Source organism: Kitasatospora sp. NPDC048715, assembly GCF_043198905.1.
GTDB classification, from domain to species: Bacteria; Actinomycetota; Actinomycetes; order Streptomycetales; family Streptomycetaceae; genus Kitasatospora; species Kitasatospora lactacystinica.
In genome coordinates this window covers 78806-162288 of sequence record NZ_JBICVH010000025.1, presented here as the reverse complement: position 1 = coordinate 162288, position 83483 = coordinate 78806, and the positions used below count along the sequence as shown (strand labels likewise).

Annotated in this window: 71 protein-coding genes and 1 pseudogene; 26 read left to right on the top strand and 46 right to left on the bottom strand. The window is 73.1% G+C overall.

Going from position 1 to position 83483, the window contains the following annotated elements; genetic code table 11:
- The first annotated feature begins 503 nt into the window (after positions 1-503).
- The gene (locus ACGFSC_RS38055) at positions 504-1004 is read left to right on the top strand and encodes a hypothetical protein (RefSeq protein ID WP_359902319.1); all 501 of its coding nucleotides are present in this window, start codon (positions 504-506) and stop codon (positions 1002-1004) included.
- On the opposite strand, the gene ACGFSC_RS38050 is transcribed toward ACGFSC_RS38055, so the two are convergent.
- A complete protein-coding gene (locus ACGFSC_RS38050; protein WP_359902316.1) occupies positions 998-2473 on the bottom strand; it encodes a BTAD domain-containing putative transcriptional regulator in 1476 nt (491 codons plus the stop codon). The genes ACGFSC_RS38055 and ACGFSC_RS38050 overlap by 7 nt on opposite strands.
- A gap of 97 nt (positions 2474-2570) precedes the next feature.
- Here ACGFSC_RS38050 and ACGFSC_RS38045 point away from each other — a divergent pair, with 97 nt between their 5' ends.
- From ACGFSC_RS38045 to ACGFSC_RS38020, 6 genes are all read left to right on the top strand, one after another.
- Entirely contained in the window at positions 2571-5501 is a 2931-nt protein-coding gene (locus ACGFSC_RS38045) for a BTAD domain-containing putative transcriptional regulator (protein ID WP_359902313.1), read from the top strand.
- Between the two features lie 133 nt (positions 5502-5634).
- The gene (locus ACGFSC_RS38040) at positions 5635-6540 is read left to right on the top strand and encodes a CAP domain-containing protein (protein WP_359902310.1); all 906 of its coding nucleotides are present in this window, start codon (positions 5635-5637) and stop codon (positions 6538-6540) included.
- A gap of 42 nt (positions 6541-6582) precedes the next feature.
- Positions 6583-7440, top strand: coding sequence for a peptidoglycan-binding protein (locus ACGFSC_RS38035; protein WP_359902307.1), 858 nt, complete (start codon positions 6583-6585; stop codon positions 7438-7440).
- Between the two features lie 44 nt (positions 7441-7484).
- Positions 7485-8051 carry an RICIN domain-containing protein gene (locus tag ACGFSC_RS38030; protein ID WP_359902304.1) on the top strand — a complete coding sequence of 189 codons (567 nt, stop codon included), beginning with the start codon at positions 7485-7487 and terminating at the stop codon, positions 8049-8051.
- Between the two features lie 60 nt (positions 8052-8111).
- Positions 8112-8897, top strand: a complete 786-nt coding sequence (locus ACGFSC_RS38025; protein WP_359902301.1) for a GNAT family N-acetyltransferase — start codon at positions 8112-8114, stop codon at positions 8895-8897.
- Positions 8898-9119: 222 nt separating this feature from the next.
- Positions 9120-9821, top strand: a complete 702-nt coding sequence (locus ACGFSC_RS38020; protein ID WP_359902298.1) for a hypothetical protein — start codon at positions 9120-9122, stop codon at positions 9819-9821.
- A gap of 41 nt (positions 9822-9862) precedes the next feature.
- On the opposite strand, the gene ACGFSC_RS38015 is transcribed toward ACGFSC_RS38020, so the two are convergent.
- Positions 9863-10525 carry a TetR/AcrR family transcriptional regulator gene (locus tag ACGFSC_RS38015; RefSeq protein WP_359902295.1) on the bottom strand — a complete coding sequence of 221 codons (663 nt, stop codon included), beginning with the start codon at positions 10523-10525 and terminating at the stop codon, positions 9863-9865.
- 380 nt (positions 10526-10905) lie between these two features.
- Here ACGFSC_RS38015 and ACGFSC_RS38010 point away from each other — a divergent pair, with 380 nt between their 5' ends.
- The 3 genes from ACGFSC_RS38010 (at position 10906) to ACGFSC_RS38000 (ending at position 13533) form a co-directional block, all read left to right on the top strand.
- Positions 10906-11364, top strand: coding sequence for a DUF6542 domain-containing protein (locus tag ACGFSC_RS38010; protein ID WP_359902292.1), 459 nt, complete (start codon positions 10906-10908; stop codon positions 11362-11364).
- Positions 11357-12985 carry an LCP family protein gene (locus tag ACGFSC_RS38005; RefSeq protein ID WP_359902289.1) on the top strand — a complete coding sequence of 543 codons (1629 nt, stop codon included), beginning with the start codon at positions 11357-11359 and terminating at the stop codon, positions 12983-12985. Before ACGFSC_RS38010 ends, ACGFSC_RS38005 begins: the two co-directional genes overlap by 8 nt.
- Positions 12986-13152: 167 nt before the next feature.
- Complete coding sequence (locus ACGFSC_RS38000) at positions 13153-13533, top strand: VOC family protein (protein ID WP_359902286.1); 381 nt, start codon at positions 13153-13155, stop codon at positions 13531-13533.
- 123 nt (positions 13534-13656) lie between these two features.
- Here the strand turns inward: ACGFSC_RS38000 and ACGFSC_RS37995 are convergent, their stop codons facing one another.
- The 20 genes and pseudogenes from ACGFSC_RS37995 to ACGFSC_RS37900 all read right to left on the bottom strand — a co-directional run bounded on the left by ACGFSC_RS37995 (position 13657) and on the right by ACGFSC_RS37900 (position 38111).
- A complete protein-coding gene (locus ACGFSC_RS37995; protein WP_359902284.1) occupies positions 13657-14712 on the bottom strand; it encodes a 2-oxoacid:ferredoxin oxidoreductase subunit beta in 1056 nt (351 codons plus the stop codon).
- Entirely contained in the window at positions 14709-16706 is a 1998-nt protein-coding gene (locus ACGFSC_RS37990) for a 2-oxoacid:acceptor oxidoreductase subunit alpha (protein WP_380351861.1), read from the bottom strand. The genes ACGFSC_RS37995 and ACGFSC_RS37990 overlap by 4 nt, the downstream gene beginning before the upstream one ends.
- 278 nt (positions 16707-16984) lie before the next feature.
- Positions 16985-17647 carry a response regulator transcription factor gene (locus ACGFSC_RS37985; RefSeq protein WP_359902278.1) on the bottom strand — a complete coding sequence of 221 codons (663 nt, stop codon included), beginning with the start codon at positions 17645-17647 and terminating at the stop codon, positions 16985-16987.
- 114 nt (positions 17648-17761) lie between these two features.
- Positions 17762-18772, bottom strand: a complete 1011-nt coding sequence (locus tag ACGFSC_RS37980; protein ID WP_359902275.1) for a polyprenyl synthetase family protein — start codon at positions 18770-18772, stop codon at positions 17762-17764.
- Between the two features lie 311 nt (positions 18773-19083).
- On the bottom strand, positions 19084-20706 hold the full coding sequence (nuoN, locus tag ACGFSC_RS37975) for an NADH-quinone oxidoreductase subunit NuoN (RefSeq protein WP_359902334.1): 1623 nt from the start codon (positions 20704-20706) through the stop codon (positions 19084-19086).
- A gap of 11 nt (positions 20707-20717) precedes the next feature.
- Complete coding sequence (locus tag ACGFSC_RS37970; protein ID WP_359902272.1) at positions 20718-22337, bottom strand: NADH-quinone oxidoreductase subunit M; 1620 nt, start codon at positions 22335-22337, stop codon at positions 20718-20720.
- 111 nt (positions 22338-22448) lie between these two features.
- Positions 22449-24359 carry an NADH-quinone oxidoreductase subunit L gene (gene nuoL, locus ACGFSC_RS37965; protein ID WP_359902270.1) on the bottom strand — a complete coding sequence of 637 codons (1911 nt, stop codon included), beginning with the start codon at positions 24357-24359 and terminating at the stop codon, positions 22449-22451.
- Between the two features lie 14 nt (positions 24360-24373).
- The gene (gene nuoK / locus ACGFSC_RS37960; protein ID WP_195911268.1) at positions 24374-24673 is read right to left on the bottom strand and encodes an NADH-quinone oxidoreductase subunit NuoK; all 300 of its coding nucleotides are present in this window, start codon (positions 24671-24673) and stop codon (positions 24374-24376) included.
- The gene (locus ACGFSC_RS37955) at positions 24670-25587 is read right to left on the bottom strand and encodes an NADH-quinone oxidoreductase subunit J (RefSeq protein WP_359902331.1); all 918 of its coding nucleotides are present in this window, start codon (positions 25585-25587) and stop codon (positions 24670-24672) included. Before ACGFSC_RS37955 ends, nuoK begins: the two co-directional genes overlap by 4 nt.
- Positions 25587-26195, bottom strand: a complete 609-nt coding sequence (nuoI, locus tag ACGFSC_RS37950; RefSeq protein ID WP_359902267.1) for an NADH-quinone oxidoreductase subunit NuoI — start codon at positions 26193-26195, stop codon at positions 25587-25589. The genes ACGFSC_RS37955 and nuoI overlap by 1 nt, the downstream gene beginning before the upstream one ends.
- Before the next feature lie 6 nt (positions 26196-26201).
- On the bottom strand, positions 26202-27530 hold the full coding sequence (nuoH, locus tag ACGFSC_RS37945; protein WP_359902264.1) for an NADH-quinone oxidoreductase subunit NuoH: 1329 nt from the start codon (positions 27528-27530) through the stop codon (positions 26202-26204).
- A gap of 185 nt (positions 27531-27715) precedes the next feature.
- Positions 27716-30193, bottom strand: a pseudogene (locus ACGFSC_RS37940) (NADH-quinone oxidoreductase subunit G); the annotation flags it as partial.
- The gene (gene nuoF, locus ACGFSC_RS37935; RefSeq protein ID WP_359902261.1) at positions 30190-31551 is read right to left on the bottom strand and encodes an NADH-quinone oxidoreductase subunit NuoF; all 1362 of its coding nucleotides are present in this window, start codon (positions 31549-31551) and stop codon (positions 30190-30192) included. The gene nuoF and the pseudogene ACGFSC_RS37940, both read right to left, overlap by 4 nt.
- Entirely contained in the window at positions 31551-32420 is an 870-nt protein-coding gene (gene nuoE, locus ACGFSC_RS37930; protein WP_359902328.1) for an NADH-quinone oxidoreductase subunit NuoE, read from the bottom strand. The genes nuoF and nuoE overlap by 1 nt, the downstream gene beginning before the upstream one ends.
- Before the next feature lie 17 nt (positions 32421-32437).
- Positions 32438-33778: an NADH-quinone oxidoreductase subunit D gene (locus ACGFSC_RS37925; protein WP_359902258.1), complete on the bottom strand. Its 1341-nt coding sequence runs from the start codon at positions 33776-33778 to the stop codon at positions 32438-32440.
- Positions 33778-34491, bottom strand: a complete 714-nt coding sequence (locus tag ACGFSC_RS37920) for an NADH-quinone oxidoreductase subunit C (protein WP_359902256.1) — start codon at positions 34489-34491, stop codon at positions 33778-33780. The genes ACGFSC_RS37925 and ACGFSC_RS37920 overlap by 1 nt, the downstream gene beginning before the upstream one ends.
- Complete coding sequence (locus ACGFSC_RS37915) at positions 34488-35042, bottom strand: NADH-quinone oxidoreductase subunit B family protein (protein ID WP_074005520.1); 555 nt, start codon at positions 35040-35042, stop codon at positions 34488-34490. The genes ACGFSC_RS37920 and ACGFSC_RS37915 overlap by 4 nt, the downstream gene beginning before the upstream one ends.
- A gap of 128 nt (positions 35043-35170) precedes the next feature.
- Entirely contained in the window at positions 35171-35530 is a 360-nt protein-coding gene (locus ACGFSC_RS37910) for an NADH-quinone oxidoreductase subunit A (RefSeq protein WP_030060100.1), read from the bottom strand.
- Between the two features lie 763 nt (positions 35531-36293).
- Positions 36294-36995 carry a response regulator transcription factor gene (locus ACGFSC_RS37905; RefSeq protein ID WP_359902253.1) on the bottom strand — a complete coding sequence of 234 codons (702 nt, stop codon included), beginning with the start codon at positions 36993-36995 and terminating at the stop codon, positions 36294-36296.
- 36 nt (positions 36996-37031) lie between these two features.
- Entirely contained in the window at positions 37032-38111 is a 1080-nt protein-coding gene (locus tag ACGFSC_RS37900) for a histidine kinase (protein ID WP_359902250.1), read from the bottom strand.
- Positions 38112-38313: 202 nt separating this feature from the next.
- Here ACGFSC_RS37900 and ACGFSC_RS37895 point away from each other — a divergent pair, with 202 nt between their 5' ends.
- Positions 38314-38889 carry a hypothetical protein gene (locus tag ACGFSC_RS37895; RefSeq protein WP_359902247.1) on the top strand — a complete coding sequence of 192 codons (576 nt, stop codon included), beginning with the start codon at positions 38314-38316 and terminating at the stop codon, positions 38887-38889.
- Between the two features lie 13 nt (positions 38890-38902).
- Here ACGFSC_RS37895 and ACGFSC_RS37890 read toward each other — a convergent pair whose 3' ends face one another.
- Positions 38903-39895: a DMT family transporter gene (locus ACGFSC_RS37890; RefSeq protein WP_359902245.1), complete on the bottom strand. Its 993-nt coding sequence runs from the start codon at positions 39893-39895 to the stop codon at positions 38903-38905.
- 302 nt (positions 39896-40197) lie between these two features.
- On the opposite strand from ACGFSC_RS37890, the gene ACGFSC_RS37885 reads away from it, so the two are divergent.
- The 3 genes from ACGFSC_RS37885 (at position 40198) to ACGFSC_RS37875 (ending at position 42112) form a co-directional block, all read left to right on the top strand.
- Positions 40198-40857 carry a TetR/AcrR family transcriptional regulator gene (locus ACGFSC_RS37885; protein WP_359902243.1) on the top strand — a complete coding sequence of 220 codons (660 nt, stop codon included), beginning with the start codon at positions 40198-40200 and terminating at the stop codon, positions 40855-40857.
- Between the two features lie 126 nt (positions 40858-40983).
- A complete protein-coding gene (locus ACGFSC_RS37880) occupies positions 40984-41649 on the top strand; it encodes a peptidylprolyl isomerase (RefSeq protein ID WP_359902240.1) in 666 nt (221 codons plus the stop codon).
- A gap of 106 nt (positions 41650-41755) precedes the next feature.
- Positions 41756-42112, top strand: a complete 357-nt coding sequence (locus tag ACGFSC_RS37875) for a MazG-like family protein (RefSeq protein WP_359902237.1) — start codon at positions 41756-41758, stop codon at positions 42110-42112.
- 165 nt (positions 42113-42277) lie between these two features.
- Here the strand turns inward: ACGFSC_RS37875 and ACGFSC_RS37870 are convergent, their stop codons facing one another.
- The 7 genes from ACGFSC_RS37870 to ACGFSC_RS37840 form a co-directional block, all read right to left on the bottom strand.
- On the bottom strand, positions 42278-43588 hold the full coding sequence (locus tag ACGFSC_RS37870) for a geranylgeranyl reductase family protein (protein ID WP_359902234.1): 1311 nt from the start codon (positions 43586-43588) through the stop codon (positions 42278-42280).
- A gap of 226 nt (positions 43589-43814) precedes the next feature.
- Complete coding sequence (locus tag ACGFSC_RS37865) at positions 43815-44510, bottom strand: demethylmenaquinone methyltransferase (protein ID WP_359902232.1); 696 nt, start codon at positions 44508-44510, stop codon at positions 43815-43817.
- Positions 44511-44707: 197 nt separating this feature from the next.
- On the bottom strand, positions 44708-45295 hold the full coding sequence (locus ACGFSC_RS37860) for a hypothetical protein (protein ID WP_359902229.1): 588 nt from the start codon (positions 45293-45295) through the stop codon (positions 44708-44710).
- Positions 45296-45545: 250 nt separating this feature from the next.
- Positions 45546-46334, bottom strand: coding sequence for a hypothetical protein (locus ACGFSC_RS37855; RefSeq protein ID WP_359902226.1), 789 nt, complete (start codon positions 46332-46334; stop codon positions 45546-45548).
- Between the two features lie 157 nt (positions 46335-46491).
- Positions 46492-47712, bottom strand: coding sequence for a cyclic dehypoxanthinyl futalosine synthase (mqnC, locus tag ACGFSC_RS37850; protein ID WP_359902223.1), 1221 nt, complete (start codon positions 47710-47712; stop codon positions 46492-46494).
- A gap of 206 nt (positions 47713-47918) precedes the next feature.
- Positions 47919-49685: a protein kinase gene (locus ACGFSC_RS37845; protein ID WP_359902220.1), complete on the bottom strand. Its 1767-nt coding sequence runs from the start codon at positions 49683-49685 to the stop codon at positions 47919-47921.
- 232 nt (positions 49686-49917) lie between these two features.
- Complete coding sequence (locus ACGFSC_RS37840) at positions 49918-50850, bottom strand: menaquinone biosynthesis protein (protein WP_359902217.1); 933 nt, start codon at positions 50848-50850, stop codon at positions 49918-49920.
- A gap of 405 nt (positions 50851-51255) precedes the next feature.
- Between ACGFSC_RS37840 and ACGFSC_RS37835 the strand changes: the two genes are divergently transcribed.
- Positions 51256-51459, top strand: coding sequence for a cold-shock protein (locus ACGFSC_RS37835; RefSeq protein WP_188301247.1), 204 nt, complete (start codon positions 51256-51258; stop codon positions 51457-51459).
- 267 nt (positions 51460-51726) lie between these two features.
- Here the strand turns inward: ACGFSC_RS37835 and ACGFSC_RS37830 are convergent, their stop codons facing one another.
- The gene (locus tag ACGFSC_RS37830; RefSeq protein WP_359902214.1) at positions 51727-53073 is read right to left on the bottom strand and encodes a dicarboxylate/amino acid:cation symporter; all 1347 of its coding nucleotides are present in this window, start codon (positions 53071-53073) and stop codon (positions 51727-51729) included.
- Positions 53074-53541: 468 nt separating this feature from the next.
- Here ACGFSC_RS37830 and ACGFSC_RS37825 point away from each other — a divergent pair, with 468 nt between their 5' ends.
- On the top strand, positions 53542-54750 hold the full coding sequence (locus ACGFSC_RS37825; protein WP_359902211.1) for an MFS transporter: 1209 nt from the start codon (positions 53542-53544) through the stop codon (positions 54748-54750).
- A 73-nt stretch (positions 54751-54823) separates the two neighbouring features.
- On the opposite strand, the gene ACGFSC_RS37820 is transcribed toward ACGFSC_RS37825, so the two are convergent.
- From ACGFSC_RS37820 to ACGFSC_RS37805, 4 genes are all read right to left on the bottom strand, one after another.
- The gene (locus ACGFSC_RS37820) at positions 54824-55966 is read right to left on the bottom strand and encodes a LacI family DNA-binding transcriptional regulator (protein WP_359902208.1); all 1143 of its coding nucleotides are present in this window, start codon (positions 55964-55966) and stop codon (positions 54824-54826) included.
- 29 nt (positions 55967-55995) lie between these two features.
- A complete protein-coding gene (locus ACGFSC_RS37815) occupies positions 55996-56340 on the bottom strand; it encodes a DUF4229 domain-containing protein (protein WP_359902206.1) in 345 nt (114 codons plus the stop codon).
- A 110-nt stretch (positions 56341-56450) separates the two neighbouring features.
- On the bottom strand, positions 56451-56978 hold the full coding sequence (locus tag ACGFSC_RS37810) for a GNAT family N-acetyltransferase (protein ID WP_359902203.1): 528 nt from the start codon (positions 56976-56978) through the stop codon (positions 56451-56453).
- A gap of 76 nt (positions 56979-57054) precedes the next feature.
- Positions 57055-58371 (bottom strand): MFS transporter, encoded by a 1317-nt coding sequence (locus ACGFSC_RS37805; protein ID WP_359902200.1) that lies wholly within the window; start codon positions 58369-58371, stop codon positions 57055-57057.
- Positions 58372-58491: 120 nt separating this feature from the next.
- On the opposite strand from ACGFSC_RS37805, the gene ACGFSC_RS37800 reads away from it, so the two are divergent.
- Positions 58492-59475, top strand: coding sequence for a helix-turn-helix domain-containing protein (locus ACGFSC_RS37800; RefSeq protein WP_359902197.1), 984 nt, complete (start codon positions 58492-58494; stop codon positions 59473-59475).
- A 403-nt stretch (positions 59476-59878) separates the two neighbouring features.
- On the opposite strand, the gene ACGFSC_RS37795 is transcribed toward ACGFSC_RS37800, so the two are convergent.
- Entirely contained in the window at positions 59879-60352 is a 474-nt protein-coding gene (locus ACGFSC_RS37795; protein ID WP_359902194.1) for an ATP-binding protein, read from the bottom strand.
- Positions 60353-61028: 676 nt separating this feature from the next.
- On the opposite strand from ACGFSC_RS37795, the gene ACGFSC_RS37790 reads away from it, so the two are divergent.
- Together ACGFSC_RS37790 and ACGFSC_RS37785 are read left to right on the top strand one after the other, a co-directional pair.
- Positions 61029-61595, top strand: coding sequence for a sigma-70 family RNA polymerase sigma factor (locus ACGFSC_RS37790; RefSeq protein ID WP_359902191.1), 567 nt, complete (start codon positions 61029-61031; stop codon positions 61593-61595).
- Entirely contained in the window at positions 61592-62797 is a 1206-nt protein-coding gene (locus tag ACGFSC_RS37785) for a zf-HC2 domain-containing protein (RefSeq protein WP_359902188.1), read from the top strand. The genes ACGFSC_RS37790 and ACGFSC_RS37785 overlap by 4 nt, the downstream gene beginning before the upstream one ends.
- A 79-nt stretch (positions 62798-62876) precedes the next feature.
- On the opposite strand, the gene purU is transcribed toward ACGFSC_RS37785, so the two are convergent.
- Complete coding sequence (gene purU, locus ACGFSC_RS37780) at positions 62877-63743, bottom strand: formyltetrahydrofolate deformylase (protein ID WP_359902185.1); 867 nt, start codon at positions 63741-63743, stop codon at positions 62877-62879.
- 110 nt (positions 63744-63853) lie between these two features.
- Positions 63854-64369 carry a hypothetical protein gene (locus tag ACGFSC_RS37775; protein WP_380351887.1) on the bottom strand — a complete coding sequence of 172 codons (516 nt, stop codon included), beginning with the start codon at positions 64367-64369 and terminating at the stop codon, positions 63854-63856.
- Positions 64370-64543: 174 nt separating this feature from the next.
- Here ACGFSC_RS37775 and ACGFSC_RS37770 point away from each other — a divergent pair, with 174 nt between their 5' ends.
- Positions 64544-65845: an ABC transporter substrate-binding protein gene (locus ACGFSC_RS37770; protein WP_359902179.1), complete on the top strand. Its 1302-nt coding sequence runs from the start codon at positions 64544-64546 to the stop codon at positions 65843-65845.
- A 93-nt stretch (positions 65846-65938) separates the two neighbouring features.
- On the opposite strand, the gene ACGFSC_RS37765 is transcribed toward ACGFSC_RS37770, so the two are convergent.
- Together ACGFSC_RS37765 and ACGFSC_RS37760 are read right to left on the bottom strand one after the other, a co-directional pair.
- Entirely contained in the window at positions 65939-67174 is a 1236-nt protein-coding gene (locus ACGFSC_RS37765; RefSeq protein WP_359902176.1) for a hypothetical protein, read from the bottom strand.
- Positions 67175-67423: 249 nt separating this feature from the next.
- Entirely contained in the window at positions 67424-68800 is a 1377-nt protein-coding gene (locus ACGFSC_RS37760; RefSeq protein ID WP_359902173.1) for a transcriptional regulator, read from the bottom strand.
- 306 nt (positions 68801-69106) lie between these two features.
- Between ACGFSC_RS37760 and ACGFSC_RS37755 the strand changes: the two genes are divergently transcribed.
- On the top strand, positions 69107-69820 hold the full coding sequence (locus ACGFSC_RS37755; protein ID WP_359902170.1) for a bifunctional DNA primase/polymerase: 714 nt from the start codon (positions 69107-69109) through the stop codon (positions 69818-69820).
- A 394-nt stretch (positions 69821-70214) separates the two neighbouring features.
- On the opposite strand, the gene ACGFSC_RS37750 is transcribed toward ACGFSC_RS37755, so the two are convergent.
- Positions 70215-70907, bottom strand: a complete 693-nt coding sequence (locus ACGFSC_RS37750) for a metal-dependent transcriptional regulator (RefSeq protein ID WP_049649967.1) — start codon at positions 70905-70907, stop codon at positions 70215-70217.
- A gap of 221 nt (positions 70908-71128) precedes the next feature.
- On the opposite strand from ACGFSC_RS37750, the gene ACGFSC_RS37745 reads away from it, so the two are divergent.
- From ACGFSC_RS37745 to ACGFSC_RS37735, 3 genes are all read left to right on the top strand, one after another.
- Entirely contained in the window at positions 71129-71893 is a 765-nt protein-coding gene (locus tag ACGFSC_RS37745) for an SIS domain-containing protein (protein WP_359902325.1), read from the top strand.
- A gap of 310 nt (positions 71894-72203) precedes the next feature.
- A complete protein-coding gene (locus ACGFSC_RS37740) occupies positions 72204-73121 on the top strand; it encodes a DUF4231 domain-containing protein (protein WP_359902167.1) in 918 nt (305 codons plus the stop codon).
- Positions 73122-73144: 23 nt separating this feature from the next.
- On the top strand, positions 73145-74041 hold the full coding sequence (locus tag ACGFSC_RS37735; RefSeq protein WP_359902164.1) for an alpha/beta fold hydrolase: 897 nt from the start codon (positions 73145-73147) through the stop codon (positions 74039-74041).
- Here the strand turns inward: ACGFSC_RS37735 and ACGFSC_RS37730 are convergent.
- The 3 genes from ACGFSC_RS37730 to ACGFSC_RS37720 all read right to left on the bottom strand — a co-directional run bounded on the left by ACGFSC_RS37730 (position 74012) and on the right by ACGFSC_RS37720 (position 80605).
- A complete protein-coding gene (locus ACGFSC_RS37730; protein WP_359902161.1) occupies positions 74012-74974 on the bottom strand; it encodes a D-glycerate dehydrogenase in 963 nt (320 codons plus the stop codon). The two genes, ACGFSC_RS37735 and ACGFSC_RS37730, sit on opposite strands and share 30 nt — an antisense overlap.
- A gap of 106 nt (positions 74975-75080) precedes the next feature.
- Positions 75081-79088, bottom strand: a complete 4008-nt coding sequence (gene fxsT / locus ACGFSC_RS37725) for an FxSxx-COOH system tetratricopeptide repeat protein (RefSeq protein WP_380351892.1) — start codon at positions 79086-79088, stop codon at positions 75081-75083.
- Positions 79085-80605: a TIR-like protein FxsC gene (locus ACGFSC_RS37720; protein ID WP_359902158.1), complete on the bottom strand. Its 1521-nt coding sequence runs from the start codon at positions 80603-80605 to the stop codon at positions 79085-79087. Before ACGFSC_RS37720 ends, fxsT begins: the two co-directional genes overlap by 4 nt.
- Positions 80606-80803: 198 nt before the next feature.
- Between ACGFSC_RS37720 and ACGFSC_RS37715 the strand changes: the two genes are divergently transcribed.
- Complete coding sequence (locus ACGFSC_RS37715) at positions 80804-80998, top strand: DUF397 domain-containing protein (RefSeq protein ID WP_359902156.1); 195 nt, start codon at positions 80804-80806, stop codon at positions 80996-80998.
- 63 nt (positions 80999-81061) lie between these two features.
- Here the strand turns inward: ACGFSC_RS37715 and ACGFSC_RS37710 are convergent, their stop codons facing one another.
- On the bottom strand, positions 81062-81991 hold the full coding sequence (locus tag ACGFSC_RS37710) for a YafY family protein (RefSeq protein ID WP_359902153.1): 930 nt from the start codon (positions 81989-81991) through the stop codon (positions 81062-81064).
- Between the two features lie 91 nt (positions 81992-82082).
- On the opposite strand from ACGFSC_RS37710, the gene ACGFSC_RS37705 reads away from it, so the two are divergent.
- Positions 82083-82649 (top strand): NIPSNAP family protein, encoded by a 567-nt coding sequence (locus ACGFSC_RS37705; RefSeq protein ID WP_359902150.1) that lies wholly within the window; start codon positions 82083-82085, stop codon positions 82647-82649.
- Positions 82650-82754: 105 nt separating this feature from the next.
- Here the strand turns inward: ACGFSC_RS37705 and ACGFSC_RS37700 are convergent, their stop codons facing one another.
- Positions 82755-83258, bottom strand: coding sequence for an N-acetyltransferase (locus tag ACGFSC_RS37700; protein WP_359902147.1), 504 nt, complete (start codon positions 83256-83258; stop codon positions 82755-82757).
- Positions 83259-83483 lie beyond the last annotated feature (225 nt).

Genomic DNA, 83483 nt, shown 5'->3' with positions numbered 1-83483 from the left:
CTCCGGGCTTCGTTCTTTCGTGTTTCCAGCTTATCAGATGTTTTCCGCTCCGTTTCCGGGGCTTCGTTCATCCAACTCGCCGGTGTCTTCCGGGGTTTGACGCCCCGTCCGACGTTTCAAACTCTAGCCGATCCCCGCTCCGAAAAGCGAATCCGACCGCAACCCAATAAAACGAGCACGCCTAATACGCACCAGGCCACGACGCACACAGGCGAAGCGACCCGGCCCGAACCGGGAAGTGGTGTTTCAGAGGATTGGCCACCCCGGGACCGTCCGCGCGGCTGCGTGTCCGGTGCTCCCTGTCAGGCGACTAGGAGACAGTACTCCTACTCCGGGCCCAAGCCAAACGCCCCTGCCCGGCTCCTCCCCGCCCCACACCCCCGGACGCCGATCAACGTCGGCGTTCATCGTTTGTCTACCGCTCTCCCCCAAGCTCGTGCCACACCGCGCCCCGAGGACCTGGCGGCGCGATCGCACGAGAGAACCACGAGGTACACGGGGACATGAAGACGATGAAGGCCCTCCGGCAGATCGCCCTGGCCACCGCCACCACCGCGCTCGCACTGGCCGGGGCCGTGGCCTCCACCGGCACCGCGGAGGCGGCGATCGACCGGGCCGTCGACCACGTCTCGATCTGGGACGACGAGCCGCTGTACCAGGGCTGGTACATCGAGTCCGGCTCCACCAGGATGATCATGCAGCCCGACGGCAACTTCGTCGTCTACCAGTACGGCAGCGACGTCAAGATGGCCAGCAACACCGTCGGCTGCGGCTACAAGGCCGTCATGCAGGTCGACGGCAACTTCGTCGTCTACGCCGCCAACGGCTACGCCTGCTGGTCGTCCGGCACCGCCGGCCACCCGCACGCCAAGCTGACCGTCACCGCCGGCGGCACCTCCGGCGTCTACTGGGGCGGCGGCATCATCCCCCGGCTCGCCCACTCCTCCGAGCGCGGCCCCTTCTCCGGCCCGGGCTCGGTCTTCTTCTCCTCCGACCTCTACTGAGTCCTCCCCGGCCCGTCCCCCCGGAGCGCGAGCCAGCTGACCAGGTCGGCCACCGTCCACCGGGGCCGGGCGGCCAGCCGCTCCGCCGCGGTCCGCAGCAGGACCGGCAGGTGGCCGCAGAGCGCGGCCACCTCGGCCACCGCCTCCGGCTCCCGCCGGACCCGCTCCGCGCCGACGATCCGGGCCAGCAGCTCGTAGGCGTCGTGCGGCTCCAGCGGTCCCACCGCCAGCCGCACGGCGTCCTCGGGCAGCGCGCCCGGCTCCGCGCCCGCCACCACCGCGGCGCAGCCGGGCGCCGCCGGCAGCAGCGGCCCCGGCTCTGCCACCCCGTCGAGCAGCACCAGCACCCGGCGCCCGGCGAGCGCCGCGCGGTAGCGCGCGGCCAGCTCGTCGAGGCCGGCCGAGGAGTCCGCCCGATCCCCCAACGCCCTCAGGAAGCCGGCCAGCACCGCGCCCGGGCCGCCGCCGCCCGCGTACAGCTGCCCGTCCGGGAAGGCGTCCTGGACGGCGTGGGCGACATGCACCGCCAGCGCCGACGCGCCGCAGCCCGCAGGGCCCGACAGCCCCAGCACCGGCGTGCCGCCCGCCCGCAGCGCCCGCTCCGCCTCCCGCACCTGCGCCGCCCGCCCGACCAGGTCCGGAATGTCCGGCGGCAGCTGACACGGCCTCGGCAGCCGCCGCAGCAGCACCGGGGTCTCGCCGCGCCGGATCTGCTCCGCCAGCTCGACCAGCGCCGGGGCGGGTTCGAGCCCGAGCTCCCCGTCCAACCGCTCCCGCAGCGCCTCGTACCCCGCCAGCGCCTCCGCCGTACGGCCGCAGCGGGCCAGCGCCAGCAGGTGCAGCCGGTGCACCTCCTCGTCCTGCGGGTACGACGCCACCAGCCCGGCCAGCGGATCCAGCGCCTCGGCGTGCCGGCCGAGCGCCAGGTCCAGGCCGAGCAGTGCCTTCACCGCCGCGAACCGCCCCGCCGCGAGCCGCTCCCGGACCCGCTCGGCGAACGCCCCGGGCACCCCGTCCAGGGCGCGCTGCCCCTCCCAGGAACCCAGTGCCCGCGCCAGCGACTCGCGTGCCCGCAGCGGATCCTGGTGACGCAGCGCAATGGCCTCGGCCACCGCGCCCTCGTAGCGGAAGAGGTCCACCGCCGTGCGCGGCGCCTCCAGCCGGTAGCCGCCCGCGGTCCCGACCAGCAGTCCGGGCGTGCCCAGGGCACGCCGCAGGCGGTGGATGTGCGTGCCGATCTGCCCGACCGGATCCTTCGGCCAGCGGGTGTCGTCCGCCCCCCACAGGTCCTCGACCAGCCGATCCGTGGACACCAGCTGTCCCGGCGGGATCAGCAGCGTTGCGAGCACGGCCCGCTGCTGCGGTCGGCCGAGGTCGAGCTCACGGCCGTCGCACCGGGCCCGCAGCGGACCCAGCAGGCTGAAATCGAGCCCCACCGCCCACCCCTCGAAGACGTCGATCCGGTACACAATCTGTGACAGAGAATAGGCCGCCGGGGTATGGGGGCCCCGCCGTCCGGCCGGAACTGGCGGGATCCCGGCACAGAACGACTTTCGGGGACGGGACATGGGTGACATCGGGGGGTCCGGACTGCGGTTCGGACTGCTGGGACCGCTGCGGGCCTGGTACGGGGAGCAGGAGCTGGAACTGGGCAGGCCGCAGCAGCGGGCCGTGCTCGCCGTGCTGCTGGGCGCGGCCGGGCGGACGGTGGCCGTCCCGGTGCTGGTCGAGGGGGTGTGGGGCGGCGCCGCACCGGCCGACCCGCGCAAGGCCGTCCAGCTCGCCGTGTCCCGGCTGCGCGCCGCGTTCCGGCCGTACGCCGGGGACGACCCGGAGCGGATGCCGCTGGTCCGGGTCGGCGACGGCTACGCGTTCAAGGCGGCCGGGGCCGAGCTGGACTCGGCCGTGTGGGACGCCCTGCTGGCCGAGGCCCGACGGCTGCGCGACGCGGACGCGCCGCCGCAGGAGGTCCGGGAGGTGCTGCGCCGCGCCCACCGGATGTGGGTCGGCGAGGCACTGGCCGGACTGCCCGGGCCGCACGCCGAGGCCGTCCGCGCCCGCCTGACCGAACAGCGGGTCTCGGCCAAGGAGACGGAACTGGGGCTGGACGCCGACCTCGGCGACCGCACCGACCTCACCGCCGCGGCGGCCGCCCTCGCCCTGGAGCACCCCGGCCGCCCCCGGCTCACCGCCGTCCTGATGCGCGCCCTCTACCAGGCCGGGCGCAAGGCCGAGGCGCTCGCCGTGTACGAGGACGCCCGCGCCTGGCTCCCGCCGGACGAGGACGGACCGGCCGGGCTCCAGCTGCGCATCCTGCGCGAGGACGCCTCCCTGCTGCCCGCGAACGCCACCGCCGGCCCGACCGAACCGGCCGCCACCGAGACCGACAGCTGGCAGGCACCCGACCAGCTCCCGTCCGGCCTGCCCGACTTCACCGGCCGCACCGAGGAGGCCGAGACCCTCGCCGACCGCCTCGCCGGCGCCGGCGGCCGGGCCGTCGTGGTCTCCGCCCTGGACGGCATGGGCGGCGTCGGCAAGACCACCCTCGCCGTGCACGTGGCCCGCCGGGTCCGCGACCGCTTCCCCGACGGACAGCTCTTCGCCGACCTGCGCGGCGCCGACCGCACCCCGCCCGACCCCGGCACGGTGCTCGCCGGCTTCCTGCGGGACCTCGGCGTCGACCCGGGCGAGATCCCTCCGGACACCGGCGAACGCAGCGCGCTCTACCGCTCGGCCCTGTCCGGGCGGCGCGTCCTGGTCGTCCTCGACAACGCCGCCACCACCGGCCACGTCGAACCGCTGCTGCCCGGCTCACCCGGGTGCGCGGTCCTCGTCACCAGCCGCCACCGGCTGACCGGCCTCGCCGGGGCCCACCAGCTGCGCCTGGACACCCTGCCGCCCGAGCAGGCGCTGGAGCTGTTCACCCTGATCGTCGGCGCCGAACGCGTCGCCGCCGAGCCCGGGGCCGCCGAGCAGGTCGTCCGGGCGTGCGGGCTGCTGCCGCTCGCCGTCCGCATCGTCGCGTCCCGGCTCGCCGCCGACCCCTCGCTGACCCTGGCCGCGCTCACCGAAGGGCTCCGCCGCGAGCACCGGCTGGTCGAACTCAGCGACGGCGAACGGACCGTCGAAGCCAGCTTCGCGCTCTCCTACCGCCGCCTCGACGCCGAACTCGCCCGCGCCTTCCGGCTGCTCTCCCTGCCCGACGCCCCCGACGTCCCGCTGCCCTGCGCCGCCGCCCTGCTCGACCGCACCGAGGCCGAGACCGGGGAGCTGCTCGAAACCCTCGTCGACCTCAACCTCCTGCACTCCCCGCGCTTCGGCCGCTACGGGTTCCACGACCTCGTCCGTGCGTACGCCCGCGGTCGGCTCGCCGAGGAGGACGGTGCCGCCGAGAGCACCGCCGCCACCGACCGGCTGCTCGACTTCTGCCTCGCCAGCGCCCGCAGCGCCGACCTCGCCGCCCGCAGGCCCGACCCGGTCGAGCTCAGCCTGCTCGACGCGGCCGTGTCCCACCCCGGCCGACCGGTCGCCGACGGCGCGCAAGCCGTGCGCTGGATGCGCGAGCAGGCCGAGGTGCACGCCGCCGTCATCGCCCTGAGCTGCGCCGACCCGGCCGTGCCGCTCGACCGCGCCGCCGAACTCGCCGACCGGATGAGCTCGGTGCTCGCCGAACGCACCCAGACCACCGTCATCGCCGACCTCGCCGAACGCCTCGCCGGTGAAGCCGAGGCCCGCGGCGACCACGGCCCGCACGCCCTCGCCCGGTACGTGCGCGGCTCCATGCTCTGGCACGTCAACCGCTACGCCGAGTCCGCGGAGGAGATCCGCCGGGTCGTCGACATCTGCACCGCCACCGGCACCGAGCGGGTCCTCGCCAAGGCCCTGCTCACCCTCGGCGGCAACGCCCGCGTCCACGGCCGCTACGCCGAGGCCGCCGAGCACGCCGGCCGCGCCGCGGGGCTGTTCCGCCGCCTGGACGCCGGACGCTCCGAGGGCAGCGCGCTCGGCGAGTTCGCCTTCAGCGCGGCCCAGACCGGACGCCTCGACGAGGCCCGGGACGCCGCCGAGCGCTGCGCCCGCCTGATGAGCGACTCCGGCCCGGTCTCCGCCGCGACCGGCCGCTACTACCTCGCCCGGGTACTGCGGCTGTGCGGCGACCCGGAGGCGGCGCTCGCCCACGCCGTCGGCGCCCGCGAGGAGTTCGCCGCCCTCCAGGTCACCGTCTTCGCCGCCGCGTCCGGGGACCTCGCGGCCCGCATCCACGCCGAGGCCGGCCGCTGGCTGCTCGCCGTCGACGCCGCCGAGGCCGTCCTCCCGCTCGCCCGCCGCACCAGCGCCGCCCTGGAGGCCGCCCTGCTGCGCACCCTCGGCACCGCGCTCACCGGCCTCGGCCGCCCGCGCCAGGCCCGGGCCTGTCTGACGGACGCCCTGGAGGTGTACGAGCGGCTGGGGCTCAAGGAGGAATCCGAGCAGGTCAGGGGGCTGCTGGAGCGGTAGACACGGCATCAACGCGAAGGTGCACTACGCGCGTTGACCGACCGTCTACCGCGGTGCCGGAACGTCTCTCTCGTCAGGCCCCGGGCCGCAGCGGTCGCGGCCCGGGGCGACACCACAGACGAGAGGCGCAACCATGCCCACGCTCCCCCAGCACGGTCAGAACTGGACGCTCAAGTCCGCCAACGGAACCGTCGCCGACCTCCGCTCCAGCCAGACCACCGCCGGCACCGCCATCCAGTCCTGGGGCCCCAACGGCACCACCGCCCAGGGCTGGACCTTCTGGGCCAAGGAGAACGGCAGCTTCCTCCTGGAGACCCTGCTGACCACCGGGCGGCACGCAGGCGGCCAGGCCATGGTCATGGACTTCAACTACTCCATCGGCCAGACCTGGCTCTACAACGAGCACAACCAGCCCAACCAGCACTGGTGCTTCGAGCCCCTCGACAACGACTGGGTGCGCATCCGCACCACCCGCACCAACGACGGCATGCTCTTCCTCACCGCCGCCGCCCCCGGCTCGCCGCTCACCCTGGCCAAGCAGGACGACGGCAACCCGGCGCAGCGCTGGCAGCTCGTTCCGGCCGGGGGCGCCGGCAGCGGCGGCCAGCAGCAGCCCCAGCCGCAGCCCCAGCCCCAGCCGCAGCCCGGCGGCGGCGGTGACTTCCGCACCGAGATGCTGAACTCCGTCAACGCCGAGCGCGGCCGGGTCGGCGCCCCGCCGGTGCGCCTGGACGACCGCCTCAGCGCGGCCGCCCAGCGCCACGCCAACGACATGGCCTCGCACGACCTCACCCAGCACAACGGCACCGACGGCAGCACCCCCTGGGACCGCATCGCGGCCGCCGGCTTCTCCTCGCGGGCCTCCGCCGAGAACGTCACCCCGAGCAACAGCGTGCCGGAGGCGATGCAGATGTGGATGAACAGCCCGGGCCACCGGGTGAACATCCTCAACCCCGACTACAACTTCATCGGCATCGGCTACGCGCCCCGCCAGCGCGGCAACTGGGGCCGCTACGTGCAGACCTTCGGCAAGGCCTGAGACCCCGACCGGCACCCTTCCAGCAACAAGGAGTCCATACCCATGTCCTCGAACGCGGCGGACCTGATCCGCATCGCCCGAGACGAGGTCGGCTACCACGAGGGCCGCAGCGGCGGGCACTGGAACAACATCCAGAAGTTCTCCCCCGCCGTCGCCGGCCTGGAGTGGTCCCAGGGCGAGGCCTGGTGCGCCACCTTCGTCGCCTGGTGCGCCGAGCAGTCCGGCAACGGCGGGCTCTTCCCGGTGAGCGCCTCCTGCGCGGAGGGCGTCGCCTGGTTCAAGGAGCGCGACCGCTTCACCGAGTACCCGGTCATCGGCGGCCAGGTCTTCTTCGGGCCCGGCGGCGGCAGCCACACCGGCATCTGCGTCGCCTACACCAGCTCCACCATCACCACCGTCGAGGGCAACACCAACGACGGGGGAAGCTCCGAGGGCGACGGCGTCTACCTCAAGACCCGTGAGCGCCACTCGGACTGGGTCCACGGCTACGGCATCCCGGACTTCGCCGAGGGCGTCGTCCTCGCCGATCCGCAGTGGAAGGACCGCTCCGGGGCGCTCTACTTCGGGCAGGAGGCGTCCGCCGACGACAGCCCCGCCGGCGGCGCCCCGTCCGGCACCGCCCCGGCGGCCGGCGGCGACAGCGGCGGCGACGGCTACGAGCCCTTCCCCGGCGCCGACTTCTTCCACGACGGCCAGAGCAGCGACGTCATCACCCGGATGGGAGAGCGCCTCGTCGCCGAGGGCTGCTCCGCCTACGCCGAGGGCCCCGGGCCCGAGTGGTCCGGCGCCGACCGCGAGTCCTTCCGCAACTGGCAGCACAAGCTCGGCGACTCGGGCGCGGACGCCGACGGCGTCCCCGGCCCCAAGCAGTGGGCCGCGCTCGCGGTCCCGCGCGGCTGACGCCGGGCATACGGCACACCCACCTCACCAGAAGGAGAAACCCGATGAGCACCATCACCCGTACCCGCAGGCTCCTCGCCTCGGTCGGGACCGTCGCGGCCGTCGCGGGGGCGGTCGTGGCGGGCGCGCCCGCCGCACAGGCGGCGCAGGCCGGCGCCTGCGACCTGTCGCCGTCCGTGGGAGGCATGACGGCCGTGAACAACGGCTCCGGGGCCGGCGCGCTCGACCTGTACCACAACGTCGAGGCCAACGGTCAGCCGATCATCATCTATCCGGCCAACCAGTCGCCCGCGCAGACCTGGTCGTTCTGGAAGTACTGCGACGGCACCACGGCGATCTCGCACGGGCAGGGCAAGGTCATCGACCTCGACACCGGCTCGGGCGCGGTCCGCCTCTGGGACACCCCCGGCGGGCTGGACGGCCTCAACCGGCCGACCGGCGACTGGATGCCGGCCAACCAGAAGTGGCTGCTGACGGACAACGACCGCGGCTGGTACATGATCATCAGCGCGGCCACCGGGCAGTGCCTCACCGCCAACGGCGGCGGCCAGGCCACCGGGGTGACCTCCTGCAACACCGGCGACCCGGCCCAGCGCTGGCTGCTGGGCTGACGAACCACCGGGCCCGGTCCGCTCCTCGACGTCGAGCGGACCGGGCCTATCCTCGTCCGCGTGCCCCTCATCAGCCTGCACGACCGCGCCGCGCTCGCCGCCCGCTTCCACACCGATCCGGCGCTGCACCTCTTCGAGCTCGGCGACCTGGACGACACCCTCTGGCCCAACACCACCTGGTACACCGCCGCCCCCGACGCCGGGCACGGACCGGTCGCACTGCTCTACAGCGGCGGCGACACCCCCGTCCTGCTCGCCTTCGCCCGGCCCGCCGGCCTCCCCCCGCTGGAGGCGCTGCTGCGCGACCTCCGCCCCTTCCTCCCCCGCCGGTTCACGGCCGGGCTGCCGGACGGCGCCGAGCGGGCGCTCGCACCCGACTACGCGGTCGAGCGCCGGACGCCGCTGCTGCGGATGCTCCTCACGGCGGAGCTCCCGGCCGAGGACACGCACGAGACCCGGCCGTTGGGCCCCGCCGACGTCGACGGCGTCCGAGCCCTGCTCGCCGAGTCCTACCCCGACTCCTGGTTCGACCCCCGGATGCTGGCCGGCGGCGGCTACGTCGGCGTCCGCGAGAACGGCCGGCTGCTGGCCGTCGCCGGAGTGCACGTCCACTCGCCCGCCCAGCGGGTCGCCGTGCTCGGCAACGTCACCACCCACCCCGACGCCCGCGGCCGCGGGCTCGCCCGGGCCTGCGTCACCGCGCTCTGCCGCCGGCTGGCCGCGAGCACCGACCACCTGGGCCTGAACGTCCGCACCGACAACGCCCCGGCGATCCGGCTGTACGAGCGGCTCGGCTTCACCACCGTCGCCACGTACAACGAGCTGGTGCTCGGCGCCACCTCCTAGGCGCCACCTCTTAGGCGCCACCTCCTAGGCGCCGCGTCCCGGGCACCGCGGCCCGGGCGGCGGATCACGAGTCGATATCCCTTGTCACGGCCGCGCGAGGGACTCGTCACGAACGTGTCAAAGCGGCGCCGAACCCATGGTCCCGATCGTTCGCGCTGCGCTATGAACGTCCCTCAGGAGGACCGCCGGCACCGGGGGTCCGCAACCACGGGGGATCCACACGTGAAGCCCATCCGCAGCAGTCGCCACGCCCTGGCCCTGGCCTCGCTGGCCGCTGTCGGCGCGCTCACCCTGACCGCCTGCAACGACGACGCCTCGTCGTCCGACACCGCGACGACCCCGCCGGCGACCGGCGCGCCCGCCGGCCAGGCCGCCTCGCCGAGCGCCGCGGCCACCACCCCGGCCGCCTCGCCGAGCGCCGCGGCGACCACCCGGGCCGCCTCCGGTTCGGCCTCCATCCCGGCGGGCGGCACCGCCCCGGCGGCCGGGACCACCCTGAAGCTCGGCGACGCCGCCACCATCCCGTTCAGCTCGGGCAGCACCAAGGGCACCATCGCGCTCGCGGTCACCTCGATCGAGAAGGGCGACCCGGCCGACCTCACCTCGCTCAACCTGGGCGACAAGGCCAAGGGGCTGGTGCCGTACTACATCCACTACAAGGTCACCAACGCCGGCGACACCGACCTGTCCTACACCAGCGTCAACCACATGAAGGGCCTGCTGGCGGACGGCACCGAGGCGCAGGAGCTGATGGTCATCGGCTCCTTCCCCAAGTGCAAGAGCGAGTCGCTGCCCAAGGGCTTCACCAACGGCCAGTCCGCCACGTCCTGTGCGGTGGCGATGTCCCCGGAGGCCTCCAAGGTCGCGGGCGCCGAGTACTGGGGCGAGCCGTACACCCTCGGCAAGGGCCTCAACTGGAAGTGATGCCCGGACCTGCCCAGCCCCGTGCCGTCAGCCCCGTGCCGTCAGCCCCGTGCCGTCGGCGACGACGCCGCCGGCGACGCGCCGTGGATCCGCAGGAAGGCGTCCACACCGGCCGCCGCGATCCGCTCGACCTCCTCGTCCGCCACCGGGAGGGCGCCCCAGAAGGAGCGCTCGGCGATGCCGTGGAAGGTCAGCAGCGTGAACTGCTCGGCGGCCAGTGCGGCGTCCCCGACCGTGAGGAGCCCGCGCTCGGCGAGCGCGGCGAAGTGCTGCGCGAGGTCGCGCTGGGAGGCGATCGGTCCGGCCTCCAGCCAGGCCTCCAGGACGTCCGCCGGGATGTTGGCCACTTCGGCCCGGATCGCCCGGCCGAGCGCCCCGTGTTCCCCGGCGGACAGGACCGCGCGGGCCCGCTGGACGGCGAAGTCGATCAGGTCCTGGCGCAGCTCCACCACCCGGTCGAGGTACTTCGCCATCAACTCCCGGATGCGTTCGGTCAGTTCCGCCGAGTTCTGCAGGGCCACCGACAGGAAGAGGGTCTCCTTGTCGGCGAAGTGGTTGTAGACCGTCCGCTTGGACACCCCGGCCTCGGCCGCGATCGCGTCCATGCTGGCCCGGACGTACCCCTCGCGCCCGAACACCGCCGTCGCGGCCTGCGTGATCGCCTTGCGCTTCTCCGGCCGCCCCGCTCCGCCCGTCGTCGCCACGGCCCTCTCCTCTTCCGCCGGCGCATCGGCCGGCCACTCAGAAACTACCCGGTGTAGTTTATCCGGGTCACGGCGAACCCGGACTTGCCGCCGAACACGTGTGCTCTATGCTGCGTACGACTTCTACACCCGTGTAGAGGTGATACGGAAGCGCCTCCCCCGATCACGGGCGGCCGGGCGGGAACCGGCCGGCCGGAAACCGGCGTCCGGAACTGGCAGCGCCACGAACAGAGTTCCGGAACGACGGACGACGGGCCCACGGCCCGGACGAGGACCGGCCCGGGACCGGACGGACCGGACGGACCGGACGGACCGGACGGTCGGCACGCGGCGCAGGCGCCACCGTGGCGCGCGGAGCACGGGAACACCGGGGTGAGGGCGTGGCGGGGCAACGAGGACGGTCGGCCGACAAGCGGGCGCGCCGACGGGCGGCGGACGGACCCGCCGGACACATACGCCCCCTGCCCGGCGGTCCCGCGCTGCCGGTGGCGCTCGCCGTCGGACTGCCGCTGGCCGGCGCCGCGGTCGACGAACTCTCCGGCCCCGGGATGGGCCTGGCCTTCGCGGTGGCCGCGGTGCTCGGCACCGGCCTGGCGGCGGCGCTGAGCGGCCGCAACGGCTGGTGGTGGGTGCTCGCCGCCTCGCCGCTGGTCGTCCTGGGGGTGACGGCCGCCGCCGAGCTGGCCGCCCACCGCGACCGGTACCAGGGCAAGGCCCTGGCCACCGGCGCCGCCAAGTGGGTGGTGCACGGCTTTCCCGTGATGGCCGAGGCCGCGGTCGCGGCCGTCGTCGTGATCGCGTTCCGGCTGGTCCGGGCGAGGAGGAGGCAGCATGGCTGACAACGCCGGAACCGACGGACGTGCCGCGGCCCGCCGCTCCTCCCCCGTGCTGATCGCGGGCCGGGCAGTGGCCTGCACCGTGGGGTTCGCGGTGTTCGCCGCCAGCGGGGTGGTCTGGTACGAGTACAAGCAGCTCACCGACGGGATGACCACCTCCGGCGTCATCGCCGAGACCAAGAAGGACGCGCCCAAGCACCTCGACAACTCGGTCAACCTGCTGCTGATCGGCCTGGACAGCCGCAAGAACATGGACGGCACGGACCTGCCGCCCGAGTTCGTCCAGGACGAACTGCACGCCGGCCACAGCTCCGACATCGGCGGCTACAACACCAACTCCCTGATCCTGCTGCACATCCCGGCGAACGGCGGCAAGGTGCAGGCCGTCTCGATACCCCGCGACGACTATGTGATGACCTACGGCGCCGACGGCTCCCAGCTGGGCATGGCCAAGATCAAGGAGGCCTACGGCGCGGCCAAGGACAAGGCCGACGCGGGCCTGCGCGCCAAGGGCCTCAAGGGCGCCGACCTGGAGAAGGCCGGCCGGGACATCGGCCGGGCGGCCACCATCCGCACCGTGCAGAAGTTCCTCGACCAGCCCATCGACCACATCGCCGAGGTCAACCTGATGGGCTTCTACGACATCGCCAAGGCCCTCCAGCCGATCGAGGTCTGCCTCACCCACGACACCAGGGACCCGGCCATGGAGGGCCAGGGCTCGGGTGCCGACTTCCACAAGGGCGTCAACAAGCTCAACGCCTCGCAGGCGCTCTCCTTCGTCCGCCAGCGCCACAACCTCGACGGCCCGGACGGCAACTCGGGCGACTTCGCCCGCACCCACCGCCAGCAGGCCTTCATCTCCTCGGTCGTGCACAACCTCAAGCAGAAGGGCGTCATCGGCGACCTCGGCAAGATGCAGGAGCTGATGGGCGTCATGCAGAAGGACCTGGTGATCGACAACGAGTGGAACGTGCTCGACTTCGCCCAGCAGGCCCCCAACCTCACCGGCGGCAACGTCGAGTTCAACACCCTGACCTTCGACGGGTTCGGCACCAGGAACGGCCAGGACGTCAACCTGGTGACCCCGGCGAAGGTCCAGAAGGTGGTCAAGCAGCTCTTCGGCTACGCCGACGCCGCCGCGGCACCGGCCCCGGCCGACCCGGCCCCGGGGGCGGCCCCCGCACCGGTCCAGCCGACCGCGGCACCGACGCCGACCCCGACCGCGACCTCCGCCAGGCCCGTCACGGTCGACGTCTTCAACGCCTCCTCCGCCGCCGGCGTGACCTCCGCCGCCGAGGCCAAGGCCCTGGCGGTCCTGGGCTTCAAGGAGGGCCGCACCGGGTCGGCCGGCACCCGGCCGAAGACCACCACGGTCGTCTACGGCAAGGGCGCCAAGGAGGCCGCCGAGCAGATCGCGGCCCGCTACGGCGTGACGGCCACCGAGTCCGCGAGCGCCGCCGCCGACCACGTCGTCGTCACCCTCGGCACCACCTTCACCGGCGTCGCCGCCGACGAACCCGCCTCCCCCGCGGGCGGCGCCCCGGCCGACCCGGCCGCCAATCTGCCCATGCAGGGCCCCGCCGTCGACGCCCAGGCCGACGGCGGCATCCCCTGCGTCTACTGACCCGCTCCGCATCGGCCGTCCGAGGGAGGCTCCCCGCCCGGGGAGCCTCCCTCGGCCGTTCCGGCCCGGAGGGGTCCTCGCGGAAACCCCTGGCGCAATTCTCCGTACTATGTATAGTGTACTGCGTACGGGATAACGCCCGAACGCCGACGAAAGGGTTCTCCGCCTTGCAGATCACCAGGACCGCCGTCTCCCTGACCGTCGAGGACGTCACCACTTCCGCCGCCTTCCTCCAGCGGCACTTCGGCTACACCGAGGAGATGTCGGCCGACGGCTTCGTCTCGCTCGGACACCCGGGCGGCGGGGTCAACGTCGTCTACCTGCGGCGCGGCCTCGAAGTCCTGCCGGAGGAGCAGCGCCACCGGATCGCGGACGGCGTGATCCTGGCGTTCGTCGTCCAGGACATCGCCGCCGAGGAACGGCGGCTGCGCGCCGAGGGCGTCACGATCACCCTCCCGCTGCGCGAGGAGCCCTGGGGCGAGAAGCTCTTCCAGGTCGCCGACCCGAACGGCGTGGTGGTCGAACTGGTCGAGTGGGCCGAGGAGTAGACAACGACGAGCGACAGGCCACGACGAACGACAGGAAATGACGAGCGACAGGAAATGACGACGGCGCCCCCTGTCCCGGCCGGGACAGGGGGCGCCGTTCGCTCGGACCGGACGGCGGGGCGGTCAGTCCACCGTCCAGGTGTCGTTGCCGGCGAGCAGCGCGGCCAGGTCGCCCTCGCCGCGCCGGGTGGCGGCGGTGGCCAGCTGGTCCGCCATCAGCTCGTCGTAGACCGGCCGTTCGACGCTGCGCAGCACGCCGATCGGGGTGTGGTGCAGGGTGTCCGCGTCGGCGATCCGGGAGAGCGCGAAGGCGGCGGCGGGGCCGGCCGCGTGCGCGTCGTGGACCAGGACGTCCGCCTCGTTCCCCGCCGTGACCGGGGCGGTGAACAGCTCGCCGTCCGGCCCCCGGAAGACGCCGTTCGCCAGGTCCGCGCCGAAGCGGACGGGCCGCCCGTGCTCCAGCCGGATCAGCGCCTCGTCCCGGCTGCCGGGGTCCTTCAGCACCTCGAAGGCGCCGTCGTTGAAGATGTTGCAGTTCTGGTAGATCTCCACCAGCGCCGTGCCCCGGTGCTCGGCGGCCGCCCGCAGCACCGACTGGAGGTGCTGGCGGTCCGAGTCGATGGTGCGCGCGACGAAGGTGGCCTCGGCGCCGATCGCCAGCGACAACGGGTTGAACGGCGCGTCCAGCGAGCCCATCGGGGTGGACTTGGTGATCTTGCCGACCTCGCTGGTCGGCGAGTACTGGCCCTTGGTGAGGCCGTAGATACGGTTGTTGAACAGCAGGATCTTCAGATTGACGTTCCGCCGCAGGGCGTGGATCAGGTGGTTGCCGCCGATCGACAGCGCGTCGCCGTCACCCGTCACCACCCAGACGCTCAGGTCCTGGCGCGCGGTGGCCAGCCCGGTCGCGATCGCCGGCGCCCGGCCGTGGATCGAGTGCACCCCGTAGGTGTTCATGTAGTACGGGAAGCGCGAGGAGCAGCCGATGCCCGAGACGAACACCGTGTTCTCGCGCTTGATGCCCAGCTCCGGCATGAAGGACTGCACCGCCGCCAGGATCGCGTAGTCCCCGCAGCCGGGGCACCAGCGCACCTCCTGGTCGGTCTTGAAGTCCCGGGCGCTCTGCGGCCCTTCGGCCTTGGGCACCAGCTTCAGGGACGGGAAGGCGTGCTCGCTCATCGGTGGTCCTCCTCGTCCAGGGTGCCGATCGCGGCCCACAGCACGTCCGCCAACTGGGCGGCCTTGAACGGCAGCCCGCGCACCTGGTTGTAGGACTCGGCGTCCACCAGGTACTTCGCCCGCAGCAGCAGGGCCAGCTGCCCCAGGTTCATCTCGGGCACGATGATCTTCTCGTAACTCCGCAGCACCGAGCCCAGGTTGGCCGGGAACGGGTTGAGGTTGCGCAGGTGCGTCTGGGCGACCTCGCCGCCGTCCGCGCGCACCCGGCGCACCGCGGCGGTGATCGGCCCGTAGGTCGAACCCCAGCCGATCACCAGCACCCGGGCGTCGCCGGTCGGGTCGTCCACCTCGACCGGCTTCACCGTGATGCCGTCGATCTTGGCCTGCCGGGTGCGGACCATGAAGTCGTGGTTGGCCGGGTCGTAGGAGATGTTGCCGGTGCCGTCCTGCTTCTCGATGCCGCCGATCCGGTGCTCCAGGCCGGGCGTGCCGGGCACCGCCCAGGGCCTGGCCAGCGTCCGCGGATCGCGCAGGTACGGCCAGAAGGCGCCGTCCTCGCGGTTCGGGCCGGTGGCGAACTGCGGGTCGATCTCCGGCAGTTCGTCGACGGCGGGGATCCGCCAGGGCTCCGAGCCGTTGGCCAGGTAGCCGTCCGAGAGCAGGAACACCGGGGTGCGGTAGGTGACCGCGATCCGGGCCGCCTCCAGCGCCGCGTCGAAGCACTCCGCGGGCGTGGCCGGGGCGACGATCGGCACCGGCGCCTCGCCGTTGCGGCCGAACATCGCCTGCAGCAGGTCCGCCTGCTCGGTCTTGGTCGGCAGGCCGGTGGACGGGCCGCCGCGCTGGATGTCCACGATCAGCAGCGGCAGTTCGAGCGAGACGGCCAGGCCGATCGCCTCCGACTTCAGCGCGACCCCCGGCCCGGAGGTGGTGGTCACCCCGAGCGCCCCGCCGAAGGCGGCCCCGAGCGCGGCGCCGACGCCGGCGATCTCGTCCTCCGCCTGGAAGGTGCGCACCCCGAAGTTCTTGTGCCGGCTCAGCTCGTGCAGCACGTCCGAGGCCGGGGTGATCGGGTACGAGCCCAGGTACAGCGGCAGGCCGGAGCGCTTCGCGGCGGCGATCAGCCCGTAGGACAGCGCGAGGTTGCCGGAGATGTTGCGGTAGCGCCCGGCCGGGAGCCTGGCCGGCGGCACCTCGTAGGAGACCGCGAAGGACTCCGTGGTCTCGCCGAAGTTCCAGCCCGCCCGGAAGGCGCTGATGTTCGCCTCGGCGATCTGCGGCTTCTTGGCGAACTTGGTGCGCAGGAACGACTCCGTCCCGTGCGTGGGCCGGTGGTACATCCAGGACAGCAGGCCCAGGGCGAACATGTTCTTCGCCCGCTCCGCGTCCTTGCGAGCCAGGCCGCTGTCCTTGAGCGCCTCCAGGGTCAGCGCGGTCAGCGGCACCTTGTGCAGGTGGAAGCCGTCCAGCGAACCGTCGGTCAGCGGGTCGGCCGGGTAACCGACCTTGGCCAGCGCGCGCTTGGTGAACTCGTCGGTGTTGACGATGATCTCGGCGCCGCGCGGCAGGTCCGGCAGGTTCGCCTTCAGCGCGGCCGGGTTCATCGCGACCAGCACGTTCGGGGCGTCGCCCGGGGTCAGGATGTCGTGGTCCGCGAAGTGCAGTTGGAAGGAGGAGACGCCCGGCAGGGTGCCGGCGGGCGCCCGGATCTCGGCCGGGAAGTTCGGCAGCGTGGACAGGTCGTTGCCGAAGGACGCCGTCTCCGAGGTGAACCGGTCACCGGTCAGCTGCATGCCGTCACCGGAGTCGCCGGCGAAGCGAATGATCACCCGATCGAGTCTGCGGATGGGCTTGCCCGGCTTCACCGGAGGGCCGCCCGGCGCGGGCGGTCCGGCGGGAGCGGCCGCACCCGAGCGCGCGTCGCCGTTCCCGGCGCGGGCCTCGTCGCCGTCCGGGCCGTCCACTGCCTCTGACTGATCGACCTGACTGGTCACTGCCGCGGACCTCCTCGTGGGCACACCACCGCGGGCGCGGCCCCGTGCCCCGTCCGCCTGGTGCACCTCTCGCATCCTATGCGGGCCGACACGACGGCGGCCGGAACCACGGCAGCAATTTCACCGGCCCGCGGCCATACCGCACGTGAGCAACAACGCCCGCCCGCCGGAGATCATTCCGGCTCGGGCGGGCGGACGCGAGCACCTCGGAGGCGCATGGCCGAGATGCGCTCCCCGGGGGCGCGCCCCCGGGGAGCCCGGGCTACGGAGCCGGGGCGTCAGGAGTTGAGGTAGGTGAGCACCGCCAGCACCCGGCGGTGGTCCTCCGAGCTCTGAGCCAGCCCCAGCTTGAGGAAGATGTTGCTGACGTGCTTCTCCACCGCGCCGTCGGAGACCACCAGCTGCCTGGCCACCGCCGCGTTGGTGCGGCCCTCCGCCATCAGCCCGAGCACCTCGCGCTCGCGCGGCGTGAGATTGGCCAGAACGTCGCCCTTGCGGCTGCGGCTGAGGAGCTGCTGCACCACCTCCGGGTCCAGCGCCGTGCCGCCGTCGGCGACCCGGACCACCGCGTCGGCGAACTCGCGCACCTCGGCGACCCGGTCCTTGAGCAGGTAGCCGACGCCCCGGGTGGAACCGGCCAGCAGCTCGGAGGCGTAGCGCTCCTCCACGAACTGCGACAGCACCAGCACACCCAGCTGCGGGTAACGGCCGCGCAGCTCCACGCAGGCCCGCAGCCCCTCGTCGGTGTGGCTCGGCGGCATCCGCACGTCGGAGACCACGACGTCCGGCAGGGCGTCGGCCGCGGCCAGCTCGTGGATGGTCTTCACCAGGGCCTCGCCGTCCCCGACCCCGGCGACGACCTCCATGCCGCGATCGGTGAGCAGCCGGGTCAGTCCCTCCCTCAGAAGTACGGAGTCCTCGGCTATGACGACGCGACGCATAACGACCTTCCCGGCAGGCGTGTGCTGACGGAAGTCAGTCTCCCCCATCCCGGAGTCGGTGCGGTGCGACCGGGCCCGGCCGCACCGCGGCCCGGCCCGGACGGGCCCGGGGGCTCACATGGTGCGGATCGCCACCGCGTCGCAGAGCCCCTCCAGGGCGGCCTTGGCCGCGCAGTCCGGCAGCGGGGCCAGCAGCGCCCTGGCCTCCTCGGCCCGGCGCAGGGTCTCGGCGCGGGCGCGCTCCAGCGCCGGGTGGGCGCGCAGCAGACGCAGCGCCTCGGCGTGCAGGTCGTCGTCGGAGAGGTCCTGGTCGAGCAGTTCGCGCAGCCGGGCGTCGGCCGGGTCGGCCGGGTCGACGGGCATCTGCTGCAGCAGCAGGGTCGGCAGGGTCGGCACGCCCTCGCGCAGATCGGTACCGGGGGTCTTGCCGGACTCGTGGCCGTCACTGGCGATGTCGAGCACGTCGTCGGCCAGCTGGAAGGCGATGCCGATCCGCTCGCCGAACTCGCCGAGGGTGTCCACCAGCTCGCGCTCGGCACCGGCCATCAGCGCTCCTATCCGGCAGGAGACGGCGATCAGCGAGCCGGTCTTGCCCTCCAGGACGTCCAGGTAGTGCAGCAGCGGGTCCATGTCCTGACCGGGACCGCGGGTCTCCAGGATCTGACCGGTCACCAGCCGCTCGAAGGCCTCGGCCTGCATCCGCACGGCCTCCGGGCCGAGGTCGGCGAGCACCTGGGAGGCGCGGGAGAACAGGAAGTCGCCGGTGAGGATCGCGACCGAGTTGTCCCAGCGGGAGTTGGCGCTCGGGGCGCCCCGGCGCACCGGCGCCTCGTCCATCACGTCGTCGTGGTACAGCGTGGCCAGGTGGGTCAGCTCGACCACCACGGCGGCGGGCACCACACCGGGCGCCCCCGGGTCGCCGAACTGGGCGGCCAGCAGCAGGAGCAGCGGACGGAAGCGCTTGCCGCCGGCTTCGAGGAGGTGACTGGCGGTGACGGTGATGAACGGGACGTCGCACTTGACGGCCTCGCCGAGCGCCGCCTCCACCGCGTCCAGTCCGGCCTGGACATCCCGGGTCAGGTCGCGGTCCTGCACGCTGAGCCCGAAGGGTTCCACGACGGTCACGAAGACCACTCCTCTGTCCCTGGTCGATCTAGCGGCCTGGTCCCTGAGTGCCGCCGCTGGCCATACAGGCAGGGTATCCGGTCGTGAGTGGATCACTGCACGGGCGTGCGGATCCTGTCATGATCGGGCCTGATGCCCTGGTCAGGGCGGCTGTGCGGGCCGGACGGCGGTGGGGGCGAATTCGGCTGGAAATAAAGGTGGGAGAGTCCTCGGTACTCCCCCGGCCCCGGCCCCCGACAAAGACCCGTCCGGGCCGCGCGGACTGGGCGCGGCCCGGACGGGGCCCTGGTCGGAGGCGGTGGACGCCAGGATCAGCGCACGAACAGCGAGGCCTTGGACGCCAGGTCGAGGAAGTACTGCGGGAGCAGCCCGAGACCCAGTGTGACCAGCACCCCCACCCCGATCGCGGTCGCCGTGAAGGCGCTCGGGATCGCCACCGTGGGGCCGCCCGGCTGCGGGTCCGAGAAGAACATCAGCACGATCACCCTGATGTAGAAGAACGCGGCCACCGCCGAGCTCAGCACACCGACGACCACCAGCGGGGTCGCCCCGCCGCTGGCCGCCGCCTGGAAGACCGCGAACTTCCCGGTGAAGCCGGAGGTCAGCGGAATCCCCGCGAAGGCCAGCAGGAACAGCGCGAACACCGCCGCCACCAGCGGCGAGCGCCGCCCGAGCCCGGCCCAGCTGGACAGGTGGGTCGCCTCGCCCTTGGAGTCGCGCACCAGGGTGACCACGGCGAACGCGCCGAGCGTCACGAAGGAGTACGACAACAGGTAGAACAGCACCGAGGAGATGCCCTGCTTGTTGACGGCGATCACGCCGGTCAGGATGAACCCGGCGTGCGCGATCGAGGAGTACGCCAGCAGGCGCTTGACGTCCTGCTGGGTCACCGCGAGCACCGCGCCCACCACCATGGTCAGGATCGCCACGCCCCACATCACCGGCCGCCAGTCCAGCCGCAGGCCCGGGAAGGCCACGTAGAACAGCCGCAGGAAGGCCCCGAACGCCGCGACCTTGGTGGCCGCCGCCATGAAGCCGGTCACCGGGGTCGGCGCGCCCTGGTAGACGTCCGGGGTCCAGGAGTGGAAGGGGACCGCGGCGACCTTGAACAGCAGGCCGACCGCGAGCATCGCCAGGCCGGTCAGCACCAGCGCGTCGCTCTGGGTGGTGCTCAGCTGCGCGGGGGTGGTCATCGCCTTGCCGGAGATGACGTCCCCGATGTCCCCGAGCTTCACGCTGCCCGCGTAGCCGTACAGCAGCGCGGTGCCGAAGAGGAAGAACGCCGAGGCGAAGGCGCCGAGCAGGAAGTACTTGACCGCCGCCTCCTGGGAGAGCAGCCGGCGGCGCCGGGCCAGCGCGCACAGCAGGTACAGCGGCAGCGAGAAGACCTCCAGCGCCACGAACATGGTCAGCAGGTCGTTGGCGGCGGGGAACAGCAGCATGCCGCCGACCGCGAACAGGGTGAGCGGGAAGACCTCGGTGGTGGCGAAGCCGGCCCGGACCGCGGCCCGCTCCTGCTTGCCGCCGGGGGTGGCGGCGGCCTGGGCGGCGAAGGCGTCGGCGGGCAGGCCGCCGGCCTTCGGCTCCAGCCTGCGCTCGGCGTAGGTGAGCACCGCGACCACGGAGGCCAGCAGGATCACGCCCTGGAGGAACAGCGCCGGGCCGTCCATCGCGACCGACTCCATGGCCAGCAGGTCGATCCGGGTGAAGCCGTGGCTCTGCACGGCCAGCACCACCACGGCGACGAAGGCGCCGACCAGCCCGGCCAGCGCGAGCGTCACCTGGGTCCAGTGCCGGTACCGGCGGGGCACGAAGGCCTCCACCAGGACGCCGGCCACGGCGGCGGCGAACACCACGAGCATCGGCGAGAGCTGGCCGTACTCGATGTGCGGCGCCGGAATGCTGGGGGTGTTGCCGCCCGCGGCGGCGAGCATCGCGGTGGCGCTCACTTCTGCTCACCTCCTGAGGTGGCGGCGACCGGGTGGGCCGGCGCCGGGTCGGTCTGGTGGATCTGCGAGAGCGTCGCGTTCACCGAGGGGTTGACCAGGTCGGTGAGCGGCTTGGGGTAGACGCCGAGCAGGATGGTCAGCGCCACCAGCGGGCCGACCACGGCGAGTTCCCGGGCCTTGAGGTCGGGCATCGTGCGCACCCCGTCCTTCACCGGGCCGGTCATGGTGCGCTGGTACAGCAGCAGGGCGTACAGCGCGGCCAGCACGATCCCGAAGGTGGCCACGACGCCGATCGCCGGGTAGCGGGTGAAGGTGCCCACGAGCACCAGGAACTCGCTGACGAAGGGGGCGAGCCCGGGCAGCGACAGGGTGGCCAGGCTGCCGATCAGGAACGTCCCGGCGAGCACCGGGGCGACCTTCTGCACACCGCCGTAGTCGGCGATCAGCCGCGAACCGCGACGGGAGATCAGGAAGCCGGCCACCAGCATCCACGCCGCCGTGGACAGCCCGTGGTTGACCATGTAGAGGGTGGCGCCGCTCTGGCCCTGGCTGGTCAGGGCGAAGATGCCCATGATGATGAAGCCGAAGTGCGAGATCGAGGCGTACGCCACCAGGCGCTTGATGTCCTTCTGCCCGACCGCCAGCAGCGCGCCGTAGACGATCCCGATCAGCGCGAGGACCAGGATCGCCGGGGCGAAGGTCTTCGAGGCGTCCGGGAACAGCCCGAGGCAGAAGCGCAGCATCGCGAAGGTGCCGACCTTGTCCACCACGGCGGTGATCAGCACCGCGGTGCCGGCGGTGGACTCGCCCATCGCGTTCGGCAGCCAGGTGTGCAGCGGCCACAGCGGGGCCTTCACCGCGAAGGCGAAGAAGAAGCCCAGGAACAGCGCCTTCTCGGCGGTGCCGGTCAGCTGGAGCCGGCCGTCGGCGATCGCCGAGGTCAGCGTCGGCAGGTCGAAGGTGCCGAAGCCCTGGTCCTGCGCGATCACGTACAGGCCGATCACGGCCGCCAGCATCACCAGGCCGCCGAGCAGGTTGTAGAGCAGGAACTTCACGGCCGCGTAGGAGCGCTGACGCGCCGACTCGGGGCCGCCCGCCCGGTCGCCGAAGCCGCCGATCAGGAAGTACATCGGGATCAGCATGGCTTCGAAGAACACGTAGAAGACGAAGACGTCGGTGGCGTAGAAGGAGACGACCACCATCGCCTCCACCGCCAGGATCAGGGCGAAGAACCCCTGGGTCCTCCTGCTGTTCTCGAAGGTGCCGTCGGGACCGGCCGGCCCCGGATCGGCGTCGTGCCAGGAGGCGAGGATCACCAACGGCACGAGGACGGCGGTGAGCAGGGCGAGCACCGCGCCGATGCCGTCCACGCCGAGCGAGAAGGTGATGCCGAAGGAGCGGATCCAGCTGTACGACTCGTTCAGCTGGAAGCGGGCGCCCTGGGGGTCGAACCGGGTCGCCACCACGGCGGCCAGCACCAGGGTGACGACCGAGACGCCCAGCGCGACGGCCTTGGTGTTCCGGCGCCGGCTCTCGGAGGACCCGGCGGGCAGCGCCGCGGTCAGCACCGCGCCGGCCGCCGGCACGGCGCAGGTGGCGGTCAGGAGGACGCTCATGCGCCCACCTCGCCGCGCCCGGCAGGGGCGTCCGTCCGCGCGCACCGCTTGACGGTTCGTTCGCTGCGCTCACTCATGGCCTGCCCTCCCAACGGATATCAGGACGAGTCATCACGTGGACCTCATCAGGAGAGTCGTGGCGACCAGCACCAGCGTGCCGCCGAACATGGAGAGCGCGTAGGAGCGGACGTAGCCGTTCTGGATCCGCCGCAGCCGGCCGGAGAGCCCGCCGATCGCGGCAGCCAGGCCGTTGACCACGCCGTCCAGGCCGCGGCTGTCGAAGAAGACCAGCGCCGCGGCGAGCGCCGAGCCCGGCCGCACCAGCACCGCGTGGTTGAAGTCGTCCTGCAGCAGGTCCCGGCGGGCGGCCCGGGTGAGCGGGGAGCCGACCGGCGGCACCACCGGGACCGGCGAGCGCCCGTACATCAGGTAGGCGAGGCCGACGCCGGCCAGCATGCAGGCCGTGGTCAGCAGGGTGACGGTCAGCGGGGCGAGCGGGGAGTTGCCCTCCTCGTGCCCGGTGACCGGCTCCAGCCACTTCAGGAAGGAGTCGTTGAAGGCGAACAGCCCGCCCGCGAACACCGAGCCGAAGGCCAGCAGGACCATCGGGATCGTCATGGTCCTGGGCGACTCGTGCGGGTGCGGCAGGCCGCCCTCCCCCGCGGCGGAGCCGCCGGCCGGCTGCCAGCGCTTCTCGCCGAAGAAGGTCAGCACCATCACCCGGGTCATGTAGAACGCGGTGATCGCCGCGCCGACCAGCGTGCACAGCCCGAGGATCCAGCCCTCGGTGCCGCCCTTGGCGAAGGCCGCCTCGATGATCTTGTCCTTGGAGAAGAAACCGGACAGGCCCGGGAAGCCGATGATCGCCAGGTAGCCGAGGCCGAAGGTGACGAAGGTGACCGGCATGTACTTGCGCAGGCCGCCGTAGTGACGCATGTTCACCTCGTCGTTCATGCCGTGCATGACCGACCCGGCGCCGAGGAACAGCCCGGCCTTGAAGAAGCCGTGGGTCACCAGGTGCATGATCGCGAAGACGTAGCCGATCGGACCGAGCCCGGCCGCCAGCACCATGTAGCCGATCTGCGACATGGTCGAGCCGGCCAGAGCCTTCTTGATGTCGTCCTTGGCGCAACCGACGATCGCACCGAACAGCAGCGTGACCGCGCCGACCACCACCACGGCGGTCTGCGCGTCCGGCGCCAGGTCGAAGATCGCCGAGGAACGGGTGATCAGGTAGACGCCGGCGGTCACCATGGTGGCCGCGTGGATCAGCGCCGACACCGGGGTCGGGCCCTCCATCGCGTCCCCCAGCCAGGACTGCAGCGGCACCTGGGCCGACTTGCCGCAGGCCGCCAGCAGCAGCATCAGGCCGATCGCCGTCAGCTTGCCCTCGCTCGCCTCGTGCGCACCGCCGAAGACGGGGCCGAAGGCGAAGGAGCCGAACTCCGCGAACATCAGCATGATCGCGACGGACAGGCCGATGTCGCCGACCCGGTTGACGATGAAGGCCTTCTTCGCCGCCGTCGCCGCGCTCGGCTTGTGCTGCCAGAAGCCGATCAGGAGGTACGAGGCCAGGCCCACGCCCTCCCAGCCGAAGTACAGCAGCAGGTAGTTGTCCGCGACCACCAGCAGCAGCATGGCGGCCAGGAACAGGTTCAGGTACGCGAAGAAGCGGCGCCGGCGCTCGTCGTGCGCCATGTAGCCCACCGAGTAGAGGTGGATCAGCGTGCCGACGCCGGTGATCAGCAGGACGAAGGTCATCGACAGCTGGTCGAGCAGGAAGGAGAAGTCGGCCTGGAAGCCGTTCACCGGGATCCAGCTGAACAGGTGCACGGTGAGCGCCCGGTGCTCGGCGTCACGGCCGAGCATGGACGAGAACAGGGCCAGGCCGAAGCCGAACGAGAGCGCCGCGAGCGCGGTGGCCAGCCAGTGGCCGTAGCGGTCCAGCACCCGGCCGCCGAGCAGCAGCAGGGCGGCACCGGCCAGTGGAGCCGCCACCAGCAGCGGAATGAGAGAGTTCACCGAAGGTCCTCCGCCTACAGCTTCATCAGGTTGCTGTCGTCGACCGAAGCGGAGTGCCTGGTCCGGAAGATGGAGACGATGATGGCGAGGCCGACCACGACCTCGGCCGCCGCCACCACCATCGTGAAGAACGCGATGATCTGGCCGTCCAGGGTCCCGTGCAGCCGGGAGAAGGTCACCAGGGCGAGGTTCGAGGCGTTCAGCATCAGCTCCACGCACATGAACAGCACGATCGCGTTGCGCCGGATCAGCACCCCGGCCGCGCCGATGGTGAACAACAGGGCCGACAGGTAGAGGTAGTTGACCGGGTTCACTCCGCGCCCTCCTCGCCGGCCGGGTGCTTCACGTTGTTCGCCGGCACCGGCTCGCCGTTCGCCGGCACCGGCTCCAGCGACTTGCGCGGAGCCGTCACCGCCGGCCGCTCCGAGGACGGACGGCCCAACCAGTCCGCCGTGCTGTTCTCCAGCTCCGCCATCCGCTGCAGCATCGCCTGGCTGACGTCCCGGACCTGGCCGCGCTCGCGCAGCGTCGCCATCACCGAGTCCTCGGCGATCGTGCCGTCCGGCAGCAGCGCCGGGACGTCCACCGCGTTGTGCCGCGCGTACACGCCCGGCGCCGGCAGCGGCGGCAGCTGGATGTTGTCCATGATCCGCTGCGCCGCCAGCTCGCGCTGCGTCTTCGGCGCCTTCACGTGCTCCCGGTGGGTCAGCACCATCGCGCCGATCGCCGCGGTGATCAGCAGCGCGCCGGTGACCTCGAAGGCCCACACGTACCGGGTGAAGATCAGCCGGGCCAGGCCCGGCACGTTGCCCTCGGCGTTCGCCTCGGACAACCCGGTGAAGTGGTCCAGCTTCGCGTTGGCGATCCCGGCGATCAGCAGCACGCCGAAGCCCAGCCCGCACAGCGCCGCGGCGAACCGCTGGCCCTTCAGCTGCTCCTTCAGCGAATCCTCGCTGGTGACACCGACCAGCATCACCACGAACAGGAACAGCATCATGATCGCGCCGGTGTAGACCACGATCTGCACCACGCCCAGGAACACGGCGCCCTGGGCCATGTAACAGACCGCCAGCGCCAGCATGGTGGCCGCCAGGCAGAGCGCGCTGTGCACGGCCTTGCGCATCAGCACCATGCCGAGCGCGCCGCCGACCGCGATCACCGCGAGCACCCAGAACTGGACGGCCTCACCCGTCGAGGTCGTCCCGGTCGCTTCCGCCAGCCGCGCGATCACTGCTGCACCTCCCGGTCCCGGTCGGTGCGCTCCTGCTGGACCGTACCCGGCGCCGCCGCGGTGATCTCGCCCCGGTAGTACGCGCCCTCGTCGGTGCCCGGGAAGATCGCGTGCGGGGTGTCGACCATGCCCTCGGACAGGCCCACCAGCAGCTGCTCCTTGGTGAAGATCAGGTCCCGCCGGGAGGAGTCGGCCAGCTCGTACTCGTTGGTCATGGTCAGCGCCCGGGTCGGGCAGGCCTCGATGCACAGCCCGCACAGGATGCAGCGGGCGTAGTTGATCTGGTACACCACGCCGTAGCGCTCACCCGGGGAGTAGCGCTCCTCGTCCCGGTTGTCCGCGCCCTCCACGTAGATCGCGTCGGCCGGGCAGGCCCACGCGCACAGCTCGCAGCCGACGCACTTCTCCAGGCCGTCCGGGTGCCGGTTCAGCTGGTGGCGGCCGTGGAAGCGCGGAGCGGTGGGCTTCTTCTGCTCCGGGTACTGCTCGGTGAGCCGCTTCTTGAACATGGCCTTGAAGGTCACGCCGAAGCCGGCGGCCGGGCCGAGGATCGACGGACGGTCGGCCCGTTCGGGGCGGCCCGTACGATCGGACTGGTCGGACATCTCGGTTCAGCTCCCTTCGGAATGGTCGGCCCCGTTGAGGGCGTCCTGGAGTTGCTTCGGGGCGCGGCTGCGCCGGCGCGGCACCGGCGGGAGCACCTGGCCGGGCAGCGGCGGGACCGGATAGCCGCCGGCCATCGGGTCGAAATCGGCCTTGGGCGGGGTGACCTCGGGTTCGGGCTGCTTCCTCAGGAAGTCCCGCAGCAGCGCCAGCAGCAGGATCACGCCGACCGGCGCGCCCACGTACAGCACCACCTCGCCGAAGTCGTAGCCCTCGTTGCGCAGCGCCCGCACGCTCGCGATCAGCACCAGCCACACCAGCGAGACCGGGATCAGCACCTTCCAGCCCAGCTTCATGAACTGGTCGTAGCGGAACCGGGGCAGCGTGCCGCGCAGCCAGATGAAGAAGAACAGCAGCAACTGGATCTTCAGCGTGATCCACAGCATCGGCCACCAGCCGTGGTTGGCGCCCTCCCAGAACGTCGACACCGGCCACGGGGCCCGCCAGCCGCCCAGGAAGAGGGTCGAGGCCACCGCCGAGACCGTCACCATGTTCACGTACTCGGCCAGCATGAACATCGCGAACTTCAGCGAGGAGTACTCGGTGTTGAAGCCGCCGACCAGCTCGCCCTCGGCCTCCGGGAGGTCGAACGGCGCCCGGTTGGTCTCGCCGACCATCGCGATGATGTAGACGATGAACGACACCGGCAGCAGCGCCGCGAACCACGTCGGCTGCTGGTGCGCCACGATCTCCGAGGTCGACATCGAACCCGAGTAGATGAACACCGCCGCGAAGGACAGGCCCATCGCGATCTCGTAGCTGATCATCTGCGCGGACGAGCGCAGCCCGCCCAGCAGCGGGTACGTCGAACCCGAGGACCAGCCCGCCAGCACGATGCCGTAGATGCCCACCGCGGCCGTCGCCAGGACGTACAGCAACGCCACCGGGAAGTCCGTCAGCTGGAGCGGCGTGCGGGTGCCGAAGATCGACACCTCGTTGCCGGCCGGGCCGAACGGGATCACCGCGAAGGCCATGAACGCGGGGATGGCGCAGACGATCGGGGCCAGGATGTAGACCACCTTGTCCGAGCCCTTGACCACCAGGTCTTCCTTCAGCGCCAGCTTCACGCCGTCCGCCAGCGACTGCAGCATGCCCCACGGGCCGTGCCGGTTGGGCCCGATGCGCAGCTGCATCCAGGCCACCACCTTGCGCTCCCAGACGATCGCGATCAGCACCGTCAGGACCAGGAAGGCGAAGCAGAACACCGCCTTCAGCAGCACCAGCCACCACGGGTCCTGCCCGAAGAAGTGGAGCGTCTCGTACGGCTGCGGTGTCATCGGTCCTCCCCTTCTCCCGCGGTCCCGTCCACGGTCGAACCGGCCTGGGCCCGCGCCTTGGCCTGCGCCTGGGCCTGGGCCGACTCGTCCCGTTCCTGCTCGTCCTGCGCCGACCGGTCGGGTGTCGCCCGGTCCTGTGGCGCCCCGTCCTGTGCCGCCCCGTCCTGTGGCGTCGGGCCGGGATCGGCCTCGGCCTCGACCGCGGGCTCGGGCTCCGCCTCGGCCGCGGCGATCGTGACCAGGTGGCCGACGGTGGTGCCGAGCGCGCGCGGGGCACCGCCCGGAGTGGAGCCGAGCGGGACCCAGACCGTGCGGTCCGGGATCGAGTCGGTGACCTCCAGCGGCAGGGTCAGCGATCCGGCCGGGCCGGTCAGCCGCAGGGCCCCGGCCGCCACCGCGCCGATCTCCTTGGCCGTCTCCGCCGAGATCCGGGCCACCGCCCGGTGCCGGGTCCCCGCCAGGTGCGGATCCCCCTGCTGCAGCGCGCCGTTGTCCAGCAGCAGGCGCCAACCCGCCAGCACCGCCTGGCCGGCGGCCGGCCGGGGCAGCGGGCCGGGGTGGGCCGCCGGGTCGGCCGTGCGGTCGCCCTCCCAGGGGGCGAAGCGGTCCAGCTCCAGCCGGGCCGCCCGGACGTCCGGCAGCCCCAGCCGCCCGCCCAACGCGTCCGCCAGCATGCTCAGCACCCGCAGGTCCGGCTGGAGGTGACGGCCCATCTGCTGGTCCGGCTTGAGCGCGGCCTCGAACATCCGCACCCGGCCCTCCCAGTCCAGGAAGGTGCCGGCCTTCTCCGCCGCCGCGGCCACCGGCAGCACCACGTCGGCGCGCGCCGTCACCGCCGAGGGCCGCAGCTCCAGCGACACCAGGAACGGCACCGCCGCCAGCGCCTCGTCGGCCAGCGCGGGGTCCGGCAGGTCGTCCGGGTCCACGCCGCCGACCAGCAGCGCGTCCAGCTCTCCGGCCACGACCGCCGCCAGGATCCCGTCGGTGTCCCGGCCCGGCCGGGACGGCAGCTCGGCCCCGCCCCACAGCTCGGCCGCCTCCGCCCGGGCCGCCGCGACGGCCACCGGACGGCCGCCGGGCAGCAGGCCCGGCAGCGCACCCGCCTCCACGGCCCCGCGCTCACCGGCCCGGCGCGGCACCCAGGCGAGCCTGGCGCCGGTCGCGTGCGCCAGGCGCAGCACCGCCGTCGGCCCGCCCGGGACGGCGGCCAGCCGCTCGCCCACCAGGATCACCGCACCCGGGGCGCGCAGCAGTTCCGCCGCCCGGCCCGCGTCGTCGTTCAGCGGCTCGTCCGCCGCCAGCGCCGCGAACCACTCCGGCTCGGTGCCGGGGGCGGCCGGCAGCAGCGCGCCGCGCAGCTTCGCCAGGCCCCGGGAACCGAACGCGGCCACCGAGAACACCTTCAGGCCCGTCGCCCTGGTCGCCTTGCGCAACCGCAGGAAGACGATCGGCGACTCCTCCTCCGGCTCGAAGCCCGCCAGCAGCACCGCCGGCGCCCGGTCGAGGTCCTCGTACGCCACGCCGGCGCCGTTCACGTCGACGCCCCGCCCGGCCACCGCCGCGGCCAGGAAGTCCGCCTCCTCACCGCTGAGCGGGCGGGCCCGGAAGTCCACGTCGTTGGTGCCGAGCACCACCCGCGCGAACTTCCCGTACGCGTAGGCGTCCTCGACCGTCACCCGGCCGCCGGCCAGCACCCCGGTCCGGGCCCCGCGCAGCCCCTCGGCCGCCCGGGCCAGCGCCTCCGGCCAGGAGGCCGGCACCAGCTCGCCGTCCACCCGCACCAGCGGGGTGGTCAGCCGGTCCCGCTGCTGGGCGTAGCGGAAGGCGAAGCGGCCCTTGTCGCAGTTCCACTCCTCGTTCACCGCCGGGTCCTCGCCCGCCAGCCGGCGCAGCACCTTGCCGCGCCGGTGGTCGGTGCGCTGCGCGCAGCCCGAGGCGCAGTGCTCGCACACGCTCGGCGAGGAGACCAGGTCGAAGGGGCGCGAGCGGAACCGGTACGCCGCCGAGGTCAGCGCGCCGACCGGGCAGATCTGGATGGTGTTCCCGGAGAAGTACGACTCGAAGTCGTCGCCCTCGCCGGTGCCGACCTGCTGAAGTGCCCCGCGCTCCACCAGGTCGATGAACGGGTCCCCGGCGATCTGCTGCGAGAAGCGGGTGCAGCGCGCGCACAGCACGCAGCGCTCGCGGTCCAGCAGCACCTGGCTGCTGATCGGCACCGGCTTCTCGTAGGTGCGCTTCATCCCCTCGAAGCGGGAGTCGGCGGCGCCGCTGGTCATCGCCTGGTTCTGCAGCGGGCACTCGCCGCCCTTGTCGCAGACCGGGCAGTCCAGCGGGTGGTTGATCAGCAGCAGCTCCATCACGCCGCGCTGGGCCTTCTCGGCCACCGGCGAGCTGAGCTGGGTGCGCACCACCATGCCCTCGGCCACCGGAACGGTGCAGGAGGCGACCGGCTTGCGCTGGCCCTCGATCTCGACGATGCACTGGCGGCAGGCGCCGGCCGGATCGAGCAGCGGGTGGTCGCAGAAGCGCGGGATCTGGGTGCCGATGGTCTCGGCGGCCCTGATCACCAACGTTCCCTTGGGGACCCGCACTTCGACGCCGTCGATGGTGAGCGTGACCAGTTCGACCGCGGTCTCGGAGGCGGTTGGCTCTGTGATCGTCACGCGTGCACCTCCCTTTCGGTGGCGGACTGGTGGCCGGGGCGGGGGCCGTCGGCCCAGACGGTGGAGGCGGCCGGGTCGAACGGGCAGCGGCGCTCGGCCAGGTGCTGCTCGTACTCGGCCCGGAAGTGCTGGAGCGAGGAGACGATCGGGCTGGCCGCGCCGTCGCCCAGGGCGCAGAAGGACTTGCCGTTGATGTTGTCGGCGATGTCGAGGAGCTTCTCCAGGTCCCCGTCGACGCCCTCGCCCGCCTCGATCCGCTGGAGCAGCTGGACCAGCCAGTAGGTGCCCTCGCGGCAGGGGGTGCACTTGCCGCAGGACTCGTGGGCGTAGAACTCCGTCCAGCGGGTGACGGCCCGCACCACGCAGGTGGTCTCGTCGAAGACCTGGAGCGCCTTGGTTCCGAGCATCGAGCCGGCCGCGCCGACGCCCTCGTAGTCCAGCGGGACGTCGAGGTGCTCGTCGGTGAACATCGGGGTGGAGGAGCCGCCCGGGGTCCAGAACTTCAGACGGTGCCCGGGGCGGATGCCGCCGCTGAGGTCGAGCAGCTGGCGCAGCGTGATGCCGAGCGGGGCCTCGTACTGGCCGGGGTTGGTGACGTGGCCGGAGAGCGAGTAGAGCGTGAAGCCGGGGGACTTCTCGGTGCCCAGGGCCTTGAACCACTCCTTGCCGCGGGACAGGATCGGCGGCACCGAGGCGATCGACTCGACGTTGTTGACCACCGTCGGGCAGGCGTACAGGCCGGCGATCGCCGGGAACGGGGGCCGCAGCCTCGGCTGGCCGCGGCGGCCCTCCAGCGAGTCCAGCAGCGCCGTCTCCTCGCCGCAGATGTAGGCGCCGGCCCCGGCGTGCACGGTGATGTCGAGGTCGATCCCCGAGCCGAGGATGTTCCGGCCCAGCAGCCCGGCCCCGTACGCCTCGGCGACGGCCGCGTGCAGCCGGCGCAGCACCGGGACGACCTCGCCGCGCAGGTAGATGAAGGCGTGGTCGCAGCGGATCGCGTAGGAGGCGATGATCATGCCCTCGATCAGCGAGTGCGGGTTGGCGAACAGCAGCGGGATGTCCTTGCAGGTGCCCGGCTCGGACTCGTCCGCGTTGACCACCAGGTAGTGCGGCTTGCCGTCGTTCTGCGGGATGAACTGCCACTTCATGCCGGTCGGGAAGCCAGCGCCGCCGCGGCCGCGCAGGCCGGCCTCCTTGACCAGGGCGATCACGTCGTCCGGCGGCATGGCGAGGGCCGCCTTGAGGCCCTCGTAGCCGTGGTGGCGGCGGTAGGTGTCGAGCGTCCACGGGCGGCTGTCGTCCCAGGAGTCGGACAGGACCGGGGTGAGCAGCTTCTCGGCCGGCTCGGCGGAGGTCATCACGCTTCGCTCCCTTCCTGGCCCTTGCCCGCCTGGCCGTTGTTCGTCTGGGGGTTGCTCGCCTGGGGGTTGCTCGGCTGGCTGTTGCTCGCCTGGGGATTGCTCGCCGGGCCGTTGCCTGCCTGGCCGTTGTTCGCCGGACCGCTGCCCTCGTGGCGGGGGGACGCGGGGCGGGGGGAGACCACCTTGGTGCCGGCGGTGCCGGGCAGCGCCTCGCCGCGGGCCAGCCGCAGACCGGCCAGGGACGGCGCGCCGCCGGCACCGGACTCGTCGTTGGCGCCCGGGCGCTCGTCCGGGAAGCCGGCCAGGATCCGGGCGGTCTCCTTGAAGCCGCACAGCCGGGCACCGCGGGTGGGCCGGACCTCACGGCCGGCGCGCAGGTCGTCGACCAGCTGCCGGGCGCTCTCCGGGGTCTGGTTGTCGAAGAACTCCCAGTTGACCATCACCACGGGCGCGTAGTCGCAGGCCGCGTTGCACTCGATGTGCTCGATCGAGACCTCGCCGTCCTCGGTGGTCTCGTTGTTGCGGACACCCAGGTGCTCCTGGAGCTCGGCGAAGATCTGGTCGCCGCCGAGCACCGCGCACAGCGTGTTGGTGCAGACCCCGACGTGGTACTTCCCGGCCGGGCGGCGCCGGTACATGGTGTAGAAGGTCGCGACCGCGGTGACCTCGGCGCTGGTGAGGTCCAACTGTTCGGCGCAGAAGCGGATCCCGGTCGGGCTGACGAAACCCTCCTCGGCCTGCACCAGGTGCAGCAGCGGCAGCAGCGCCGAGCGGGGCTGCGGGTAGCGGGCGATCAGCTCGGCGGCATCGGCGGCCAGCCTGGCGTGCACCTCCTCGGGGTACGGTGCGGCCGGCAGTGCCGGCAGTCCGAGTTCGACGTTGGTCACCGGTCCACGCCTCCCATCACCGGGTCGATCCCGGCCACCGCGACGATCACGTCGGCCACCTGGCCGCCCTCGCACATCGCCGCCATCGTCTGCAGATTGGTGAACGACGGATCCCGGAAATGGACCCGGTACGGGCGCGTCCCGCCGTCGCTGACCACGTGCACGCCCAGCTCGCCCTTGGGCGACTCGACCGCCACGTACGCCTGGCCGACCGGGACCCGGAAGCCCTCGGTGACCAGCTTGAAGTGGTGGATCAGGGCCTCCATCGAGGTGCCCATGATCTTGCGGATGTGGTCGAGGGAGTTGCCCAGCCCGTCCGGGCCGACGGCCAGTTGGGCGGGCCAGGCGATCTTCTTGTCGGCCACCATGACCGGGCCCGGACGCAGCCGGTCCAGGCACTGCTCGACGATCCGCAGCGACTGCTTCATCTCCTCCAGGCGGATCAGGAAGCGGCCGTAGGAGTCGGCGCTGTCGGCGATCGCGACCTCGAAGTCGTAGTCCTGGTAGCCGCAGTACGGGTCGGTCTTGCGCAGGTCGTGCGGCAGGCCGGTGGCACGCAGGATCGGGCCGGTGGCGCCGAGGGCCAGACAGCCGGGCAGGTCCAGGAAGCCGACGTCGACCAGGCGGGCCTTGAACACCGGGTTGCCGGTGGCGAGTTTGTCGTACTCGTGCATCCGGGAGCGGAAGACCTTGACCGCCTCGCGGATCTGGTCGACGGCGCCGGGCGGCAGGTCCTGGGCGAGGCCGCCGGGGCGCACGTACGCGTGGTTCATGCGCAGACCGGTGACCAGCTCGAAGACGTCCAGGATCAGCTCGCGGTCCCGGAAGCCGTAGATCATCAGGGTGGTGGAGCCGATCTCCATGCCGCCGGTGGCCAGGCAGACCAGGTGCGAGGCGATCCGGTTGAGCTCCATCATCATCACGCGGATGACGTTGGCGCGGTCCGGAACGTCGTCGGTGATGCCGAGCAGCTTCTCGACCGCCAGGCAGTAGGCGGTCTCGTTGAACAGCGGGGTCAGGTAGTCCATGCGGGTCACGAAGGTGGTGCCCTGGACCCAGCTGCGGAACTCCATGTTCTTCTCGATGCCGGTGTGGAGGTAGCCGATGCCGCAGCGGGCCTCCTTCACCGTCTCGCCGTCGATCTCCAGGATCAGCCGCAGCACGCCGTGGGTGGACGGGTGCTGGGGGCCCATGTTGACGATGATGCGCTCGTCGTCGGCCCGGCCGACCGCCTCGACCACCTCGCCCCAGTCACCGCCGGTGACGGTGAAGACCCGGCCCTCGGTGGTATCGCGGGCGTCCGCTTCCTCGGTCTCTCCAAAGTGCTGGGTGTTCATCAGCTGTACGACCTCCGCTGGTCGGGAGCCGGGATCTGGGCGCCCTTGTACTCGACGGGGATGCCGCCGAGCGGGTAGTCCTTGCGCTGCGGGTGGCCCAGCCAGTCGTCCGGCATCATGATCCGGGTGAGCGCGGGGTGGCCCTCGAAGACCAGGCCGAAGAAGTCGTAGGCCTCGCGCTCGTGCCAGTCGTTGGTCGGGTAGACGCTCACCACGGAGGGGATGCGCGGGTCGGCGTCGGGTGCGGTGACCTCCAGCCGGATCAGCCGGCCGTGGGTGATCGAGCGCAGGTGGTAGACCGCGTGCAGCTCGCGGCCCTTGTCGCCGGGGTAGTGCACGCCGCTCACGCCCAGGCACAGTTCGAAGCGCAGCGCCGGGTCGTCGCGGAGGATGCGGGCGGTCCCCAGCAGGTGGTCGCGGTCGATGTGGAAGGTGAGCTCGCCGCGGTCGACCACGGTCCTCTCGATCACCTCGACCGGGTCCAGGCCCTGCTCCTCCAGGGCGCCCTCCAGCTCGTCGGCGACCTCGTCGAACCAGCCGCCGTACGGGCGTTCGCTCGGACCGGGCAGCACGATCGGGGCGGCCAGACCGCCGAAGCCGGAGGTGTCGCCGCTGCCCGTGGCACCGAACATGCCCTGGCGGCGGCCGACCACCTCGACCGGGATCTCGCGGACCGGCTGCTCGCGGCGGGTCTCGGGTACCTGGTCGTTCATCGCAGCTGCCCCCGCATCTCGCTGATCGGGGTGGCCTTCAGGGCGAGCGCCTCACCGAGCTCCTCGGCCCGGCGCCTGTTCACGCCCAGCGGCTCGTGCTGGATCTTGTCGTGCAGCTTCAGGATGGCGTCCATCAGCATCTCCGGACGGGGCGGACAGCCGGGCAGGTAGATGTCCACCGGCACGATGTGGTCGACGCCCTGGACGATCGCGTAGTTGTTGAACATCCCGCCGGACGAGGCGCAGACACCCATCGAGATGACCCACTTGGGGTTGGGCATCTGGTCGTACACCTGGCGCAGCACCGGGGCCATCTTCTGACTCACCCGCCCCGCCACGATCATCAGATCGGCCTGCCGGGGGGAGCCCCGGAAGACCTCCATGCCGAACCGGGCCAGGTCGTAGCGGCCCGCCCCGGTGGTCATCATCTCGATCGCGCAGCAGGCCAGACCGAAGGTGGCCGGGAAGAGTGACGCCTTGCGCACCCAGCCGGCGGCCGTCTCCACCGTCGTGAGCAGAAAGCCGCTCGGCAGCTTCTCCTCGATTCCCATCAGATCCCTCTCAATGCCCTCGAGTCCGCTGATACGTGGGCCGGTTCTGGCTTGTCCGCTCGTTCACAAGCGGGCGCGCAGCCGGCGGACGGGTGGGGTCACCACCCCGCGCTCGGACCACCCCGCGCTCAGTCCCACTCCAGGCCGCCGCGCCGCCACACGTAGGCGTACGCGACGAAGACGGTGGCGATGAACAGGAGCATCTCGACCAGCCCGAAGATCCCCAGGGCGTCGAAGGTCACCGCCCAGGGGTAGAGGAAGACGATCTCGATGTCGAAGACGATGAAGAGCATCGCCGTCAGGTAGTACTTGATCGGGAACCGACCGCCGCCCACGGGCTGCGGTGTCGGCTCGATGCCGCACTCGTACGCCTCCAACTTGGCCCGGTTGTAGCGCTTGGGGCCGGTGAGTGAGGCCATCACGACGGAGCCGACCGCGAACGCCGCCGCGATGGCACCGAGTACGAGGATCGGCGCGTAGGCATTCATAGCCCCCGCTCCCTCCGTCCAGTCGTCCTTGACTGCAGATCGGAACCGGCGGGTCACACAGAGGTGAACCCGCGTTCCAGTTCCCGAGATCCACCTCATGTGAGGCAGTTCACAAAGCCTGGAACGAGCGCATCCTATGCCCGTCGGCTTGTGATCTGCGACACGCAGTTCACGGTCACCTTTGTGATCTACGACACCCTTCGAATGGGGTCGAATAGGAACATGCCCAGATTTGTCGACGCAAAGCAGTCAAATGATCACAAGCAGTCGCATTTACTTGTGAAGCGGCAGGTCAGGGGCGTGTTCCTATATCAACTATGCGTCGGTCTGAGCAAATTTCCAGGCGTCATGTTGACGTGTTATAGAGGCTCACTCGCAGGGGTGGCGGGGGTCCGAACGCTCGCTTGACCCTTCGTTCACAAGCACGCGAGCTTGTCGTTGAACGGGGTTCCCCTGCCGCTCCCCCAGCCGCCCGATTCCTCCACCGGGCACCTCCACGTGCCGCCTCCGTGCCGCCTCGGTGCTGCCTCGGTGCTGCCTCGGTGCCGCCTCGGACAGGCCCGCCTCGGCCCGGCATTTCGAACGGGCCGGGGCGCGCAGGCGGGGGTGCCCGGTGGAGGCGCGCAAGGGAAGGCGCCCAGGGGGAGGCCCGCAGGGCGGGGTGGGGCGCGCAGGGCAGGGTGGGGCGGGCAGGGTGGGGGCAGGCGGGGTGCGGACGGCCCCGGACCCTCGCCTCCGGGCCCTCGCCCCGGGCTGGGGCCGGCTACTGGCGGCCGGCCGCCTGCTCCCAGATCCAGGCCGCGATGCCCACCCGGTTACGGGCTCCGATCTTGCGCTGGATGTTGGCGAGGTGGTTCTTCACCGTCCCCGGCGAGATGAACAGCCCCGCGCCGATCTCGGCGTTGGTCGCGCCGTCTGCCACCAGCTCGGCGATCTCCCTTTCCCTCGTGGTCAGTTCCTCCGTCGGGCCGGCTGTCGACTGTGGAGCCGCCGAAGCCGCCTTGGCGCCGCCCCGCCCGGGCACCGGCTCCGCACCCGGGAGTGCCATGTGCCGCAGGAGCCGGACGGTGATCTGCGGGCTGATCAACGCGTCCCCCGCCATCGCCGCCCGGACCGCCTCGATCAGCAGCACCGGCCCCGACCGCTTCAGCAGGAATCCGGCCGCCCCGTGCCGCAGTGCCGTGTGCACGTACTCGTCCAGGTCGAAGGTGGTCACCACGATCACCTTGCACTGGTCGGCCAACTGCCGTGTGACCTCCAGACCGTCGAGCTTCGGCATCCGGATGTCCGCGAGCACCACGTCCGGCCGCAGCCTCCTGGCCTCCTGCACCGCAGCGGCACCGTCTGCCGCCTCCGCCACCACCACCATGTCCGGCTGAACGTCCAGGATCATCCGGAACGCACTGCGCACATCCGCCTGGTCGTCCGCGATCAGGATCCGAATCGGCCCTGTGCCGCTGCCCATCTCCGTACCTCCCCGCTCCCCGTCCCGCCTCGGCTCCTACGCACCCGTCGGCCCCGCACCGGCCGCCTCCAGTGGCAGCACCGCCGTCACCCGCCAGGCCTCCCGCTCGTGCGGGCCGGCTTCCAGCGAACCTCCGAGGGCCTCGACCCGGGCCGCCAAGCCCGGCAGGCCGCTGCCGCCGCCCCGGCGCGGCCGCCCTGCCGGACCCGGCGCCCGACCGTCGTTGGTCACCGTCAGTTCCAGCCCTCCGCCGCTGCGGCGGGCCCGGATCTCGATCTCCCGCGCGGCCGGAGCATGCCGCCTGACATTGGTCAGGGACTCGACCACGATCCGGTGGACGGTGCCCTCCACCTCGCGCGGCACCGGCTCCTCCGGCAGCTCCAGACGGACCTCGGCTCCACCCGTCGCGGTGAACCGCTCGGCCACCTCGGCGAGTTCGGCGAGTCCGGGCTGCGGACCACGACCTCCGCCCTCCTCGCTGCGCAGCAGCTGTACCGTCCGGTCCAGCGAGGCCAGCGCCCGCTGCCCGGCCTGCTCTATTCGCTGGAACATCTCCGCCGCCCGGGCCGGATCGATCCCGGCCAGGTAGGCCCCCGCCTGGGCCTGGGCGACCATGCCGCTGACATCGTGCGCCACGAAGTCGTGCAGGTCGTGGGCCAGCTCCAGCCGCTGCGCCCGCCTGGCCTCGGCCACCGCCTTGTTGCGCACCTCGTCCAGGCCCCGCAGGTAGAGCCCGATCAGCACGGCCGGCAGGGAGAGCATCGATCCGAACCCGAAGAGCGTGAGCGTGTCCGCGGGCCCCTCGATGAACACGAACCGGGACGGCCAGAGGGCGACCGCTCCGCAGGCCGTCCAGGCGGCCGCCGCACACCACGGGCCGTCCTCGGCGCGCAGGCCGACGACCACCGACAGCAGCAGAACGGACAGCTCCACCAGGCCCAGCAGCCCGGCCCAGCGCTGCCCCTCCACCCAGCGGCCGAGGAACCAGACGGCGACCGTGACCGCGACCGATGCCGCCCCGAGCGCCATGGTCACGGCCGCCGCCCCGTACCGCCGCCGCACCGGCCAGGCGATCGGCGCCAGGACCAGGACGACCCCGGAAAGGATCTGAGTCATCGTCACCACCTCCCTCGACTCCTCGACTGCCGTCACATTACGACGCCGCCCATACGTCGCGCCTGTGCCGATCGGCATATTTCAAAGGCGGGTTGAGCAGGAGGAACAGCCCGATCGGCATCTGCCGCCAACCCCTGGCGAGGCTCCAGTCTTGAGTCGTCGCACCGGCCACGGAGGCCGGAGCCGAAGGGAGTCCACCACCATGTCGAAGCTCGTGATCAACGCCCGCGGCACCACCCACCGGGCCGCGGCGGCCGCCCCGGACGTCCCGCCCGCACCGCGCTGGGCCCGGCTCGCCGCCAAGGCCGCCGTCCTGACCACCGTCCCCTCGGGGCTGTGGCGGATCGCCTTCGGCTTCGGCGTCCCGGTCGGCTTCAGCGGCGCGACGCTCGCCGCGTACGCCGAGCACCAACCGGGCTGGGGCACGCTCTACTGCGTGGCGCTGAGCGCCCTGGCCGAGTCGCTGGCCTTCCTGACCCTGGGCCTGGTCCGGCCCTGGGGGCTGGTGGCGCCCCGGTGGATACCGCTGCTGGGCGGCCGTCGGGTCCGGCCACTCGCCGCGATCGTCCCGGCGTTGCTGGGCTCGGTGATCCTCACCTCCCTCGGTACGACCGCGCTCCTCGGCGGTTGGGCCCGCAACCTGGCCGAACCGGATTCTCCGCGCGGTCTCGCCGGCGTGGTGATGACGCTCGCCTACCTGCCCCTGGTCGCCTGGGGCCCGCTGCTCGGTGCGGTCACCCTCGACTACGCCCGCCGGACTCTGTGGCGGCACCGGTGACGAGGGCGGCCGGTCACACCTGGGCCGGCTCCGCGCTCGGCCCTGCCGCATCCCTCCCGCTCGCGCCCTCGCCCTCGTCCTCGTTCCGGATCGGGGCCGGCGCGGGGGCCGTGCGCCGACCCCACTCCGTCGCGACCAGCACCAGGGCTCCGCCGAGCAGGGCGAGCGGGCCCATCCGGTTCCCGGCCAAGGTGATCCCGAAGACGGCGGCCCACAACGGCTCGGTGCCGAGCAACAGGCTCACCCGCGAGGGCGACGTGGCCCGCACGGCCCACATCTGGACGAAGAAGGCGAACAGAGTGCAGAACAAGGACAGATGCAGCAGCCAGGCCCACTGGCCGGCTCCGTACGAACGGGCGACCGTCCACGGCGCAGGACCGACCGACAGCGCGACGACGGAGAACACGCCGGTGGCCACGGCGAGTTGGACCCAGGTGACGGCGAGCATGTCGGTGTCGCGGACGGCTCGGGTGCGGGCCATCGCGAGGACGTACGCCGAGCGGACGAGGGCGGCGCCCAGCACCAGCAGATCTCCGAGCGTCGGAGGGCGCAGCCCGCCGTCGCCGGTGAGCAGGGCGACACCGAGGACGGCCAGCCCGGCGGCCGCGAGGAAGGCCTTCGGTGGTGCGGTCCGGCCGAGGGCGCTCTCGCCGAGCGGGGTGAGCACCATGGCGAGGCTGATGATCAGTCCGGCGTTGGTCGCGGAGGTGTGCACGGCTCCGTAGGTCTCCAGCAGGAAGATCCCGCTGAGCACCAGCCCCAGTGCGGCACCGCCGAGCCACTCGGCACGGCTCAGCCTCCGCAGGGCGCGCCAGGCGACCATCCCGAGCAGCGGCAGCACCAGCCCGAACCGCAGCACGAGCATCGCCACGACCGTCCCGGGCTCGGCCACGCGCTGGACAGCGAGGAAGCTCGATCCCCACACCACGGCCACGAGCAGGACCGGAAGATCACGAAGGACCGACGAGGACGAACCCTCGGGCAGGTCGGACAAGGAGGCTGACATGCGAAAGATCCCTCCGAACGGACGGAACCGGCGGGCGCGAGTACCGTACGGCGTCGGACGGACCCAAAAGCCGGGCGGAGAGCCCGGCGGTGGACGAGGTGGAGCGTGGAGCAAAGGTGCGCCATCCTCGCGCACCGGGCCGCCGATGATCAATGCCCCGCGCGGGCACCGATGGGTCGGGCGACGAGCAGGTGGCCGCGGCGGGCGGGCAGGCTCTGCTCGTAATGCAACTTGAGTCGCATTACGATGAGCACGGCGCGACCGTCACGCCACAGCAATCCCTGACGCGACCGGAGTCGACTTTGACTGAGGCCACCCACCCCGCGCCGGAACCCCGCGCCCCCACCCCGCGCCCGGGCGGCCGCAGCGCCCGGGTCCGGGCGGAGGTGGTCGCCGCGACGCTCGCCGAAGTCACCGAGAAGGGGTACGACGGCCTCACCGTCGAGGCGGTCGCCACCCGCTCCGGCGCCCACAAGGCGACCCTCTACCGACGCTGGGGCGGAGTGGACGGCCTGGTCGCCGACACCCTGACCGCCTCCGCCGACCAGCCCTGGCCCCTGCCCGACACCGGAGACCTCCAGCAGGACCTCCGCCGGATCACCCAGGAGGTGTTCAGTGTCTTCACCGACCCGGAGCTCGGCCCCACACCGATAGCGCTGATCTCCGCCGCCCAGCGCTCGGACGCCGGCGCGGCCGCCCTCCGCGCCTTCTTCGCGGCCCGGCACCGCCAGACCGCCGAGGTGGCCGAACGGGCCGTCGCCCGGGGCGAGCTCCCCACGGGGACGGACGGCGCCGAGGTGGTCCGGGCCGCCACCGCACCGCTCTACTACCGCCTGTTCGTCTCCGGCGAGCCCCTGGACGCCCGCACCGCCGAGCGGGCCGCCGACGCCGCGGCCCTGGCCGCGCGCGCAGGGCTCTTCACCACCACCGCGACCACCACGACCACCACGGAACGGAACTGACAAACCATCACACCACTGCCGCCCGAGGAGCCACGGCCGCCCCAACCCCTACCGCATCCCCATCCGGCCGTGGATGATGCACCCATGACAACCCCGCCGTCCACCACTCCCCGGAAGGTCCGTCACGTGAAGCGCACGCACTGGGCGCTGGTCGCCGCCGCCACCGTCCTCCCGCTCGTGGCGAGCACCGGCACCGCCGTCGCGGACGCCCCCGCGGCCGGCACCCCCACCGCCGGCTGCACCTACACACCGGCCGTCCCGGCCGACAACTTCAAGGGCATCCCGGTGTTCGACGCCAAGAAGGCGGCGAAGCCCTACCGCGCGACACTGCGGACCAGCCAGGGCCAGATCACCTTCGAGGCGCTGACCGACAAGGCGCCCTGCACCACCTTCTCGTTCCGGTTCCTCGCCGAGCACGACTACTTCGACCGCAGCCACTGCCACCGCCTCACCACCCAGCGGATCTACGTCCTCCAGTGCGGCGACCCGACCGGCACGGGCAGCGGCGGTCCGGGCTACTCCTTCCCGGACGAGAACCTGACCGGCGCCACCTACCCGGCCGGAACCGTGGCCATGGCCAACGCCGGCCCGAACACCAACGGCAGCCAGTTCTTCTTCGTCTGGAAGGACACCAAGCTCTCCCCCGCCTACACGCCCTTCGGCCGGATCACCGCCGGACTGGACGTGCTCCAGAAGATCGCCGCCGGCGGCGAGGACGACCAGAACAACCCGGGCGACGGCTTCCCCACGCTCCCGGTGAACATCCGCAACGTGAAGATCAGCGCCCGCTGACCGGGCGGGCCGGACAGCCCCGGCCCGCCACCCGCCGTCCCCCGCTCCCCGCTCCCGTACGGTGGCAGCACCAACGACACCGCAACGGGAGCAGGAGCAGCACCGCATGGACAGCCGGATCTGGGAGAGCGTCGACCACCTGGTCGCATGGCTTGACGAGCAGAGCACGCAGTCGCCCCAGGAGGAACGACTGCTGCGGATCCTCAAGCTCTCCGAGGAGATCGGCGAGGTCGGTGCGGCAGTGGTCGGTGCCACCGGCCAGAACCCGCGCAAGGGAGTCACCCACACCTGGGAGGACGTCCAGCACGAGCTCTGCGACGTCGTCTTCTCCGCCCTCGTCGCCCTGAGGACCCTCACCCCCGACGCGGCCCGGGTCTTCGCCGAGCGCCTCTCCTACGTCGAACAGCGCTCCACCGCCTCCCGGCGGGCGCCGGAGGAACCCCCGGCGGTCGACGAGGCATAGGCGACGCCCCCGTCAGAGGCGCGCCGTCCCCTCGGGCCAGGCCTCCTCCTGGCCCGGACGGGCCAGACACCCGACCGGACCGGGCGCCGAACGGGACCAGGCGCCCGGCCGAACCCGGCACCGGACACGACCAGGCGTCCGGCCGGGTCGGGCACCCGATCCGGGTCAGGCGTTCGGCGCGACCCTGGCGAGGCCGTTGATCACGCGGTCCATCGCGTCGCCGCCCTGCGGGTCGGTGAGGTTGGCGAGCAGCTTGAGGGTGAAGCGCATCAGCATCGGGTGGGTGAGGCCGCGCTGGGTGGCGATCTGCATCACCTTGGGGTTGCCGATGAGCTTCACGAAGGCGCGGCCCAGCGTGTAGTAGCCGCCGTACACGTCCTTGAGGATGCGCGGGTAGGCCTGGAGGGCGCGCTCGCGGCCGCCGTCGGTGACCCGGGCGAGGGCCTGCACGATGACCCCGGCGGCGATCTGGCCGGATTCCATCGCGTAGGCGATGCCCTCGCCGTTGAAGGGGTTGACCATGCCGCCCGCGTCGCCGACCAGCAGCAGACCGCGGGTGTAGTGCGGCTGCCGGTTGAAGGCCATCGGCAGTGCGGCGCCGCGGATCGGCTCGGTCATGTTCTCGGGGGTGTAGCCCCACTCCTCCGGCATGCCGGCGCACCAGGCCTTGAGCACCTCGCGCCAGTCCAGCTCGCCGAAGGCCGGCGAGGAGTTGAGGATGCCGAGGCCGACGTTGGAGGTGCCGTCGCCCATGCCGAAGACCCAGCCGTACCCGGGCAGCAGCTTGCGCTCGCTGCCGCGGGTGTCCCACAGCTCCAGCCAGGACTCCAGGTAGTCGTCGTCGTGGCGCGGCGAGGTGAAGTAGGTGCGGTAGGCGACGCCCATCGGGCGGTCCTCGCGCCGGTGCAGACCCATGGCGAGGGAGAGGCGGGTGGAGTTGCCGTCGGCGGCGACCACCAGCGGGGCCCGGAAGGTGACCGGCCGCTTCTCGTCGCCGAGCTTGGCGGTGACGCCGACGATCCGGCCGGTGCGCTCGTCCAGGACCGGCCCGCTGACGTTGCAGCGCTCGTAGAGCCGCGCGCCGGCCTTCTCGGCCTGACGGGCGAGCAGCTCGTCGAAGTCGGCGCGCTTGCGCACCAGGCCGTAGTCGGGGAAGGAGGACAGCTCGGGCCAGTCCAGCTCCAGCCGGACACCGCCGCCGATGATGCGCAGGCCCTTGTTGTGCAGCCAGCCGTTCTCGGTGGAGACGTCGATGCCCATGTCCACCAGCTGCTTGGTGGCACGCGGGGTCAGGCCGTCGCCGCACACCTTCTCGCGCGGGAAGGCGGTCTTCTCCAGCAGCAGCACGTCCAGCCCGGCCTGGGCCAGGTAGTACGCGGTGGTGGAGCCGGCCGGGCCCGCGCCGACCACGATGACGTCGGCCGTGCTCTCCACGGGGCTGTCCGGCTTCGTCAGATCGGCTGCGGTCTCGGACACGTGGACACACTCCTGGAACTGCGGCTGGGGGACGGCGGCTCTGTCTCCGGCAGTCTAGTTCCGCTCACGTCACCGGATGCGCCCCCGCCCCCGACCGCCGGACCCGAGCCGCGGTCCCGAGCCGCACCGATCGAGCCGCACCGATCGAGCCGCGGCACCCGGAGCCGTGACACCCGGGCCCGGGGCCCGCGCCCGGATCGGTCGGGGCCGGATCAGCCGAGCCCGGCTACGCGATCTTGTAGGCCCGGTGCAGCGCGACGATCCCGCCGGTCAGGTTCCGCCAGGCGACCTTCGACCAGCCGTTGTCCTGGAGCCTGGTGGCCAGCCCGGGCTGGTCCGGCCAGGCCCGGATGGACTCGGCGAGGTAGACGTACGCGTCCGGGTTGCTGCTGACGGCGGTGGCCACCGGCGGCAGCGCGCGCATCAGGTACTCGGTGTAGACCGTCCGGAACGGCGTCCAGGTCGGGGTGGAGAACTCGCAGATCACCAGCTTGCCGCCGGGCTTGGTGACCCGCAGCATCTCGCGCAGCCCCGCGTCGGTGTCCTGGACGTTGCGCAGCGCGAAGGAGATCGTCACCGAGTCGAAGGTGTCGTCCGCGAACGGCAGCCGGGTGGCGTCGCCGGCGGTGAGCGCCAGCTCGGGGTGGCGGCGCTTGCCCTCGGCGAGCATGCCGACCGAGAAGTCGCACGGGACGACCTCGGCCCCGGCCTCGGCGAAGGGCAGCGAGGAGGTGCCGGTGCCGGCCCCGAGGTCGAGCACGAGGTCCCCCGGCCCGGCGGCCACCGTCTCGGCCACCGCCCGGCGCCAGGCACGGGCCTGGCCGAGGGAGAGCACGTCGTTGGTGCGGTCGTACTTGGCCGCGACGTCGTCGAACATGGCGGCGACTTCGTGCGGCTGCTTGTCCAGAGAGGCTCGGGTCACGCCCCCATTGTTCACCCTCGCACGGACGCCCCGACCAACGGGGCACACCGACCCGGAGCCGAACCCGGCCGAACCCCGGCCCGCGCCCGCGGGCCCGGGGCCGAACGCCGGGCCCAAGGTCGGACCCGGCCCGCGCCCGACGTCGAGCAGCCGCCCACCCGTACCGGGCGCGTCCCACCCGTACCGGGCACGGCCGGTCAGTGCTGAGCGCGCCGCCCGCCCGCGCGGCGCCGCCGACGCGACCGCTTGCCGTGCGTTATCGCGGGCATCCCGTCCGCCAGCGCCCCCGTCGCCAGTGCGAGGTTGGCGGCCAGCTTCCCCTGCCCGCCGCGGAGCGCGAGGGCCTTGTGATGCCGTCGGATGCGCAGCACGCAGATGACGAAGAGCACGACGGCCACCGGCACGCTGAACCGGGCCAGGCCCACGCCGACGGGCTGCGGGTAGGTGTCGCCGCAGATCCGCACCGCGCCCGGGTCGTCGGCGGCGTGCTCCAGGCAGATCCTGTCGCCGAGCTTGGCGCTGTCCGAGAGCGGCAGCGCGGCCGCGGTGTGCGGCTCCCCGCCGGCCCGGTAGCTGACGGCGCTGTAGGTGCCGCCGCCGGTCGGGAGCTGGGTGACGACCCCCTCGACTCTCACCGGGTGCGCCTCGATCCGGTCGGCCTGGTCGGCCTGGCGCCAACCGAGCAGGCACATGCCGACGGCCAGCACGGCGCTGAGCACGGCGGCGAGGTACCAACCACGGCCCATCCGCGGGGTGCGCGGCGGGGGAACGGTCGCGGTTTGCATGGTTCCTGTCCTGGCTTGCCTTCGGGGCCGGGGACACGGCCCCGCCGCCCGCGGGCGCGGGCAGTGGTGTGGTGAGGGTACGGAGTGAGCTGTCCGGGATCGTATCCGCTGGCGGGCCCTCAGGTCACGATGAAGGGACAATCACTCTCCGGCACCGGCACCGGAGTTCGGGTGCACACGAAGGAAGTCCCGTTCGCCACAAGGAAATCCGGCTACTGACGAGTACGTCACACCCGCCGTGACGACCGTCTCACCGTCGGCGGTACACCAACCGCCCGCCCAGCACCGTGGCCAGGCACCCACCCGCCGCCGGCTCCGCGCCCGCCGCCGCGCCCGCACCCGTACCAGCGCCCACGTCCGCGCCCGACACGGCTTTCGCGCCCCCGCCCCCGATCCCGCCCCCTGCGACCGCGAACACCGCGAAGTCCGCCCGCCGCCCGGCCGCCACCCGCCCGTACACGGCCTCCGCGAGCGGCAGGACGGCCAGCGGGTCCAGCGGCCCCGCGCCCTCGCCGCCCGGCCCTCCTGACGAACCGGCAGGACCGGCCGGACAGGCAGGACCAGTAGGACCGGCAGAAACAGCAGAACCGGCGGAAGCGGACGACCCGGGCAGTCCCACGACCCCCGACCGCGCCACCGCCGTCCGCACCGAGGCCCGCTCGAAGGGCCCGGCCACCGCCGTCACCCCGTACCCGAGCATCCGCTGGAGCCCCCGCCGTGCGCTGGCCCCGCACCGCGCCTCGTCCGTGGACCCGGCCAGCCCGTCCGCCACCGGCTCGACGCCGACCTCCTCCCGGGGATCGGGGTGGTACGCCCGTTCCAGCAGCCGGTGTCCGTACGGATTGCGCAGCCCGGGGGTGAGCACGGCCGCGCCCCAGTCCCGCACCCGCGCGCCCGGGTGGGCGGCCGCCAGCTCCCCGTACGGCCCGACCGCCTCCACCAGCTCGCCACGCACCACCACCGCCCCGTCGGCGATGGACGGGGCGGTGGGGTCGGCCGGGTCGGGCAGCACGAACGCCGCCCGGTGCAGAGTCAGCACAACAGCGCCTTCGACTTCGACAGCAACGCCGGCGGCAACGCCAACGCCAGCGGAAACGGCAACGGCAACGGCAACGGCACCAGGGACACCGACATCAACGACACCGGCACGGGAAGGGCCAGGAGGAGGGGCCAGGAGGAGGGGAGAAGAAGGGGACTCAGTTGTCCAGGATCTTCAGCTCGGGGTGCGCGGTGCCACCCTCGATCGCCGTGGAGGCGATGTGCGAGGCGACGCGCGGGTCGACCGGGTCGTTGGCCGGGTCGTCCAGCACCCGCAGGTGCTCGTAGGTGGTCGAGCGCTGCGCCGGGACGCGGTCGGCGGCCCGGATGAGGTGGATCAGCTCGGTGAGGTTGGAGCGGTGCTTGGCACCCGCCGCCGAGACGACGTTCTCCTCCAGCATGACGGACCCGAGGTCGTCCGCACCGTAGTGCAGCGACAGCTGGCCGGCCTCCTTGCCGGTGGTGAGCCAGGAGCCCTGGATGTGGGCGACGTTGTCGAGGAACAGGCGGGCGATCGCGATCATCCGCAGGTACTCGAAGACGGTGGCCTGGGTCGAGCCCTTCAGGTGGTTGTTCTGCGGCTGGTAGGTGTACGGGATGAAGGCCCGGAAGCCGCCGGTGCGGTCCTGCACGTCGCGGATCATCCGCAGGTGCTCGATCCGCTCGGCGTTGGTCTCGCCGGTGCCCATCAGCATGGTGGAGGTGGACTCCACGCCGAGGCCGTGGGCGATCTCCATGATCTCCAGCCAGCGCTCGCCGGACTCCTTCAGCGGGGCGATCGCCTTGCGCGGCCGCTCCGGCAGCAGCTCGGCGCCGGCGCCGGCGAAGGAGTCCAGGCCGGCCTTGTGGATCCGGGTGATGGCCTCCTCGACGGAGACGCCCGAGATCCGCGCCATGTGCTCGACCTCGGAGGCGCCGAGCGAGTGGATCACCAGCTGCGGGAAGTCGGCCTTGATCGCCGAGAACGCCCGCTCGTAGTACTCCACGCCGTAGTCCGGGTGGTGGCCGCCCTGGAACATGATCTGGGTGCCGCCGAGCTCGACCGTCTCGGCGCAGCGGCGCAGGATCTCGTCGAGCTCGCGGGACCAGCCCTTGTCGCTCTTCGGCGGCACGTAGAAGGCGCAGAACTTGCACGCCGTCACGCAGACGTTGGTGTAGTTGATGTTGCGCTCGATGATGTACGTCGCGATGTGCTCGGTACCCGCGTAGCGACGGCGGCGCACCGCGTCGGCGGCGGAGCCGAGCGCGTGCAGCGGCGCCGAGCGGTAGAGCTCCAGCGCCTCCTCCGGGGTGATCCGGTCACCGGCGGTGGCGCGGTCGAGCACGGCCTTCAGGTCGGTGCTGGACGCATCGAGGGTGGTCGCTGCGAGCTCGGTCACCTGGCGGCCTTCTCTCTCTCAAGTGCTACTCGGGTACGGCCGAACCAGCCTACGCCAGCACATTCCGCCGCCCGCGTCAGCCCGCTGAACTGCGCTCGGGCCGCCCCGGGCCGCGCACGGGCGACCCCTGTACCGCGACCGGACCACGCCCGGAACACGCCGGGACCATGCCCGGACCACGCCCCGGCCGGTCCCCGCCGCATCCCTCAGCCGTCGGCCCCGCCGGCCACGCCAGCCCCGTCGGCCCTGCGCATCGTGCCGGCCGGGTTCCCGGCCGGCGGGTCGGCGGAGGCGAAACGGATCGTCCCGTCGGACTGCAGGGTGAGCGTCTCCGCGTTGGAGCCGCCGGTGCAGGCGCCGGGGATCGAGGAGCGGACCAGTCGGGACTGGAACACCAGCTTGGTGGCGGAGGCCGACTTGAGGGTCCAGGCGCCCTCGCAGCTGATCGAGAGCAGCCCGGAGACGGCGTTGCGGCTGGTGGTGCTCTCCTGGCCGATCGCCGCCGGACGGACGGTGAGCGTGGTGGTCCCGCCGGGCAGCCCCTTGTCGGTGACCATGTCCCCGCTCCAGGTGCCCAGGAAGGCGGCTGGCACCACGCTCGGCCCGCCCGTCCCGGGCGGCACCGCACCCGGGGCGGACGCCGTCCCGCTCCCCGGAGCGCCGGAGGCCGAGGTGGACCCGGAGGTGCCGGCGCCGCCCGGCGGGACGGCCCGGCCCGGGTCGGCGGACGCCTCCGGCAGCGGCGCCGCCGTGGGGCCCGACACCGCCGGTTCGGCCCGGTGCAGCCACCCGTACAGCCCGTACCCGCCGCCCCCGAGCAGCACGAGCACCGCCGCGACCGCCGCCGCGTTCCGGGCCCGCCGCGGCCGCGCCCCCTGCGCGGTCCCGTCCCGGACGGGACCGCTCAACGGCGGGTGCTCCCCCGTACCCTGCGGCCCGCCCGCGGACACGAAGGTCGGTGTCCGCACCGCCTCGGCCGAGGCCCCGGAGGCACCGGAGGCACCCGCGTCCGCGCCCACCCCGCCCGGAACCGCTTCCCCCGCTTTCCCCGCTTCCCCCGGCTCCCCGTCCAGGTCCAGGTCCAGCAGTTCCACCGCGCTGCGTCCCACCCCCGCCGCCAGTTCCCCCGGCAGCCAGCCGCCCTGGGCCAGCCGGGCGGCGGCCGTGCCGTCCGGGTCCAGCCGGGCGCGCAGCTGCCGCGGGGTGGGCCGGGCGGCCGGGTCCTTGGCCAGGCAGCCGAGGACGATCCCGCGCAGCGGCTCGGGCAGCCCGGCCACGTCCGGCTCCTCGTGCAGCACCCGGTAGAGCAGCACGGCCGCGCTGACCCCTTCGCCGAAGGGGTGGACGCCGGTGGCGGCGAAGGCGAGGACGGCGCCGAGCGAGAAGACGTCCCCGGCCGGCCCGACCGCCTGCCCGTTCGCCTGCTCGGGTGACATGAAGCCGGGCGACCCGACCACGTAACCGGAACGGGTGAGGCCGCCCGCGGCGTCGAGGGCCCGGGCGATCCCGAAGTCGATCAGCCGCGGTCCGTCCAGGGTGAGCAGCACGTTGGACGGTTTGACGTCCCGGTGCACCAGGCCGAGTCCGTGGACGTGGACCAGGGCCTCGGCGAGCCCGACGCCGAGCGAGCGCACGGCCGGCTCGGGCAGCGGCCCGTACGTCCGGACGGCGTCGCCGAGCGCGGGGCCCGCCACGTAGCCGGTGGCGACCCAGGGGCGTGCGCCCTCGGTGTCGGCGTCCAGCACGGGCGCGGTCCAGGCGCCGCCGACCCGCCGGGCGGCGGCGACCTCCTGCCGGAAGCGGGCGCGGAACTCGGCGTCGTCCGTGAGCTCCGACCGCACCACCTTGACGGCGACGGTGCGCCCGCCGGCCGTCCGGCCGAGGTAGACCCGGCCCATTCCGCCCGAGCCGAGCCGCCGCAGCAGCCGGTAGCCGCCCACCTGGCGCGGATCGTCCGACCCCAGTGCCCGCATCCCGCACGCTCCCCTCGCCCTCGCACGCGCGCTCCGCCGACCGCCCATCGGACGCGCCTCGGGTGCAGACCGTACCGGGCCGGGCGGTGCTCCGCCCGGCCCTCGGGCCTGTCTTCACCCTTCCGCCCGCGCGGCGGCGCCGGTCGTACGAAGACGGACGCGGGCCCGCGAACAGGTGCGGGAACCCGCAGCCGGACGGCGCCCCTACGTCCCCTACCTCCCCTACCTCTCCCTACATCCCCTGCTGCATCCCCAGCGGCAACGCCGCCGGCTCCAGCAGCCGCACCGCGACGTCGGAGGCGAACCCGCTGTCGTGCGCGACCCGCCGGGCGAACTCCGTGACGCCGGCCAGCTGCCGCTCGCCGAGCGAGAAGTCGAGCGCCTCGCTGAAGTACCGCTCCAGCACGTCCGCCCCGAAGGCCTCCCAGCGGGCGGCCTGTTCGGCGACCTTGCCGGCCTCCACCAGCGACAGGTCGCGGGACTCCAGGAAGGCCCGGTGCACCGCGGCGGTCAGTTCCGGGGCGCGCTCGGCGAACTCGCGCCGCACCGCCCAGACCGCGAAGACGAAGGGCAGGCCGGTCCACTCCTTCCACATCTCGCCGAGGTCGTGGACGGTCAGCCCGAGGTCGGCGGCCTGCCCCAGGTAGGCGCGCAGGGCCGGGTCGCCGATCAGGACGGCGGCGTCGGCCTCGGCGAGCATCGCGCTGAGGTCCGGCGGGCAGCTGAAGTAGTCCGGGCGCACGCCCTCGCGCTCCTCCAGGAGCAGCCGGGCGAGCCGTACGGAGGTGCGGCTGGTGGAGCCGAGGGCGACCCGGCGGCCGTCGAGGTCGGCGAGCGGCACCTTGCTCACGATCAGGCAGGACATCACCGGGCCGTCGCTGCCGACCGCGATGTCCGGCAGGACCAGCAGGTCGTCCGCGTTGCGCAGGTACTCCACGCAGGTGATCGGGCCGATGTCCAGGGTGCCGTCGACGAGCTGGTCGCTCAGCTTCTCCGGGGTGTCCTTGGTGAGGTCCAGATCGAGCAGGTTCCCGGTCCTGGCGAGTCCCCAGTAGAGGGGTACGCAGTTCAGGAACTGAATGTGGCCGACCCGGGGCCTGACCGGTGTGTTCTCCTGGGGCTCCCGCGTCCGCGCGTCCGGTGTCCGTGCCTCCGGTGCTGCCACTGCGCCGCTCCCTTGCTGTTCGTGCCTCCCCGCAGCGTATGCCTGCTGTTCGCGGCGGCTCGCACCGGCCGTCCGACACGCCCTCCCGCCCCGTCGACGCCCCGTCGACGCGGCGTCGACACGGCATCGACGCGCCTTTCCACGCCCGCTCCGGCCCTTACGACACGCGCCTTCCACGCCTCAAGTGACCTCTGGTCGTCACAGCGGCCGCATGCTAGCGTTGCCCTCAGTTGCAGTTTGATTCCCCTTGCAGTACTTGAAGCCTGCGGAGCATGTAACCGCAGGCTTTTTGTAGTTTTTCAGCAATATCGAAAAATTTCGGACACGTCCGGAGGCAGGGCGATCAGCGCAGCGGACCGGGTGTCACACGGTGTGGCCCCCGACACGCATCGCAAGGAGAACGGCATGGCTCAGGGAACCGTCAAGTGGTTCAACGCTGAGAAGGGCTTCGGCTTCATCGCCCAGGATGGCGGCGGCCCCGACGTCTTCGTTCACTACTCCGCCATCAACGCGAACGGCTTCCGTTCGCTGGAGGAGAACCAGACGGTCACCTTCGACGTCACCCAGGGCCCGAAGGGCCCGCAGGCGGAGAACGTCACCGCTGTCTGACCATCCTCTGATGTTCTGATCGCTCGGGACCCGTACGGGTCCGCCGGCGGCTCCCGACAGCCGCCACCATGAGCACAAGAGCAGTACCCAAGGGGGCCCGCCGGTCGGCGGGCCCCCTGCCTTTTCGAAAGCCCGTCCCGGGGCGGAAGTTCGGGCACGGAGCGAAGGAATGCGGAAAGGGCCCTCTCCCGTCACCGGGAGAGGGCCCTTTCCGTCATGGCGGTCGAACGTCCCCTCTGGCGTTCGACCGCACGTTCTGCCTCCGTGTCAGGCCGCGACCGGGGTCGCGCCGCCCTGGCCGGCGGCGACGGCCGGCTCCGGGGCCTCGTCGTACAGGTCCCCGGACGGGTTGTTGTACGCGGCGACGTCCAGGATCTTCTCCCGGGCGGCGACCACGATCGGCACGACGACCTGGCCGGCGACGTTGGTCGCGGTGCGCATCATGTCCAGGATCGGGTCGATGGCGAGCAGCAGGCCGACGCCCTCCAGCGGCAGGCCCAGCGTGGACAGGGTCAGCGTCAGCATGATGATCGCGCCGGTGAGGCCCGCGGTGGCGGCCGAGCCGACCACCGAGACGAAGGCGATCAGGATGTAGTCCTTGATGCCCAGCTCGATGTTGAAGACCTGGGCGACGAAGATCGCGGCGACGGCCGGGTAGATCGAGGCGCAGCCGTCCATCTTGGTGGTGGCGCCGAACGGCACGGAGAAGGACGCGTACTCGCTCGGGACGCCGAGGCGCTCGGTGACGCGGCGGGTGACCGGCAGGGTGCCGACCGAGGAGCGGGAGACGAAGGCCAGCTGGATCGCGGGCCAGGCGCCCTTGAAGAAGTGCAGCGGGTTGAGCCCGGCGGCGAAGCGCAGCACCAGCGAGTAGACGACGAACAGCACCAGCGCGCAGCCGAGGTAGATGTCCAGGGTCAGCGTGGCGAAGGGCTTCAGCAGGTCCCAGCCGTACTTGGCGACGGACTTGCCGATCAGGCCGAGGGTGCCGAGCGGGGAGAGCCGGATGACCCACCACAGCGCGGTCTGGGTCAGCTCCAGCACGGACTCGCTGAGCTTGAGGACCGGCTCGGCCTTGGCGCCGAGCTTGAGGATCGCCGCGCCGACCACGACCGCCAGGAAGACGATCTGGAGCACGTTCACCTTGGTGAAGGAGTCGACGATGTTGGTCGGGAAGATCCCGGTCAGGAAGTCGATCCAGGTGCCCTTGGAGTCGAGCGCCTTGAGGCCCTCGGTCTTCAGGTTGGTGCCCTCGCCCGGGTTGGTCAGCAGACCCAGGCCGATGCCGATGCCGACCGAGATCAGCGAGGTGATCATGAACCAGAGCAGCGTGCGGGTGGCCAGGCGGGCCGCGTTGGTGACGTTGCGCAGGTTGGCGACGCTCACCACGATCGCGGTGAACACCAGCGGCGGGACGGCCAGCTTGAGCAGCTGGACGAAGATCTTGCCGATGGTCTCCAGGGTGGTGGCCAGCCAGGAGATGTCGGCGGCGCGGGCCAGGTAGCCGAGGCCGACGCCGAGCACGAGGCCGGCGACGATCTGCACCCAGAAGGGCGTCTTGCGGATGCGGGCGAGCACGGACGGCGACGAGGTCGCCTCGGGCGCTGTGGACATGGGGGAGCGTCTCCGGGGAGGGCGTTGCTGACGGTGAGGTGGGGGCGGAGCGGGCGGCACGGCGCGGGGCCGGACGGGAGGGTCGGGCCCCCGGTCAGGGGCGTGCCGCCGCGGTACAGCTCAGGGCAGCACAGCGCATGGCGCGACACGGGCGCGGGCTGTCCACAGCACCGGTCAGAGCACACGGGCGGGCGGCGGCGGGCAGGGGGCCCGGGCCGTGCATCCGCAGTGCGTCTGAGGCTGTCATGGCCGATACGTTAGCAGTAAAGGTTTGAGATGTTCAAAGTACTTGTTTGAGGTTACGCAGCGCACACGCCCCCCGAGGCCCGCCACCAGCCCGAACTCCGGACACGAACGAAGCTGACGCCCCATCAGGCCTGCTCGGCGGCCCGATTGACCGCTGAGCAGTTATACGTATAACTTTGACGGCGTCCCTGCCCCTGCCTGCCCAACCGGAGAGGACGGCCGATGGGCTACCTCGCCCTGCTCCGTGCCCCGCACGTCACCCGCCTGCTGCTCGGCACCCTGCTCGGCCGCCTGCCCGCCGGCATGACCGCCCTCGTCATCGCCCTCGCCCTGCGCGACGCCGGGGTGACGTACGGCCGGGTCGGACTGGCCACCTCCGCCTACGCGATCGCCGCCGCCGTCGGCGGCCCGGTGCTCGGCCGGATCGTGGACCGCACCGGACAGCCGCGCGTCCTGCTCGCCTCCGCCGTGGTGGCCGGCGGCGGGTACGCGCTGCTCGCCCTCGCCCCCGGCTCCGCGCTCGGTGCGCCGATCGGGGCCGCGATCGCCGGCCTCGCCATGCCCCCGCTGGAACCCTGCCTGCGCTCGCTCTGGCCGGACGTGGTCGAGGAGAAGCAGCTCGACACCGCGTACGCCTTCGACTCGGCCGCCCAGCAGATCCTCTACGTGGCCGGTCCGCTGGCCGTCGCCACCATCTCCGGGCTGTTCAGCCCGGTCGCCGCACTCTGGGTGGCCGCCGGGCTCGGACTGGCCGGCGCGCTGATCGTCGCCACCGCCGGTCCCGCCCGGGCCTGGCGCGCTCCGGCGCAGGAACGGTCCGCCGGACTGCTCGGGCCGCTGCGCTCCCCCGGACTGGTGCTGCTACTGGTCGGACTGGCCGGGGCCGGCTGGGCGGTCGGCGCGCAGAACGTGCTGTTCATCGCCTACGCCGAACAGCACGTCGGCACGCTGCCCGGCGGCGGAGGCACCCTGCTGGCACTGGCCGCGCTCGGCGGCCTGCTCGGCGCGCTCGCCTACGGCGCGGTCACCTGGCGGCAGACCACGGCCACCCGCACCTGGGTGATGGCCCTCGCGATGGCCGCCTCCTACCTGCCGCTGGTCACCCTGCCCGGGCCGTACCCGATGGCCGCGCTGGCCTTCCTCTCCGGGGTCATGCTGGCCCCGCTGCTGGCGGCTGCCTTCGTCCTGGTCGCCGAACTGGCGCCGGCCGGCACCGTCACCGAGGCGTTCGCCTGGCTGGTGACGCTGTTCGCCACCGGCAACTCGCTCGGCTACGCCGTCTCCGGCAAGCTCGCCGAGGACTCGCTGCGCCCGGTGGCGCTGTGCGCGGTGGGCGGGATCGCACTCGGCGGACTGGTGCTCTTCGGCGCCCGGCGCTGGTTCCACCCGGTGCCGCTCGCCCCGGCCGCCCGGCCCGTCCCGGTGGGCTGACCCACCCCCACGAACGACTGCGCCCGCCGGTGGTCTGGCCGACGGGCGCAGTCCTGTCACCGGTGACGGACCGTCACCGCCCGGTCGGGGCCGTACCGGCCGGCGCCGTGGAGGAGCGCAGCACCAGCGAGGTGGCCAGCGGCGCGACCGGCGCCACCCGCTCCCCGCGCAGCAGGGCCGCCAGCGCGGCCGCGCCCGCCCGGCCCAGCTCCTCGCCCGGCAGGTCGACGGTGGTCAGCGGCGGGGCGAGCAGCGCGGCCACCGCGACGTTGTCCATGCCGACCACCGACAGGTCCTCCGGCACCCGCAGCCCCAGCTCGGCGGCGGCCTGGTAGACCCCGGAGGCGACCACGTCGTCGTCGCAGATCACCGCCCGCGGCCGGTCCGCCCGCTCCAGCAGCCGGCCCGCGACGGTCCGCGCGGCCCGGTGGCCGTCGTTCAGACTCACACCCAACTCCACGACGTCCAGGTCGAGTTCACGGACGGCCTGCTCGAAGGCGGCCTGCCGGACCCGGAAGGTGTAGGCGGAGTGGCTGGAGCGCAGCCGGCCGATCCGGCGGTGGCCGAGCGCGGCCAGGTGCTCGACCGCGGCACGCATCCCGCCGGCCACGTCGAGCTCGACGGTCGGCCGCGCCCGGTCGGTGCCGGGGTCGGCGTCCAGGAAGACGGCGGGGGTGTCGGCGGGCAGCTCACCGAGCTGGCTGTCGTCCGGGGAGCAGATCAGCAGGCCGTCGAAGCGGCCGGCGGTGGCGGCCTCGGCCAGGGTGGCGCTGCCCCAGCCGGAGCTGACCACGACGGCCAGGCCGTTGCGGCCGGCCTCCTCGTGGACGCCCTCCAGCACCCGGCCGAAGAACGGGCCCTGGAGGTTCGGCACGGCCAGCAGGATCATCCCGCTGCGGCCGAGCCGCAGCTGCCGCCCGGCCGCCTGCGGGCGGTAGCCGAGGCTGCGGGCGGCCTCCCGGACCCGTTCCCGGGTGGCCTCGGAGACCCGCCGGCCGGCCTCGGCGCCGGAGAAGACCAGGGAGACGGTGGCCTGGGAGACCCCGGCGAGCCGCGCCACGTCCCGCCCGGTGGGGCGGCGGACGGGGGCCGGCCAGGTGCCGAGCGCCCCCTCGGAGGACGGTTGCCCGGCGGACGCCGCCTCGACGGACGCCCCCTCGGAGGGCGGCTGCCCGGCGGGCGGCTCGGACGGCGCGGAGTCTCGGGTGGCGGGCACGGCGGTTGCGCTCCGGGGCCGGGCCCCGGTCAGTTCTGGCCGGCGGTGGCCGAGCGGGCGGCGTCGTCGGCGGCGTCCTCCTCGGCGTTCTGCGCGGCGATCCGGTCGGCGGTACGGCTGCGCATCCCGGAGACCTTGCCGCTGATCTGCGTGGACATCTCGTCGCGCTGCCTGCTCAGCAGCGCGTAGCTGAGCGGCGCGGAGGCAATCGCGGCCAGCAGGAACAGGAAGATCATGCCGGCCTCACCGCTGACCGGGATGACGCCGAAGTGCCCGAGCAGCAGGGCCACCAGCAGGCAGCCGAGGAAGATGCTGACCCGCAGCGAGGTGTAGCGGAGCGTGGCGTGCGACTTCTCCGGGCCGTTGCTGGTCACTCGACACGTCCTTCTTCGTTGCGCTGGGGCGGGTTCTCCAGTCAAGCATGCCTGACGGCCGGAGCGGGGCACGGGGCACCCGATCCGGCCCGCGGCCCGGCGGGCGGTCGTCAGCGCAGGTCGAGCCAGAGGGTGATGTCGTCCCGGTCGTCCCCGGGGGCGACCCGGATCGCGGCCGGCACCCGGCCGACCTCCCGGTAGCCGCTGCGGGCGTAGAACCGCTCCAGCCCGAGGCCGCCGCGCGCGGTGAGCCGCAGCGATTCCAGGCCCCACTCCCGGGCCGTCCGCTCGGCCTCGGCGAGCAGTCGGGCGCCGTGGCCGAGGCCCTGGAAGTCGGGGTGCACCATGACCCGCTTGAGCATCCGCCAGTGCTCCATGAGGTCGAAGCGCATCGACTCGAAGAACAGCACGCCGACCAGCCGGCCCGTCGCGCTCTCGTGCGCGACGAGCAACCGGTCCGGGCCGTCCGGTCCGACCCCGGCGAACTGGCGTTCGGCGGTGTCCCGGACCTCCTCCTCGGTGACCGGCGCCACGAAGCCGACCGCCCCGCCGGCGTTGGTGACGTCGGCCCACAGCCGGACGATCTCCGTCCGCAGATCGGGGTCGAGCTCGGGGTCCAGGGTGAAGGTGAGCGCCATGGAGCGGAGCCTAGACGTCCGGTACGACGGTCCCACCGGGAGGTCCGGCGCCGCCCCCGGGCGCGCGGACCGCCCGTCACGGGAGGGCCGGCACCGCCCGGTCGGCCCGCCCGCCGCGCAGCGCCAGGCAGAGCCCGACCGCGACCGCGCACAGCGCGCCGGCGCCGTACCAGGTGAGGTCGTAGTTGCCGAGGGCGTCACGGGCCAGCCCCGCCAGCCCGGCGACGACGGCCGCGCCGATCTGGTGGGCGGCGAGCACCCAGCCGAAGACGATCGGGGCGTCCTCGCCGAAGTGCCGGCGGCACAGCGCGACGGTCGGCGGCACGGTGGCCACCCAGTCCAGGCCGTAGAAGATCACGAAGGCGAGGATCGGCGGCTGGAGCGATCCGGCCAGCAGCTGCGGCAGCAGGAGCAGGGACAGGCCGCGCAGCCCGTAGTAGACCGTCAGCAGCACCCGGGAGTCGACCCGGTCGGTGAGCCAGCCGCTGAAGACGGTGCCGAGCACGTCGAACACGCCGATCAGCGCGAGCAGGCTCGCGGCGGTGGTGACCGGCATGCCGTGGTCGTGCGCGGCCGGGATGAAGTGGGTGCCGACCAGGCCGGCGGTGGTGGCGCCGCAGATCGCGAAGGAGCCGGCCAGCAGCCAGAACGCCCGGACGCGCGCGGCGTTCCGCAGCACCCGCAGCGAGCGGGCCAGGGCTCGGCCGTCGGTGACCGTCGCGGCCGGGGCCTCGGTCGCACCGTACGGGAGCAGGCCGACGTCGGCGGGGCGCTCGCGCATCAGCAGCAGCACCGGGACGGCGACGGCGCTGGCGGCGAGCGAGACCACGACCACGGCCGAACGCCAGCCGTGCTGCTCGACCAGCCAGGCGCCGATCGGCAGGAAGACCAGGTTCCCCGCCGCTCCGGCGGCCGTCAGCACTCCGGTGACCAGGCCCTGGCGGGCCCGGAACCAGCGCCCGGTGATGGTGGTGGCGAAGGCTCCGGCCATCGAGCCGCTGCCGAGGCCGACCAGCACGCCCCAGCAGAGCACCAGTTGCCAGGGCTCGCGCATCAGCATGGTCAGCCCGGAGCCGACCGAGATGGTCAGCAGCGCGCAGACCACCACCAGGCGCACCCCGAACCGGTCCATCAGGGCGGCGGCGAAGGGGGCGGTGAGGCCGTAGAGCGTCAGGTTGACGGAGGTGGCGCTGGAGATCGTCCCGAGCGACCAGCCGAACTCGTTGTGCAGGGCGTCCATCATCAGGCTCGGCGTGGAGCGGAAGCCGGCCGAGCCGAGCAGGACGAGCAGGGAGACGCCGGCCACCACCCAGGCGTAGTGCACCCGGGGGCGCTTGGCCGGGTCGGGCGGCTCGGAGCGGGATGCGGGGGCGAGGACGCTGCGTTCGGTCACGCGAACGAGTGTTCCGGGCCGCCCGGGACCGGACGAGTGGCCTGAATGACAGCTTTCGCAAGATTCGGGCCATGGCCCGCAGTACCCTGGCCCGGACCCACCGACGCCCGAGGGGACGGCATGGCACACCTGGTCGCGGTACTCGCCCTGGAGGGCGTGATCGCCTTCGAACTCGGCATCCCCGCCCGCATCTTCGGCGGCGCCAAGGATCCGGCCGGACGGCCGCTGTACGAGGTGGCCACCTGCACCCTGGACGGAGGGCCGGTCACCACCAGCGCCGACTTCCGGGTCATGGTCGACCACGGGCCCGAACTGCTGGAACGGGCGGACACCGTACTGATCCCGGCCTCCGCCGACTCCGCTCCGGCCGTCGCCGACGCCTGCTTCACCCCGCCCCTGGCCGCCGCGCTGGCCCGGATCCGGCCCGGCACCCGGCTGATGTCGATCTGCACCGGCTCCTTCATCCTGGCCGCCGCCGGCCTGCTGGACGGCCGCCCGGCCACCACCCACTGGCGCTACACCGAGCGCTTCGCCCGGCTGTTCCCCAAGGTGCGGCTGGACCCCGACGTGCTCTACACCGACGACGGCGACATCCTCACCTCCGGCGGGGTGGCCGCCGGGGTGGACCTGTGCCTGCACGTGGTGCGCCGCGACCACGGCAGCGCGGTGGCCAACGCGGTGGCCCGCAACTGCCTGGTGCCGCCGTGGCGCGAGGGCGGGCAGAAGCAGTACGTGGAGGCCCCGAGCCCGGTGGACTCCGGCGGCAGCGGCACCGCCGCGGTGCGCGCCTGGGCGCTGGAGCACCTGGACCGGCCACTGGCGCTGCGGCAGCTCGCCGACCGGGCGGGGATGAGCGTACGGACCTTCACCCGGCGCTTCCGCGAGGAGACCGGCGCCAGCCCCGGCCAGTGGATCACCACCCAGCGCACCGAGCGGGCCCGCCAGTTGCTGGAACGGACCGATCTGACGATCGACCAGGTCGCCCGGGAGTCCGGCTTCGGCACCGCCGCCTCGCTGCGACTTCAGCTGCGCGGCCGGCTCGACGTCGCACCGAGCGCCTACCGGCGCACCTTCCGCTCCCTCCCGGAAGGCCGCGCTTCCTGAGCGCGGCCCGGCGACCGCCCGACCGGTGGCCGGATCCCGTCGCGCGCCGGCGGCGGATCGGATGGCGGCAGGCCGCGCCCACCCCGAGCACGGTACGGCAGGCCGCCATCCAACCCCGGCGCGCGAGCCCTGATCCCGCGCCACACCCTCCGCACTCGCCGAGGAGCGGCCCGTGACCGGCCGTCCGCGGTCCGCCCTGCCGGCACGAATCCCCTGGACAGCGGCACCGCGGCGGTGGACGGACGTCCCCTCGGCGTCCCCTCGCGACGGAGCGCCGCACCCAAGCGTGATCAGTCGGATACGTCACGTCAATGGGTAGTCCGAAATTCGGAATGGTTGCGTCACCTTTCGGCCGGTGATCAGCACCGTGATCGGCACGGTCCGACGGCCGCCGCGAAAGCCGCTATTGCGCCAAAGCCGCCCAGTCCACGTCGGCCAGCGGATCCGCGGGACGGGCGTCACTGCCGATCTCGCACCAGACCCGCTTGCCCGAGTCCTCCGGGTACCAGCCCCAGCGCTCGCAGAGCAGTTCGACCAGCTCCAGGCCGCGCCCGTTGGTCGCGTCCTCGTCCGCGCCCGCGTGCCGCGGCGTCGGCGCGGCCCGGCTCGCGTCGGCGACCTCCACCCGCAGCGGGGCGGCCGGTCCGCCCTCCTGCGGGCCGTCGGCCACCGGCAGACAGAGCCTCAGCACGGCCGGACAGCCGGTGTGCACCACGGCGTTGGTCACCAGCTCCGAGACCACCAGCACCACCGTCTCGGCCATCGGCGCGTCCGGGTCCACCCCGTGGTTCAGCAGCCGCGAGCGCACCCACCGGCGGGCCCGGCCGACCTCGGCGGGGTCAGCCTGCACCGCCAGCTGTACCTGAAGAACCTGCACCGCTCCACCACCCGCACTCGCAGTTCGGCCATAGTCCCGATCGGGCCGGATCGGCCGGCGGGCCCTCGCACGTCGCCCGGCGCCACCCGAGCCGTGCCCGGGCGCCCGCCCGGTCTGTCCGTCCGCGCCCACTCGCCCGCGCCGTCTCGCCGGTCGGGCACCCCGCCGCGACACGAATACGCCTCAGGATGGGCGGGGGGACGGACCGCAGCAAGCGCTTCGGGCATATTCCGGCGATCGGGCGACAGCGCGGTGCATACTGTCCCGCTCACTCTCGCGAGGCTCGTACCGGTGATCGTCCGTCCCGGGCCGACCCGCCGGTCCCGCAGTCGGGAACCTACCGCCGTGCGCCCCGCGCACCCCGCCCGCCACTCGCGAACCACCCGTGCGACATGTGTCCGACGGCCCTCGAACAGTGGCATCGGCGGACGGGTCCCACCGGCCGACCGTCGTACCGCCCGACGATCCGGCCGCGGGAGGACGACCCGGCCGGGCGAGGGACCCCGGCGAGGATCCCGGAGGGATCCGGGCGAGGGATCCGGGCCGGGAGGCACATCCATGAGGAGGGGTGATCCGCCGGGAACGGTTCCGTTCTTGCCGCAATCGCCCCCGGCGCCGCCCGGCCGCAAGATACCGTTGGGTAAGCCAGCGAACCCGGTCAGGAGGGTGGTTCCCGATGGCCACCCCGGAGCGGACCCCGCGCTGGGACGAGCAGTTGCAGCGCCGCCTCGCCCGCGGCGAGGAGACGGCGCTCGGCGAACTCTACGACCAGCTCGCACCGATGGTGCACGGCCTGGCCGGACGGATACTCGCCGACCAGGCCGCCGCCACCCAGCTCACCCGGGAGGTCTTCGCCCACGTCTGGGAGCACCCCGAGGACTTCGACCCCGACCGGGGCACCCTGCGCTCCTGGCTCGGCGCGCTGACCCACCACCGCGCGGTCGAACGGCTGCGGGCCCGGCGGGCCGCCGAACTCGCACCGGGCGCGGAGGCCGAGATCCGCGCCGTGGCCACCGCCGCGAGGATGCAGTACGTGGTCGACTCCCTGCCCCAACCCCTGCGTGAGACCATCGCGGTGACCTACTACGACGGCCGCACCTACCGCGAGACGGCCCGACTGCTCGGCATCAGCGAGCAGGCCGCCAAGCAGCGGATGCGGCTCGGTCTGGAGCTGCTGGCCACCGAACTGGCCGACGAACGCGCCCGCCAGGACGGCACCGGGGACGGGAACGGGGAGACGTGAGCGGCACTGAGGAGCGGCACGACGCCCTGCGCTCGATGCTCGGCGCGTGGGCCCTCGGCGCCTGCCCGGCCCGCGAGGCCGCCGAGTTGGAGCAGCACCTGCGCGACTGCCGGGAGTGCGCCGAGGAGGCGGCCCGGCTGCGCGAGGCGGCCGGCTGGCTCTCCCTGGACGAGCCGCTGGACCAGCCCGGCTCGCTGCGCCAGCAGGTGCTCGACTGGTGCCTGGCCCGCCGGCCGGCCCAACTGCCCGTCCCCGCCTGGGGCATGCCGTACACGGCGGAGACCGCCAAGCTCGACGCGCTGCTGCGCGACCTCGGCCCGGAGGAGTGGCAGGAGGTGGCGGAACTGCCGTGGCACGGCGGCACCGAGCGGCTGCGCCCGGCCGAGGTGCTGGGCCACCTGACCGCGGTGGACGGCTTCCTGGCGCTGGCACTCGGCCTGCCCGACCCGGTGCCGGCCGCTCCGGGCCCGCCCGCCGCACCGACCGGGCGGCGGGTGCCCCCGCAGGAGCCGGCCGCCGGACCGTCCGTGCCGCGCGTCCCGCCGCAGGGCGGCCGGTACGCCGGGGTCACCGCGCGCACCGCCCGGCTGATCACCGACCAGGCCGGCCTGGCGCCGCAGTCGGTGCGCTCCCGCTGGCGGCGGCAGGCCCACGACCTGGTGCGCAGCGCCGCGCTCGTGCCGCAGGGCAACACCCCGGTCGACTACGGCTTCGCGGTGCTGCCGCTGCGCGACGCCTTCGTGGACCGCGCCTTCGAGTGCTTCGTGCACGGCGAGGACGTGGCCCGGGCGGTCGCCTACCCGTACGACCCGCCGACGCCGCAGCACCTGCGGCAGATGGTGGAGCTGGTGGTCCGGCTGCTCCCCCGGGCGCTGGCCGGGCTGCGCGCGGCCCGGCCCGAGCACGCCTGGGCGCCGGGTGCGCCGGAGGGCGGGGCCCGGACGGCCCGGCGGGTGCGGCTGATGGTCGACGGCCCGGCGGGCGGCGAGTGGCTGATCGCCCTGGACGGCGACGGCGCCGCCGTCGGCAGCGGCGGGCCGCCCGGCGGGGAGCCGGTGGCGTCGATGGTGCTGGACGGCCTGGAGCTGTGCCAGCTGGCCGCCGCGCACCGCGACCCGGACCGGCTGCCGGTCGGCGAGCACGGCGACCGGGCCGCGGTCCGCGAGGTGCTGCACGCGCTCCCGCTGCTCTCCCGGCCGTAGCGGCCCGCCGTCCGCGCGAACGCCTACGCGAAGCGACCCGCGCGGAGCGGTTACGCGGAACGACCCGCGCGGAGAGCGGTCACGCGAAGACGACCGTACGGGTCCCGTCCAGCAGCACCCGGTGCTCGCTGTGCCACTTCACCGCGCGGGCCAGCGCCTGGCACTCGACGTCCCGGCCGAGCGCGACCAGCTGGTCGGGGCTGACGTCGTGGGTGACCCGGGCCACCTCCTGCTCGATGATCGGGCCCTCGTCCAGGTCGGCGGTGACGTAGTGCGCGGTGGCGCCGATCAGCTTCACGCCGCGCGCGTGCGCCTGGTGGTACGGCTTGGCGCCCTTGAAGCTCGGCAGGAAGGAGTGGTGGATGTTGATCACCCGGCCGGACAGCTCGGTGCACAGCCGGTCGGAGAGCACCTGCATGTAGCGGGCCAGCACGACCAGTTCGACGTTCTCCTCGGCGACCAGGTCGAGCAGCCGCTGCTCGGCCTCGGCCTTGGTGTCCTTGGTGACCGGGATGTGGTGGAACGGGATGCCGTAGCTCTCGGTCAGGTCCCGCAGGTCGGTGTGGTTGGAGACGACCGCGGCGATCTCCACCGGCAGGGCGCCGATCCGGGTGCGGTAGAGCAGGTCGTTCAGGCAGTGCCCGAACTTGCTGACCATGAGCACGATCCGCATCCGCTGCTCGGTCGGGTGGATCTGCCAGTCCATCCCGAAGGAGGCGCCGATCGCGGCGAAGCTGGCCCGCAGCTTGTCGGCGGTGACCGGCTCGGGGGCGGAGAAGTGCACCCGCATGAAGAAGAGCCCGCTGTCACCGTCCCCGAACTGCTGGCTGTCGATGATGTTGCAGCCGGTCATGAAGAGGTAGCTGGAGACAGCGTGGACGATGCCCTGCTTGTCGGGGCAGGACAGCGTGAGGACGTACTGGGCGCTGACCGGCTGCTGTTCCACTGGGAGTTTCCCGTTCTGAGGTCGTGACGTGCGTGGATGGTCCAGCGTGTCACATCCCGGACACCCGCCGCCCCGCTGCCCGTACTGCGGGACGGCGGCGGTCCGGCGGGTCAGAGCCGGGTGAGGATGCGCAGCACGTCCAGCGACTTGGGCGACGCGTCCGGGTCGTCCCCGTCGCCCGAGGCCAGCACGACGTGCGCCTCGCGGGCGGCCCGGACGGTCTCCGGCCAGCCGGGGTGGCCGAGGTAGGCGGAGGCCGGCGCGTCCGCACCGACCTCGTGCAGCATCTGCACGGCCCGCAGCACCGCGACGTCCACCAGCGCGGCCTCGGCGGAGTCTCGTAGGACCGTCCCGATGTACTTCTCGGCCGACCAGCGGTCCAGCCAGGTGTCCTCGACGAGGCGGTAGACGGCGTCGGTCACGTCGCCGTACCCCTCCCGGCCGGTCAGCCAGGTCTCCTGCTGGAAAGCGGGGTCGGACAGCATGTGCAGCGCCGAGCGCAGTCGGGCTCGCCAGCGCCACCAGGGCAGGTCGTTGAGCGGCATGCCGCCCATCGTGCTGGAGCGGTGACCCGGACGAGAAGGGTTTCGGGCGGACCGATACGAAGAATCTGTGCTGGCGGACATGGTGAACGATCGTACGTTCCCCCTCTGTTCGTGCTCCACTCGCGATCTACACGCGTACCACTCCGGATTTCGGCGGCCGTTCGCCATCCGTTCGCATTTCTGCCCTCTCGGCTTGTGACGCCGGGGCTTGGCTTGCTCCGGTGCGCCGGAGTGCGCCCCAGAGAGGGAAAAGCGATGACCAGCCGAAGGGACTCCTTCCAGGCCCGTCCCCCGATCGTGCGGCGCCGCCGCCGACGCCCGATCGCAGCCGCCGCCACCGCCGCGGCCCTGCTCCCCACCCTCTTCTCGGCCTCCGCGTGCGGCGGACCGGCCGATGCCTCGACCACCGGCGACGACCTGACCGTGATGACCTGGGCCCCGGCCGGCACGGGCTCCGCCGACCGCCCGGGCATGACGGCGCTCGCCTCCGCCATCGGCCAGGACGTCAACGCCAAGGGCGGCGTGAACGGCCACCGGCTGCGCGTGATCACCTGCAACGAGCACAACACCGCGGACGGTGCCCGCGCCTGTGCCCAGCAGGCGGTGGACGCCAAGGTGGTCGCCGTGATCGGCTCCTACAGCCAGTGGGGCGAGGCGTTCATGCCGGTGCTGGAGCGCGCCGGCATCCCGCTGATCGGCGGCTACGGGCTCTCCCAGCCGGAGTTCTCCAGCCCGCTGTCCTACCCGGTGGACGGCGGCATGCCGGCGCTGATCGCGGGCAACGGCCGCCAGCTGGTGGACGCAGGCTGCCGGACCGTCTCCCTGGTCCGCCCGGACACCCCGGCCGGCGACAACCTGCTCGGCTACCTGGGCACCGCCCTGCGGCCGGCCGGGATCAAGCTGACGGACGTCAAGGCGCCCGAGCAGTCCTCCGACTACACCCCGGTGATCCGCAAGGCGATCGGCAAGGACGAGCCGGGCAACTGCATCACCAGCGCCCTGGCCGCCGAGCCGACCGGCAACCTGCTGGACTCCTACCGGCGGCTGAACGCGAAGAACACCCGGATCGCCTCGGTGATCGGCAGCGTCCAGCAGTCGGTGGTGGACTCCACCGGCGGCGACGCCGGCCCGCTCGGCGGCGCCTACGTCACCAGCTGGTACCCGCCGGAGTCGGCGAAGATCTGGGACGGGCTGCGCGCGGTGGTGCGCACCGACACCACCGGCGGGCACCCCATCGACGTCTCCGACCCGGGCGTGCAGACCACCTGGGTCGCGTACGAGGTGTTCCGGACGGCGGTGCAGAAGCTGGCGGAGGGCGGCCGGACGGTCACCCCGAAGACGGTCTCCTCGCTGCTGGACAGCGGGGAGGGCATCGACGTCGGGATCACCCCGCCGCTCAACTGGGGCACCACCAACATGCTGCCCAGCGGCGGGTCGCCGCGGCTGGTGAACACCTGGGTCACCTACCAGGTGGTCAAGAACGGCCGGATGACCCTGCAGCAGCCGGGCTTCGTGGACATCCGCTGGGCGCTCACCGGGGGCCGTCCGCCGGCCTGACGCGGACCGCCCGGGGCGAGAGAGAGGGACGGGCCTTTGCGGCCCGTCCCCCTCGTCGTTCAGGAGCCGCTGTCCCTCGTCGACCGTCGTCGCTCAGAGGTCGCCGTCGCTCCGGTTGGGCAGTCCGGTCTGGGCGGCGATCGCGTTCCAGAGCGTGGCGGCCTGCTTCTTCGCGGTGGTCGCGGTGCCGCTCGCCTGGACGGCGTTCTTGTAGTGCTGGTTGTCCTGCTTCTTCGCGTCGCAGGAGCCCTGCGCGTCCTGCGCCCAGAGCGCGTACTCGTCGTCGGCCTGGGCCGAGGCCGTCCAGGCCGCGTTGAGCTGGTCGACCAGCTGCTGACCGCCGGGCAGCTTGTCGGCCTTCAGCTGGCCGAGCTTGCTCTGGAGCTCGCGCCGCTTGCCGGCCGCGGCCGTCAGCGCCTGCTGGGACTCGGGCAGCTTGTCGCACTTCTGCACCGAGGCGACCGCGGAGACCACCGAGCTGCGGCTGTCGCTCGCGGTGCCCAGCAGGTCCGACAGCGGCTGCGCCTGGGCCTTGACCTCCGGGTCGACGGCCGCGCCGGAGCCGCTCGCGCTCGGCGCCCCGGGGGTGGTGGTGGCGCCGGCGGTGGCGGCCGCCGGGGTGCTCTTCTTGTCGTCCGTGGTCTCGTCGCCGCCGCTCATCAGGACGGCGACCAGGATGCCGGCCGCCGCGCAGCCCGCCACCACGCCGCCGATGATCAGCTTGTTGGACGAACGTCCGCCGCGTCCCGAGCCGCCCGCCCGGGTCGCGTCGGGCCCCTGGTCGTACCCCTGGCCGTAGTCCTGCCCCTGCTCCGGGGCGTAGCCCTGGTGGTGGTCCTGGGCCGGGTAGGCCGGCTGCGGCTGGGCGGCCGGCGGATAGGCCTGGTACCCCGGCGCGGGCTGCGGCTGCGGCTGCGGGTAGCCGGGCTGGGCCTGCGCCGCCGGGTAGCCGGCCGCCTGCGGGTCGCCGGCGGGGTACGGCGGCAGGTACTGGGTCTCCGGAGCCGGATCGGGCTGCGGGGCACCGTACCCGGGCTGCGGCGCGCCCCACGGGGCCCCCTGCCCCGGCATCGGCCGGCCCGGCAGCGAGTGCCCGGGCATCGACTGGCCCGGCGCCGGCTGCGCGGGCATCGCCTGGGTCGGCAGCGCGTGCGCGCCCTCGCCGAGGTACTCCGGCTGCCCGGACGGCTGTCCCACCGGCGGCACGGCCGAGTGGGCCTGCGGCTGGCCCGGCTGGCCCGGCTGCCCCTGCGGCTGGCCAGGCTCGGGGCGGAACAGGTCGTCCAGGTTGAAGTCACCGGAGTTCGGGTACGAGCGGCGCTGACTCAACGCGATTCCTCACCTGTGCAGGACCGCGCACTGACGGCGGACCACATCTCGTCGGTTCTTGGGAGCATCACAGTTCCTTGGACGTCGCGCCCACGCTACCGGTTCGCCTCACCGGGTGACCACGTGGGCGGGACATCCGTCACGCTCCCTGCACAGACGATCCGCGACCGCCCAGGGCCCGGGCCGCCCCCGGGCCCGGGGCGCGGAGGCGGGCCCGCGCCCGGGGCACGGAAACCGGCCCGGCACGGCCTAGGCCGCCTCGGCGTCCGCGCGGGCGTGGAACTCCCGGACCACCCGCTGCTCCCGGTAGGGCTCCAGCCGGCGCCGGAACTCGTCCAGGTACTCCACGCCCCGGTTGGACCGCAGCCCGCTCAGCAGCCGGACCGCCTGGGCGCCCGTCTCGCAGGCGCGTTCCAGGTCCCGCTGCTGGAGCTGGGCGGTGGCCAGCAGGACGAGGTCCACCGCACGGCGCCGGACCCGGGTCGGCGGGTGCAGGTCGAGCGCCCGGCGGGCGTAGTGCTCGGCCTGGCCGGCCTGCTCCAGGTCCCGGTGGCAGTGGGCCAACTCGTCGGCGAGGTAGGCGTCGTCGAAGTGGGCGATCCAGTCCGGGTCGTCCTCCGGGCGGCGCCGCTCCATCATCTCCAGGGCCCTGGCCGACACCGTCTCGCAGGAGCGGGCGTCACCGAGCAGGGCGTGGCCGCGGGCCTCGGCGGCGTAGAACATCGCCATCGCCGTCGGGGTGGCCACCGAGCGGGCGCCCTCCTGGGCGGCGCGGGCGAGTTGGGCGATCTCCCGCGGGTTGCCGAGGGTCGCCGCCAGGTGGCTCATCGAGGCGGCCAGCACGTAGCCGCCGTAGCCGCGGTCGTCGGCCGCCTGGGCCAGCCGCAGTGCCTGGATGTAGTAGCGCTGGGCGAGGCCGGGCTGCCCGGTGTCCACCGCCATGTAGCCGGCCAGTTCGGTCAACCGGGCCACGGCGGCGAAGAGTTGGCGACCGGTCTCCTCCCGGTAGGCGCCGCCGAGCAGGCCGGAGACCACCGAGTTGAGGTAGTGCACCACCACCGGGCGCACATGGCCGCTGCCGAAGCGGTGGTCCAGGTCGACCAGCATCGTGGTGGTCGCCCTGATCGCGGCCACGTCGGTCGGGCCGACCCGGGGGCCGCCGGCCCGCGCCACCACCGGGTCCGGCGGGGTGATCAGCCAGTCCCGGCTGGGTTCCACCAGCGCGGAGGCGGCGACCGTCGCGCCGGTCAGGAAGTCCCGCCGGCCGACGTCGCTGCGCCAGAGTTCGCAGACCTGCTCCAGGGCGGCACCGATGGTCGGCGCGAACTGGAGCCCGATGCCGGAGCTCAGGTTCTTGCCGTCCGCCATGCCGATCTCCTCGACCGACACGCTGCGGCCGAGCTTGCGGCCCAGGGCCTCGGCGATCACGGCCGGCGCCTGCCCGCGCGGCTGCTGCCCGCGCAGCCAGCGGGCCACGGAGGTCTTGTCGTACCGAAGGTCCAGCCCGTGCTCGGCACCGCAGAGGTTGACCCTCCGGGCCAGGCCGGCGTTGGAGCAGCTGGCCTCCTGGATCAGTTGCTGCAGACGCTCGTTGGGCTGTCGTGCGACGAGTGGTCTCGCGGCCATTGGGCTTCGCCTCCCCACACCCTCCGGTCCCGGCCGGCGGGCGACGATTCTGCTGATCTGTTGCCGACTGTCCGACCGTCCAAGGAATCTGACACCAGGTTAGCGATCAGCAACGCCAGCGGGATACCCACGGTGACGAACCGCACCCCCCTTGCGCCCTGGGAAATGCTCCTGTGCGCCCCCACTGCGCCTGCCCTCGGCCCCACCAACTCGGTCGACTAACCGGAACGGGTGACATTGCCGGGATGCACCCAACCGGGCGCCATCGGGCCGTAACCAGCCTCACACACGGTAGTTGAGTACCCCGTGGAAGACATCCCCGACGCCTCGGACCGGAACGAGAAGGCCGCTCCACCCCCCTTGCTCGTCGAAGCCGTCGGCTACGCCGAGAACCGCCACTGGGAGGTGGCCCCGGGCGCCTGGCTGATCGACGACGGCGGCGGCGGTGTCCGCTGCTCCTGCGGGGACCGCCGCTGCACACTGCCGGGCGCCCACCCGCTGGACGCGGACTGGGCGCGGACGGCGAGCGCCGGTCCCGGCGCGGTGCGGAGCTGGTGGACCGACCGGCCCCGGGCGTCGATCCTGCTGCCCACCGGGCGCTCGTTCGACGTGCTGGACGTCCCGGAGACGGCCGGCTGCCTGGCGCTCGCCCGGATGGAGCGGATGGACCTCCAGCTCGGCCCGGTCGTGGTCCAGCCCGCCGCGCCCGGGCGGATCGGGCGGCGACTGCACTTCCTGGTCCTGCCCGGGGCCGCGGCCAGGCTCCCGGAGATGCTCCGCCGGCTCGGCCGGCCGCCGGGCCGGCTGGACCTGGTCGCCCGGGGCGAGGGGGACTGGACGGTCGCCCCGCCGTCCCGGATCGGCTCCCTCGGGTACGCCCAGTGGGCCCGCTCCCCCTCCGCGCTCAACCGCTGGCTGCCGGACGCCGCCGAGGTGATCGGCCCGCTCGCGTACGCCTGCGCCCGAGAGACGCCCCCGGTCCGCGCCGGCCGGGCCGCCCGGCCGGCGCCGGTGGGCTGAGTTCCGCCGTTCCGCCCGGCCCCTCCAACGGCCGCCCTCCGCCGATCGGGTGAGGGTGCGCACCGCGCGACACAACGCGCGCGAGTGACGGGCCTTGTCTCCCACCGGGGACGGGGCCCGTCATACGCATGTCCGGATAAGGCTTCCGTGTACCCGCTGGTCAACGGGAGAAGCCCCTCGTACGAGTGACGGCACTCAAGGATTGCCATGATCGGCCGAGGGGAGGAATTGCGGTGTGTGGGGACGCCGGCAGGGGCGCTCGGACGGGGAAGCCGGGCGGCGGCGACGGAGGGGAAGCGGGAGGGGAACAGGAGGGGACGGGAGGGAACGGGGAGGCGAGCGGGCCCGCTGCACGTGGAGCAGCGGGCCCGCTCGGCTGTTCGCGTCCGGTGCCTCAGGCCTGGGCGACGAAGACGTGCTGGGCGATGTCCTTGCCCAGCTCCGCCGCGTTGTCCCCGGTGCCGACCAGCACGCCGCCGACGCCGGCGCTCACCTTGACCGTGGAGCCCGGCCGGACACCGGCCCGGCGCAGGGTGCTCATCAGCGCGCTGTCCGTCTGGATCGGCTCGCCGATCCGGCGGACCACCACGTCGGCCCCGGCCTCGCCCGGCTTGACGGTGTCCAGCGGGACGAGCCCGGCGTCGAAGCCCTCGCCCTCCGCCTTGGTGTCGCCCAGCTCGTCCAGGCCCGGGATCGGGTTCCCGTACGGCGACTGGGTGGGGTGGCCGAGCATGGCGAGCACCTTGCGCTCGACCGTCTCGCTCATCACGTGCTCCCAGCGGCAGGCCTCCTCGTGCACCTGCTCCCACTCCAGGCCGATCACGTCGACGAGCAGGCACTCGGCGATGCGGTGCTTGCGCATGACGCGCACCGCGAGCCGACGGCCCTCCTCGGTCAGTTCGAGGTGGCGGTCCCCGGCGACCTGGAGCAGCCCGTCGCGCTCCATCCGGCCGACCGTCTGGCTGACCGTGGGGCCGCTCTGTTCCAGGCGCTCCGCGATCCGGGCACGCATCGGGACGATGCCCTCCTCCTCCAGCTCCAGGATGGTGCGAAGGTACATCTCAGTGGTGTCGATCAGCCCAGACATCGCCGCTGGCTCCGTTCTTCGGTGTCCTCACCGCCAATTCTGACGTACCGGACCGACAACCGGGCCCGCCCCGGGGCTCCGGAGGCCCGTTTTGTTCCTGTTGACAACGATGCCACCGGGGCGCGACCGTGCTCGCCGAAGCTTTCTCCACCGGCGGTCTGGACCACCCGGACCACCCCACCCGGCCGGAATCCCCCACCGGCAGAGAGCGAAGGCAGCAGATGAACGACCTGGTCGGCCGGTACTTCGACGCCGCGATCTCCCACCTCCAGCGGGTCCGCGAGGAGGAGGCCGACACCATCGAGGCCGCCGCCGCGCTGCTGGCGGAGGCGATGACCGAGGGTCGCCGGGTCTTCACCTTCGGTGCCGGGCACTCCGCGCTGCCGGCCCAGGACGTGGTCTACCGGGCCGGCGGACTGGTCCCGGTGAACCTGCTGAACGTGCCCGGGACCGCCGGGGTGACGGTGATGCCCGCGCCGCTGTCCAGCGCGCTGGAGCGGGTCTCCGGGCTGGCCACCGCCACCCTGGACCTGACCCCGGCGACCGCCGGGGACCTGCTGTTCGTGATCTCGCTCTCCGGCCGCCAGGTGATGCCGGTCGAGCTGGCCCGCTACGCCCGGGACCGCGGCCTCAAGGTGGTCGGCGTGACCTCGCTGGCCTACCCGCGGGAGGTGCCCTCGGCGCACCCGACCGGCACCTACCTGAAGGACCACTGCGACGTGGTGCTGGACAGCAAGATCGCGGTCGGCGACGGCGAGCTGAGCCACCCGGGCGCCGAGACCACCTTCGGCCCGGTCTCCACCATCGTGACCAGCGCGCTGATGCAGGCCGTGGTCGCCTCGGCGGTCGGCCGGCTGGCCGACCGGGCGGCCGCCGGGGAGTGCCCCGCGCCGCCGCTGTTCCGCTCCGGCAACGTGCCGGGCGGCACCGAGTGGAACGCCGAGCAGATGGCCGAGAACACCGAGCGGGTCTTCTACACCTACTGAGCGGCACCCGCCGGGCCGCACCCGCCGGCCGCGCGCACCGGCCGCGCGCACCGGCCCGCACTCCGCCCGGCCGCACCGGCAGGTCGCCCGCGCACATCCGCCGGCCGGTGCGCGCCCCCGCCACCTCCCGCACGCTGGGTACCGGCCCGAACACGGGGAGTACCGGACAACCACCGGGGCTTCCCGGCCACATCCGGCCGCCCCGGCCGTCACCAGGCGTACCGGCGAGTCCCCCGGGGCAGGAGAGCGGTGCGACCGGAGCGACTGGTGGGGGCCGAACATGGCGTCTGTTGCGGGACGGACCGGGTGGGTGCGTGAGCGGGACCTGCTGCCCGAGTTCTTCTGGGCCGCCGACTCGGCGTCGCTGCGCGGGCAGCGGCGCTCGGTGCTGCTCTCCGCCTGGGAACTGGTCCTGCTGGTGGCCGCCGCGGCGACCGGCTCGGCCGACGGCGAGCCCTGGGCCTGGCCGGCTGCGGCCGCCTACCTCGGCGCGATCGTGCTGGCGGTGGTGATCAGCCGGCAGAACCCGCAGGGCCTCTGGTACGAGGGGCGGGCGGCCGCCGAGTCGGTGAAGACGCTGGCCTGGAAGTACGCCGTCCGGGCCGACGCCTACCAGCCCCCGCCGCGCGCCCTGCCGGACGCCGAGGGCCTGTACCGCTTCCAGCTCTCCGGGGTGCTCGGCGCGTTCCGGGACAGCCCGGTGGCCGTCCCGGACGCCGGGGTGGAGATCACCCCGGCCATGCACGACCTGCGCGGCCAGCCGCTGGCGGTGCGCCGCGAGGTGTACCTGGCCGAGCGGATCCAGCTGCAGCACGACTGGTACCGCGCCAAGGCCCGCTACTGCGCCCGCGCCGGGCACTGGGCCGGGGTGCTGGGCGTGCTGCTGCCGGCGCTCGGCCTGGTGCTCGCCCTGCTGCGGGCGCTCGGCGCGTTCAGCTACGACGCGCTGGGCACGGTCTCGGCGGTGGCCGCCTCGGTCGCCGCCTGGGCGCAGCTGCGCCAGTACCGGCCGCTGGCCGCCGCGTACGCCCTGGCCGCCGAGGAGCTGGCACAGATCCAGCGCCAACTCGCCCAGCTGGACCTGGAGTCGATGGAGGCCGAGGAGATCTGGGCCCGCCTGGCCCGGGACGCCGAGGACGCGATCTCCCGCGAGCACACCACCTGGCAGGCCCGCCGGGAGGTACGCACCACCACCGACCGGGAGCACGCAACCGACCCGGAGCACTGAGGAGGCCGCAGGTGTCGTTACGGATGATCAAAACGGCGGACGACCGCGCGCTCGCCGTCGAGTCCCTCGGCGACCCGCGCGGCCGTCCGGTGTTCCTGCTGCACGGCATGCCCGGCAGCCGGGTCGGCCCGCACCCGCGCAGCACCGTGCTGTACCGGCTGGGCGTGCGGCTGATCTCGTACGACCGGCCGGGCTACGGCGACTCGACCCGGCTGTTCGGCCGCCGGGTGAGCGCGGCGGCCGCGGACGTGCGGACCATCGCGGACGAGTTCGGGCTGGACAGCTTCGCGGTGCTCGGCCGCTCCGGCGGCGGCCCGCACGCGCTGGCCTGCGCGGCGCTGCTGCCGGGGCGGGTCAGCCGGGCGGCGGTGCTGGTCGGCCTCGCGCCGCGCAACGCGGCCGGCCTGGACTGGTACGCGGGGATGACGCCGTCCAACGTCCGCGCCTACCAGGAGGCCGAGCGCGGGCACGGCCGGATCGCCGACGCGATGGAGTTCCGCTCCCGGCAGATCAAGGACGACCCGGTCCGGCTGCTGAACGGGCTGCGCACCGAACTCTCCGCCGCCGACCGCGAGGTGGTGGCCGACAGCGGACTGCGGCGGATGCTCCAGAGCAACTACCGGGAGGCGTTCCGGCACGGCGCAGACGGCTGGATCGACGACGTGCTGGCCTTCACCGCCGACTGGGGGTTCGAGGTCGGGTCGGTCCGGGTGCCGACCTGGCTCTGGCACGGCGCGGACGACCAGTTCTCGCCGGTCGACCACTCCCGCTGGCTGGCCGACCACATCCCGGACGCCGAACTGTTCCTGGAGCCCGGCGCCGCGCACTTCGGGGCGTTCCGGGTGATGACCACCGCGCTGGCCTGGGCCGCGGGCTGGGGCGGCCCGGGCTCAGACCTCCACCGGCGTCAGGGGCGCTGAGCCGCCGAGCACCGCCAGCACGTTGTCCACCGCCAGGCCGCCCATCGCCTGCCGGGTGCGGACGGTGGCGCTGCCCAGGTGCGGGGCGAGCACCGCGCGCTCCTGGGCGAGCAGCGCGGACGGGACGGCCGGCTCGTGCTCGAAGTTGTCCACGGCGGCGGCGAACAGCGCGCCGGACTCCAGTGCGGCGGCCAGCGCCTCCTCGTCGACCACGCCCGCGGTCATGCTGACCACCACCGCACCGCGCGGCAGCAGGGCGAGGCGGCGGGCGTCCAGCAGGTGCCGGGTCCCCTCGGTGAACGGGCAGGTGACGACCAGCACGGTGGAGGTGGCGAGCAGGTCCTCCAGCGGCTTCCAGTCGGCGCCCTCGGCCTGACCGGTCGGCAGTTCGCGGCGGTTGTGGTAGCTGACCGGCATGTCGAAGGCGCGGGCCCGGCGGGCCACCGCCCGGCCGATCCGGCCCATGCCGAGCACGCCCAGCGGGGTGCCGGCCAGCTCCAGGCCGAGCAGGAAGTTCGGCGCCCAGGTCCAGGACGCGCCGGAGCGCAGCAGCCGTTCGCCCTCGCCGAGCCGGCGGGTGGCGGCCAGCAGCAGCGCCCAGGCCATGTCGGCGGTGGCGGTGGTGAGCACGCCCGGGGTGTTGGTGACCAGGACGCCGCGTTCGGCGCAGGCGGCCACGTCCACGTTGTGGTAGCCGACGGCGTGGTTGGCGACGACGGCCAGCTGCGGGCCGGCCGCGTCGAGGAACCCGGCGTCCACCCGGTCGTCCAGGGTGGTGATCACGGCCCGCCGGCCGCGGACGGCGTCCAGCAGCGCGGCCCGGTCCATCGCCAGGTCGGAGTCGTGGCAGGTGGCGGCGTGGTGCGCGGTGAGCCGTTCGACGACGCCGGGGGCGAGGCGCCGGGTGACCAGGACCGGGGGCGGGGTGCTCATGGTCAGGGAGCGTACCCCCCGGTCCGGCGGCGCGCCCTCGTCCGGCTGCCACCCCTGCTTCGGGTGCGCAGCCCTCGCCGGCGGCGCACCCCGCCCCCCTTCCCGGTCAGACCGGCTGCGGCTCCAGGTCGCGGTTGATCCGCTTCCAGCCCCGCGCGGAGACCGTGTTGGGGTGCTCCTCGCCGACCTGCCGGATCAGCTCGGAGATCGCCCGCGCCCTCAGCTCGGCCGCCTGGGTGTGCCGTCCGCCGGACCGCAGGGTGATCGCCAGGTTGGCCTCGCAGGCCACCGCGTCCGGGTGCTGGGCGCTGTAGCGGTCGCACAGCCCCTGGTACGCGGCCCGGCCGAGCCGCTCGGCGCGGTCCAGCTGCCCGTCGTCGCCGTAGGCGTTGGCCAGGTTGATCATCGCGTTGAGGGTGTACGGGTGCTCCGGCCCGACCGAGCGGGTCAGCCCCTCGACGGTGAGCCGGCCGCGCTCGATGGCGCCCGGGACGTCGCCGCTGCCCCGCAGGTAGATGCCGAGGTTGTTGGCGCAGGCCAGGGTGAACGGGTGCTCGTCGCCGAACAGCCGCCGGTGGCCCTCGAAGACGGTGGAGCAGAGGTCGCGGGCGGCCTCCTTGTCGCCGGAGGCGCTGTGGTCGGCGGCCAGGTTGAGCGCGCAGGCGAGCGCGTCGGGGGCGTCGGCGCCGTAGCGCTCCAGGTAGCGCTCGTAGGTCTCCTTGGTGATCCGGCGGGCCTCGGCGAGCTGGCCGATCCGGCGCAGCGAGACGGCCAGCGACTTGGCGTTGCGCAGGTTCTCCGGCAGGTCCGGGTCGAGCACGTCGCCGAGGTCGGAGGTGACCTCCTGGAGCAGGTCCACCGAGCCGCGGTAGTCGCCGAGTTCGCGCAGGTCGCGGGCCAGGTTGGACTTGGTGGACAGGGTGTAGGGGTGCTTGGGGCCGAGGACGGCGGTGCGCCGGTCGAGGGTCTCCTGGTCGAGTTCGCGGGCCGCCTCGCTGTCGCCGACCAGCCGGTAGTCGATCGCCAGGTTGTTCGCCATGGAGAGCGTGCGCGGGTTGTCGTCGCCGAACAACTCGCGGAACTGGTCGAGGATTTCGCGATCGAGGTCGAGCGCGGCCTGGAACCGGCCGAGCGCCCGGCGGTCGGCGCCGAGCGAGCCGGCCGTCATCAGGGTGTACGGGTGGTGCTCGCCGAGCAGGCCCCGCTGGCGCTCCAGGGTGTCCTCGTCCAGGGCCAGCGCCTCACCGTAGTTGCCCTGGGAGCGCAGCACGTTGGCGAGTTGGAAGCGCAGCAGCAGGGTCTGCCGGTCGTTCTCGCCGAGCTTGCCGGTCCACTCCACGTCCAGGGCGTGGCCGAGGTCGCGGGCGCGGTCGAGCTCGCCGCGCTTCCACAGGTAGCGGACCCGGTCGATGAGCAGCTGGCGGGTGTCCGCCTCGTCGCAGTTGTGCGCCTTGGACGGCGACAGGTGCGGCCAGATCTCGTCGAAGGCGGGCCAGTTGGCCGGGTCGTCGGTGTCGCCGAGGACGGGCCGGGCGCCGGTGAGGATGCGGTGCACCTCGTGGACGGCGATCTCCTGCTCGTCGGCGGTCATCCCGGCCCGGATCACCGCCTGGACGAGCCGGTGCACCTGGAAGCTGTTGCTGCCGGCGTCGACCTTGGCCAGCGCGTACCGGCCGATCGCCTGGATCACCTTGCCCAGCATGAACTTGTCGCTGAGGTCGGCGTCGAACTTCACCAGCGCCCGGATCATCTGGTCGCTGTAGAAGAGGTTCATCGAGATCGGCTCGGGCGCGAAGAACGCGCACAGCTGGAGCAGCCGGACGGCCGCCGGGGACTGCTGGCGCAGCCGTCCGATCGACACGTTCCAGGTCGCGGCGACCGGCGTCGGGTAGTCGGCCGGGCGGCCGACGGCCAGCGCGCGGGCGGCCTCGGCGTGCAGCTGGGAGACGTAGGTCTCCACCGGGGTGCCGGTGGTGTCCAGCCAGGCGGCGGCCACCTCGACTGCCAGCGGCAGGTCCCCGACCGCCTCGGCGACCCGGTCGGCGTCCGGGCGGGAGAGGCTGCGGGCGCGCCGGCACAGGTGCTCGACGCTCTCGCCGCGGGTGAAGACGTCGACCTCCAGCGCCTCGGCGTGCCCGGTCCAGGCCTGGTTGCGGGAGGTGACCAGGATGTGGCCGGAGCCGCCGGGGAAGAACCGGCGGATCTCGGCGGGCTCGTCGGCGTTGTCGAAGATCAGCAGCCAGCGCGAGGTGGGCACGCCGCGCCGCAGCGCCTCCCTGGCCGCCTCGGCGGCCTCGGTCACCGAGTCGCCGACCCGCAGGCCCAGCCGCCGGGCGAGTTCGGCCAGCGCCGGCGCGACCAGCTCGGTCTGCTCGGCGTCGATCCACCAGACCAGGTCGTAGTCGGACATGAAGCGATGGGCGTACTCCAGCGCCACCTGGGTCTTGCCGACGCCGCCGAGCCCGTACAGGGTCTGCGGGGTGGGCAGCACGGCCGCCATGCCGCCGCGCAGCTGGTTGCGCAGCTGCTCCAGGACGGCGGAGCGGCCGGTGAAGGAGGGGTTGCGCGGCGGGACGTCCCACACCGAGGGCTTGCTGCCGGGGAAGCGCGGGCCGCCGCTGGGCGCGTCGTCGAGCGGGGTGTCGCCGCGGCCGAGCGCGCGCAGCAGGCTCTGGATCGACTGCGTCTCGTCGCGGCCGACCAGGTCGACCGGGTTGCGGTTGCTGAACGGCGCGGTGAGCCGCACGTCGCCGACCCGGACGGGCAGCAGCTGGCGGCGGGTGCCGGAGGGGTCGGAGCTGACCACCGACTCCCACAGCGCCCGCGCCTGCGGGGAGCGCTGGTAGGCGGGCGAGAGCACGGCGACCGTCCGGTACGCGGAGTCGATGCCGCGCTCGGTCTCCTCGCGCGGGTCGGTGCCGGCGCTGAGGTCGCGCGGCAGCACCCGGAAGCCGGCCCTGGTCAGGACGGACTCGATCCAGTCCGCCCACATCCGGTCCTCGGGGACGTAGGAGAGGTAGAGGTCGGCGGGCACGGACGGGCGGCGGCGGGTGAACGCGTCCACGAAGCGCAGCCGCACCTCCTCGTCCACCGGCGGCAGGCCGGCCGCCCGGCCCTCGGTGATCATGGAGGTGAGCCGCTCGCAGGCGGCCAGCATCGAGGTGGGCGTGCCGGTCTGGTCGCCGAAGGTGGCGAGGATCTCCTCGTAGGCGTAGAACGGCCGGTACGGGATCTCCACCGAGCCCCAGTACTGGGCGAGTTCCTCGCCGTCGAAGCCGGCCGGCAGCCCGTCGAAGCGGACCCGGGCGAGGGCGCGGCCGGCGTCGGCCTTCTCCTTCTCGCCCTCGTCGATGCGCATCGGGACGGGCAGGATGCGGATCCCGCGCTCGCGGTAGCGGTCGTGGATGTGCTGGGCGATCCGGGAGGCACCGTCGATGGACTGGTCGCTGAGGGTGAAGCAGACCACCAGGTCGTCGGGCATCTGGACGGTGCAGATCTCGGCGATGTCGGACAGGCCGGTGCGGGAGTCGATCAGCACGTAGTCGTAGCGCTTGGCCATGTCGGCCTTGAGGGCGTCGAAGAACTGCCCGCCGTCGAAGCGGTCGTAGAAGATGTCCCAGTCGAGGTGGGTGACGGCCTCGGAGTAGTCCCGGTTGAACTGGCCCGCGGAGAGGAAGTCCAGGCTGCCGCCGGCCGGGAAGTGCGGCCAGGTGAGCGAGAGCGCGTGCGGGTGCACCCGGGCGAAGTCCAGGTGCCAGCCCTCGGCGTGCTCGACCGGGCGCAGCGCCTCCTCGCGGTACTCGGCGATCAGGTCCATCATCCCGGTGGTCCCGGCCAGCGAGGCCGGGTCGAGGAACGGGTGGAAGAACTTGGCGAGGCCGGGCGCCTCCAGGTCCCAGTCCACGGTGAGCACGCGGAAGCCGTTGGCGGCCAGGATCCAGGCGGTGTTGGCCAGCGCCATGGTGCGGCCGGTGCCGCCCTTGTACGAGTAGAAGGTGATGATCCGGCCGTTGCGGTCCTGTTCCGCCGCCTGCCGCTCGGCCTCCCGCTGGGCGGCCAGGTCGGCGGAGGTGAGCCCGCCGAGACGGAGGTTCCTGGTGCGGTTGTCAGTCATCGCGGTCCTCGTCCTCCCAAGGGCGCCATCCCGTCATCGGGTTCATCGCCGTCGTCGCGGTACGGGTCGTGCTCGCGGTGCGGGTCCTGCTCGCGGTGCGGGTCACGCTCACGGTGCGGGTCACGCTCGCGGTGCGGGTCGTCGCCGTTGTCCCGACGTCGGTGGGTGGTACCGGTGGTGCGGCCGGTGCCGTCGCCGTCGGCGCGGTCGTCGCCCCGGTCGTCCTCGAAGGGGTCCGCCGGGGATCCGTCCGGTCCGTACCCGCCCGGGCCGCGCCGGAACGCGTCCCGCAGGCTCGGCCGGGGCGGCGGCGGTTCCTCCGGTTCGGCCCGGGTGCGGCCCTCGAACGCGTACTTGGCCTTCATCGCCGCCCGGGGCAGCGCGTCGTCGAAGTCCTCCAGGGAGTGCAGCCCGGTCGGTCCGGTCGCGCCGAGGAAGCTCGGCCGGCTCGCCCGCCGGGTGATGCGCAGCGTCTCGTCGGTCAGGTCGCCCAGCTCGTCGGCGCGGTCGGCGCACTCCGGGTCGTCGCCGTTGAACGGCTCCAGGATGCTCACCCAGGTGGCGTCCGAGCGGTCGAAGCGCCGGACCAGCTCGCGCCGGCGCGGGTCGCGCAGCGCCCAGCGGTCGAGCAGCAGCAGGCCGGGCGCCTCGGCGTTGCCCCCGATGATCGACTCGACCTCCTCGTCGAACTCGTGCACGGTCGGCTGGAACCCCAACTGCCGGGCGAGGCGCGCCGCGTGCTGGGCGATCGGCGAGCCGACCGGCCGGTACGGGTGCCAGTCGGTGCGCCGCTCGCCGTAGTAGTCGGGGCTGCGGTCGGCGGGCAACTCGTTCTGGTGGTAGGCGAGTACGGAGATCCGCAGCTGCTTGGTCGGGGCGGTGACGTTGAACGCGCTCGGCAGGCCGTTGAATCCCAGCCGCCGCCCGACCGGGATCACCGTCTCCTCCGCGACCTGCACGATCCGGGCCGCCAGCCGGTGCACCGCCAGCTCGTAGGAGGAGCGGAAGTAGCTGAGCTTCATCAGGGCGTACAGGCCCTCGGTGGCGTACTCGGGCCCGAAACTCGCGTGGTTGAACTGGAGTTCACTGGCCACGTTCGGCAGCCGGTAGCGGCTCATCGGCGCCCACAGCACCGGGACGATGCCGCTGGTGCGCTCGGAGTCGAGGTTCGCCGGGTAGACCGGCCGGCGGGTGAACGCGTGCCATTCCTGGCCGCACGGAACGCTGTTGAAGTACCTCGGGGAGTACAGGGGCACGAACACCCGGCAGGTCGCCAACTCGTCGGACAACCGTTCGGCCCACAGCTCGCCCTGGTGCATGGACTCGTCCATGAAGCCGACCGCGGCCCCGTCCGGGACCGTGGTGAGCTGGAGCACCGCCTCGCAGAGGTCCCGGTACAACTGCCTGACCCAGTGGTTCGGGTCGCTCGCGCCCCGCGCACCGGCCTTGGGGGTGTGCGCGTAGGAGAGGAAGAAGTACGGCCGGGCGTCGTCCTCGTCCCAGCCCCGGTCAGTCACACGCGCCTCCCCCGGGCCCGTCGGCAAACCTGCCTCCCGCAGCCCCCGTGCGGCGGGGCTTCAGTGTAGGAACGACTGACACCCCAATGGAATAGCACAACGTCTCGCACGAATTGACATGACCGAAACGATGCCGCCGTCCGTGCACAGGGACCAGTACCCTCGATACGGCCGCCACGCACCACCAGGAGGGCACTCGTGGACCACCTCGACTGGCAGAGGTCCAGCACCAGCAGCGACAAGGATGACTGGATCGAGATCGCCTCCGAGGGCGACCACGTCTACATCCGGCAGTCCGACGACCCCACCCTCGTCGTCACCACCACCCGCATCAAGTTCAACGCCTGGGTGCTCGGCGCCAAGGCCGGCGAGTTCGACCACTTCGTCGCCTGACCCGCCCGACCCCGCCCGACCGGCACCCCGCCGGTCGGGCGCTCGGCTGTCCGGGCCCGCGGATCACCCCCCGTAGCGGGCGGCCAGGGCCCGTACCGTCCTGGCGATGCGGTCACGGAGTTCGGCCGGTTCCAGCACCTCGACGTCGGCGCCCAGCCGCAGGAACTCCCCGTGCGCGTGGTCCGGCGACTCGATCGGCACCCGGGCCTCCGTCCAGCCCTCGTCCGCGGCGGCGACCCCGAGGCGCCGGGCGCCCTCCGGGGTGAGCCGGACCAGCGCCTCCCCCGTGTGCAGCCGGGCCCGGAAGTCCGCGAGGTAGCCCGTCCAGTACGCGCCCAGGCCGAAGCCGTCCGGCACCGCGAACTCCTCGTCCAGCACGCGCAGTCCGACGACCTGGTCGACCCGGTACGTACGCATCCCGCCCGGACCGGCGGCGACCAGGTACCAGCGCCCGGCCTTGAGCACCAGCCCGTACGGCTCCACCCGCCGCTCGATCTCCTCCGGCGCCCGCCAGCGCCGGTACCGCAGCACCACCGCCCGCCGCTCCCACACCGCGGCGGCGACGGCGGCCAGGTGCGGGGTCTCGTCCGCCGCGCCGTACCAGCCGGGCGCGTCGAGCAGGAAGCGCTCCTGGATCCGCCCGGCGTGCTCGCGCAGCTCCGCCGGCAGGGCCGCCCGCAGTTTGAGCTGGGCGGCGGTGAGCGCCTCGCCGAGGCCCAACTCGGCGGCGGCGCCCGGGAGTGCGGCGAGGAAGGCGGCCTGGGCCTCGTCGGCGGTCAGCCCGGTGAGGCGGGTCCGGTAGCCGTCGACCAGCCGGTACCCGCCGGCGTGCCCGGCGTCGCCGTACAGCGGGACTCCGGCGGCGGCGAGCGCCTGGACGTCCCGGTAGACCGTACGGACGGAGACCTCCAGCTCCCCCGCCAGCTGCTCGGCGGTCAGCCGGCCCCGGTTCTGGAGCAGCAGGAGCAGGGCGACCAGCCGACTCGCGCGCATGCCGCCCAGTATCCACTGACAGGTGGTGTCAGGAGAGCACTCCTACGCTGCGGCGCATGAACGACTTCACACGCACCGGGGCGGCCACGGCATGAACCTCATCGTCGAACTCCGCCAGTACACCCTGCACCCCGGCGCCCGGGAGACCCTGATCGAGCTGTTCGAGCGCGAGTTCGTGACGGGCCAGCAGGCGGTCGGCATCACCGTCGGCGGCCGCTTCCGCGACCTCGACGATCCGGACCGCTTCGTCTGGCTGCGCGCCTTCCCCGACATGGCCGACCGGCGGCGCGCCCTGGAGGCCTTCTACGGCGGCCCGGTCTGGCGGGAGCACCGCGACGCGGCCAACGCCACCATGGTCGACAGCGACGACGTCCTGCTGCTGCGCGGCCCCGGATTCACACCGCATGCGGGCCGCCGCGAGGTCCTCGCCACCGTCTGCCACCCGGCCGCCTCGGCGACCGTCCACGGCGGCGCCTTCGACTCCTTCGCCACCGAACACCTGCTCCCGGACCATGCGTTGCACCGCACCGAGCACGCCGAGAACGACTTCCCCCGACTGCCCGTCCGCACCGGCGAGGACGTCCGCGTCTGGTTCGGCCCCGCCGAGCCGGCCCCCTGGCCGTCCCGGCGGCTCCGGCTGGAACCGGTCGGGCCGTAGCCGCCGGGTGCACGCCGGCGTGCCCGGTGCGCCCGCTCCCTCAGGGGTCGATGACGTTCGCCCCCGTGCCCCGGCGTGGGCCGGGGCACGCGGGACGAGGTCGGCTCACGCGCCGGCGTGCGCGGGCAGGGCGAGCCAGTCCGACCAGGAGATCCCACGGCCGAGGAAGCGGGGCCGCTCGAACGGCCAGTCGGCGGCGATCCACTGCGGCACCAGCGCGTCCATGGCCCGCTCGACCTCGCTGCCCACCAGCTCGTCCACCACCCACCAGGCGATCTCGCCGTCCGCACCGGCCTTCGCGGGCGGGTCGATGTAGACGCAGCCGAGCAGGGCCGTCTCGGCCGCGTCGAGCAGCGCGTAGTTGAAGGACTGGTGTGCGGCGATCTCCTTCTCGTGCCGCAGCAGGTCGGCCTGGTTGGCCTCGAACGTCATGGTGGCCGCGGGCCAGCCCCAGGCCGGACCGAAGAGGGTCCACAGCCGTTCGCGCGAGCCCATCACGGCCGGGTAGTCGAGCGGGGCATCCGCCTCCCGGACCGGCCGCAGGTGATGGGCCCCGCCCGGCAGCGGCACCTGGACGGGATGGACGAAGTCATCGGGAAGCCAGCTCATGGCGCCCGACCGTAGCACCGCACGGACGCCCGCCCTCCCGGATTTTCCCCGCACCGCCCGGACGTCCCGCACCCGCCGGCCCCTCCGCCGAAACACCAACCCCCGAAGTCGCGGGGGGGGGGGGGGGCGGGCGGGGGGGGCCCCCCCCGCCGGCGGGCGCGGGGGCGGGGGCGGCGCGGGGGGCCGGGTGCGCGGGGGGGGGGGGCGCGGGGGGGGGGTGCACGG

Coding starts and splice junctions, on each gene's coding strand:
- ACGFSC_RS38055 (WP_359902319.1), top strand. CDS start 504: ATGAAGACGATGAAGGCCCTCCGGCAGATCGCCCTGGCCACCGCCACC.
- ACGFSC_RS38045 (WP_359902313.1), top strand. CDS start 2,571: ATGGGTGACATCGGGGGGTCCGGACTGCGGTTCGGACTGCTGGGACCG.
- ACGFSC_RS38040 (WP_359902310.1), top strand. CDS start 5,635: ATGCCCACGCTCCCCCAGCACGGTCAGAACTGGACGCTCAAGTCCGCC.
- ACGFSC_RS38035 (WP_359902307.1), top strand. CDS start 6,583: ATGTCCTCGAACGCGGCGGACCTGATCCGCATCGCCCGAGACGAGGTC.
- ACGFSC_RS38030 (WP_359902304.1), top strand. CDS start 7,485: ATGAGCACCATCACCCGTACCCGCAGGCTCCTCGCCTCGGTCGGGACC.
- ACGFSC_RS38005 (WP_359902289.1), top strand. CDS start 11,357: ATGGCTGACAACGCCGGAACCGACGGACGTGCCGCGGCCCGCCGCTCC.
- ACGFSC_RS37995 (WP_359902284.1), bottom strand. CDS start 14,712: ATGAGCGAGCACGCCTTCCCGTCCCTGAAGCTGGTGCCCAAGGCCGAA.
- ACGFSC_RS37985 (WP_359902278.1), bottom strand. CDS start 17,647: ATGCGTCGCGTCGTCATAGCCGAGGACTCCGTACTTCTGAGGGAGGGA.
- nuoN (WP_359902334.1), bottom strand. CDS start 20,706: ATGCTCGCCGCCGCGGGCGGCAACACCCCCAGCATTCCGGCGCCGCAC.
- ACGFSC_RS37970 (WP_359902272.1), bottom strand. CDS start 22,337: ATGAGCGTCCTCCTGACCGCCACCTGCGCCGTGCCGGCGGCCGGCGCG.
- nuoI (WP_359902267.1), bottom strand. CDS start 26,195: ATGTCCGACCAGTCCGATCGTACGGGCCGCCCCGAACGGGCCGACCGT.
- nuoH (WP_359902264.1), bottom strand. CDS start 27,530: ATGACACCGCAGCCGTACGAGACGCTCCACTTCTTCGGGCAGGACCCG.
- nuoF (WP_359902261.1), bottom strand. CDS start 31,551: ATGACCTCCGCCGAGCCGGCCGAGAAGCTGCTCACCCCGGTCCTGTCC.
- ACGFSC_RS37925 (WP_359902258.1), bottom strand. CDS start 33,778: ATGAACACCCAGCACTTTGGAGAGACCGAGGAAGCGGACGCCCGCGAT.
- ACGFSC_RS37920 (WP_359902256.1), bottom strand. CDS start 34,491: ATGAACGACCAGGTACCCGAGACCCGCCGCGAGCAGCCGGTCCGCGAG.
- ACGFSC_RS37915 (WP_074005520.1), bottom strand. CDS start 35,042: ATGGGAATCGAGGAGAAGCTGCCGAGCGGCTTTCTGCTCACGACGGTG.
- ACGFSC_RS37910 (WP_030060100.1), bottom strand. CDS start 35,530: ATGAATGCCTACGCGCCGATCCTCGTACTCGGTGCCATCGCGGCGGCG.
- ACGFSC_RS37905 (WP_359902253.1), bottom strand. CDS start 36,995: ATGGGCAGCGGCACAGGGCCGATTCGGATCCTGATCGCGGACGACCAG.
- ACGFSC_RS37900 (WP_359902250.1), bottom strand. CDS start 38,111: ATGACTCAGATCCTTTCCGGGGTCGTCCTGGTCCTGGCGCCGATCGCC.
- ACGFSC_RS37895 (WP_359902247.1), top strand. CDS start 38,314: ATGTCGAAGCTCGTGATCAACGCCCGCGGCACCACCCACCGGGCCGCG.
- ACGFSC_RS37890 (WP_359902245.1), bottom strand. CDS start 39,895: ATGTCAGCCTCCTTGTCCGACCTGCCCGAGGGTTCGTCCTCGTCGGTC.
- ACGFSC_RS37875 (WP_359902237.1), top strand. CDS start 41,756: ATGGACAGCCGGATCTGGGAGAGCGTCGACCACCTGGTCGCATGGCTT.
- ACGFSC_RS37860 (WP_359902229.1), bottom strand. CDS start 45,295: ATGCAAACCGCGACCGTTCCCCCGCCGCGCACCCCGCGGATGGGCCGT.
- ACGFSC_RS37845 (WP_359902220.1), bottom strand. CDS start 49,685: ATGCGGGCACTGGGGTCGGACGATCCGCGCCAGGTGGGCGGCTACCGG.
- ACGFSC_RS37835 (WP_188301247.1), top strand. CDS start 51,256: ATGGCTCAGGGAACCGTCAAGTGGTTCAACGCTGAGAAGGGCTTCGGC.
- ACGFSC_RS37830 (WP_359902214.1), bottom strand. CDS start 53,073: ATGTCCACAGCGCCCGAGGCGACCTCGTCGCCGTCCGTGCTCGCCCGC.
- ACGFSC_RS37825 (WP_359902211.1), top strand. CDS start 53,542: ATGGGCTACCTCGCCCTGCTCCGTGCCCCGCACGTCACCCGCCTGCTG.
- ACGFSC_RS37810 (WP_359902203.1), bottom strand. CDS start 56,978: ATGGCGCTCACCTTCACCCTGGACCCCGAGCTCGACCCCGATCTGCGG.
- ACGFSC_RS37800 (WP_359902197.1), top strand. CDS start 58,492: ATGGCACACCTGGTCGCGGTACTCGCCCTGGAGGGCGTGATCGCCTTC.
- ACGFSC_RS37790 (WP_359902191.1), top strand. CDS start 61,029: ATGGCCACCCCGGAGCGGACCCCGCGCTGGGACGAGCAGTTGCAGCGC.
- ACGFSC_RS37775 (WP_380351887.1), bottom strand. CDS start 64,369: ATGTCCGCCAGCACAGATTCTTCGTATCGGTCCGCCCGAAACCCTTCT.
- ACGFSC_RS37770 (WP_359902179.1), top strand. CDS start 64,544: ATGACCAGCCGAAGGGACTCCTTCCAGGCCCGTCCCCCGATCGTGCGG.
- ACGFSC_RS37760 (WP_359902173.1), bottom strand. CDS start 68,800: ATGGCCGCGAGACCACTCGTCGCACGACAGCCCAACGAGCGTCTGCAG.
- ACGFSC_RS37750 (WP_049649967.1), bottom strand. CDS start 70,907: ATGTCTGGGCTGATCGACACCACTGAGATGTACCTTCGCACCATCCTG.
- ACGFSC_RS37745 (WP_359902325.1), top strand. CDS start 71,129: ATGAACGACCTGGTCGGCCGGTACTTCGACGCCGCGATCTCCCACCTC.
- ACGFSC_RS37735 (WP_359902164.1), top strand. CDS start 73,145: ATGATCAAAACGGCGGACGACCGCGCGCTCGCCGTCGAGTCCCTCGGC.
- ACGFSC_RS37730 (WP_359902161.1), bottom strand. CDS start 74,974: ATGAGCACCCCGCCCCCGGTCCTGGTCACCCGGCGCCTCGCCCCCGGC.
- fxsT (WP_380351892.1), bottom strand. CDS start 79,088: ATGACTGACAACCGCACCAGGAACCTCCGTCTCGGCGGGCTCACCTCC.
- ACGFSC_RS37710 (WP_359902153.1), bottom strand. CDS start 81,991: ATGCGCGCGAGTCGGCTGGTCGCCCTGCTCCTGCTGCTCCAGAACCGG.
- ACGFSC_RS37705 (WP_359902150.1), top strand. CDS start 82,083: ATGAACCTCATCGTCGAACTCCGCCAGTACACCCTGCACCCCGGCGCC.
- ACGFSC_RS37700 (WP_359902147.1), bottom strand. CDS start 83,258: ATGAGCTGGCTTCCCGATGACTTCGTCCATCCCGTCCAGGTGCCGCTG.